General features: G+C 62.9%; 106 protein-coding genes. 49 read left to right on the plus strand and 57 right to left on the minus strand.

Features of this window, described 5'->3' with window-relative positions:
* Nucleotides 1-138: 138 nt before the first annotated feature.
* Genes HU770_RS21050 through HU770_RS21080 form a run of 7 tightly spaced genes read right to left on the minus strand, consistent with a single transcriptional unit; the run spans nt 139 to nt 6412 of the window.
* A complete protein-coding gene (locus tag HU770_RS21050) occupies nt 139-1500 on the minus strand; it encodes an ATP-binding protein (protein WP_186665305.1) in 1362 nt (453 codons plus the stop codon).
* On the minus strand, nt 1497-2159 hold the full coding sequence (locus HU770_RS21055; protein WP_033697875.1) for a response regulator: 663 nt from the start codon (nt 2157-2159) through the stop codon (nt 1497-1499). Before HU770_RS21055 ends, HU770_RS21050 begins: the two co-directional genes overlap by 4 nt.
* Before the next feature lie 2 nt (nt 2160-2161).
* Nucleotides 2162-2803 carry a hypothetical protein gene (locus HU770_RS21060; RefSeq protein ID WP_186653233.1) on the minus strand — a complete coding sequence of 214 codons (642 nt, stop codon included), beginning with the start codon at nt 2801-2803 and terminating at the stop codon, nt 2162-2164.
* Complete coding sequence (locus HU770_RS21065; RefSeq protein WP_186653236.1) at nt 2800-3606, minus strand: SDR family oxidoreductase; 807 nt, start codon at nt 3604-3606, stop codon at nt 2800-2802. The genes HU770_RS21060 and HU770_RS21065 overlap by 4 nt, the downstream gene beginning before the upstream one ends.
* Nucleotides 3593-4273, minus strand: a complete 681-nt coding sequence (locus HU770_RS21070) for an iron-containing redox enzyme family protein (RefSeq protein ID WP_186665307.1) — start codon at nt 4271-4273, stop codon at nt 3593-3595. Before HU770_RS21070 ends, HU770_RS21065 begins: the two co-directional genes overlap by 14 nt.
* An 8-nt stretch (nt 4274-4281) precedes the next feature.
* Complete coding sequence (locus tag HU770_RS21075) at nt 4282-5745, minus strand: AMP-binding protein (protein WP_186665309.1); 1464 nt, start codon at nt 5743-5745, stop codon at nt 4282-4284.
* Nucleotides 5735-6412 carry a thermostable hemolysin gene (locus HU770_RS21080; RefSeq protein ID WP_186653247.1) on the minus strand — a complete coding sequence of 226 codons (678 nt, stop codon included), beginning with the start codon at nt 6410-6412 and terminating at the stop codon, nt 5735-5737. Before HU770_RS21080 ends, HU770_RS21075 begins: the two co-directional genes overlap by 11 nt.
* A gap of 237 nt (nt 6413-6649) precedes the next feature.
* Between HU770_RS21080 and HU770_RS21085 the strand changes: the two genes are divergently transcribed.
* Complete coding sequence (locus HU770_RS21085; protein ID WP_033697881.1) at nt 6650-7075, plus strand: potassium channel family protein; 426 nt, start codon at nt 6650-6652, stop codon at nt 7073-7075.
* A gap of 108 nt (nt 7076-7183) precedes the next feature.
* Entirely contained in the window at nt 7184-7753 is a 570-nt protein-coding gene (locus tag HU770_RS21090; protein WP_033697883.1) for a GNAT family N-acetyltransferase, read from the plus strand.
* Here the strand turns inward: HU770_RS21090 and HU770_RS21095 are convergent.
* The 3 genes from HU770_RS21095 to HU770_RS21105 are packed head-to-tail and all read right to left on the minus strand — an operon-like array spanning nt 7732 to nt 10698.
* The gene (locus HU770_RS21095) at nt 7732-8394 is read right to left on the minus strand and encodes a hypothetical protein (protein ID WP_186653667.1); all 663 of its coding nucleotides are present in this window, start codon (nt 8392-8394) and stop codon (nt 7732-7734) included. The two genes, HU770_RS21090 and HU770_RS21095, sit on opposite strands and share 22 nt — an antisense overlap.
* Before the next feature lie 19 nt (nt 8395-8413).
* The gene (locus HU770_RS21100) at nt 8414-9781 is read right to left on the minus strand and encodes an MBL fold metallo-hydrolase (RefSeq protein WP_186665311.1); all 1368 of its coding nucleotides are present in this window, start codon (nt 9779-9781) and stop codon (nt 8414-8416) included.
* Entirely contained in the window at nt 9772-10698 is a 927-nt protein-coding gene (locus HU770_RS21105; protein WP_186665313.1) for a universal stress protein, read from the minus strand. Before HU770_RS21105 ends, HU770_RS21100 begins: the two co-directional genes overlap by 10 nt.
* A gap of 184 nt (nt 10699-10882) precedes the next feature.
* On the opposite strand from HU770_RS21105, the gene HU770_RS21110 reads away from it, so the two are divergent.
* On the plus strand, nt 10883-11431 hold the full coding sequence (locus HU770_RS21110; protein ID WP_186665315.1) for a GNAT family N-acetyltransferase: 549 nt from the start codon (nt 10883-10885) through the stop codon (nt 11429-11431).
* Nucleotides 11432-11457: 26 nt separating this feature from the next.
* Here the strand turns inward: HU770_RS21110 and HU770_RS21115 are convergent, their stop codons facing one another.
* Nucleotides 11458-12384 (minus strand): universal stress protein, encoded by a 927-nt coding sequence (locus tag HU770_RS21115; RefSeq protein WP_186665317.1) that lies wholly within the window; start codon nt 12382-12384, stop codon nt 11458-11460.
* Nucleotides 12385-12575: 191 nt separating this feature from the next.
* Between HU770_RS21115 and HU770_RS21120 the strand changes: the two genes are divergently transcribed.
* The 4 genes from HU770_RS21120 to HU770_RS21135 all read left to right on the plus strand — a co-directional run bounded on the left by HU770_RS21120 (nt 12576) and on the right by HU770_RS21135 (nt 15965).
* Complete coding sequence (locus HU770_RS21120; protein ID WP_186653267.1) at nt 12576-13649, plus strand: NAD(P)-dependent alcohol dehydrogenase; 1074 nt, start codon at nt 12576-12578, stop codon at nt 13647-13649.
* Nucleotides 13650-13730: 81 nt separating this feature from the next.
* Entirely contained in the window at nt 13731-13919 is a 189-nt protein-coding gene (locus HU770_RS21125) for a hypothetical protein (RefSeq protein WP_186653269.1), read from the plus strand.
* Between the two features lies 1 nt (nt 13920).
* Complete coding sequence (locus HU770_RS21130; RefSeq protein WP_186665319.1) at nt 13921-14727, plus strand: helix-turn-helix domain-containing protein; 807 nt, start codon at nt 13921-13923, stop codon at nt 14725-14727.
* Complete coding sequence (locus tag HU770_RS21135; protein WP_186653272.1) at nt 14727-15965, plus strand: MgtC/SapB family protein; 1239 nt, start codon at nt 14727-14729, stop codon at nt 15963-15965. Before HU770_RS21130 ends, HU770_RS21135 begins: the two co-directional genes overlap by 1 nt.
* A gap of 97 nt (nt 15966-16062) precedes the next feature.
* On the opposite strand, the gene HU770_RS21140 is transcribed toward HU770_RS21135, so the two are convergent.
* The gene (locus tag HU770_RS21140) at nt 16063-17277 is read right to left on the minus strand and encodes a type II toxin-antitoxin system HipA family toxin (protein ID WP_186665321.1); all 1215 of its coding nucleotides are present in this window, start codon (nt 17275-17277) and stop codon (nt 16063-16065) included.
* Complete coding sequence (locus tag HU770_RS21145) at nt 17277-17621, minus strand: helix-turn-helix domain-containing protein (RefSeq protein WP_186665323.1); 345 nt, start codon at nt 17619-17621, stop codon at nt 17277-17279. Before HU770_RS21145 ends, HU770_RS21140 begins: the two co-directional genes overlap by 1 nt.
* A 223-nt stretch (nt 17622-17844) precedes the next feature.
* Between HU770_RS21145 and HU770_RS21150 the strand changes: the two genes are divergently transcribed.
* The 3 genes from HU770_RS21150 to HU770_RS21160 are packed head-to-tail and all read left to right on the plus strand — an operon-like array spanning nt 17845 to nt 21756.
* Entirely contained in the window at nt 17845-19500 is a 1656-nt protein-coding gene (locus tag HU770_RS21150) for a mechanosensitive ion channel family protein (protein WP_186665330.1), read from the plus strand.
* Between the two features lie 13 nt (nt 19501-19513).
* Nucleotides 19514-20854 (plus strand): putrescine-ornithine antiporter, encoded by a 1341-nt coding sequence (potE, locus tag HU770_RS21155; RefSeq protein WP_186665337.1) that lies wholly within the window; start codon nt 19514-19516, stop codon nt 20852-20854.
* Nucleotides 20851-21756, plus strand: a complete 906-nt coding sequence (locus tag HU770_RS21160) for an amino acid ABC transporter substrate-binding protein (protein ID WP_186653281.1) — start codon at nt 20851-20853, stop codon at nt 21754-21756. Before potE ends, HU770_RS21160 begins: the two co-directional genes overlap by 4 nt.
* A 1-nt stretch (nt 21757) precedes the next feature.
* Here HU770_RS21160 and paaX read toward each other — a convergent pair whose 3' ends face one another.
* A complete protein-coding gene (gene paaX / locus HU770_RS21165; protein WP_186653285.1) occupies nt 21758-22681 on the minus strand; it encodes a phenylacetic acid degradation operon negative regulatory protein PaaX in 924 nt (307 codons plus the stop codon).
* 77 nt (nt 22682-22758) lie between these two features.
* Complete coding sequence (gene paaY, locus HU770_RS21170) at nt 22759-23358, minus strand: phenylacetic acid degradation protein PaaY (protein WP_186665345.1); 600 nt, start codon at nt 23356-23358, stop codon at nt 22759-22761.
* Nucleotides 23359-23704: 346 nt separating this feature from the next.
* Between paaY and paaF the strand changes: the two genes are divergently transcribed.
* The 16 genes from paaF (at nt 23705) to HU770_RS21250 (ending at nt 39549) form a co-directional block, all read left to right on the plus strand.
* Complete coding sequence (gene paaF, locus HU770_RS21175) at nt 23705-24478, plus strand: 2,3-dehydroadipyl-CoA hydratase PaaF (protein ID WP_047583186.1); 774 nt, start codon at nt 23705-23707, stop codon at nt 24476-24478.
* 37 nt (nt 24479-24515) lie between these two features.
* Nucleotides 24516-25307 carry a 2-(1,2-epoxy-1,2-dihydrophenyl)acetyl-CoA isomerase PaaG gene (gene paaG, locus HU770_RS21180; protein WP_186665347.1) on the plus strand — a complete coding sequence of 264 codons (792 nt, stop codon included), beginning with the start codon at nt 24516-24518 and terminating at the stop codon, nt 25305-25307.
* 1 nt (nt 25308) lies between these two features.
* A complete protein-coding gene (paaH, locus tag HU770_RS21185) occupies nt 25309-26826 on the plus strand; it encodes a 3-hydroxyacyl-CoA dehydrogenase PaaH (RefSeq protein ID WP_186665355.1) in 1518 nt (505 codons plus the stop codon).
* Entirely contained in the window at nt 26819-27274 is a 456-nt protein-coding gene (paaI, locus tag HU770_RS21190) for a hydroxyphenylacetyl-CoA thioesterase PaaI (RefSeq protein WP_012314480.1), read from the plus strand. The genes paaH and paaI overlap by 8 nt, the downstream gene beginning before the upstream one ends.
* A complete protein-coding gene (gene pcaF / locus HU770_RS21195; protein WP_033697903.1) occupies nt 27267-28487 on the plus strand; it encodes a 3-oxoadipyl-CoA thiolase in 1221 nt (406 codons plus the stop codon). Before paaI ends, pcaF begins: the two co-directional genes overlap by 8 nt.
* Before the next feature lie 106 nt (nt 28488-28593).
* Nucleotides 28594-29913 (plus strand): phenylacetate--CoA ligase PaaK, encoded by a 1320-nt coding sequence (gene paaK, locus HU770_RS21200; protein ID WP_039603753.1) that lies wholly within the window; start codon nt 28594-28596, stop codon nt 29911-29913.
* Between the two features lie 303 nt (nt 29914-30216).
* A complete protein-coding gene (gene paaA / locus HU770_RS21205) occupies nt 30217-31206 on the plus strand; it encodes a 1,2-phenylacetyl-CoA epoxidase subunit PaaA (protein ID WP_033697905.1) in 990 nt (329 codons plus the stop codon).
* Between the two features lie 25 nt (nt 31207-31231).
* The gene (paaB, locus tag HU770_RS21210; protein WP_004374528.1) at nt 31232-31513 is read left to right on the plus strand and encodes a 1,2-phenylacetyl-CoA epoxidase subunit PaaB; all 282 of its coding nucleotides are present in this window, start codon (nt 31232-31234) and stop codon (nt 31511-31513) included.
* A gap of 8 nt (nt 31514-31521) precedes the next feature.
* A complete protein-coding gene (gene paaC / locus HU770_RS21215) occupies nt 31522-32280 on the plus strand; it encodes a 1,2-phenylacetyl-CoA epoxidase subunit PaaC (RefSeq protein ID WP_186665362.1) in 759 nt (252 codons plus the stop codon).
* On the plus strand, nt 32267-32800 hold the full coding sequence (gene paaD, locus HU770_RS21220) for a 1,2-phenylacetyl-CoA epoxidase subunit PaaD (RefSeq protein WP_033697907.1): 534 nt from the start codon (nt 32267-32269) through the stop codon (nt 32798-32800). The genes paaC and paaD overlap by 14 nt, the downstream gene beginning before the upstream one ends.
* 15 nt (nt 32801-32815) lie before the next feature.
* A complete protein-coding gene (paaE, locus tag HU770_RS21225; protein WP_186665367.1) occupies nt 32816-33892 on the plus strand; it encodes a 1,2-phenylacetyl-CoA epoxidase subunit PaaE in 1077 nt (358 codons plus the stop codon).
* A gap of 82 nt (nt 33893-33974) precedes the next feature.
* Complete coding sequence (locus tag HU770_RS21230) at nt 33975-34283, plus strand: DUF485 domain-containing protein (RefSeq protein ID WP_012314487.1); 309 nt, start codon at nt 33975-33977, stop codon at nt 34281-34283.
* On the plus strand, nt 34280-35842 hold the full coding sequence (locus HU770_RS21235; RefSeq protein ID WP_033697909.1) for a cation acetate symporter: 1563 nt from the start codon (nt 34280-34282) through the stop codon (nt 35840-35842). Before HU770_RS21230 ends, HU770_RS21235 begins: the two co-directional genes overlap by 4 nt.
* A 32-nt stretch (nt 35843-35874) precedes the next feature.
* Nucleotides 35875-37107, plus strand: coding sequence for an OprD family porin (locus tag HU770_RS21240; RefSeq protein ID WP_186653316.1), 1233 nt, complete (start codon nt 35875-35877; stop codon nt 37105-37107).
* A gap of 24 nt (nt 37108-37131) precedes the next feature.
* On the plus strand, nt 37132-39186 hold the full coding sequence (paaZ, locus tag HU770_RS21245; RefSeq protein WP_186665371.1) for a phenylacetic acid degradation bifunctional protein PaaZ: 2055 nt from the start codon (nt 37132-37134) through the stop codon (nt 39184-39186).
* A gap of 192 nt (nt 39187-39378) precedes the next feature.
* Nucleotides 39379-39549, plus strand: coding sequence for a hypothetical protein (locus tag HU770_RS21250; RefSeq protein ID WP_186665462.1), 171 nt, complete (start codon nt 39379-39381; stop codon nt 39547-39549).
* 46 nt (nt 39550-39595) lie between these two features.
* On the opposite strand, the gene HU770_RS21255 is transcribed toward HU770_RS21250, so the two are convergent.
* The 3 genes from HU770_RS21255 to HU770_RS21265 form a co-directional block, all read right to left on the minus strand.
* Complete coding sequence (locus HU770_RS21255; RefSeq protein WP_077068408.1) at nt 39596-39865, minus strand: DUF6555 family protein; 270 nt, start codon at nt 39863-39865, stop codon at nt 39596-39598.
* 168 nt (nt 39866-40033) lie between these two features.
* Nucleotides 40034-40243 carry a general stress protein gene (locus tag HU770_RS21260; protein WP_186665373.1) on the minus strand — a complete coding sequence of 70 codons (210 nt, stop codon included), beginning with the start codon at nt 40241-40243 and terminating at the stop codon, nt 40034-40036.
* Between the two features lie 140 nt (nt 40244-40383).
* Nucleotides 40384-40935, minus strand: a complete 552-nt coding sequence (locus tag HU770_RS21265) for an ATP-dependent Clp protease proteolytic subunit (RefSeq protein WP_186653324.1) — start codon at nt 40933-40935, stop codon at nt 40384-40386.
* Nucleotides 40936-41124: 189 nt separating this feature from the next.
* Here HU770_RS21265 and HU770_RS21270 point away from each other — a divergent pair, with 189 nt between their 5' ends.
* From HU770_RS21270 to HU770_RS21290, 5 genes are read left to right on the plus strand one after another with little or no spacing between them, the layout of a single operon-like run.
* A complete protein-coding gene (locus HU770_RS21270; RefSeq protein WP_186653327.1) occupies nt 41125-42042 on the plus strand; it encodes a DUF72 domain-containing protein in 918 nt (305 codons plus the stop codon).
* A complete protein-coding gene (locus HU770_RS21275) occupies nt 42039-42824 on the plus strand; it encodes an endonuclease/exonuclease/phosphatase family protein (protein ID WP_186653338.1) in 786 nt (261 codons plus the stop codon). The genes HU770_RS21270 and HU770_RS21275 overlap by 4 nt, the downstream gene beginning before the upstream one ends.
* Complete coding sequence (gene clsB / locus HU770_RS21280; RefSeq protein ID WP_033697918.1) at nt 42821-44023, plus strand: cardiolipin synthase ClsB; 1203 nt, start codon at nt 42821-42823, stop codon at nt 44021-44023. The genes HU770_RS21275 and clsB overlap by 4 nt, the downstream gene beginning before the upstream one ends.
* On the plus strand, nt 44023-44970 hold the full coding sequence (locus tag HU770_RS21285; protein WP_047583190.1) for a lysylphosphatidylglycerol synthase domain-containing protein: 948 nt from the start codon (nt 44023-44025) through the stop codon (nt 44968-44970). The genes clsB and HU770_RS21285 overlap by 1 nt, the downstream gene beginning before the upstream one ends.
* Nucleotides 44971-45004: 34 nt before the next feature.
* The gene (locus HU770_RS21290) at nt 45005-45430 is read left to right on the plus strand and encodes a hypothetical protein (protein WP_033697920.1); all 426 of its coding nucleotides are present in this window, start codon (nt 45005-45007) and stop codon (nt 45428-45430) included.
* A gap of 51 nt (nt 45431-45481) precedes the next feature.
* Here the strand turns inward: HU770_RS21290 and HU770_RS21295 are convergent, their stop codons facing one another.
* The 3 genes from HU770_RS21295 to HU770_RS21305 form a co-directional block, all read right to left on the minus strand.
* The gene (locus HU770_RS21295; protein WP_077068409.1) at nt 45482-45673 is read right to left on the minus strand and encodes a metallothionein; all 192 of its coding nucleotides are present in this window, start codon (nt 45671-45673) and stop codon (nt 45482-45484) included.
* A complete protein-coding gene (locus HU770_RS21300; protein ID WP_095064468.1) occupies nt 45666-46133 on the minus strand; it encodes a phosphotransferase system, HPr-related protein in 468 nt (155 codons plus the stop codon). Before HU770_RS21300 ends, HU770_RS21295 begins: the two co-directional genes overlap by 8 nt.
* A 92-nt stretch (nt 46134-46225) precedes the next feature.
* Nucleotides 46226-46927: a GntR family transcriptional regulator gene (locus HU770_RS21305; protein ID WP_186653346.1), complete on the minus strand. Its 702-nt coding sequence runs from the start codon at nt 46925-46927 to the stop codon at nt 46226-46228.
* 95 nt (nt 46928-47022) lie between these two features.
* Between HU770_RS21305 and HU770_RS21310 the strand changes: the two genes are divergently transcribed.
* Nucleotides 47023-47766 (plus strand): FadR/GntR family transcriptional regulator, encoded by a 744-nt coding sequence (locus HU770_RS21310; protein ID WP_186665375.1) that lies wholly within the window; start codon nt 47023-47025, stop codon nt 47764-47766.
* Here the strand turns inward: HU770_RS21310 and HU770_RS21315 are convergent.
* The 8 genes from HU770_RS21315 to HU770_RS21350 form a co-directional block, all read right to left on the minus strand.
* Nucleotides 47754-49550, minus strand: coding sequence for a glycoside hydrolase family 28 protein (locus HU770_RS21315; RefSeq protein WP_238347493.1), 1797 nt, complete (start codon nt 49548-49550; stop codon nt 47754-47756). The genes HU770_RS21310 and HU770_RS21315 overlap by 13 nt on opposite strands.
* Before the next feature lie 41 nt (nt 49551-49591).
* On the minus strand, nt 49592-50368 hold the full coding sequence (locus HU770_RS21320; RefSeq protein WP_033697925.1) for an ABC transporter ATP-binding protein: 777 nt from the start codon (nt 50366-50368) through the stop codon (nt 49592-49594).
* A gap of 10 nt (nt 50369-50378) precedes the next feature.
* A complete protein-coding gene (locus HU770_RS21325) occupies nt 50379-51218 on the minus strand; it encodes an ABC transporter ATP-binding protein (RefSeq protein WP_033697926.1) in 840 nt (279 codons plus the stop codon).
* A gap of 11 nt (nt 51219-51229) precedes the next feature.
* Nucleotides 51230-52147 (minus strand): ABC transporter permease, encoded by a 918-nt coding sequence (locus tag HU770_RS21330; RefSeq protein WP_186665379.1) that lies wholly within the window; start codon nt 52145-52147, stop codon nt 51230-51232.
* A 62-nt stretch (nt 52148-52209) separates the two neighbouring features.
* Complete coding sequence (locus tag HU770_RS21335; protein WP_186653351.1) at nt 52210-53820, minus strand: ABC transporter substrate-binding protein; 1611 nt, start codon at nt 53818-53820, stop codon at nt 52210-52212.
* Nucleotides 53821-53874: 54 nt separating this feature from the next.
* On the minus strand, nt 53875-54912 hold the full coding sequence (locus HU770_RS21340) for an ABC transporter permease (protein WP_033697928.1): 1038 nt from the start codon (nt 54910-54912) through the stop codon (nt 53875-53877).
* Between the two features lie 66 nt (nt 54913-54978).
* Nucleotides 54979-56538 carry an ABC transporter substrate-binding protein gene (locus tag HU770_RS21345; RefSeq protein WP_238347496.1) on the minus strand — a complete coding sequence of 520 codons (1560 nt, stop codon included), beginning with the start codon at nt 56536-56538 and terminating at the stop codon, nt 54979-54981.
* Between the two features lie 120 nt (nt 56539-56658).
* Complete coding sequence (locus HU770_RS21350) at nt 56659-57813, minus strand: mandelate racemase family protein (protein WP_033697930.1); 1155 nt, start codon at nt 57811-57813, stop codon at nt 56659-56661.
* Nucleotides 57814-58172: 359 nt separating this feature from the next.
* Between HU770_RS21350 and HU770_RS21355 the strand changes: the two genes are divergently transcribed.
* Nucleotides 58173-58898: an oligogalacturonate-specific porin KdgM family protein gene (locus HU770_RS21355; protein ID WP_186665383.1), complete on the plus strand. Its 726-nt coding sequence runs from the start codon at nt 58173-58175 to the stop codon at nt 58896-58898.
* Between the two features lie 78 nt (nt 58899-58976).
* Nucleotides 58977-59807: an NAD(P)-dependent oxidoreductase gene (locus tag HU770_RS21360; RefSeq protein WP_186665385.1), complete on the plus strand. Its 831-nt coding sequence runs from the start codon at nt 58977-58979 to the stop codon at nt 59805-59807.
* Nucleotides 59808-59827: 20 nt separating this feature from the next.
* Here the strand turns inward: HU770_RS21360 and HU770_RS21365 are convergent, their stop codons facing one another.
* Nucleotides 59828-59986, minus strand: coding sequence for a hypothetical protein (locus HU770_RS21365; protein WP_238347492.1), 159 nt, complete (start codon nt 59984-59986; stop codon nt 59828-59830).
* Between the two features lie 234 nt (nt 59987-60220).
* Here HU770_RS21365 and ligD point away from each other — a divergent pair, with 234 nt between their 5' ends.
* From ligD to HU770_RS21390, 5 genes are read left to right on the plus strand one after another with little or no spacing between them, the layout of a single operon-like run.
* A complete protein-coding gene (gene ligD / locus HU770_RS21370) occupies nt 60221-62716 on the plus strand; it encodes a DNA ligase D (RefSeq protein ID WP_186665393.1) in 2496 nt (831 codons plus the stop codon).
* Nucleotides 62716-63759, plus strand: coding sequence for an acyl-CoA dehydrogenase family protein (locus HU770_RS21375; protein ID WP_186665394.1), 1044 nt, complete (start codon nt 62716-62718; stop codon nt 63757-63759). Before ligD ends, HU770_RS21375 begins: the two co-directional genes overlap by 1 nt.
* Nucleotides 63756-64505, plus strand: coding sequence for a PIG-L family deacetylase (locus HU770_RS21380; protein ID WP_047583198.1), 750 nt, complete (start codon nt 63756-63758; stop codon nt 64503-64505). The genes HU770_RS21375 and HU770_RS21380 overlap by 4 nt, the downstream gene beginning before the upstream one ends.
* 10 nt (nt 64506-64515) lie before the next feature.
* A complete protein-coding gene (locus HU770_RS21385) occupies nt 64516-65115 on the plus strand; it encodes an SAM-dependent methyltransferase (protein WP_186665396.1) in 600 nt (199 codons plus the stop codon).
* A complete protein-coding gene (locus HU770_RS21390) occupies nt 65112-65774 on the plus strand; it encodes a glycosyltransferase (RefSeq protein ID WP_033697942.1) in 663 nt (220 codons plus the stop codon). The genes HU770_RS21385 and HU770_RS21390 overlap by 4 nt, the downstream gene beginning before the upstream one ends.
* Nucleotides 65775-65872: 98 nt before the next feature.
* On the opposite strand, the gene HU770_RS21395 is transcribed toward HU770_RS21390, so the two are convergent.
* The 10 genes from HU770_RS21395 to HU770_RS21440 all read right to left on the minus strand — a co-directional run bounded on the left by HU770_RS21395 (nt 65873) and on the right by HU770_RS21440 (nt 74699).
* Nucleotides 65873-66733, minus strand: a complete 861-nt coding sequence (locus HU770_RS21395) for a Ku protein (RefSeq protein WP_186665404.1) — start codon at nt 66731-66733, stop codon at nt 65873-65875.
* Nucleotides 66734-66845: 112 nt separating this feature from the next.
* Entirely contained in the window at nt 66846-67427 is a 582-nt protein-coding gene (locus HU770_RS21400; RefSeq protein WP_033697944.1) for a nucleosidase, read from the minus strand.
* A 72-nt stretch (nt 67428-67499) separates the two neighbouring features.
* The gene (locus tag HU770_RS21405; protein ID WP_186665406.1) at nt 67500-68621 is read right to left on the minus strand and encodes a carboxylate-amine ligase; all 1122 of its coding nucleotides are present in this window, start codon (nt 68619-68621) and stop codon (nt 67500-67502) included.
* 3 nt (nt 68622-68624) lie between these two features.
* Nucleotides 68625-69578, minus strand: a complete 954-nt coding sequence (locus tag HU770_RS21410; protein ID WP_186665408.1) for a class I SAM-dependent methyltransferase — start codon at nt 69576-69578, stop codon at nt 68625-68627.
* Nucleotides 69578-70912: an iron-containing redox enzyme family protein gene (locus HU770_RS21415; protein WP_186665410.1), complete on the minus strand. Its 1335-nt coding sequence runs from the start codon at nt 70910-70912 to the stop codon at nt 69578-69580. The genes HU770_RS21410 and HU770_RS21415 overlap by 1 nt, the downstream gene beginning before the upstream one ends.
* A 17-nt stretch (nt 70913-70929) precedes the next feature.
* The gene (locus HU770_RS21420) at nt 70930-71127 is read right to left on the minus strand and encodes a hypothetical protein (protein ID WP_033697948.1); all 198 of its coding nucleotides are present in this window, start codon (nt 71125-71127) and stop codon (nt 70930-70932) included.
* A gap of 62 nt (nt 71128-71189) precedes the next feature.
* Complete coding sequence (locus tag HU770_RS21425; RefSeq protein ID WP_033697949.1) at nt 71190-71372, minus strand: KGG domain-containing protein; 183 nt, start codon at nt 71370-71372, stop codon at nt 71190-71192.
* Nucleotides 71373-71531: 159 nt separating this feature from the next.
* Nucleotides 71532-72815, minus strand: a complete 1284-nt coding sequence (locus HU770_RS21430; protein WP_186653680.1) for an MFS transporter — start codon at nt 72813-72815, stop codon at nt 71532-71534.
* A gap of 4 nt (nt 72816-72819) precedes the next feature.
* Entirely contained in the window at nt 72820-73728 is a 909-nt protein-coding gene (locus HU770_RS21435; RefSeq protein WP_186665412.1) for an aldo/keto reductase, read from the minus strand.
* An 89-nt stretch (nt 73729-73817) separates the two neighbouring features.
* Nucleotides 73818-74699, minus strand: a complete 882-nt coding sequence (locus tag HU770_RS21440) for a Dyp-type peroxidase (RefSeq protein ID WP_186653410.1) — start codon at nt 74697-74699, stop codon at nt 73818-73820.
* 196 nt (nt 74700-74895) lie between these two features.
* On the opposite strand from HU770_RS21440, the gene HU770_RS21445 reads away from it, so the two are divergent.
* A complete protein-coding gene (locus HU770_RS21445) occupies nt 74896-75795 on the plus strand; it encodes a bile acid:sodium symporter family protein (protein ID WP_186665414.1) in 900 nt (299 codons plus the stop codon).
* Between the two features lie 2 nt (nt 75796-75797).
* Here HU770_RS21445 and HU770_RS21450 read toward each other — a convergent pair whose 3' ends face one another.
* On the minus strand, nt 75798-76265 hold the full coding sequence (locus HU770_RS21450) for a sterol desaturase family protein (RefSeq protein ID WP_186665424.1): 468 nt from the start codon (nt 76263-76265) through the stop codon (nt 75798-75800).
* A 414-nt stretch (nt 76266-76679) separates the two neighbouring features.
* Between HU770_RS21450 and HU770_RS21455 the strand changes: the two genes are divergently transcribed.
* Nucleotides 76680-77393 carry an MgtC/SapB family protein gene (locus HU770_RS21455; protein ID WP_033697956.1) on the plus strand — a complete coding sequence of 238 codons (714 nt, stop codon included), beginning with the start codon at nt 76680-76682 and terminating at the stop codon, nt 77391-77393.
* A gap of 34 nt (nt 77394-77427) precedes the next feature.
* Nucleotides 77428-77934: a GNAT family N-acetyltransferase gene (locus tag HU770_RS21460; RefSeq protein WP_186653433.1), complete on the plus strand. Its 507-nt coding sequence runs from the start codon at nt 77428-77430 to the stop codon at nt 77932-77934.
* 27 nt (nt 77935-77961) lie between these two features.
* Here the strand turns inward: HU770_RS21460 and HU770_RS21465 are convergent, their stop codons facing one another.
* From HU770_RS21465 to HU770_RS21475, 3 genes are read right to left on the minus strand one after another with little or no spacing between them, the layout of a single operon-like run.
* Entirely contained in the window at nt 77962-79530 is a 1569-nt protein-coding gene (locus HU770_RS21465) for a sensor domain-containing diguanylate cyclase (RefSeq protein WP_186665426.1), read from the minus strand.
* 43 nt (nt 79531-79573) lie between these two features.
* Nucleotides 79574-80368 (minus strand): exodeoxyribonuclease III, encoded by a 795-nt coding sequence (xth, locus tag HU770_RS21470; RefSeq protein ID WP_186653439.1) that lies wholly within the window; start codon nt 80366-80368, stop codon nt 79574-79576.
* Nucleotides 80365-80607 carry a hypothetical protein gene (locus HU770_RS21475; RefSeq protein ID WP_033697960.1) on the minus strand — a complete coding sequence of 81 codons (243 nt, stop codon included), beginning with the start codon at nt 80605-80607 and terminating at the stop codon, nt 80365-80367. The genes xth and HU770_RS21475 overlap by 4 nt, the downstream gene beginning before the upstream one ends.
* 169 nt (nt 80608-80776) lie before the next feature.
* Here HU770_RS21475 and HU770_RS21480 point away from each other — a divergent pair, with 169 nt between their 5' ends.
* Both HU770_RS21480 and HU770_RS21485 read left to right on the plus strand, forming a co-directional pair.
* A complete protein-coding gene (locus tag HU770_RS21480; protein WP_033697962.1) occupies nt 80777-81277 on the plus strand; it encodes a DUF4142 domain-containing protein in 501 nt (166 codons plus the stop codon).
* An 8-nt stretch (nt 81278-81285) separates the two neighbouring features.
* A complete protein-coding gene (locus tag HU770_RS21485) occupies nt 81286-81537 on the plus strand; it encodes a hypothetical protein (RefSeq protein ID WP_186653441.1) in 252 nt (83 codons plus the stop codon).
* 37 nt (nt 81538-81574) lie between these two features.
* Here HU770_RS21485 and HU770_RS21490 read toward each other — a convergent pair whose 3' ends face one another.
* The 5 genes from HU770_RS21490 to codB all read right to left on the minus strand — a co-directional run bounded on the left by HU770_RS21490 (nt 81575) and on the right by codB (nt 86776).
* Nucleotides 81575-81745: a DUF6021 family protein gene (locus HU770_RS21490; RefSeq protein WP_167334456.1), complete on the minus strand. Its 171-nt coding sequence runs from the start codon at nt 81743-81745 to the stop codon at nt 81575-81577.
* A gap of 66 nt (nt 81746-81811) precedes the next feature.
* Nucleotides 81812-82804: a DNA-binding protein gene (locus tag HU770_RS21495; protein ID WP_186665428.1), complete on the minus strand. Its 993-nt coding sequence runs from the start codon at nt 82802-82804 to the stop codon at nt 81812-81814.
* Between the two features lie 246 nt (nt 82805-83050).
* Nucleotides 83051-84292: a cytosine deaminase gene (gene codA / locus HU770_RS21500; RefSeq protein ID WP_186665430.1), complete on the minus strand. Its 1242-nt coding sequence runs from the start codon at nt 84290-84292 to the stop codon at nt 83051-83053.
* Nucleotides 84293-84296: 4 nt separating this feature from the next.
* Nucleotides 84297-85514 carry a PucR family transcriptional regulator gene (locus HU770_RS21505; RefSeq protein ID WP_186653467.1) on the minus strand — a complete coding sequence of 406 codons (1218 nt, stop codon included), beginning with the start codon at nt 85512-85514 and terminating at the stop codon, nt 84297-84299.
* Nucleotides 85511-86776, minus strand: a complete 1266-nt coding sequence (codB, locus tag HU770_RS21510) for a cytosine permease (RefSeq protein WP_186665432.1) — start codon at nt 86774-86776, stop codon at nt 85511-85513. The genes HU770_RS21505 and codB overlap by 4 nt, the downstream gene beginning before the upstream one ends.
* A 320-nt stretch (nt 86777-87096) precedes the next feature.
* Between codB and HU770_RS21515 the strand changes: the two genes are divergently transcribed.
* Nucleotides 87097-88062, plus strand: a complete 966-nt coding sequence (locus HU770_RS21515; RefSeq protein ID WP_186665439.1) for an endonuclease — start codon at nt 87097-87099, stop codon at nt 88060-88062.
* A gap of 18 nt (nt 88063-88080) precedes the next feature.
* Here the strand turns inward: HU770_RS21515 and HU770_RS21520 are convergent, their stop codons facing one another.
* The 8 genes from HU770_RS21520 to HU770_RS21555 form a co-directional block, all read right to left on the minus strand.
* The gene (locus HU770_RS21520; RefSeq protein WP_186665440.1) at nt 88081-89055 is read right to left on the minus strand and encodes a D-glycerate dehydrogenase; all 975 of its coding nucleotides are present in this window, start codon (nt 89053-89055) and stop codon (nt 88081-88083) included.
* A complete protein-coding gene (locus tag HU770_RS21525; protein ID WP_033697970.1) occupies nt 89052-90359 on the minus strand; it encodes an MFS transporter in 1308 nt (435 codons plus the stop codon). The genes HU770_RS21520 and HU770_RS21525 overlap by 4 nt, the downstream gene beginning before the upstream one ends.
* Before the next feature lie 63 nt (nt 90360-90422).
* Complete coding sequence (locus HU770_RS21530) at nt 90423-91373, minus strand: sugar kinase (RefSeq protein ID WP_186665441.1); 951 nt, start codon at nt 91371-91373, stop codon at nt 90423-90425.
* Nucleotides 91366-92139, minus strand: a complete 774-nt coding sequence (locus HU770_RS21535) for an AP endonuclease (protein WP_186653482.1) — start codon at nt 92137-92139, stop codon at nt 91366-91368. The genes HU770_RS21530 and HU770_RS21535 overlap by 8 nt, the downstream gene beginning before the upstream one ends.
* A 64-nt stretch (nt 92140-92203) precedes the next feature.
* Nucleotides 92204-93226 (minus strand): LacI family DNA-binding transcriptional regulator, encoded by a 1023-nt coding sequence (locus HU770_RS21540; protein WP_186665442.1) that lies wholly within the window; start codon nt 93224-93226, stop codon nt 92204-92206.
* Nucleotides 93227-93361: 135 nt separating this feature from the next.
* On the minus strand, nt 93362-94654 hold the full coding sequence (locus HU770_RS21545) for a cytochrome c (protein WP_186665444.1): 1293 nt from the start codon (nt 94652-94654) through the stop codon (nt 93362-93364).
* A gap of 12 nt (nt 94655-94666) precedes the next feature.
* Complete coding sequence (locus tag HU770_RS21550) at nt 94667-96451, minus strand: GMC family oxidoreductase (protein ID WP_186653491.1); 1785 nt, start codon at nt 96449-96451, stop codon at nt 94667-94669.
* A 3-nt stretch (nt 96452-96454) separates the two neighbouring features.
* Entirely contained in the window at nt 96455-97195 is a 741-nt protein-coding gene (locus tag HU770_RS21555; RefSeq protein WP_186665446.1) for a gluconate 2-dehydrogenase subunit 3 family protein, read from the minus strand.
* A 420-nt stretch (nt 97196-97615) separates the two neighbouring features.
* Here HU770_RS21555 and tssI point away from each other — a divergent pair, with 420 nt between their 5' ends.
* The 4 genes from tssI to HU770_RS21575 form a co-directional block, all read left to right on the plus strand.
* Nucleotides 97616-99790, plus strand: a complete 2175-nt coding sequence (gene tssI, locus HU770_RS21560) for a type VI secretion system tip protein TssI/VgrG (protein ID WP_186665454.1) — start codon at nt 97616-97618, stop codon at nt 99788-99790.
* Complete coding sequence (locus HU770_RS21565; protein WP_186665456.1) at nt 99790-100668, plus strand: DUF4123 domain-containing protein; 879 nt, start codon at nt 99790-99792, stop codon at nt 100666-100668. The genes tssI and HU770_RS21565 overlap by 1 nt, the downstream gene beginning before the upstream one ends.
* Before the next feature lie 11 nt (nt 100669-100679).
* On the plus strand, nt 100680-103352 hold the full coding sequence (locus tag HU770_RS21570) for a T6SS effector BTH_I2691 family protein (RefSeq protein WP_186665458.1): 2673 nt from the start codon (nt 100680-100682) through the stop codon (nt 103350-103352).
* Nucleotides 103352-104116, plus strand: a 765-nt coding sequence (locus HU770_RS21575; RefSeq protein WP_186665460.1) for a hypothetical protein, incomplete at its 3' end; no start/stop codon positions are given. The genes HU770_RS21570 and HU770_RS21575, both read left to right, overlap by 1 nt.

Consider the following 104116-nt stretch of genomic DNA (forward strand, 5'->3'; position numbering starts at 1 on the left):
TTCGGAAAGGGTAATGACGGTTGCTGGTCGGCCCATGTCGATGCCCTTGGAGAGTTGGCTTCTACAGAGCCTAGCTCAGATTTTCAGTGGTATTTGTGAAACACCACACTAAGGGCCTTAGAGACAATATCGGGCAGCTTACTGCAAGGGAAGCGACACGATGGCAGCCAGCCCACCAATGGCCCTGTTTTCCAGGCGCACCTGCCCCCCCAGCCGCTCGACGATAGTGGCCACGATGGATAACCCCAGCCCTGCGCCATTGGGGCTATTGCGGCTATAGAAGCGCTCGAATACCCGCACAAGATTCGCCTCGTCTAGACCTGGCCCTTCATCTTCGACAACCAGTTCGAAGCGATTGGCCAGGCGCCTGAGTGATACCGTGATACGCCCGCCAGGCGGTGAATGCTCTACCGCATTGGAAACCAGGTTCTGCAAGGCGATGCCCAGCGCTCCGGAGTCGATCATCAGGGCATGGTCACCTTCGCTGAGATCCAGCGAGGGCTCCAGGCCGCGATCCAGTATCCAGGGTGTGAGATCCGCCAGCACATCGGTGACCACTTCGCCCAAGTCGACACGGGTGACGCGCTGACCGAGGCGCGGCTCGACGCGGGCAAGGGTCAGCAACTGGTTGACCACCCGGGTCAGCCGGTCGACACCGCCAATTAAAAAGCCCAGGGCTTTCTGCCGCTCGGCATCGGTACTGGCGGCCTGTGCGTTTTGCGCATGCAGGCGCAGGATCGCCAGGGGCGTGCGCATCTCATGGGCGGCGTCGGCAATGAACCGATGCTCGCGCCGCAGCAGGTCATCGATCTGCGCAAGCAGGCGATTGATAGCCGCCTGCATGGGCTCAAGCTCGGTCGGCAACGGCACCAGTTGCAGGGGTTCGAGGGAGTCGGCATGGCGCGCACGAATCACATCGGCCATGTTCTGCAACGGGCGCAACCCCCAGCCGATGGCCGCCCAGACCAACAGCGCCAAGCCCAGGCTGCCGAGCAGGAACGGGAACAGGGTATGGCGTACGATGCGGTCGATCAGGTCGTAACGCACGTCGTCGCGCTCACCCACCCAGATCACCCACTGTTTTTCGGGTACCGGTAATACAAAGCCGCGCCATTGTTCGCCACCGCTGGCAAAATCGTAGAAGCCCGCCGCCGTAGGCGGTGCGTCGAGGGTCGGTGCACTGGGGGTGTGCACCAGCAACCGTGCTCCCTCCCCCCACACCTGGAACGCCAGCTTGCTCTCATAGGGGTGGCCCACACGGTGGCGCCCGGCCTTGCCCAACGCCTCGTCGAATGCCTGATACAGCTTTTCGCGGTTGCCATCCTGCACCGGCAGGCTCATCACTCCCTGCAACAGCCGGGCATTCTGAGCCATGTGAGCATCGTAGACTTCGTTGATCTCGCGTCGGCTGTCGTGATAGTTGTACAACGCCAACAAGCCGGTGCCGAGCAGCATCAGCACCATCACCCGCCACAGCGTGCGCTGGCGCAGCGAGCTCATACCTTGCCCTCGACCAGATAACCGATACCGCGCACCGTGCGGATCAGGCCGTTGAACAGTTTCTTGCGCAGGTGATAGATGTTCACTTCCAGCGTGTTGCTCTCAGGCTCCTCGTCCCAGCCATACAGCAGCTGGGTCAGCCGCTCACGCGTGAACACCTTGCCCGGTTGCGCCAGCAACTCGTGCAGCAGGCGATACTCCTTGGGCGTCAGTATCACGGGCACACCGTTGTAGTGCACCTGCTGAGTGGCAGGGTCCAGGCTTACGCCTGCGTGCTCGATGAGCACCTTGGCCCGGCCGGCGCTGCGCCTGAGCAAGGCGCGCAGGCGAGCCTTGAGCTCGTTGAGGTCGAAAGGCTTGACCAGGTAGTCGTCGGCACCGGCATCCAGGCCAGAGATACGGTCCTCGGTCGCATCGCGGGCAGTGAGGATCAGCACCGGCAGGCTGTTGCCCCCTGCCCTCACCCGTCGCAGCAGATCGATGCCGCCCAACCGCGGCAGCCCGAGGTCGAGGATCACCAGGTCGAACACTTCGTGTTGCAGGGCATGCAGCCCGCTCAGGCCATCGCGCAACCAGTCGAGGGTGTAGCCCTCCTGGCGCAACCCGTCGCAGATCCCCTCGCCCAGGGCGGTATCATCCTCAACCAGCAGCAGCCGCATGTTCAGTCCTGTTTGTCCTTGATGGCCTTGAGTAAAGCATCGATATCGCCACGCCGGCCCTGGTCGGCCAGCTCGCGGCCTGGCCGTGGCGGCGCCTGGCGTGCTTTTTCCAGGGCGGCGGTGGCTTCAGCGTAGCGTTTTTGCCGGAACAGATGATCGGCCCAGAAGTAATTGCTGTCGATACCGTTGGGGTTCACTTGCAGCGCCTTGCGCAATAAAGTGTCTGCCTTGTCGCTGTCACCGAACCCGATGGGCCAGCCCGGCACCTGGTCGTACAAAGTGCCCAGGCTGGTATAAGCCGAGCCCTGCAGGGCATTAGGGTCGAGTTTCATCGCCTCTTCGAGGCTGGCCTTGGCCGACTTGACCTTGCCCAGCGCCCCCAGGCCGCCGATGGCACCCGCCCAACTGCTGTTGATGATGCCCTCCCAGATCAAGGGTTCGGCCGAGCCCGGATGCTGATGGACCAGCGTAGAAGCGTCGGCTGCGAGTTTCTCGAACGCATCGGCGCGTTTGTCTTTAGGCGTTTGGTACTGGATCTGCGCCCAGCGCTGCTGCAAGTTAGCCAATTGTTGGCTGCCGGCCTGGTCCAGCGCCCAGGTGAGCGGTGCGAATGCCAGCAAGCCAGCGATGAACAGACGTTTCATTTGATCGACTCCTTGGAATGGCTAGCGAGGTAACGACGGATCACCGGCAGTTGCTTGCGCAATGCACGGTCGACCACGCCGGGCAACATGCCGTTGATGCGTACGAAGAGCTTTTCCGGCCAGCCCAGGTAAAGCTCCCTGCGCTCTGACTGCACGGCCTTGAGCACAGCGCGGGCCACATCTGCCGGGTCGTCCATGCCGACTTTCAGGGCCTTGTTGAGCGCCGTGGCAGCGGTGCTGTTCATCGCGGTGCGTGTTGCCCGGGGGGCGGCGTACATGACATTCACCGAGGTATCGGCCAGCTCGCGGCGCAGCGCCTCCGAGAAGCCGCGCAGGGCAAACTTGCTGGCGCAGTAGGTGGCATAGCCGGGGTAGCCGATCGAGCCGTAGGTGGAACCGACGTTGACCACCAGTGCCCTGGGTTGTGCGCGCAGCAGCGGCAGGCACACACGCGTCAGTTGCAGGGCGGCTTTGAGGTTGATGTCCAGCAACTCGTCCAGCGCCTGCTCGTCGATCTGATCGAACAGGGCAAAACGGTTCACGCCCGCGGCATTGATCAGGACGTTGACCCCGCCCATCTCCTGGGCACGGGCAAGCACCTGCTCGCGCCCCTCATGGCTGCGCAGATCGGCCGACTGCCAGAGCAGCCTGTCGTGATAACGGTTCATCAACCCGGCGAGTTTGCCCATCTGCCGGCTCACCGCCAGTACCCGGGCACCGGCTGCGCACAACTGCTCGGCCAGTTCCAGGCCGATGCCTCCGCTGGCGCCGGTGAGTATCACTACACACTCAGGCAAGCGCATGACGCACCTCTTGCAGGCCCGCACGCGGCAGCCCCTGGAACATATCGGTATACAGCCGGTAAACCACTTTGGCCGCTTGGATCACAGCCCGCTGGTCGTCAGCATCATCAAGGCGGTCCATTAACTGCCGGTAGGTGACCATGTGATCCTGGTCCAGCGCGCCATGGGAGCTGAGGTAGCTGAAGGCCCTGTCGGGCAACGCCAGCGTGCTCTGGATCGTGCCGGCGGCCTGGGTGGCCAGGGCAATGCTGGTGCCTTCGAGCACATTTACCATGCCAAACAGCCCGACCGGGTTGCCGCGGGCGATGATGTCGTAAAGGTAGGCGACCATCAGCTCGATCGGCAGTGCCGGGCGACCGTCACGTACCGCTTCCCAGTCGCCACCGCAGGCATTGATGTCATTGAGGATCCACTGCTCGTGGCCGTACTCTTCCTCGATGTATTCGCAGACGGCGCCGCGCAGCCATTCCAGGCGCGAAGGCAGGCGCGCCCCGCACGCCATCATCAGCGGCACGGTATGGCGTACATGGTGGTATGCCTGGGTCAGGAAGGCCACATAGCTGTCGAGGCTGACGTGCCCCGCCAACGCATCGCGTATGATCGGCACGGCGAACAGGGCCTGACGCTCCTGGCTGGTTTGCATTTGCAGGGTATCGAAAAAGGACATGGCAGACCTCACAACGGGATATCGGATAACAGGGAGTGGTAACGCCGCAGGATGGTCTCGCGGCGCGGGCGGCCATTGGCGGTCAGGGTGTCTTCGGTACTGGACAAGGGGCACGGCAGGCGACGCCAGGCATGGACCCTGGCGTAGTCCGGCAGCACGGCATTGCAATGCTGCACAGCCTGGTCGATGAGGGTGTCGGGGGTAGCGGGGTCCAGCGGCCAGAGCAATGCGAGGTTCTTTGGCAGGGCCTCGCCATGCACGAACGCCTGGGCGATCACGCCGCTCTGGGTCAGTTCGGCCTCCACCCACTCCGGGTTGACGTTGCGCCCGAAGCTGGTGATGAACTGGTGTTTCTTGCGACCATCGAGGTACAGGTAGCCCTCCTCGTCGAAATGGCCGAGGTCGCCGGTGGCCCACCAGCTATCGCAAACAGGTGGTTCCGCCAGATAGCCGAGCAACACCGAGCCCGCCACCAGCACCTCCCCGTCCTCGGCGATACGCACCTGCACATGGGGCAGCGGTTTGCCGACACTGCCTCGGCGGGCTGCGCCCGGCTGGTTCAAGGCCACCACCGAAGCGCACTCGGACAGGCCATAGCCCTCGAACACCGGCAGGCCGATCGCTTCGGCGCGGGCCAGCAAGCTGGGCGCCACCCGGGCACCGCCGACCGCAACGAACCGTAGCGCCCCCACCTGCATCAGCCCGCGCTCGATGGCAGTGATCAGCCCCATCAACAGCTGTGGCACCACAATCAGGCTCTGCGCGCCGCTCAGGGCGATAGCCCCCAGCAAGCGCTTGAAATCGACCTGGCTTGCACCGCCCATGCCCAGTTGCGCCTGGGGGTACAGCAGCAGACTCGCCCCGGCCATCAATGCGGCGTAGACCCCAAGGTTTTCCAGCAGCACACCAAGCGGCAGCACCGCCAGGTAACGCTGAGGTTCACAGGGCCGGCTGGCCACCTCCAGTTCCCGGGCGACACGCAACAGGGCTTCGACAGACAGGCACACGCCTTTGGGCTTGCCCGTACTGCCGGAGGTGTAGGTGATCTTGGCGGTGCCGGCAGGCAGCGCTGCAGCGGGCTCTGCCTCGCGAACCCAGAACACGTCCTGCTGAGCGAACCCCAGCTCGGCGAGCGTACCGTGCCATTGCGGGTCGCACAGCACATGGCTGGCACCACTCTGCTCAATGCAATGGCTGAACTGGGCAACACTGAAGAACGACGGGACGATTACACAGGGACGCTCGGCAAACAGCGCCGCCAAATCCCAGAACAGCAACTGCGGGCTGTTATCCAGCGCCAGTACCAGAGGGCCTGGCGAACACGTACGCAAGCTGTGGGTGCGTAACCCCACCTCTGCCAGCAACTGCCTGTAGGTGAAGCGCTCGGTCGCCCCTTGCACGGCAATGGCGTCAGCGTGATCGCGGGCAAACGTGACCAGCAGTTGATGAAAGCGCTCCAGTTCATGCGGCATGGCCAGCCTCCTGAAAGGCCGTTGGCAATCCCAGGCGCTGGAACACTCCAGCCTTGCTCAAGGCATCGAAGCCATGACCGATGCTGCCGGCAAAGACTTGCGGATGCTGAGCGTAGTAGTTACCCCATTGGTCCACCTGCCCATTCAGCCGAGCCGGGTCGGCCGACGCCAGTACCGATGGCACCAATCCCAGGCGCCGGAAACTGTTGATCAGCGTCGTCGCGCCGGTGAACGCCACCCACTTCAGGCCCCGTGTGGCCAGCAACCAGGTCACCGCTATGATCATGATTCGCGCGCTACCGGCACTGAGCGAGGCCAGGTTGCCGACTTCGACCATGCACTCACGCTCAAGGGGGCAGCCTGCTACGCGTGAAACTGCAGCTTCCAGCGGCTCATCCAGGTAGTGCTCGAGAAACAGCGGCCCGCTGCTGGCCGGGCGCAAGCCTGCGGCAGCAACCAGCCGACCATGGCTGTCGTGCAGCGCCAGCAGTTCTGGGAGGTAATGGTGCACATCAGCGTGGTGCACGCTGGCAAAACACTGATGAATGAAGTGTTCCAGCTCATCGCGGCCAGGGTCCTTGTGCAGATGAAGCGACAAGTGGGCGTGATTGTCGACGTGGCTGCCGATAGGCAATGGGAGCAGGCTGCTCCACTGAGACTGGGTCATGAAACTCCCCCCGTTTGGGCTTGATGGGGTGAGTATCAGTGGTCAATCTGAAGGGAATCTGAAGTCAAGGATTCGACCTTGGTCGCAGGGCGCGTGCTGATCGTTGGAGACAGAAGCCAGCGCGATAAGAGCGGCCACTGACTGACCTTTATCAATCACCCCGTGATGTTCAAGCGTAGAACCGACACGATGGCCTTTATCGGCCAAACTTCTGTCAGGGCCACAGGGGAACCACCGATGTTAACCGTCACACTGATCAACGCGCTGGTCGTGATGCTGGTGGTGGTGATTCATTACGAATGCCTGCTACGCCTGAACGACTGGCTACCGCGGCTCAAGCTCTGGAGCCGGTTTCGCATCGTCATCGGAGTGTTCGGCGCGTTGGCGGCCCACGCACTGGAAGTCTGGTGCTTTGCCCTGGCCTATTACCTGATGGCCAATGCCAAAGGCTGGGGTACGCTGAGCGGCAACTTCGATGGCACATTCATGGACTGCGTGTACTTCTCATTTACCACCTACACCACCATCGGCTTTGGCGATATCGCGCCAAGTGGCGACCTCAAATACCTCACAGGCCTGCAGGCGCTGACGGGCCTGGTGATGATCACCTGGACGGCCTCCTTTCTGTTTCTGGAAATGCAGAAGTACTGGAAGACCAAGTAGCGAGGCGTGGGGAAATCAGCGCGGCAATTGACAACTATCAAGTACGCAAAAGGCGCCGCGTTGAAACTGTACCTCCTTTGTACACCCCCAAATATAAGGAGGCTTGCCATGGCATCCGCCGAAACACCCCGCCCCCACGCCGCAGCGTCATTTCCTGCCACCACCGGCGAACACTGGATCGAAGCGCTCGACAACGGCACCCATGTGCTGATCAGGCCTTTGCAGCCCAAAGACCGCCAGCGCGAGAAGAACTTTATCGAACGCCTGTCGCCACAGTCGCGCCACTTCCGCTTCCTGTGCCAACTCACGGAGCCTGGCGAAGCCATGCTGGATCAACTGATGGTCGTCGACCACGACCAGCATATGGCCTATGTGGCCCTCGCCCATGTCGACGGTGAACTGCAGGAGGTTGGTATTTCCCGTTACGCGACCCGATCGGGTAGTGAAGAATGCGAGTGCGCCGTCACCGTCCTCGATAGCTGGCAGCGTCACGGTTTGGGTACATTGCTGCTCCAGCACCTGATCGACCACGCACGCGCCCAGGGCCTGCGGCACATGTATTCCATGGACGCTGCGGCCAATGTGGCGATGCGCGACCTGGCTCAGGCAGCAGGGTTTACCAGCGCCAGAGACCCGGATGACCCAAGCCAGTTGATTCACCGGCTTTCGCTGGCCTGAGGCGATGCCGCAGCGGTGGCCTCCGGCAGCAGGTCCAGTTGCTCCAGACACTGCCGCTCATCGGCCGCGGTCACCCCCTCGAACGCCCTGACTTCAAGCAACGGCGTATTGAACAGGGCCAGCCGGATGACGCCGTTGCGATCCAGAAACGTTTGCGCCAGGCACTGGCAGACCGATTTGGCCACCAGTGCGGCGAACGCTCGATCCTCTGGCAGATCAATCTGTGCCTGCAAGTGGGTCTCGCACCCGCTCACAATGCCTTGTACGGAACGGCTGGCGAGCACGAGTGTGCTTATGCCCAGCACGGCGAACAGTAGCAGCATGCCCAGCATAATGTTCGACTCTCTGGCCACACCCCGGATCAAGGCAAGCCTCGCTTGCCAACCTGTGCCCTGCTCGGAAAAAATGGTCTCGCCCACAGCGCCCTTGAAACAGCGCTGCACGGCCAACCCGACCGCCGCGCTCAGCGCCAGCACTGCCAGCACAATGACCGGGGCACGCATGGGCAGCCGCCAGGCCGGGCCCAGCACCTGATACACCGAGGCGGCAACCACCAGCGTGGCAATTGCCGCGATCCATCCAAGGCTGCCCCTGGGACGTGTTACCCAGGCCCTGAGCTTTGCCCTTGCTTGCATATTCATGAGAACCTCCAGCACCGTGCTAGCGCACAGGGTCTATGGCAACCGTTTCCAGGTGCTCGGGCACGCACACCTGCCAGCCGAGCTCGAGGCTTATCCGTCGACGCAAGGTGTCCGCAGCATGCGGTTCGCCATGAATGACGTAGGTTTGCCGCGGTGGCCGGGTGAACCCGCGTAACCACTCCATGATTTCGTCCGCATCGGCATGCGCCGACAGGTTGTCCATGGCAAAGACCTGCGCCCGGATCGGCACATCTTCGCCATGCAGGCGCACGCTGCGCGCGCCGGCAACAATATCGGCACCCCGAGTACCGCCTGCCTGAAAGCCGGAGAACAGGATGCTGTTATGAGGATTGGGCGCCAGCGCCTTGAGGTGGTGCAACACCCGCCCCCCCGTGGCCATGCCGCTTGCGGCAATGATCACCGCAGGTTCGCGCAGCTGATCCAGGTGCCTGGATTCATCGACCGTACGGATGATCTGTGTGCCTTTGCACATCTGCGCGCACTCCAGCGCCGTCAGGCGGTGCTCACGCCTGAACTGCTGGTACAGGGCCGTGGCATCCATCGCCATCGGGCTGTTGAGATACACGGGTATGTCGGGTATCAGCCCGTCGCGCTTGAGCGTGTACAGGTAGTACATCAACAGTTGCGCACGGCCAATGGCAAATGACGGTACCAGCGTGATGCCATGGCGCAGCAGGGTCTGGTTGATCACATCGGCCAGGTAACGCTCCGGAGCCTGAGCAGGGTGCGAACGGTCACCATAGGTCGATTCCACCAGCAGCGCATCGGCCGCACCGATCAGCTCGGGCGCGCGCATCACGGGGTCGTGGGGCCGCCCCAGATCGCCTGATGACACCAGCGTCTGGCCATCTACCGTCAGTTGCACGGTCGCCGCGCCCAGAATGTGCCCGGCCGTGCGCAGCAACAGTTCGATACCGGGCGCGATCTGGGTGCGATGGTGCAACGCGACGGGCCTGAACAGCTGCAGTGCGCGCTTGGCATCCTGCTCGGTGTACAAGGGGCGGGCCGGCGAATGCTTGGAATAACCATGACGATTGGCATGTTCGGCCTGCTCCTCCTGCAGCCGGGCGCTGTCGAGCAACAGGATTTCAGCCAGGGCACAGGTCGCAGGGGTGGCATATACAGGCCCGCAGAAGCCTTCGCGCGCCAACACCGGCAGGTATCCGCTGTGGTCCAAGTGGGCATGGGTGAGTACCACCGCATCGACCGCACGCAGTGCCGCTGGCAGTGGCTCCCAGTTACGCAAGCGCAGTTGCTTGTAGCCCTGGAAAAGCCCGCAGTCGATCAGCACCCGTGTCGAATCACGCGTCAGCAGGAACTTGCTGCCCGTCACCGTGCCCGTACCGCCGAAAAAGGTCAGTTGCATGGCGGTGGCTCCCAGGTGTCGATCACGCAGGGATGAACGGTCAGCACGCTGCACGGTGGATCGCTCACCATACGTTCGGTGGTGTCGCCCAGCAGCTTGCTCAAACCCTTGGGCTGCACTACCCCCAGGACCAGTACGTCGATATCTAGGGCCGCTACCTGCTCCCGGATCACGTGCACTGCCCCGCCTTCCTTGAAATGCCGGCAATCGAGGGGCACACCTTCGGCATCGGCCAATGCATCGAAGGACACCTGCAAGGCATCACGCATCTCCTCGACCCAGGTCTGCGCAACCAGCATGTCCGGGGCAAACACACCAACCAGGTCATATGCCGAGAGCAGGTGCAACTGCGCATCGCATTGCAGCGCCAGCGCATCGGCTGCCCGGATGAGGGCGCGATTGAATAGCATCTGGGCATCGGGTTCATCGTGCAAGGCGGTGTCCACGGCTATCAGTATGCGTTTGGGCAAGGACGCGGCTGCCCGGGGCACGAAATGCATCAAGCCTTGGTACGATCGCATCAGCGCGCAGTCCAGCGGCGTGCCGAAAAACCGGGCCAGTGCCGGTGTTGTTTCGGTGTCCTTGATGACCATATCGGGCTTGAGCTCGCGGATGTAGTCGGCTGCCTGGTCGCGCAGGTCTTCTGCCTTGACGATATCCACCGTCAGATAGGTATTACTGGACCGGTGATGTTCGACCAGTTCCACAAGCTGCTTGCGATAGAGCCCGTATTGGCGCTGCAGCTCGGCTTCGTTCAGCCGCTCCTGGTGTAAAGAATGCGCCTCGTACGGCTCGAACAGCCCAACGATATGCACCGCTGCGCCGCTGACCTGCGCCAGGGCAAGTGCCCGGCGCAGAGCCGCCGAGTGCGGGTCTATGTCTGTAAGCAGCACCAGCAGTTGTCGATACTGACCCATGGGAAACCTCCGGCCGCACGCGGCGATGGCAAGTAGCACCGATCTTCGAGCGCCCTACCCTTCAGCGCTTGATGCAGATCAGAAAGTCATCACCCGCGCACCAACTTGATCAATGTCAGAACCGTACCGACGCCTCACGGTACAACCAGTACAGCCCACGTTGATCAGGCCCTCTGGAGGCCCTATGAACAATCAGTTGCTGGAAACCGAAGACACAAGCGAACACTGGGTAGACACCCTTGCTGACGGCACAGCCGTGCTGATTCGCCCGCTGCGCGATGATGATCACGAACGGGACAGACGCTTTGTGAGCACGATCAGCCATGAGGCCCGGCGTTTTCGTTTTCTCGCCGGACTCAGCGGTGGCTTGCCCGGCCTTGACGCGCAGTTGATGCCGGTTGACGGTCACCAGCGCATGGCCTACGTAGCGCTGGCCCATGCGAATGGCCAGCTGCATCAGCTTGGCGTAAGCCGCTATGCCGCGACCCCGGGTAGCCACAATTGCGAATGTGCCGTCGCTGTCAGTGAACAATGGCAACGCAAAGGGCTGGGCAAGCTGTTGCTGCAGCACCTGATCGAAGCAGCTCGGCGCAATGGCTACCAGTGCATGGTGTCCAGGGACCTGTCGAGCAACTACGCCATGCACCGGCTGACCAAGGCGCTGGGCTTCAGTTCGCGCTACCTGGGCGGCGATGTCAGCGAAATCCTCCATGAGCTTGACCTGCGCGCCTGAAACAAGGCCCTTGCGGGCCTTGCACTTCAACCTTGCGAATGCTCGGGCGAGATCACCAGAACACTGCTGCTGAGCCGATGCAGGATGCGCTCGGCCGTACTGCCGATAAACCAGCCGATACCATGATGGTGGTAGCTCCCCATCACCAGCACATCGATATCGTTGTTGTCCATGAACAGCGCCAGCACCTTGGTCGGGTCCCCCACCCGCATGTGGCGGTGCTCGGCGGGGATCCCGTTGCGTTCGGCCAATGCCTGGAAGGCATCGGCCTGAGCCTCGTGAAGTGTCCGTGACAGGTTCGAATCGAACAGGAATGAATGTTCCCGACTGCCTTCGGTGTCCAGGTACATGGAACTCATATCGTAGGCATACAGCAGTTCGATCTGGGCGTTGCATTGCAAGGCCATCTTGAGAGCTTCGCTGATGATATGGTCGTTGAAGCCTTCGAACTGGTCCTCCGGGCGAGAAAGGTCAACCGCTGCAAGTATCCGCCGCGGCAGGGCATTGCTGGCGTTGTGTACAAGGTGTAGGGGAATTCGGGTGTCGCGCAGTAACTGCACGTCGAGCGAGGTGAACATGGCTCGCATCCACCACGGCTCATGCTCCAGCCCCTTGATCAGCAGGGCGAACGGCTGCTCACGCAGATGCACCTGGATCTCGTCCAGCGGATTTTGCACCCACAAAACCTCCGTGGTTACTGTCACGCCGTTGCGGCGCATCGACAGTGCCTGGGTTTCCAGCCAGGCACGGTGTTGCTGAACATAGCCCTCACGCATGACCGCCAACGCCTGGTCGTTGACCAGGCCGGCAGTGGCCAGGCCCTCAAGGTAGTCAAAGGCGACGATGTGCAATGGCATACCCTTGGCTTTGGCCAGGGCCGCCGCACGGTCATACACCGGCGTGCGGCGCATCAAGGGCGATGCGATCAGAAGAAGTCGTTGCGGGTTGGTCATGGCACACCTCTGCGGGCTCGATGAGTACCTTGATGATCTGACAGCGGCGCCTGTGCGGTTTGATGTTTATCAAAAGTCAGAGGGCACTGATCAACGGCTGCCGCCGTTTGACGCAAAATTGACACGGATCAAGACTTACACGCTTTTTAGGCGCACGCTGCTAACAATCAGCGATGCCCCGGAGGCATGCCATGGCACTCATGAAAGCGGCCATTTATGTCGAAAAGAACCGCATCGTGCTGGAAGACAAGCCCATCCCTGAGATCGGCCCGCTAGATGCGCTGATGCGCATCAGCACCACGACGATCTGTGGCACCGATGTGCATATCCTGCGTGGCGAGTATCCAGTGGCCAAAGGGCTGACCGTCGGCCACGAGCCAGTGGGTGTCATCGAAAAACTGGGCTCAGAGGTTCGCGGATTCCACGAAGGGCAACGCGTCATCGCTGGCGCCATCACCCCAAGCGGCTACAGCAATGCCTGCCTGTGTGGCTGTGGCGCACAGGACGGCGCCGGAACGGCGCATGGTTTCAAGGCCATCGGTGGCTGGAAGTTCGGCAATGTCATTGACGGTTGCCAAGCTGAATACGTGCGGGTGCCGGACGCGATGGCCAACCTCTCCCCCATTCCTGACAGCCTCAACGATGAACACGTGCTGATGTGCCCCGATATCATGTCCACTGGCTTTTCCGGTGCAGAACGCGGGGGCGTGACAATCGGCGATACCGTCGCCGTGTTCGCCCTGGGCCCGATCGGCCTGTGCGCGGTCGCCGGCGCCAAAATGCTGGGCGCCACCACCATCATCGGCGTGGACACCGTGGCGGCGCGCATCAGCGTGGCACGCGAAATGGGGGCTTCACACGTAGTCGACTTCAAGCAAGGCAACGTGGTGGCGCAGATCATGGCGCTGACCGATGGCCGTGGCGTAGATGTAGCCATCGAAGCGCTAGGCACCCAGGCCACCTTCGAATGGGCACTGCGGGTGCTGCGCCCCGGCGGCACGTTGTCCAGCCTGGGCGTGTACAACGCCGACCTGCGCATCCCCGTGGATGCATACGCTGCCGGCCTTGGCGATTACCGCATCGTGAGCACACTGTGCCCCGGCGGCAAAGAGCGGATGCGCCGGTTGATGGCGGTGGTTGCCAGTGGCCGCGTCGACGTTTCCCCCTTGGTCACCCACCGTTTCCGGCTCGATGATATCGAAGCTGCCTACGAATTGTTCGCCAACCAGCGCGACGGCGTGATGAAGGTGGCGATCACGCCCTGAACCTCGCCACGCCGTCGGCAAGGACGCCATTGCCCCCTATCGATAGGCAGTCCCTTGCTCATGCATGCACTGGAGGTTCCGATGAACGTCTACGTCGAGAAAAGCGCCAACGACAATCGCTGGTGGGTACACATGGACGAGTGGCGGGTGAGTTTCAGAACACCCATAGAAGCCGAACGGTTCGTGGGCGTGCTGACCGCCCGCCTCAACGCGCCTCATTCACTGTACAAGATCACCACCGTCGCTTTCAGACCTGCGAAGGAGGCATGAAATGTCGGGCCTGACCGACTTTCAGCTGCTCGGGCAGCCTGCACCAACGTGCAAACCACGGCCCGTTCATTTCAAACCACTGACATGCCCGTGCAGTGAGTGCCGGGTCAGCGGCTTGTGTTTGCCCACGGGTTTGCCCATGCAATGCAACAGTTATTTCGGCACACTGATCGGCCCTCGTATCCGGGTCAGGAAGGGGGCTGCGCTGTTCAACGCAAATGTGCCCTTGAGTAGCCTGTATGCAGTGCACTCAGGCAGCTTCAAAACGAACCTGAACAACGCCGAAGGTCAGGGTGTGATCATCAACTTCTGGATGCCAGGGGACGTAATGGGGCTAGATGCCATAGCCACCGAGCTTCATGTCTGTGATGCCATCGCCCTGGAAGACAGCGAAGTGTGCCCGGTGCCCTATCATCGCCTGCAAGCCCTGGCGCGTGATTTCCCCGCGCTGCAACAGAGCTTGAACCGCCTAATGAGCCGGGAGATTATCCGCGAGCATGAGCGCGTGCTGATGCTCTGCAACCTCTCTGCCGAGCAGCGGCTTGCCAGTTTCCTGCTGAGCCTTTCCCGCCGCTTCGTCAGCCGCGGCTATTCATCCCAAGGTTTCGTGTTGCGCATGTCTCGCGAAGACATCGCCTCCTACCTCGGGCTGCGCCTGGAAACCATATGCCGCTCGGTCGCTCACTTACGCGGTTTGGGTATCGTCAACCTGCACGGCCGGCGGGTGGAGATCCTCGACATGCCAGCGCTGATCGCGCTCGAACTGGGTTCCCAAGGCAGCTTTGCCATCGCCCCGGTGCAGACCTGATGCTCGACCTGGTGAACTTGGCTCACGGGGCCGTGGCATTGGGCATCGGCATGCTGGTTGGCCTTGAGCGGGAGCGCAAGAAGGTCAACAGTGAGGCTCCCGCCGCAGCGGGTTTGAGAACCTTCGCAATCACCGCCCTGATGGGCTATGTCTGCCATGTAATGGCTGGCCCGGTTCTGGTCGGCGTTGCATTGGTGGGCATAGCGCTGCTGTTGGCCATTTACCACCGCACAAAACCCGACGAAGATTCGGACATTACAAGCGCAATCGCCTTGCTGCTGGTGTTGGTGTTGGGAGGCCTGACAGTCGAACACCCCGAACTGGCAACCGCCATCGGTATCGTACTCACCATACTGCTGGCCCTCAGGCGTGAGCTTCATCGTTTCGTGCTGCAGCAACTAAGCGAGGCCGAACTGCGCGATGGCTTGTTGCTCCTCACAGTAGCGCTGGTTGTGCTGCCGTTGACGCCGGACCGGTTCATTGGCCCCTACGGGGTACTGAACCCGCGGGTGATCTGCACGCTGGTCGTGTTACTGATGGCAGTCGGTGCGCTAGGGCATATCGCCATGCGCCTGCTGGGGCCACGCTATGGCTTGGCCCTGAGTGCGATCGCATCCGGGTTTGCCTCTGGCTCGGCGACCATTGCCGTGCTTGGCCATCAAGCACGAAAGCAGGACACGTTCATGCGCGCGTTCGCCGCTGCGGCGGTGCTGTCCAACCTCGCCACCCTTGTCCAGTTTGGTTTGGTGCTTGGCGTTGTCGACGTGCGCTTGCTGCGCCCTTTCTGGCCATCTATAGGTCTCGGTATACTGGTCACGCTCATTTACGGCGTGCTGTTGCTGGCGCCTTGGCGCCCTGTGCCAGCCGGCCCCACGACCAAGCCTGGCAGCGGTGCTTTCAGCCTGTTCACAGCACTGCTCATCACGCTAGCGATTACCTGCATTGCATTGTTTTCGGCGTTTCTGCTCGAGCACCTTGGTCACAAGGGGGTCAGCATTGCTGCCTTTATCAGTGGCTTGGGCGATGCGCATGCCGCAACTGCTTCGGTCGCTTCGCTCGTTGCTGCAGGCCAGCTGAAAAGTGCCGACCTGATGTTACCGGCAATGATGGCGCTCACAGGGAATACCGTGACCAAATGCGTACTGGCATGGAGCGGCGGCGGATCTTCGTTCGCTCGCCACCTCATTCCGGCTCAGCTCGTCATTCTTGGCACGCTATGGCTTGCGTTGTTGATCTGATACATCAGTCCGAACAGCTACCGTTTGGCGCGCGCCGAAAATGCTAAGCCAGGTACCTGCTGCTGGGTTTTTTAATGATTAAACAGTCCGTACTCGCTCAACTGAGCATCCGCACCGAACTCACCGCCTCACACGCCATCCTCAGGTCTTCCCCCGCAAGCAAATGCTGGTAATGCGCCTTCAATGCCGGCTCCCAGCCCGCCACTTCTTCCAGTAATTGCTCGGCCTGCTCCCGCGTCAGGGCAAAGTGAGCGTGGTGGCTGAGCAGGTTTGCGCGACTGATCTGGCTGCCCTCACGGCCAACAGCCATGGCCAAGGTTTGTGCCGGCCCTTCTTCGAGCATGGGCAGTACGTCGTACATCGGCGACAGACGCCACCCGCCTGCCACCCAGATCACTGCATGGTTGCGTGGATGGTCGTCAGAGTTCCCCACCAGAGCGTTGTAGCACATGCGTTTGAACAGCTCCTGCAGATCAGCATCGGGCACGCCCCGCCGGCGCATTTCATCGGCTACGGCGGCGTAGCGCCAATCCCGATGGTGTGCGCCGTTCCATTCTGAATCCAGCAGGGTCAATGCGCTGAGCATGGGAATGCGCCGGGCGCCCTGCGCAATTGGCGTGCGGTCGAAGCGTTCGATCAGCAAGGTTGAAGGGTTTTCGGCATGCAGCGCGGTTTTTGCCACGTTCAAACCCTGCCCTGCTGCAAAGGTCATGCAGGCATATTCGATGGAGGGCAGGTCGTAGTGGTCGTAGCGATCACGGGGCTTGGCCAGGATCAGCATGCCGTTGTCCTGCAGCGTGCGTTTGGGGCGCGCGCCGCCCAGGGCGGAACGCTGTTGGCGGACGTTGAGGGTTGCTACCGACTCGGCGTCGAGCTGGCCGTCGTACACCGCCTCGCACGCGGCGACGAATTTCGCCAGGCCTTTCAAGGTGGGTACCGCGCCGTCGCCCAGGCCAGGTGCGGGCGTGGTTGCGCCGCCGGCCATCAGGTTGCCGACGCGGTCGTTGTTCGGTGACTTGAGCAAGAAATCGAGGGTGCCCAGTTCCTGGCCGTACGCCCTATGCAGCAGCCGCTCGCCCCAGCCATCAGGCATGGCGTCATTGATGAAGCCGGGTATGCCGCGGTTCTTGGCGATCCCCGTGTAGGGCTCGGCACGCAGGGGGTAATTGATGGGGTCGGGTACCCAGCCGCCCTGCGCCACATGGTCAGGCGCATAGAGGAACTCACCAAGCTTGCCTTTGAGGGTCAGCCGGCCAAGGGTGATGACCTCACCCGTCTCGGGGTGCTCCATATAGATGTAGGCACGGGACATCAGAATTCCTCGGGCTTGGGTTTTGCCAGCCGCACGCGGCGGGATGCGAGGCGCTGGTGGCCATCGTCGTCATCACTGAAGCGGGTGATCTGGGAGGTTTTTTCAATGCCCTCCAGCGAGGCGAAGACCGTGTCGCTGATGCCCAGGCGCCATAACACCAGCATGAAAGAACGCAGGTCCACGCGTGCGGAGCCGCCTTCGATCTTGCGAAGGGTATGCGCGGAGACGCCGATTGCTGCCGTGAGGTCTGTTTGACGCAAACCGAGCGACAGGCGCCTTGCCTTCACCAGAAGCCCTATTTTATTAAGAGTATCGACGCAGGCGACAGGGAAAAAGTCATCCATAAAGTCTACCAGTACTAACATTAAGTCTCATAAGGCAAACCATAGCACGCATTACGGTTTGTTACGATGAACATAAAGCTCGAAATCGTAAGCTTTAACTCTAATAAGGGGCACCACGATTGACGTTATAGATTGCTGATGGTCACCTGTCGGTGATACCGGGCAGGCCAGAAACCCGACTATGCTGGAAGCAGCCCAACCTCGGGTCGCAGGGGAGCGAAGCATGAGGATCATGCGTAGATTCAGGCAAGTGTGTTGGCTGGCTCTGGCGGTGCAGATGCTGTGCTCAACCCTCCTCCATGCAGAGGGCCTGGAGCCTTCGGCGACGGCAGCCGATGCTGCCACCCCTGAGCCTGCAGCACTGCAGATCATCAACCGCACGGTATTTGTCTTTCGTGCCACCCTGCTGGGTGAAACACCACAGGTTCGAGCACTGCGGGCCAAGTCGGCCATTGAAGAAGCGTTGCAGGATGAAGATGACCAAGGCATCAGAATCGACGCTATCCTGAACAGTTACCTGGTACTGCTGGGCGATCGGCGCGCGTTCATTGTCACGCCGCAGGACGCCGCCGCCAACGATATCACCGCGCGCGAAGCCGCCGAGCTGGCCGCAGAGAACCTGCGCCTGGTAGTCGAGGAAACACGCCAGGCGCGCAGCGTGCGTTTTCTACTTAATGCTGTCGGCTATTCGGCTGCGGCCACCTTGGTGTTCATGCTTCTGGTCAAGGGCGCGCGAGGTGTGCGGCGAAAGCTTTTGGGGCTGCTGCCCAGGCTGATGGGCAAGCATTCCGAGCGTTTCAGGGTGGGTCAAACACCCCTGTTCGACCTGCAGAACCTCTACTACCTGGCCGATCGTTCGCTGTGGTTGGTGTACTGGCTGGTGTTGCTGTTGCTCTGCTACCAGTGGCTGGGCTTCGTGCTGTCGCAGTTCCCTTACACCCGGGCGTGGGGCGAAAGCCTGAATGTCTACCTGATGGAGCTGGTCAGCTACCTGGTCAGCGGCATCCTTCACGCCATCCCCGGGCTTACCGTTGCCTTGTCGATTTTCTTCATTGCCCGCGGTATCAGCGCGTTTTCCAAGCGGGTGCTGCGGCGCATGGCACGGCCGGGCACGTTGAAGTGGCTCAACGAAGAAACCCTGCAGCCCACCATGCGCCTGACATCATTGGCGATCTGGCTGTTTGCGCTGGTGATGGCCTACCCGTACCTACCTGGCTCTGGCACCGATGCCTTCAAGGGCCTGTCGGTACTACTCGGGCTGATGATTTCGCTCGGTGCCACCAGTGTCGTCGGCCAGGCGGCGGCCGGGCTGATTCTCACCTATACAAGGACGCTGCGCGCCGGTGAGTTCGTGCGCGTGGGCGACTATGAGGGCACGGTGACCGAGGTGGGTATGTTCACCACCACCATCCGCACCGGCCTTGGCGAGGTGTTGACGCTGCCCAATTCGATGATCACGGGCACCGTGACGAAAAACTACTCACGCATCGTCGAGGGGCCAGGCTATGTGGTCGATACGGTGGTGACCATCGGCTACGACACACCGTGGCGGCAGGTCGAAGCGATGTTGCTGGAGGCGGCCAGGCGTACCGATGGCGTACTGGCAAAGCCCGAACCCCAGGTGTTCCAGACGGCGCTGTCGGATTTTTATCCGGAGTACCGCCTAGTGGCCCAGGCCGTTCCGTCGCAGCCCAGGCCACGCGCCCTCCTCCTCAGCCTGCTGCACGCCAATATCCAGGACGTTTTCAACGAGTACGGCGTGCAGATCATGTCGCCCCACTACCTCGGCGACCCATTGCAGGCCAAGTGGGTGCCAAGGGAGCAGTGGTACGCCGACCCTGCCAAGCCAGAACATCCGCAGCCAGCCAGCAAGCCTTGAAAGGGAGTTTGCGATGACGGACCCAAGCAAGAAGATGAGCCTGATGGGCCTTACTACGCTGGTGACGGTCAACATGATGGGGTCGGGCATCATCATGCTGCCGACCAACATGGCGCAACTGGGCGCAGTGTCGCTGTTGTCATGGGCCTTCACCGCGATTGGTTCGATGGCCATTGCCTACTGTTTTGCTCAATGCGGGATCTTCTGCCCGCGCTCTGGTGGCTTGTCGGCCTACACCGAAGAAGCCCACGCAAAATCAGGCTTCTTTCTCTGCTCCTACCTGTACTTTCTGTCGCTGGCGATCGCCAACGTCGCGGTGGCAATTTCTGCGGTGGGCTACATGACCGCGTTCGTGCCTTGGTTGGGTACCGGTGCCGTGCCGCTGTTCATCGGCACCGTGGGGCTGATCTGGCTAACCATCGTCGCCAACTTTGGCGGCCCGAACATCACCGGCAAGATCGGTGCGATCACGGTCTGGGGTGTCATCATCCCCGTTGCGGGGCTGAGTATCATCGGCTGGTTCTGGTTCAAGCCCGACCTGCTCCAGGCCGCCTGGAACCCCAATGCGTTGCCGCTTTCCGAGGCCATCGGCAAGGCCATACCGCTGACCCTGTGGGCCTTTCTCGGCATGGAGTCGGCAGCCCAGGCGTCTGATGCGGTCGAGAACCCGAAGCGCGACGTGCCGCTGGCGTGCCTCTTCGGCACCCTTGGGGCGGCAGTGGTCTATGTGCTTTCGACCACGGTCATCCAGGGCATCATCCCCAACGCTGAGCTGGCCAACGCGTCAGCGCCTTTCGCGCTAGTCTACGCGAAGATGTTCAGCCCGCTGGTGGGCAATATTGTCATGGCCTTGGCGGTCATGGCCTGTGTCGGCTCACTGCTGGGCTGGCAGTTCACCCTGGCCCAGACCGCCAAGATGACCGCCGACCAGAACCTCTTTCTCAAGCTGTTTAGCAAGCTCAACAGGTTTGGGGCGCCGGTTATTGGCATGATCGTCTGTGGCCTGTTGCAGACTGCAATGGCCGTTTCGACCATTTCACCCAATGCCAGTGCGCAGTTCAGCAAGCTGGTGAACCTTGCTGCGGTGACCAACCTGATCCCCTACGTGACAGCGCTGACCGGGCTACTGGTAATCATGTACAAGGCCAACGTCTCGCCAACGGTGTACTCGCGCAACCTGGTTGTGCTGCTGATTGCCGTGTCCTACTCGCTTTACGCGCTGTATGCCTGCGGCATGGAGGCTTTGTTTGGCGGGTTGCTGGTGCTCGCCTTTGGCTACCTGCTGTACGGGTTTCTCGCCAAGCGGTTTGTCTACTCGCCAACTGACGGCCTGAGCGGAGGGCGCGAGCAATGAAGTCGTTATCAGCGAAGCTTTTGCGTCTGCTGCTGGCGGGTGCGCTCTCTGGTGTTTCGGTTGTTTCCTGGGCCGATACCCTGGAGCGGGTGCGCAGCAGTCATACCCTGACGCTGGGCTACCTGCCTGGGTCAGCACCGTTCAGTGCCTTGAACGGCGACACCGTCGAGGGTTACGCCATTGATCTTTGTCTGAAGATCAGTGAACGGGTGAAATCCGAACTGCAGCAACCCGCGCTGCAGGTGCGGTTTCAGCCCGTGGAAATTACCCAAGCGGTTGCTGCGGTCAGCTCGGGCAAAGTCGATATCCTCTGCACGCCGACACCGCAGACGCTGGAGCGGCGCAAAGCAGTGAGCTTTTCGCTGCCGGTGTATACCGCGGGGCTCTCGGCCGTGGTCCGTAAGCAGTCACCTGAGCCGTTACTCAAGGCGCTCAACGGTGAGGTGGCGCATGACGGGCCGACCTGGCGCGCCACGGTCAATCGAGGCCTGGCCAAGCAGACCTATGCCGTATTGGCGGGTAGTGCCACGCAGCAGTGGGTTGGCGAGCAGATGCGGCTGCTTGGGGTGATCGCGACCTTGGTTAGCGTCAAGAGCAATGAGGAAGGCGTACGGCGCGTGGCCGAGGGCGGTGCCGATGCGTTCTTTGCCGACCGTATCCTGCTCAAGACCCACATCGCGTCGGGCTATCCGGACGGCAGCCTATTGCTGCTCGACCGAATCTACGAATATGCGCCGGTTTCGCTGATGATCGCGCGCGGCGATGATGACTTCCGGTTGCTGGTCGATACGGTGCTGAGCGAGATGTACCGGTCGGGCGAAATCGAGCAGGCCTACGTCAAATACCTCGACGGTGTGAGCGACACGGCCAGGCGGTTGTTCAAGGTTTATGCGTTGCCCTGACTCAGCCCAGCCCACCAAACCGCTTGTAGAAGCTCTCGTTAACATCCGGCAACGGCCCATCTGCCGTCTCCAGTGCGGTCCCCAGCCACGCTTCCGCCTTGCCCCACACCAGCCGATAGAGGTTACGGCACAACTGGCGAGCAGCCCTGCCTTCCCAATCCCCAGGCAGCAGCTCATCCGGCAACTGCGGGTCACGCAGCAGCAGCCGGCGGTACTCATGAATCAACAAGGTGCGCGCCAGGAAGCAGTCCTGGGCATCGAGTTCCTTCTGCTCCTTGAGCGCCTGCCACAGCGGTCGGAACAAGCGGATGAACTCGCTGTAGTGCTCACCCAGTTCCTCGATCCGCCAGCTTTCCCGCACCTGGGCGCGCATGGCCTTGGAGGCTAGTACTTCCTGGGTGTGGGTTTCGAAGACGATGCTGTCGTCAGTGGCGTCCAGCTCGCGCAAGGTGGTCGCCAGGTCGGCACGATCAGCGCGCGGGCAGCCCAGTACGTTCGGGGCGATGGCGCCGTAGCCCTGCCACTCCAGTTCCTCGCGCACGGCCTTGCGCTTGCTGGCCTCCAGCTGCGACAGCAACACCAGCGTCCAGGCGCCGTCCCAGGCTGGCAGGCTCGCGCTGTACACACGCTTGAAGGCTTTCTCGAAACGGCGCCGGCCCGTGCCGGTGAGGCTGTAATAGCTGCGCCGGCCGACTTTTTCGGCGGTCAGCCAGCCTTCCTTGGTCAGGCGGAAGATCGAGGTGCGGATCAGCCGTTCGTTGATGCCGATCGGCTCCAGCAGGTTGATCAGGCTGCCCAGCCAGACCGTGCCACCATGCGGCTCGATGGCGTCGCCATACAGGGTGATGATCAGCGAGCTCGCGCGGATCGGCGTCTGCTCCTGGAAGCGGGTGATCAAAGTATTGAGGGGGGCAAGGCTGCTCATGAGGGAACTGTAAGCCGATGGAGCCCCGACTATACCTGCCCGCCGTGCCGCCTGGCCATTGCCAGTCACCACCAGGCTCATGCCTGCGCCTCGCCTTTGGGGCGAAAGCCGCAATCACCCATGCGTGGGCGCTGCGCCTCGACTTCGCTCAGGGGCGGGCATTCGACCAGGGCGGCACTGCAGCGCTGGGTCAGACGCTGGTATTCGGCTGTGCCGCGTTGCTTCCAGGCGACCTCTTGATCGCTGAGGGTACGCTTGGCCTGTGCCGGCGCGCCCATTACCAGGCTCTGCTCGGGGCATTCGAAGCCAGCCTTGACGAAGGCCGTGGCGCCGACGATGCAGCGTGGCGCGATGTGTGCGCCGTCCATGATCACCGCATTCATGCCCACCAAGGCATCGGCGCCTATCCGGCAGCCGTGCAAAACCGCGCCGTGGCCCACATGGCCATGGCGCTCTATCACCGTATCGCCGCCCGGGAAGCCGTGCATCACGCAGGTGTCCTGCAGGTTGGCACCCTCCTCCAGCACGATGCGGCCAAAGTCGCCGCGCAATGACGCCAGGGGGCCGACGTAACACTGCGGGCCGATGATCACATCGCCGATCAGCACGGCCGTCGGGTGTACGTACGCCGTTGGGTGGATCACGGGGGTCAGGCCGTCCAGCCGATAGCAAGGCATGTCACACCTCTCAAAATGATTCAGTTAGTGAGGCGATCATGTATCACGATAAATGTAACCGTCAATTGCTGATTCTTTGTATCGCTTTTCGAGGTGCACCTCCCAACTCATAAACCTTGACTTTAATGGCGTATTTGCTGGGCTTTAAAAGCCTAACCCGGGCCTGACTGGAAGTAATTTCTCGCATTAAGGGACACGTAATGCAATATTTGCTATTGCCGTTCTGTATCATATAAGGCATATACTGGACCTCACCCGGGCAGGCCTCAGCGTTTTCCCCTGCCCCTGCAGACAATTCCAATAAATGCCGGCCCACGTGCCGTGCGTGCAGCCTGAGGAAACCGACATGCCTCGCTATCTCGTTGTGCAGGCGCCTGAGGACGGCGTCCGCCTGATCACCCTGCAGCGGCCCGAAGCCCTCAATGCGCTGTGTACCGAACTGCTCGCTGAGCTTGCGGCCGAGCTGGAAAGTGCCGAGCGCGACCCGGCAACCCGCGCCGTAGTGCTCACCGGCAGCCGCAAGGCCTTCGCTGCCGGCGCCGACATCCGTGAAATGGCCGAGCGCGACCTGGTCGGCATCCTCAATGACCCGCGTGTCGCCCATTGGCAGCGCATCGCCAGTTTTGCCAAACCGCTGATTGCAGCGGTCAACGGCTTCGCCCTGGGCGGTGGCTGCGAGCTGGTGATGTGCGCCGATATCGTCATCGCCGGCGAAGACGCACGCTTCGGCCAGCCCGAAATCAACCTCGGCATCATCCCCGGTGCGGGCGGCACACAACGCCTGTTGCGCGCGGTCGGCAAGCCGCTGGCCATGCAGATGGTTCTGACCGGCGAGCCGATCACCGCCCGGCAGGCCCAGCAGGCCGGCCTGGTCAGCGAGCTGACGCAGCCCGAGCTTGCCGTCGAGCGCGCCCTGCAAGTGGCGGCCAGCATCGCCCGCAAGGCACCGCTCGCCGTGCGCCTGGCCAAAGAAGCCCTGCTCAAGGCCGGGGACACCGACCTGGCCACCGGCCTGCGCTTCGAACGCCACGCGTTCACCTTGCTGGCCGGTACCGTCGACCGCGACGAAGGCATCCGCGCCTTCCAAGAAAAACGCCCGGCGCACTTCTTGGGCCAGTAACCCCCTCTTCCCTACCGACTGACGGAGCGAGCCTGTCATGGCTTTCGAGCACATCCTGTTTTCCATCGAGGACGGTGTCGCCCTCCTCTCGCTGAACCGGCCTGACCAGCTGAACAGCTTCAACACGCAGATGCACAAGGAAGTGCGCGAGGCGCTCAAGCAGGTACGCCAAGACCCGCAGGTACGCGTGTTGCTGCTGACTGGCGAAGGGCGTGGCTTTTGCGCCGGGCAAGACTTGTCTGACCGCAACGTCGCGCCTGGCGCGCAAGTGCCCGACCTGGGCGAGTCCATCGAGGCGTTCTACAACCCGCTGGTGCGGGCCCTGCGCGACCTGCCGATGCCGGTCATCTGCGCGGTCAACGGCGTGGCGGCCGGTGCGGGCGCGAACATTCCGCTGGCCTGTGACCTGGTGCTTGCGGCCCGCTCGGCCAGCTTTATCCAGGCGTTTTGCAAGATCGGCCTGGTGCCGGACTCGGGTGGTACCTGGCAACTGCCGCGCTTGGTCGGCATGGCTCGGGCCAAGGCGCTAGCCATGCTCGGTGAACGCCTGAGTGCGGAAAAAGCCGAGCAATGGGGCCTGATCCACCGGGTGGTCGACGACGCCGCACTGCGTGACGAGGCGCTGGCCCTCGCCCGCCAGCTGGCGACTCAGCCAACTTACGGGCTGGCCCTGATCAAGCGTGCGCTTAACGCCAGTTACGACAATCACTTTGACCAGCAGCTCGAACTTGAGCGTGACCTGCAGCGCCTGGCCGGGCGCAGCGAGGACTACCGCGAAGGCGTCGCGGCGTTCATGGCCAAGCGCGCACCGGCCTTCAAGGGGTGCTGACATGAGTGCACTTAACGGTAACGCCCAGGTCGCGGTGATCGGCGCCGGTGCGATGGGGGCCGGCATCGCCCAGGTGGCCGCCCAGGCGGGGCATCCGGTTTGCCTGTATGACAATCGCCCAGGCGCTGCGGCCCTGGCCGTGCAAGGCATCGACCGCCAGCTCGGCCGCCTGGTCGAAAAAGGCAAGCTCGACGCTACCGCACGCCAGGCGATCAGCGCGCGCCTGCAGCCCGTGGAAACGCTCGAAGCACTGGCCGATGCGCAGCTGGTGATCGAAGCGATCGTCGAAAACCTGCAGGTCAAACAGGCACTCTTGCAACAGCTCGAAGCCCTGTGCAGCGACAGCTGCATATTGGCCAGCAACACCTCATCGCTGTCGATCACCAGCCTGGCCGCCGGCCTGCGGCGGCCCGAACGGGTGATCGGCATGCACTTTTTCAACCCTGCGCCGTTGATGGCGTTGGTCGAGGTCGTCTCAGGCCTGGCCACCGCCCCCGCCTTGGCCGCCACGCTGTACGACACGGCCATGGCCTGGGGCAAGCAGCCGGTGCATGCGCGTTCGACGCCGGGCTTCATTGTCAACCGGGTGGCGCGGCCGTTTTATGCTGAGAGCCTGCGCCTGTACCAGGAAGGCGCCGCTGATTGCGCGAGCCTCGATGCGCTGATGCGTGACGCCGGTGGTTTCCGCATGGGCGCTTTCGAGCTGACCGACCTGATCGGCCACGATGTCAATTACGCCGTGACCTGCTCGGTGTTCGACGCCTTTTATGGTGACTTCCGCTTCCAGCCCTCGCTGGTACAGAAAGAGCTGGTGGATGCCGGCCGTCTTGGGCGCAAGAGCGGCCAGGGTTTCTACGATTACAGCGAAGGTGCGCTGCGGCCGCAGCCCGCCGAGGTGCAAAGCGCGGCGCGTGTCGAGTGCTGCGTGGTCGAAGGCAGCCTGGGCGCGATGCAGCCCTTGCTGCAGCGCATCCAGGCCTGCGGCGTCCAGGTCACCGAGCGCCCGGGCAGCGGCCTGCTGCGGGTAGGTGATGCCACCCTGGCGTTGTCTGACGGCCGCCTGGCCAGCCAACGCGCGCGTGAAGATGGGCTGCGAAACCTGGTGCTGGTGGACCTCGCGCTGGACTACAACAAGGCCGAACGGATTGCCATCAGCACTTGCCCCGACACCACCCGCGAGGCGCGCGAACAGGCCGTAGCGTTACTGCGCCAGGCGGGCCTGAAGGTTTGCCTGGTCGCCGATCTGCCGGCCCTGGTGGTGTTGCGCACCGTCACCACGCTCGCCAACGAAGCTGCCGATGCCGTGCTGCAAGGCGTAGGCTCGGCAGCCGACATCGACCTGGCCATGCGCGCAGGGGTCAATTACCCGCGCGGGCCGTTGGCCTGGGCCGAGCAGATCGGCATCGGCTACACCCTGCGCGTGCTGGACAACCTGCAGCGCTGCTACGGCGAGACCCGCTACCGCCCTTCGCTGCTGCTGCGCCGCGTGCATGCCCAAGGAGGCCGACTGCATGACTGAAGCCCAACGTACCCCCGAGCAACTGGCACGCGCCTGCGCCGATGCAATGTTTTCCCGCGACCGCGCCACCCAGGCCCTGGGCGCTCGGCTGCTCGACGTCGGCCCCGGCCAGGCCCGCCTGAGCATGCCGGTGCGCGCCGACATGATTCAGGGCCACGGCAGCTGCCATGGTGGTTTCTTGTTCAGCTTGGCGGACTCGGCGTTTGCCTTCGCCTGCAACAGCTACGACGAAGCGACCGTGGCCTTGAACTGCAGCATCGACTACGTGGCACCGGCTTTCGAGCAGGACGTGCTCACCGCTACCGCCAGCGAAATCACCCGCAAGGGCCGCACGGGCCTGTATGACGTACGCCTGGAAAACCAGCGTGGCGAACTGATTGCCCTGTTCCACGGAAAATCCTACAAAGTGCGCGGCACGGTGTTGCCGCAGGAGACCCAGGATGACTGACCAGACCTTCGACCAGGCGTTGATCATCGACGCCGTGCGCACGCCAATCGGCCGTTACGGCGGCGCACTGAGCAGCGTGCGCGCCGACGACCTCGCGGCCGTGCCGATCAGGGCGCTGATGGCCCGCCACCCCGAGCTCGACTGGGCCGCCATTGATGACGTGATCCTCGGCTGCGCCAACCAGGCGGGCGAAGACAACCGTAACGTGGCACGCATGGCTAGCCTGCTCGCCGGCCTGCCCGATGCCGTGCCGGGCACCACCCTCAATCGCCTGTGCGGTTCCGGGCTGGATGCCGTCGGCAGCGCCGCCCGCGCCCTGCGCTGCGGCGAGGCCGGGCTGATGCTGGCCGGTGGCGTCGAGTCGATGTCGCGGGCACCCTTCGTCATGGGCAAGTCAGAGCAAGCCTTCGGCCGCAGCGCCGAGCTGTTCGACACTACCATCGGCTGGCGTTTCGTCAATAAACTGATGCAGGCGCAGTACGGCATCGACTCGATGCCCGAGACCGCCGAGAATGTCGCCGCGCAGTTCGGTATTTCGCGCGAAGACCAGGACGCTTTCGCCTTGCGCAGCCAGCACAAGGCGGCCGCCGCCCAGGCCCGGGGCCGGCTGGCACGGGAGATCGTGCCGGTCGAGATCGCCCAGCGCAAAGGCCCGGCCAAGCGTGTCGAGCATGATGAGCACCCGCGCGCCGACACCACCCTGGACCAGTTGGCCAGGCTCGGCACGCCGTTCCGTGAAGGCGGCAGCGTGACAGCAGGCAACGCTTCAGGCGTCAACGACGGCGCTTGCGCCCTGCTGCTGGCCAGCACTGATGCGGCCCGCCGCCATGGCCTGAAGCCGCGCGGCCGGGTCCTCGGCATGGCCGCCGCTGGGGTCGAACCGCGCATCATGGGCATCGGCCCGGTCCCGGCGACCCGCAAGGTACTCGCGCAGGCCGGCCTGAGCCTGGCCGACATGGACGTCATCGAGTTGAACGAAGCATTTGCGGCCCAAGGCCTGGCAGTGCTGCGCGAGCTGGGCCTGGCTGACGACGACAAGCGCGTCAACCCCAATGGCGGCGCTATCGCCCTGGGGCATCCGCTGGGCATGAGCGGCGCACGGCTGGTGACCACCGCCCTGCACGAGCTGGAAGAACGCGGCGGCCGCTACGCCTTGTGCACCATGTGCATCGGCGTTGGCCAAGGCATTGCCCTGGTCATCGAGCGCCTCTGAGCACATCAGACCAATGGCCTGAGACTGAACACGACACGGGCAGTATGCTGCCCGCATGACACTCAAGGCCTTAGCGCCAACGTACAAGAACAATTCGAGTGAAGCCATGAACATGTACCACGATGCCGACCGCGCCCTGCTTGACCCGATCGAGACTGCCAGTGTCGACGAGCTGCGCCAGCACCAGCTGGACCGCCTGCGCTGGAGCCTGAAGCACGCCTACGACAATGTACCGCTGTACCGCCAGCGTTTCGACGAGTGCGGCGCCCACCCAGACGACCTTACCGCGCTGGAAGACCTCGCCAGGTTCCCCTTTACCGGCAAGAACGACCTGCGCGACAACTACCCCTATGGCATGTTCGCCGTGCCCCAGGAAGAGGTGGTGCGCCTGCACGCATCCAGCGGCACCACGGGCAAGCCGACCGTGGTCGGTTATACCCAGAACGACATCAATACCTGGGCCAACGTGGTCGCCCGTTCGATCCGCGCGGCCGGCGGGCGCAAGGGGGACAAGGTGCACGTGTCCTATGGCTATGGCCTGTTCACCGGCGGCCTGGGCGCGCACTACGGTGCCGAACGGCTCGGTTGCACGGTGATCCCCATGTCGGGCGGCCAGACCGAGAAGCAGGTGCAACTGATCCGTGACTTCCAGCCTGACATAATCATGGTCACGCCCTCGTACATGCTCAACCTGGCTGACGAGATCGAACGCCAGGGTATCGACCCGCACGACCTCAAGCTGCGCCTGGGGATCTTCGGCGCCGAGCCGTGGACCGACGAGTTGCGCCGCTCGATCGAGCAGCGCCTGGGCATCAATGCCCTGGATATCTATGGCCTGTCGGAGATCATGGGGCCAGGGGTGGCCATGGAATGCCTGGAAACAAAGGACGGGCCGACCATCTGGGAAGACCACTTCTACCCCGAGATCATCGACCCGGTCAGCGGTGAGGTGTTGCCGGACGGGCAACTGGGCGAACTGGTGTTCACCTCGTTGAGCAAGGAAGCGCTGCCAATGATCCGCTACCGCACCCGCGACCTGACACGCCTGTTGCCGGGTACGGCGCGGCCGATGCGGCGGATCGGCAAGATCACTGGGCGCAGTGACGACATGCTGATCATCCGCGGGGTCAACGTGTTCCCCACGCAGATCGAAGAGCAGGTGCTTAAAATAAAACAGCTTTCAGAGCTGTATGAGATACACCTGTATCGCAATGGCAACCTGGACAGTGTCGAGGTGCATGTGGAGTTGCGTGGCGAGTGCCAGGCACTCGACGAGGCGCAGCGCAAACTGGTGGTGGCTGAGCTGAGCAGGCAAATCAAGACCTACATCGGCATCAGCACCCACGTGCGGCTGCAGCCTTGCGGCACGCTCAAGCGCTCCGAAGGCAAAGCATGCCACGTTTACGACAAGCGTTTGGCTGGCTGATCGTTCAGCGCTGAACCCTTTTCCCCCGGGGCCACCAGGTGCTTGGCTTGGCATTTTCAGCGCCCATCAGATCGAGCGCCGCGCGGGCGGCGCTCGATCTCCGCCCCACCTCCAAACCCAAGACAGGCACCTAGCCGCCATCACCCTATCTCCCGACAAGCACATAGCAGCCGCTGTGGGCACTTCTTTGCGGCAATCCGATACAAAAATATTATCTGATACCTAATAATCTGTTTGATGTTGTGTTTTGTATCGCTTATAAATGACTCATGCCCCACCCAGCCCTGAGGCAGGAGTCAGAACATGTACGCACAGCTAGTCGAAACCGGTGTAAAACGCGTCAAGTCGCTAGACGAGATGTCGCCTGAAGAGCGCAACTTCCAGGAAAAGATCGACGCCGAGATCAAGATCGAAGCCAAGAACTGGATGCCCGAGGCCTATCGCCAGACCCTGATCCGGCAGATCTCCCAGCACGCCCATTCGGAAATCGTCGGCATGTTGCCCGAAGGCAACTGGGTCACCCGCGCCCCAAGCCTTAAGCGCAAGCTGCAACTGATGGCCAAGATCCAGGACGAAGCCGGTCACGGCCTGTACCTGTACAGCGCCATGGAAACCCTCGGCGCCGACCGCGACGAAGAAATCGCCAAGCTGCACAGCGGCAAGGCCAAGTACTCGAGCATCTTCAACTACCCGACCCTGAGCTGGGCCGACATGGGCGCGGTAGGCTGGCTGGTCGATGGCGCCGCGATCGTCAACCAGGTGGTGCTGCAGCGCACCTCCTACGGCCCCTACTCCCGCGCCATGATCCGTATCTGCAAGGAAGAGAGCTTCCACCAGCGCCAGGGCTACGAGCTGCTGCTGACCATGATGCGCCACGGCACCCAGGCGCAGAAGGACATGGTCCAGGACGCCATCAACCGCCTGTGGTGGCCGTCGCTGATGATGTTCGGCCCAAGCGACGAGCACTCCCCCAACAGCGCCCAGTCGATGGCCTGGAAGATCAAGCGCCAGACCAACGACGAACTGCGCCAGCGTTTCATCGACCAGACCGTGCCACAGCTCGAACTGCTCGGCTGCACCGCGCCCGACCCGCACCTGAAGTGGAACGAGGCCCGCGGCCACTACGACTTCGGCGAAATCCAGTGGGACGAGTTCTACGAAGTCATCAAGGGTAACGGCCCGTGCAACCTGGAGCGTGTCGCCACCCGGCGCAAAGCCATCGAGGACGGTGCCTGGGTGCGCGAGGCCGCCGTGGCCTATGCGCGCAAGCAACAGAACAAGAACGCCGCCTGAGCGGCGATTGATGCGGAGATCGAAAATGTCTGTCTGGACCCTCTACGAAGTGTTCGTGCGCAGCAAGCACGGCTTGAACCACAAGCATGTCGGCAGCGTGCATGCCGCCGACGCCGCCATGGCCATCGAGAATGCCCGTGAGCTGTACACCCGCCGCAGCGAAGGCGTGAGCCTGTGGGTGGTGCCTTCGGCGCTGATCACCGCCTCCTCGCCTGACGAGAAAGACCCGTTGTTCGCCCCTTCGGACGACAAGGTCTACCGCCACGCCAGCTTTTACGAACTGCCCGACGAAGTCGGACACATGTGAGGTTGGCCATGCATACAGAAACGCTTATCCCGTATTTGCTGCTACTGGGCGACACCGCCCTGGTGCAGGGCCAGCGCCTTTGTGAATGGTGCGGCCATGCGCCGGCCATCGAAGAAGAGCTGGCCTTGATGAACGTAGGCCTCGACCTGGTCGGCCAGGCCCGTAACTGGCTGGAGTACGCCGCCGAGCTGCTCGATGACGGCCGTGATGCCGACGCCCTTGCCATGCGTCGCGACGAACGCGCCTACCGCAACCTGCTGCTGGTCGAGCAACCCAATGGCGACTTTGCCGTGACCATGACCAAGCAGTTCTTCTATGACGCCTGGCATTACGCGGTGCTGCAGGGCCTGGCCGCGTCCAGCGACGAACGTATCGCCGGCATTGCCGCCAAGGCACTCAAGGAGGTCACCTACCACCTGCGGCGCTCCGGCGAATGGGTGCAGCGCCTGGGCGGCGGCACTGACGAAAGCCGTCGGCGCATGCTCGATGCGATCCCCGCGCTGTGGCGCTTCACCGTCGAACTGACGGCAGGCAGCGAAAACGAAGTGCGCCTGGCCGAGGCCGGCATTGCTGCCGACCCGCGCCGCGTCGGTGCGGCCTGGCTCAAGCAGGTGACAGCGATTTTCGATTCGGTGCAACTGCCGCTGCCCAAGGCGGCCAGCCATTTCTACCTGGACAGCCGCAAAGGCCTGCACACCGAGCACCTGGGGCTGTTGCTGGCCGAAATGCAGTTCCTGCCACGGGCCTACCCCGATGCAACCTGGTGAGCTGATTGCCAGCGACCTCGGCGCCCGTGCGGCCCGCGGCGATGACCTGGCCCGGGCCTGGGAAGTACTGGAGCAGGTCATGGACCCGGAAGTGCCGGTAGTCAGCGTGGTCGACCTGGGCATCGTCCGCGACCTCGACTGGCGCGCCGGCCACCTGCACCTGGTAGTCACGCCGACCTATTCCGGTTGCCCGGCGACCGAGGTGATCGAGGCCGACATCCGTGACGCGCTGCAACAGGCCGGTTTCGCTGCCCCTGCGCTGGAGCGGCGGCTGACCCCGGCCTGGAGCACCGACTGGATCAGCGAGCTGGGCCGCCAACGCTTGCGCGCCTACGGCATCGCACCGCCCGAGGGCAGCACCAGCAAGCGCAGTTTGCTCGGTGAAGCGCCCCAGGTGTGCTGCCCGCAGTGCGCCAGCCCCCACACCGAACTGCTCAGCCAGTTCGGCTCCACGGCCTGCAAGGCGCTGTACCGCTGCCGCGAGTGCCTGGAGCCGTTCGACTATTTCAAATGCATTTGAGCCGTGGAGAACACCATGAGCCAGTTTCACAGCCTGACCATCAAGCAAGTGTGTAACGAGACCCGCGACGCGGTATCCATCGCCTTCGACGTGCCTGAGCACTTGCAGGCGCAATTCAGCTTTACCCAGGGCCAGTACCTGGTCATGCGTACCCAGTTGGACAACGAGGAAGTACGCCGCTCGTATTCCATCTGCAGCGCGGTTCAGGATGGCGAGCTGCGGGTAGCCGTCAAGCGCGTGCCGGGCGGGCGTTTCTCCGCCTTTGCCAATGACGTGCTCAAGGCTGGCCAGCAACTGGAAGTGATGCCGCCGTCCGGCAGTTTCCACGTACCGCTGGACCCTGCCCGTCATGGCCACTACCTGGGCGTGGCCGCAGGCAGCGGCATCACGCCGATCCTGTCGATCATCGCCACCACCCTGGCCAGTGAGCCGCACAGCCGCTTCACCCTGCTGTACGGCAACCGCTCCAGCTCCGGTGCGTTGTTCCGCGACAAGCTCGAAGACCTGAAAAACCGTTACCTGGACCGCCTGAACCTGATTTTCGTGTTCAGCCGCGAACAGCAGGATGTCGACCTGTACAACGGCCGGATCGATGCCGACAAGTGCGGCCAACTGTTCGCCCGCTGGCTGGACGTCACCACGCTGGACGCGGCGTTCATCTGCGGCCCCCAGGCGATGACCGAAACCGTGCGTGACAGCCTGCAGGCCAACGGCATGGGCAAGGAGCGCATCCATTTCGAACTGTTTGCCGCCGCCGGCAGCGAAGCACGCCGCGAGGCCCGTGAAGCGGCGCGCCAGGTGGATTCGGCGCTCAGCCATATCACCGTGATCAGCGATGGCCGCGCCCTGTCGTTCGACCTGCCGCGCAACAGCCAGAACGTGCTGGACGCCGGTAATGCCATTGGCGCCGAGCTGCCCTACTCGTGCAAGGCGGGCGTGTGCTCCACCTGCAAGTGCCGGGTGATCGAGGGCGAGGTAGAGATGGATAGCAACCATGCGCTGGAAGACTACGAAGTGGCGGCGGGCTATGTGCTGTCGTGCCAGACCTACCCGGTGAGCGACAAGGTGGTGCTCGACTTCGACCAGTTGTAAACCCGCGCCGCTTTACAACACCGCATGCAACACCCGTGTGACCTCACAAAAAACAACTACAACACCAAGAGATCGCTGACCCATGACCCCCGAACGCATCGCAAGCATCGCCAACCACCCCGACTTCCAGCACCTGGTCCGGCGCAAGCGCCGCCTCAACGGCAGCCTGACCCTGGCCATGCTGGTGATCTACTACGGCTTCGTCCTGCTGGTGGCGTTCTCGCCCAGCACCCTCGGCCAGTCGCTCAGCGGTGGCGTGACCACCGTCGGCATGCTCGTGGGCGTGCTCATGGTGCTGTTGTCGTTCGCCCTCACCGGCATTTACGTGCACCGCGCCAACAACGTGCTCGACCCGCTCAACGACAAGGTCAAGCAGGAGTGCGCGCAATGAACTGGACCGCCATCTCGATGTTCATGGTGTTCGTCTGCTTCACCTTGCTGGTCACCCGCTGGGCCGCATTGCGGACCCGTTCGGCCAGTGACTTCTACACCGCCGGCGGCGGCCTGACCGGCATGCAGAACGGCCTGGCGATCGCCGGCGACATGATCAGCGCCGCGTCGTTCCTGGGCATTTCGGCAATGATGTTCATGAACGGCTACGACGGCTTGCTGTACGCCTTGGGCGTGCTCGCGGGTTGGCCGATCATCCTGTTCCTGATTGCCGAGCGCTTGCGCAACCTGGGCAAGTACACCTTTGCCGATGTGGTGTCCTACCGCCTGGCTCAAACCCCCGTGCGCCTGACGTCGGCGTTCGGCACCCTGGTCGTGGCGCTGATGTACCTGGTGGCGCAGATGGTCGGTGCCGGCAAGCTGATCGAGCTGCTGTTCGGTATCAGCTACCTGTATGCGGTGATGCTGGTCGGGGTGCTTATGGTCGCCTACGTGACCTTCGGCGGCATGCTCGCCACCACCTGGGTGCAGATCATCAAGGCGGTGATGTTGCTCAGCGGTACCACGTTCATGGCCTTCATGGTGCTCAAGCACTTTGGCTTCAGCACCGAGGCGATGTTTGCCAGTGCCGTTGCCGTGCACGCCAAGGGCCAGGCAATCATGGCGCCGGGCGGCTTGCTGTCGAACCCGGTGGACGCGATTTCGCTGGGCCTGGGCATGATGTTCGGCACGGCGGGCCTGCCTCATATCCTGATGCGGTTCTTCACCGTCAGCGATGCCAAGGAAGCGCGTAAGAGCGTGTTCTACGCCACCGGTTTCATTGGCTACTTCTACCTGCTGCTGATCGTCATCGGCTTCGGCGCCATCGTCATGGTCGGCACCGAGCCGTCTTACCGCGATGCAGCGGGCGCGATCATCGGCGGCGGCAACATGGTCGCGGTGCACCTGGCCCAGGCGGTGGGTGGCAACCTGTTCCTCGGTTTCATTTCTGCCGTGGCCTTCGCCACCATTCTGGCGGTCGTGGCTGGCCTGGCGCTATCCGGTGCGTCGGCGGTGTCCCACGACCTGTATGCCTGTGTGATGCGCAAAGGCCAGGCCACCGAGCAGCAAGAGATGAGGGTTTCGCGTATCGCCACCCTGGTGATCGGCCTGCTGGCCGTGGTGCTCGGGCTGGTGTTCGAGTCGCAGAACATCGCCTTCCTCTCCGGCCTGGTGCTGGCCGTGGCCGCGTCGGTCAACTTCCCGGTGTTGCTGCTTTCGATGTTCTGGAAGGGCCTGACTACCCGCGGCGCGGTGTGCGGCAGCATGGCCGGGCTGTTCTCGGCCGTCGTGCTGGTGGTACTGGGCCCGGCGGTGTGGGTCAACGTGCTGCACAACGAACAGGCACTGTTCCCCTACAGCAACCCGGCGCTGTTCTCGATGAGCCTGGCGTTCCTCGGCGCCTGGGTGTTCTCGGTCACCGACAGTTCGGCGCGGGCCACCGAAGAACGTGGCCGCTACCTGGCGCAGTTCATTCGCTCCATGACCGGTATTGGCGCCGCCGGCGCCAGCAAGCACTGATTTCGAGAACAACCATGTCGGGTACAACAACAATGAACCGCACTCGCTTCTCTTGCCTCACCTGGCTTGCCACGCTCGCCCTGCCCTTGCCGGCCATGGCGGACTTCGTCGGCGACAGCCATGCGCGCCTGGAACTGCGCAACCACTACATCAACCGCGACTTCCGCCAGAGCAATGCGCCGCAGGCCAAGGCCGAGGAATGGGGCCAAGGCTTTACTGCCCGCCTGGAATCGGGCTTCACCGAAGGCCCGGTAGGCGTCGGCGTGGATGCCATGGGCCAGTTGGGCGTCAAGCTCGACAGCAGCCGTGACCGCCGCAACACTGGCCTGCTGCCGTTTGGCCCGAACAGCCACGAGCCTGTCGATGACTACAGTGAGTTAGGCCTGACCGGTAAAGTGCGCGTGTCCAAGAGCACCCTGCGCCTGGGCACCTTGCAGCCGATCCTACCGGTGGTGGTGTACAACGACACACGCCTGCTGGCCTCGACCTTCCAGGGCGGCCTGCTGACCAGCCAGGAACTCGACGGCCTGACCGTCAACGCCGGGCGCCTGACCAAGGCCAACCTGCGCGACTCGTCCGGCCGCGACGACATCGGCTACGGCGCCGCCAGCAGCGACCACCTGGACTTCGGCGGTGGCAGCTACGCCATTACCCCGCAGACCAGCGTCAGCTACTACTACGCCAAGCTCGAAGACATCTACCGCCAGCAGTTCGTCGGCCTGGTCGACACCCGCCCGCTGGGCGAAGGCCTGAGCCTGCGCAGCGACCTGCGGTACTTCGACAGCCGCAATGATGGCGCCGAACGCGCCGGCAACATCGACAACCGCAACTTCAACGCCATGTTCACCCTCGGCGTCAGGGCGCACAAGTTCACTGCCACCTGGCAGCAGATGTCCGGCGACAGCGCCTTCCCCTTCGTCAACGGCGGCGACCCGTTCACCGTCAACCTGGTGACCTACAACACCTTCACCCGCGCCGGGCTCGATTCGTGGCAGGTGCGCTATGACTACGATTTCGTCGCCATGGGCATCCCTGGCCTGAGTTTCATGACCCGCTACACCGACGGCCGCCACGCCGAGACAGCAACCGTCAGCAACGGCCGTGAGCGCGAGCGCGACACCGACCTCACCTACGTCATCCAGAGCGGCCCGTTCAAGGACGTCAGCCTGCGCTGGCGCAACGTCACCTTCCGCTCCGGCAATGGCCTGACCAATGCCGTGGACGAGAACCGCCTGATCATCGGCTACACCCTGGCGCTGTGGTAACAGCGCCCTCAAGAGGAGAACAGCATGTCTGACGCCCCAACCCTGCAGAGCTTCATCGCTGGCCGCTGGATCGGACAGCACGGCGCCCAGGCCCTGCGCAGCGCCTTGAACGGCCATGTCCTGGCCTACAGCCATGAAGAACGCCCAGACTTCGCCGAAGCCGTGGACTTTGCCCGCGCCCGTGGCCTGGCCGAACTGATGGCCATGGACTTCCAGCAGCGCGCAGCCCGCCTCAAGGCCCTGGCGCTGTACCTGGCCGAGCACAAAGAGCAGCTCTATGCCCTGTCACACCACAGTGGCGCCACCCGCGCCGACAGCTGGATCGACATCGAAGGCGGTAATGCCACGCTGTTCGCCTACGCCGGCATCGGCAGCCGCGAACTGCCCTCGGGCAACCTGGTGCACGAAGGCCCGGCGATACCATTGGGCAAGCAAGGCCATTTCGCCGGCAGCCATATCCTGGTGCCGCGTGCTGGCGTCGCCGTGCATATCAATGCGTTCAACTTCCCCATCTGGGGCATGCTGGAGAAGTTCGCGCCCACCTTCCTGGCCGGCATGCCGTGCATTGTCAAACCCGCCACATCCACCAGTTACCTGACCGAAGCCGTGGTGCGCCTGATGCACGCGTCGGGCCTGCTGCCGGCCGGCAGCCTGCAACTGGTGATCGGCAGCACCGGCGACCTGCTCGACCGCCTGCAGGGCCAGGACGTGGTGACCTTCACCGGTTCCGCCGATACCGCAGCCAAATTACGTGTCACGCCGAACCTGATCCGCAACTCGGTGCCCTTCACCGCCGAGGCGGACTCGCTGAACTGCGCGATCCTCGGCCCGGACGTAACCCCGGACAGCGAAGAGTTCGACCTGTACATCAAGGAGGTGGTGCGTGAAATGACCACCAAGGCCGGGCAGAAATGCACCGCCATCCGCCGCGCCATCGTACCGGCCAAGCACATCGACGCCGTCGCCACCCGCCTGCGCGAGCGCTTGAGCAAGGTGGTGGTCGGCGACCCTTCGCTGGAGGGCGTGCGCATAGGTGCCTTGGCTTCCCATGATCAGCAACGTGACGTTGGTGAGAGGGTCCGCAGCCTGCTGCAGAGCTGCGACCAGTTGTTCGGCGCCAGTGACGGGTTTGCGCCGCGTGGCGAGGGCGTTGCCGAAGGGGCGTTCTTTGCGCCGACCCTGCTTCAGGCGCGCGACCCGCATGCCGAAGGCGGTGCCCACGATATCGAAGCGTTCGGCCCGGTCAGCACGCTGATGGCCTACGACGACCTTGACGAAGCCTTGGCCTTGGCTGCCCGCGGCAAGGGCAGCCTGGTGGCGACCCTGGTCACCGCCGACCGAGCCGTTGCCGCCAAGGCCATCCCAATCGCCGCCGCCTGGCATGGTCGCCTGCTGGTGCTGGACCGCGAAGCCGCGCTGGAGTCCACCGGCCATGGCTCGCCGCTGCCCCAGCTCAAGCACGGCGGCCCTGGGCGTGCCGGTGGTGGCGAAGAGCTCGGTGGCCTGCGTGCGGTCAAGCACTACCTGCAGCGCGCCGCAGTGCAAGGCTCGCCGAGCATGCTCAGCGCCGTGACGGGCGAGTATGTACGCGGTGCCGAGGTAATCGAAAGCGAAGTGCATCCGTTCCGCCGCTACTTCCAGGACCTGCGTATCGGTGAGTCGCTGCTCACCCACCGGCGTACCGTGACCGAAGCGGACCTGGTCAACTTCGGCTGCTTGTCGGGTGACCACTTCTACATGCACTTCGATGAGATCGCCGCCAAGGAGTCGCAGTTTGGCAAGCGTATCGCCCATGGTTACTTCGTGCTGTCGGCGGCGGCGGGCCTGTTCGTCTCCCCCGGCGCTGGGCCGGTGCTGGCCAACTATGGTCTGGACACCTTGCGTTTCATCAACCCAGTGGGTATCGGCGACACGATTCAGGCGCGCCTGACCTGCAAGCGCAAGATCGACCAAGGCAAGACCAGCCCGCTGGGGCAGCCGCAAGGTGTGGTGGCGTGGGACGTCGAGGTGACCAACCAATTGGGCGAGCTGGTGGCGAGTTACGACATTCTCACCTTGGTGCTGAAGAAGCCTGATTGAGCGCGGGCCAAGGGTAGCCGCGCTTTACCGTTGGTCAGGGCGTGCGGCTATCGGACTGACCTCCCCCGGCGCTGGTCGCTCTGAGTTCATGAGGGGTGGTCAATGGCTTCGCCTCTCACTCCTGTATTGGGCCCGCCTGATCGCGGGCCCTTTTTTATCGAAGTGGACTCGATCCAAGCGGAGGGTTGCGAGATGAAAGACAGACTGCAGATGGGGGGTGGCAGCGTCGAGGATGACTGGCCAGAGCTGGAACCTGACAGGCGCCAGGACCAGGTGGACGACCCGGATGTCGATCCGAACCTGACCGATGATGACGAAAACCGCCCCGGGGTGCCTGCCAGTGACCCTGAATCGGGCGCCTGATTGCCGAATCGATGGGCTGCAGTGCAGCCCATCGCCGCACCACCGATCAGCCCACTACTGCAGGATCACCCACTGGCTGATTGGGTTTACTCCCGGAAATACGCCAGCTCACCGCCGTAATCCCGTAGCGTTCTGCCATTGGCCTGCTCACTTTCTTGATTTTCTCCCGCCCGAACTTGGGAATGATGCCGATGCCCGCATCACAACTTGCCCAATGCCAGGCTTCGGCGTTGTCCAACCGTTCAAGACGAATGATGAAACTGCGCGGCTGACCATGCAGTTGATAATCGATGATGTAAAGCTGTGGACCAGGCATCGCAGGGGCCTCCTCTTCTCCATGGATGACTCACTGATTGATCGGGGCAGTGCGAGAAAATTCAAAATTTTTGCCGACCTTCGGTACCAGTGGCCCCGAATGGCGTTGAAGCGGGTTCAACGCGGCGCCGAACCCGCTCCCAACACATTCAATCGGCTAGGCCCTGGGTCACGAGTGTCGCCCGCCACCATGGCTGTTCTGCCCACCCTTGCGTCCGGCTTGCGACGCCCGTTCACGGTCGTTGGCGAAGTTGCCGCCGGACACTTTCCCGCCCTTGTGCCCCGCGCGGGACGCCTTTTCCCGGTCATTGGCGAAATTGCCCGGGTTGTTCTCCTTGGTGCCGCCGCGCTGGCTGGCCCGCCCTTGTTCAAGCGCCATGTCGTTTCTCCTTGCGATGGAAGGGTTGTCTGCGCAATGCCTTAATTCCGAGCCAGTGATCAGCGCCAATGCTCAATCGTTTTGCACAGGGCTGACGGGTGGCATGAAACAGCCGTAGGCCAAATGTTTGCGCCGCAGCCTCAGGCATGCACACTCCACTGGGTGCTTTGCGATTCGATCGGCATCTCGTCGATGGCGTGGATCAGCCCGTTCTCCAGCGCCTCCTCGGGCCCCAGTATCCGCGGATACGCCATCAGGTAACGGGGCACATCCAGCACTTCGGCACTGCCCTCGGTCCGTTCGGCGACGATCTGCGCGTAAAGGCGCAGGTCGTAGTCCAGGCTCATGGCGTATTCAGCCATCCTGGCATGGTCGACCGAGCCATGCAGCGTCCAGTGAAAGGGGTGAAACAGGAACTTGCTGAACGCACAGGCGGTGCGGTGCTCGCCTGCCAGAAACAGGATATTGCCCATCGACTCCACCGTGCCCAGGTTGTGGGTGTGCAGCGGAATCGGCAACGCGCGCAGGAAGTTGTACAAGGTGAACCCATAACTGCACTCACCGCCCATGGTGGCGATGTTCAGTTGCAGCAATTCGGCGCCTTGTTGCATGGCCCGCGAGCAGGTGCTGATCAGGTTGCCGCAGGTGGATGAGTTGATCGGGCCGGTGAAATGGATGATATGTCTGGCCATGCTTGCCTCCAGGGTGGCGGGTCATCCATTGAATGGGCAGGCCCTCATTGGTATGCGGTGGAGACGCCATCGGCGGCAAAGTTCAACTCTGCTCGCGCTCCCGTTGGTCAACCGTGCTGAACCTCACAGGCCCGTGCCAGTCGCAATTTCAGAGTGACCTCTCAAAGAGCTGGCAATGAGGAAGGCAGCGTGAGCGAGATCCGCATCGGAATATCAGGGTGGCGCTACGGCCCTTGGCGCAGGGATTTCTACCCCAAGGGGCTGCGCCAGGACAGCGAACTGGCGTTCGCCTCGCGGGCAGTCAACAGCATCGAGATCAATGGCTCGTTCTACAGCCTGCAAACTCCCGAACGGTATCTGGGCTGGCGTGAGGAGACGCCAGACGGTTTCGTGTTCTCGGTCAAGGGGCCGCGCTATATCACCCATGTACGCAGGCTCAAGGATATCGAAGAGCCGGTGGCCAATTTCTTTGCCTCCGGGCCGTTGTTGCTGGGTGACAAACTGGGCCCCATCCTGTGGCAGTTTCCGCCCAACATGACGTTCGACGAAGCACGCTTCGCCCGGTTTTTCCAACTGCTCCCGCGCAACCGGGACGCCGCGCGCGAATGTGCCAAAGGGTGTGCCGAGCGCCTCAAGGGCAATGGCAGTACCGACATCGATGGCAACGCACGGCTGCGCCACGCCGTGGAAATCCGCAACGAGAGCTTTCTATGTGAAGCCTTCGTCAAGCTGCTGCGCAAACACCGTATTGCGCTGGTAGTGGCCGACAGCGCAGGCAAATGGCCATATGTCGAAGATATCACCGCCGACTTTGTCTACATGCGCCTGCACGGCGACGTGGAACTGTACAGCAGCGGCTACACCGCGCACGCCTTGCGCCGCTGGAAGCAACGCATCGTGCGTTGGAGCCAGGGCGGCCAGGTGGAAGACGCGCAGTTGATTGTGCCCGGCGCGCCACCCCAGCGTGCCTCCCGCGACATTTATTGCTACTTCGACAACGACCAGAAGGTGCATGCGCCCTACGACGCGCGACGCCTGCTGGAAAAGCTGAAACTCGATTACGACCTGGTCACCGAGCCTGGCGTCGCACCGGAGGTCGAGCTTTGAACCGAACCCTGACAGCCCCCCGCTGCATCATCGACAACGTCACCACGGTGCATCGGCTGAACGTGCTGACTATCAACGTGCACAAGGGCTTCACTGTATTCAACCGGCGTTTCATCCTGCCGGAGCTGCGTGAGGCCGTACGCGCCACCGGTGCCGACCTGGTGTTTCTTCAGGAGGTGCACGGCAGCCATCAGCAACATGCCATACGCCATGCGGCGTGGCCGGAAATCCCGCAGTACGAGTTTTTGGCCGACAGCATGTGGCCGCAGTTCGCCTATGGGCGCAACGCCGTGTACCCCCATGGCGACCACGGCAATGCCCTGCTGTCGAAGTTCCCGATCCGCCAGTTCACCAACCTCGATGTCTCCATTCAGGGCAATGAACAGCGGGGCCTGCTGCACTGTTGCCTGGACGTGCCAGGCCATCAGCAGGTACACGCGGTGTGCGTGCACCTGGGCCTGCGCGAGGCCCACCGCCAGCGCCAGGTGCGCTTGTTGCTGGAACTGCTCGACAGCTTGCCGCCCAAGGCGCCGGTGATCATTGCCGGCGACTTCAATGACTGGCGCCTGAAGGCCGATGCGGTGTTGTCCGAACACCTGGTCGAAGCCTTTGGCGAGCATTTCGGGACCCCGGCGCGCAGCTTTCCGGCGCGGTTGCCGCTGCTGCGGCTCGACCGTATCTACCTGCGCAATGCCATGCCGGGCAAGGCGCAGGTGCTGGCGAAGTACCCTTGGTCGCACCTTTCTGACCATGTCCCCCTTGCTGCGGAGATAAGCCTGTGAACCGACCTTGGCTAGAGGGCAACAGCGTGCAGTTGCTGATCAACGGCGAACAATACTACCCACGCGTATTCGAGGCGATGGCCCAGGCGCGGGAAGAAATTCTGCTGGAGACGTTCATCATTTTCGATGACAAGGTCGGCCAGCAGCTGCAGCAGGTGCTGATAGCGGCCGCTGGCCGTGGTGTGCGCGTCGAGGTGGCGGTCGATGGCTACGGCACTGCCGACCTGCCCGACGCCTTCATCTCGGCGATGACCGACGCCGGCGTCAACTTTCATGCCTTCGACCCCCAGCCCAGGCTGGCGGGCATGCGCACCAACCTGTTTCGCCGCCTGCACCGCAAGATCGTGGTGATCGATGGGCAGCGCGCGTTCATCGGCGGCATCAACTACAGTGCCGATCACCTGGGCGACTACGGGCCCATGGCCAAGCAGGACTACGCCGTCGAGGTCACCGGCCCCGTGGTGGCCCAGGTGCACGCCACCAGTAGGCGCCTGATGTCGCCGGTGCTGCAGCCCCCCAGCGAGGTGCGCCCGGTCACCGAGCCTACCGGGGCGATCACGGCCGTGCTGGTCGAGCGCGACAATGGCCAGCGCAGCACCGCCATCGAAGCGCAGTACCTGCAAGCCTTTCGTGCGGCCCGGCAGCGTATCGTGGTGGCCAATGCCTATTTCTTTCCGGGCTACCGGTTGCTGCGCGAACTGCGTAATGCAGCGCGGCGCGGGGTGGCCGTGACCTTGATTCTGCAGGGCCAGCCCGACATGCGCTGGGTGCGGGCCTTGTCGCGGCTGCTGTACAACTACCTATTGCGCGACGGGGTGCGTATTCACGAGTACTGCAGCCGGCCGTTGCACGGCAAGGTCGCCTTGGTCGACGACCAGTGGGCCACTGTGGGTTCAAGCAACCTGGACCCGTTGAGCCTGTCGTTCAACCTGGAGGCCAACCTGTTCATCCGCGATCGTGGGTTCAACCAGCAGTTGCACCAGCATCTGCAGGCGCTGGCCAGCGAACAATGCAAATCGGTCACCCTGGAACGGATGATCCGCGGCTACTGGTGGCGGGCACCGCTGATCTTCCTGTGCTTCCACGCCATACGCCACTTCCCGCGGATAGCCGGCTGGTTCCCGGCGCACCGTCAGCGCTTGCGCTCGGTGCAACCGGAAGTCGAAGCACACGGCGATTTTCACGAGGGGCAGACCTGATGGCGCGCACACGGTGGCAAACCTGGGCCAAGCGCCTGTTCACCTTGCTGTTCCTGTTGCTGATACCCGCCTTGCTGTACATGCTGGCGCGCAACCTTGACTGGAACGAGGTGCGTCAGTCACTGCTGGCCTACAAACCAGGGACCCTGGCCATCGGCTTGGTCATCGCCTTGTGCAGCTACCTGACGTTTGCCAGTTACGACCTGCTCGCACGTGCCTACACAGGGCATACGCTGCCCGCCAGGCAGGTGTTGCCGGTGGCGTTCGTGTGCTACGCCTTCAACCTCAACTTCACCACATGGGTGGGCGGCGTCGCCTTGCGTTATCGGCTGTATGGCCGGCTTGGCCTGGACACCGCGACGATCACCCGCATCCTGACCTTAGGCCTGTTGACCAACTGGATGGGCTACATGCTGCTGGCCGGTACGGTATTCGCCCTGCGCTTGGTGAAACTGCCCGAAAGCTGGGCGGTGGGCGCTACAGGCTTGCAACTGATCGGGTTCGGCTTGCTGGCCATCGCCCTTGCCTACCTGCTGGCCTGCGGCTTTGCAAAAAAACGTACCTGGCAGTGGCGCGAACATGAAGTCACCCTGCCGGCCTTGCGCCTGGCGCTGTGCCAGGTAGCACTTGGCGCCAGCAACTGGGCGTTGATGGCGCTGCTGATCTTCTGGCTGCTCCCTGAAAAGGCCTTTTACCCGTCGATTCTCGGGATCCTGCTCATCAGTTGCGTGGCAGGTGTGGTCGCGCACATCCCGGCAGGCCTTGGCGTGCTTGAAACGGTGTTCCTGGCCTTGCTGCACGGCCAGATCCCTCAAGGCACGCTGGTAGCCGCGCTATTGGGGTATCGAACGCTGTACTACCTGATCCCCCTGGTGCTGGCAGTCGTTACGTATCTGATTCTGGAAAAGCGCGCCAAGGCCATGCGCCAGCGCGATAACCCAGCCTAGCGCGGTTCAAGGGCCTTGGCCCGGGAGGTAGCGTATGCGAGTCGCTCTGTTGATGATGATGCTCACAAGCTTTGCCAGCACCCATGTGCTGGCAGAGGCCTGCAATGTGCTGACCCGTTCCTCCAGCGAAGCCGTCAAGCCGGTTGAGCAGCACACCTGTTACAGCTACAGCAACCTGCCTGCCGAAGCGATCAACTGGTCGTGCAGCAACGAGAGCAAGGACATGCTCAGTACGCAGAAGCAGAAAGTCGCGCGGTGCGCGGATGGCAGCGTAGGCAGTTGCATCGCGCCCTTGACCCAGGAAGCCTTGGCCAACCCCAAAGCCGGGGGTGGGCAACCTTCGACACGGCCGGCGTTGTCCAAGGATGCGCGGGTGATTACCTACTATTACGACACGCCCAGCCTTGGCCAGGCGCGGGCAGATTGCGAGCGCAGCGACGGGATCTGGCAAACGCATTGACCCGTAGTGGCGCCTTTTGGGGGTGCTCGCAACCCCAAAAGGCGGTCCAATTCACACCGCGCTGTCGTCGTCCTCGACTGGCCGCGACGCCTCAGCGCAATCACAACCGCTCATGCGACACGGCTCGCCATTGCGATGCCCCGACGCACAGGCTTCACAGCAATACGCCTTGCCCTCTTGTTGCAAGGCATTGACATCCACCGTGCAAGAACAGTGGGCACAGGCACAGCGTTGCTCATTCATGGGGTTTGTCCTCCTCGTCTACTACGTCATCGGTCCAGGGTTCACCGTCCAGCGGCGCCGAACGCGCCAGCTCAGCCTCGTCCAGGCCGAACCCGCCGCCAATTTCGCCCGCACCGACCCGCCGCAAGGACTGGTCAGCCGGGCCTTCGCCGTCACCGGCTTCATACGGGTCACGGGCACCGGTCTCGTCCAGCAAGGTGTCCGGGCTCATATCGTCATAGGTGACATTATCTTCATGGAGGCTGTCGCTCAGCGCCTCGCCGCCCGTCATGCCGGCTTCGGCGACACGTTTGGGCGCAAATTCCTGGTCGACTTCACGGGCAGGTCGCTCGTCACCCACCCGCCCTTCGCGTTCGTCGTTATGGTCATCGAAGTCAAGCTCGTGGACACTGCCCATGCGGTCTTCGGTGTCGTCGATTTCCGCTGGCGTGTAAGGCTTGGGTTGATCGGGGCGAGACATGTGCGTTCTCCGTCAGTTGGCTACAACCGGTCGACTGCGCTACCCCCGGGAAGATTCAGAGTTTTTCACGCCGGCGTCTGAACGGCATTTTTTCAAGCCGGCGCCTGAACGGCGCTGCGCGCGCGATGCAGGGCATTGGTCAGATGCAGCCGCATGGCGGCCCGAGCGGCATCGGCGTCGTGATGCTCGAGCGCAACGTACAGCTGCGCGCGCTCACGCACGTGCTGGGCGCGTTGCCCGTCACTGAGCGTGCGTTGTGCGCCGCTCATCAAGGTATCGGCCAGGTGCTGCATGGCATCGATGAAAAAGCTGTTGCCGGTGCACAGGGCAATCTGCAGGTGAAACTCGAAGACGATACGGGTGCTGTCCTTGTGCAGCGGCCCCACGGCATTGGCATCGTCCAGCGCCGCGCGAATGGCCAGCAACTGGCCGGGTGTAGCGCGTTGCGCAGCCAGCGCAGCGCACTCCACTTCAAGGCTCAGGCGTAGTTCGAGCAGTGCCACCGCATCAAGGGCGCTGCCCTTTTCATGTGGATGGGCTTGAAGGTCGCCCGGCCGGATGGTGTCCATCACGAACGTACCGATGCCACGCCGGGTTTCTACCAGGCCCTCGGCCTGCAGCCGCGACATCGCCTCGCGAACCACGGTACGGCTGACCTTACGCGCTTCGGTGAAGGCTTGCTCGGTCGGCAGCTTGGTACCGGCCGGCAGTTCGCCGGCCAATATGCTGCGCGACAACTCCAGCACCAGTTGCTGGGCCAGGCTGACGCGTCGATCAGGGTTAACACGCTCCATGGGAGGATCCATTCAAACCAGAAGATGGAGGATTGTAACCGCAGTTTTGCCGCAAAACGCACTATAATGCCCGCTGATCAGCCAAGAGCACGACGATGTCGGACTTCAACGCCACCGCCCAAATCAAACCGCGCCGCCTCGCCGAATCGCTGGTCGAGCGCTTTGCCCAACGCATGCGCGAGGGCATCCTCAAGCGTGGCGACAAACTCCCCACCGAAACCCAGATCATGGCCGCCGAAAGCGTCAGCCGGTCGGTGGTGCGTGACGCCTTGTCGCGGATGCAGGCGGCCGGCCTGGTCGAAACCCAGCACGGCGTCGGTACCTTCGTCCTCGATATGCCGGCACCGGAAGGCTTCAACGTCGGGCCGGCGACCATCATGCTGTTGTCCGACGTGCTCGACCTGCTGGAGTTTCGCCTGAGCCTGGAGGTGCAAGCCGCCGGCATGGCCGCCGAACGGGCCACGCCCCAGGCCATCGACGAACTGGAACAGGCGCTGAAGGCGCTGCTGCAAGGTCCGGAAAAGTCCGGTAGCACCACCAATGCCGACTTCCAGTTCCACCTGAAAATCGCCAAGGCCGCTGGCAACCCCTACCTGATCGACATCATGAAGCACCTGGGTACCAAGCTGATCCCCCGCACCCGGATGAACTCGGCCTACACCGGGCAAAGCAATCGCAGCACCTACCTGGCAGGCATCAACGCCGAACATCAGCAGATCTTCGACGCCATCGTCAGCAGGCAGGTCGATGCCGCCCGTGCGGCGATGTTCCTGCACTTGAGCAACAGCCGCATGCGCCTGCGTGAGGCGCAGAAGCTTCAGGCGGTCTACAGCGAGTGAGCGGGCTCAGGGGCTGGCCGTACATCCTTGAACACCAGCCCTTCGCTGCTACCGACCTGCCAGGGGTTGCCGGTGCCGGCTTCGCTGAAGTGAACCGCCTCGAACCGTGAGCCTTGCAGGCCGTCGATCTTCACCTTGGCGGGCCCGCTGAAGCGCACGCGCTCGAAGGCCAGGCCTTGGTGATAAGCGCCATGCAGGCTGTCGCCCTTGACCTCGATCGCCGCCAGTTGGGCGTTCTCGACGGTGACATCGCTGACCCGCACATCGCGGAACTGCCCCGCTATCGTCGACTTCTGGTAGTCCAGCTTGGCATTGGGGTCGTTGTAATCGAGGGTAAAGATAAACGCCTGCTTGACCGTGTTGCGCATCGCCGAATCGCGGAATACCACGTTACGCGCCCCACCCCCCATGAAGTTGGTGCTCTTCATGCGCAAGCCGGTATCGGTGCCGTCGGAGACGTTGTCCTCGGCCAGGATGTTCTGGATCCACGCCCCGGTGTGGCTGCCGGCGACGACCATGCCGTGGCCCTTGCGGAAGTAGTTGTTGAAGATCCAGGCGTCTTCCTGGGGCTTTTGCCTGACCGCATCGGCGCCCGTGCCGGCTGCGAAGTTGACGCAATCATCACCGGTATCGAAGAAGTTGTTGAACACCATGGCGCCACGGCTGTTGGCGAACTCGATGCCATCGCCGTTGTTGGCGTCGTAGGTCTTGTGCGTGGTGTTGGCCAGCACCACGTTTTCGGTCTCCAGGTTCATGATGCCGTGGTAGGCCGGGTTAAGCACGGTGAAGCCACCGTAGAAGACGTTGGTGACATTGCGCAAAGTGACCAGCGACGAGCGCATCTGGCCATAGGCGTCCTTGACGTTCATGCCCTCGGCTACTGCACGTTCGACCTGGGCTTTGGCCAGCAGGCCGTCCTGCAGGTAACGGGTATTGTCGCTGGGCAGGTAGAACGGCAGCGCCTGGCCACGCTCGTCGAGCACGTCGGCGTGGCGCTTCCAGCCGTTGCCGTCGATGACGCCCTTGCCGACAATGCGGATGTTCTCGAATGCCTGGTGCTTGCGTGGGTCACGCGGCAAGGCGTTGATCAGCGAGGTCGGGCGCACGGTGGTGGAGTACGGGTACTGGATGTAGCCTTGGCGTGGATAGTCCTCGGCGCGCTCGGAGCCCAGCAGCGTCGCGCCCTCGGCGATTTCCAGGGTCATGTTGCTTTTGAGGTACAGCGAGCCGCTCTTGTAGGTGCCGGCGGGCAGCAGCACTTTGCAGCCTGCTGTGCAGGCATCGATGGCACGCTGGATCGCGACAGTGTCGAGGGCGCGGCCGTCTCCCTTGGCGCCGTACTGTTTGACATCGAACAACGCCGGCACGGCGGTGGTGCGTTGGGTGATGACGGGGCTATCAGCCGACTCTTTGCCGTCGCGGCCCACCGAACGCACGGTGAAGCGGTATTCGGTGTCGGGCGCCAGGCCCTGCGCGGTGTAACTGTGGATGGCGATGCGGTGATGGAAATTGCGCGTGTCCTGCTGGTAGAAGTGGTCGATGTAGGGTTTGGCGGGCGATACCTGGCCGTTGTTGGCGTTGCTGCCCCCGAGCAGCTTGCCGTTGGCGTAGACGTGGTAGTCGGTGATGGCGGCGTGGTCGGCCGGTTTTTCCCAGACCAGGATGATCTGCTGGTCGTCATAGGCCAGCGTCGGCACCTGCAGCTTGGTGGGGGGCTCCATCGCCCACAGCGGCAGGCTGCAGCTGATGGCCAACGTGGTCAGAAGTGGTCTTGCGTACGGCATTTTTATCTTCCTTGTAGTTGCCATTGCGGTGAGGTGGCTGATCAGGCGGATGCCACGCGCGGCGACTCGGCACTGAAATCGCGGCTGGCTTGCACCAGCATGCGGGTGTAGTCGTGGCAGGCCAGGTCCTGGCTCAAGGCCTGGCTGTCCAGGCGCTCGACAATCCGCCCCTGCTGCATCACCGCCACCTTGTCGCACAGGTGGCTGACCACACCCAGGTCGTGGGTGACCATCAGGTAGGTCAGCTTCTCGCGCTGACGCAGGTCCGCCAGCAGGTTGAGAATCTCGGCCTGCACCGACACATCCAGCGCCGACGTCGGTTCATCCAGCAACAGCACGCGCGGTTCGAGGATCAGCGCCCGGGCGATGGCCACGCGCTGGCGTTGCCCGCCCGACAACTGGTGCGGGTAGCGGTAGCGGAAGCTGTCGTTAAGCCCGACCTTGAGCAAAATGTCGTTGATGCGGTCGTCGCGTTCGCCCATGCCATGGATGGTCAGCGGCTCGCGCAACGCGGTGTCGATGGTGTGCCGCGGGTGCAGCGAGCCGTAAGGGTCCTGGAAGACCATCTGCACCTTGCGAAAATGTTCCTTGCTGAGCTTGTGTTGCAGGGGCGCCCCGGCAATGCTCAGCGCCCCGCTCCAATGCCGGTACTGGCCGGCCAGGCAGCGCAAGACCGTGGTCTTGCCCGAGCCCGACTCGCCGACCAGGCCGAACGACTCGCCGTCTTCTACCGTCAGGTCGACGTCGTGCAGCACCTGGTTGCAGGCAGCGCCCACACCGAAGCTCAGGTTCAGCGATTGTGCTTGGATCATGGTCATGTCAGTTACCTCAGCAGGTGAGCCACAGCGGGTCGCGTTGCAAGACCGGCAAGCGCGGCCGGCGGTTGTCCATGCTCGGCAAGGCTGCCAGCAGGCCACGGGTGTACGGGTGTTCGGCGTACTGCAGGTCGCAGGCGGCCAGCGATTCCACCACCCGCCCGGCGTACATCACCAGCACCCGGTCGCAGTAGTTGCGGACCAGGTTGAGGTCGTGGCTGACGAAGATCAGGCCCATCTGCTGCTCGACCACCAGCTCTTCGAGCACGTTGAGCACTTGCTGGCGTACCGACACATCGAGTGCCGAGGTCGGCTCGTCGGCGATGATCACTTCCGGGTTGGTGATCACCATCATGGCAATCATGATGCGCTGGCCCATGCCGCCGCTGACTTCATGCGGGTACAGGTTGTAGACCCGCCCGGGGTCACGGATATGGACCTTTTCCAGCATCAGCAAGACCCGCTCGCGCGCTTCGCTGCGGCTGGCCTTGTGGTGCGCGAGGTACGCCTCGGCGATCTGCTCGCCGACCTTTACCACCGGGTTGAGCGAGTACTTGGGGTCTTGCATGATCATCGAGATGCGCTGGCCGCGAATCTTCTGCATGGCCTTCTCGCTGGCGCTGAGCAGGTCGACATCACCGAACTGCAGGGCCTTGGCGGTGATCTGCGTGCTACCGGGGTGCAGCTTGAGCAGGCTGCGCCCGACCGTGGACTTGCCCGAGCCGGACTCGCCGACGATGGCCAGTTTTTCCCGGCCCAGGGTGAACGACACGTCGCGCACCGCATGGGTTTCTTTCTTGCCATTGACGAAGCGCACGTTGAGCGAATCGACAGTGAGTTTGAGCGTCGACATAAAGCCTCCAGTTACTCGCTACGCGGGTCGAGAATGTCCCGCAGGCCATCGCCCAACAGGTTGAACGCCAGGCTCACCAGCATGATCGCGGCCCCCGGCACGGCTACCAGCCACCAGCATTCGAGCATGTAGCGCCGGCCGGTGGAGATCATTGCGCCCCACTCCGGCAGCGGCGCCTGCGCACCCAGGCCAAGAAAGCCCAGCGCAGCGGCGGTCAGAATGATGCCGGCCATGTTCATGGTCAGGCGGATGATCACCGACGACAGGCACATCGGCACGATGTGGCGCAGGATGATCCGCGTCGGCGAGGCGCCCTGCAGCTCGACCGCGACGACAAAGTCGGCCTTGCGCAACGACAGCGTTTCGGCGCGCGCCAGGCGTGCGATCGGTGGCCACGAGGTCAGCGCGATGGCGACCACGGCATGTTCCAGGCCGGGGCCCAGGGCCGCGATGAACGCCAGCGCCAGGACCAGGCTGGGGAAGGAGATGAAGATATCGGTGATGCGCATGAAAACGGTGTCGACGACGCCGCCGAAGTAACCCGACACGGTGCCGATGAACAACCCGATCGGGCCGACGATGACGGTTACCAGGGTAATGATGTACAGGGTGATGCGTGAGCCATACACCAGCCGGCTGAAGATATCGCGGCCGTATTCGTCGGTGCCGAACCAGTGCGCTGCACCGGGTGCCTGCAAGGCATTGGCGAGGTTTTGCACCACCGGGTCATGGGTGGCGATCCAGGGTGCGAAGGCAGCCACCACGACCAGCAGCAAGGCCACCAGCAGGCCCGCCAGGGTCATCGGGTTGCGCAGCAGGTGGCGCAGCACCCGCAGGCTGCTCTTGTACAGCGCGTCGACGCTCGACGCGGGTGCGCGGTCGGCCTGCGCCTTGTCGTTTGAAACGGTAGAAGACAGGTTGGCAATCATCGGCATGCTCTCGATGTGAACTCATGGCCACCTGGGGCACCCGCAGGCGCCCTCGGCAGTGTTCAGCGTTGCTTGTAGACGCCCAGGTAACGGGTCGCCTCGGCGTCATCGCCGGTGAAGCCCTTGACGTCCACCGCGCTGACTGCGGTGTCGGTCATCTGCGAAATCATCATGATCGGGCCGACCTGTTCGTCGTAACGCTTCTGCGCCTGGTGGTACAGGTTCAGGCGCTTGCCAGGGTCTCGCTCGACCCCGGCCTGCTCGATCAGCGCATTGAGCGGTTGATCGAAGAACGATGCACGCCAGCCCTGGAAGTTGGGCAGGCCGGCCGCGTCACTGTTGTCGGGGTTGTAAGCGAAGGTGCGCAGGCTGAAGTAAGGGTGCGGGTAGCGCTCGGCGCCGCGGGCGACGATCATCTCGAAGTTGCGTGCGCGCATTGCGCCGTACACCTGGTTGCCGGTACCGGTGACGATGCTGGCCTTGATGCCGCCCTCGGCCAGGGTCGCTTGCATGCGTGCGGCAATGTCGATGAAAGGCGGTTCGGACAACGTCCGCAGGGTGGTGCTGAAGCCTTGCGGGTAGCCAGCTTCGCTCAGCAACGCCTTGGCCTTGGCCACGTCGAGCCGGTAGCCAGGGTCTGGCAGGCGTGCGTCCAGGCCCAGTTGCATCGGCTGCTGGTTGAGCAGGCCATAGTGCGGCATGACCTGCTCGTCGATCCCTTTGTAGTCGATCAGGTAGCGCACGGCCTCGCGCACTTTCGGGTTGGCGAACTCGGGCTGTTTCATGCTCATCGCCACGTAGTACAGGGTGCCCCGTTGCAAGGGCTGAACCTGCAGCGTGCCGGTGCGCTCGACGGCCTTGATGTCGGGCGCGGCCATGCCATAGGCCAGGTCCAGGTCGCCGCGTTCAAGCATCAGGCGCAGCGACTGTGATTCGGTCATGTGTCGCACCAGCACCCGCTTCATCTTTGCCGGGCCTGCCCAGTAGCCGTCGAAACGGTTCATCACCAGCGCATCGTTGGCGCTCCACTTGGCCAAGGTGAACGGGCCGCTGCCGGCTTCGTTGGTGACCAGCCAGGCGGCGCCGAGGTCGCCATTCTTTTCATGTTTCAAGGCCTGCAGGCGGTCGACGATGACCGCACTGGGCGAAGTTGCCAGCGAGTCGATCAGCAGCAGCGGGTCGGTCGGCTGTGGCAGGCCGATGACCAAGGTGTGTGCGTCGCTGGCGCGAATCAGTGCCTGAATGTTGTCGACGGTGTAGCCGTAGGCCTTCCAGGTAGTGGCCAGGCCGTAGTTGAGCTTCATCACGCGGTACAGCGACCAGGCCACGTCCTCGGCGGTAAGGGGGTTGCCGGAATGGAACGTAACGTCAGTGCGCAGGTGGAAGGTGATCTGCTTGCCGTCTTCGCTGATGGCCCAGCGTTCGGCCAGCTGTGGCAGGTGTTTTTCCGGGTTGCCCTGGTCGCGCTTGACCAGCGTGTCGTACAGGTTGGCATTGACTCCGGAGGCATCCAGGCCCGGCGCGTTGGCCGGGTCGATGGAAAACAGGTTGACCATGCTCATGCCGACGATCAACTGGTCGGCGGGGGTCTTGGCCTGCACGGCAGCCATTGGCCCAAGCGCCAGGATCGCACCCAGCAGGCTCATGTGCAGCGGGGGGAGTACAGTCTTCATGTGGGCGTCCTTCTTTTTATAGTTATGCAATGTGTTCACGCGGCCCGCTGGGGCTCAGCGGGTCCTTGGGTCGAACACCTTGTACAGGGCATCGCTGATCAGGTTGAGGGCGACGAAGATCAGGCCGATCACCAGCACGCAGCCCATCACCGCGTTCATGTCACCGAGCATCAGGCTGCTGGTGAGGTATTGGCCGAAACCGGGCCAGGCGAACACGGTCTCGATCAGTACCGCGCCTTCGAGCAGCGAGCCGTAGGCCAGCGCGACGACGGTCAGCAACTGCACGAGGATGTTGCGAAACGCATGGCCCCAGACCACCTGGCGCCGCGACAGGCCCTTGACCCGCGCTGTGATGATGTATTCCTGGGAGAGCTGCTCGAGCATGAAGCTGCGCGTCATGCGGCTGATATAGGCCACCGAGTTCAGCCCGAGGATAAGCCCCGGCAAGATGATGTGGCGCAGCGCACTGCTGAAGGCTTCCCAGTCACGCGCCAAGGCAGTGTCGATCAGCAGCAGGCCGGTCACGTCGGGGACCATGCCGTCGTAGGCAAGGTCGATGCGCCCTGCCCCGCCGGCCCAGCCAAGCCAGGCGTAGAACACCAGCAGGCCCATCATGCCGACCCAGAAAATCGGCGTGGAGTAGCCGAACAGGGTGATGACCCGCGCCACATGGTCGCCCAGCCGGCCCTGGTTGCTGGCGGCGACCACGCCCAGTGGCAGGCCGATGAGGATGCCGAACAGGATCGCCAGCGTGGCCAGCTCGATGGTCGCCGGGAACACACGCTTGATGTCGTCCAGCACCGGGTGGCCGGTGAGCAGCGCATTGCCGAAATCGCCGTGCAGCAAATCGTTGAGGTACAGCCCGAACTGGGTCCAGATCGGTTTGTCCAGGCCCATGGCCTGGTAGACCTGCTCATAGGTGGAGCTGTCGGCATCCGGACCGACCACGGCCAGCACCGGGTCCAGCGGCATCACCCGACCAATGAAGAACGTCAGCGCCAACAGGCCAAGCAAGGTCACCAGCACCGTGCTGGCCCGTCGGGCAGTGGCAGACACGCGGGTGCCCAGCACAGAGGCAGTCGAAAGCAACATAACAGGCTCCTGAAAAAGCGTTCAGCAAACACCGAGGCGTCAGGGGCGCGCACGCCCCCGTCCCGCTCATCGCGACTTGTAGACGTCTTTGTAACGGGTGGTGGCCGCGCTGTGGGCCTGATAGTTCTGCACGTCGTGGTACAGCACCACGGTGTCGGTCATCTGTGAAACCGGCAGGATCGCGCCAACCTGGGTGTCGAGCGTGTTCTGGATCTGCTGGTACTGGGCCAGCTGCCGGGCCTTGTCGGGTTCGACTTCGGCCTGCTCGATCAGGCTGTTCAGCTCGGGGCTGTAGAACGAGGTGCGCCAGCCCTGGAAGTTGCTCAGCTTGGCTTCGTCACGGTTGTCCGGGTTGTACACCAGGGTGCGCAAGCTCGAATGCGGGTGGCGCTCGGCACCGCCGCCGCCACGGCCAACCAGGATGTCGAAGCTGCGTTCGCGCATGGCGCCGTAGATCTGGTTGCCGGTACCGGTGACGATGGTGGCCTGTATATCCGCCTGGGCCAGGGTGGCCTGCAGGCTGGAGGCAATGTTGATGAAGGGCGGCTCGGTGAGCACGCGGATGGTGGTCTTGAAGCCGTTGGGGTAACCGGCTTCGGCCAGCAGTTGTTTCGCCTCGGCCACGTTCAGGCGGTAGCCTGGGTCGTCCAGGCGTGCCGGCAGGCCCAGCGGCAGTGGCCGTTGATTGAGCTGGCCGTAATGCGGCATGACGGTCTGGTTGATGCCCTGGTAGTCAATCAGCGAGCGTACCGCCTTGCGCACGCGGGCGTCGTCGTAGGGCTTTTGCTTCACGCTCAGCGCCACGTAGTAGAGGGTGCCGCGCTGCACGGTCTCGGTGCGCACCTTGTCGGACTTCTCCAGCGCTTCGATGTCTGGGGCGGACATGCCTTTGGCCAGGTCCAGGTCACCGCGCTCCACCATCAGCCGCAGCGACTGCGATTCGGTCATGTTGCGCATGACGATGCGCTTGAGCTTGGCCGGGCCGCCCCAGTAACCGTCGAAACGGCTCATCAGGATCACATCATTGGCGCGCCAGTCATTGAGGATGAACGGCCCGCTGCCGGCAGCATGTGTGGTCAGCCAGGCGGCGCCGAGGTCATCGCCCTTCTGGTGCTGCTGGACCACCTTGCGGTCGAGAATGAAGGCACTAGGCGATGTCGCCAGGGTGTTGAGCACCAGCAGCGGGTCGGTCGGCCGCGGCAGCTCGAGGACGAAGGTGTGCGCATCACTGGCACGCATGTACTGGGCGACATTGCCTGCCGTGAAACCGTAAGCCTTCCAGGTCGAGGCCAAGGCCAGGTTGAGCTTGAGGATGCGTTGCAGCGACCAGACGACGTCCTCGGCACTGAAGGCATTGCCGGACTGGAACGTGACGCCCTCGCGCAGCTTGAACGTGAGGGTCTTGCGGTCATCGCTGACCTGCCAGCTTTGCGCCAGCGCCGGCACCAGTTGGTCCGGTTGCTGCGCATCCTGCACCAGCAGCATGTCGTACAGGTTGGCGTTGACCTCGGAGACGTCCAGCCCGGTGGCACCGGCTGGGTCCAGGGACAACAGGTTGATCATGCTCATGCCGACGATCAACTGGTCGGCGGGTGTCTTGGCCAAAGCAGTGGGTGCCGAGGTCATTGCCAGCGATGCGGCAAGGACCCCTGCCCAGAATGTGGGAAGTACGCTCATGTGAGATTGCCTTTTTATAGTTATTGGACTCTCGGGCGGCGCGCACTGTCGCGCGCCGCCATGCACGGGTCAGAAGCGCTGCAATGTATGGGTCTCGACGTAGTCGAAGTCGATCTCTTCACCCAGGCCAGGCAGGTCCGACAGGTGGACGAAACCGTCCTTGTCCATCGGGTCGACCAGGCGTTTGAGGTAGGCCGGCACCTCGTCATAGTCGAGGAACGGGTGCAACAGGCCGCGCTCGTACCAGGTGCAGTTCTTGATGGCCCCGACCACGGCCAGGTTGGCTGCGCCGTTGCCGTGGATTTCGCAATCCATGCCGAACGCTTCGGCCATGTGCGCCACTTTCAGGCACGGTGCAATACCGCCGACCCCGGCAACCCCGGCGCGCAGGATGTCACACACGTCATGCTTGACCCAACTGGCCCGGCTCAGGTGCTTGCCACCCAGGCTTTCCGGGCCCAGCACCGGGATGTCCAGCTGGCCGGCGAGCCAGGCATAGGATTCGGCAGAGTCTTCCATCATCGGTTCTTCGAACCAGGCGAAGTTGAGCTTTTCCAGGGCGCGGCCGATGGTCAGGGCGTCGGTACGGCTGTACCAGTGGTAGCCGTCGATCATCAGTGCGATGTCGGGGCCGACCGCTTCGCGCACGGCGGCGCAGGCCTTGATGTCCATGCTCACGCTGGGCGCGAAGGATACCGGCGGCATCCAGGTGTGCAGCTTGATTGCCTTGTAGCCACGCTTGACCAGGGTTTCGGCAAAACGCCCGTATTCCTCAGGGGTGGACAAGCCGCCTTCGAGCTCGTCGCCACACATGGTCGAGCCATACGCAGGCACCTTGTCGCGGTAACCGCCAATCAGCTTGTGCACCGGCACGTTCAGCTTGCGCCCGGCCCAATCCCACAAGGCCTGCTCGACCAGTGCCAGGGCGCGATCGGTCAACTGGCTGGCGCTGCCGCGTTGCCAGTGTGCAAGGTCGTGCCAGATCTTCTCGCGATCAAAGGCATTGGCGCCTACCAGCACTTTGCGCACGAAACCATCGAGCACGTACGGGCGGATCAGTTCAGGGGCACCCAGTGCATAGCCTTCGTTGCCGCATTCGGTGGTGATGCGCAGCAACGCCATCTTGGCCTGGGTCACGTCACCGGGGTGGGCATGGCCGGCACTGTCGACAGCGCGGCGCGTGGGGTAGGAAAAAACCTGGACGTTTACAGCAGTGATGATCATGGACGTCTGAGCCTTCTTATTGGATTTGTGGCGGGTGAGTCACGCTCTGGAGGCAATCCTACGTCATCATACAACTTTTGAAAAGCACCCCTTTAGAACTTTCAGATCCGGCCTTTGCGAGCCCCTATTTTCGTCTTTTGGGACGTGCATCGCATTTTAATGTTCGTATAGAACCCTCTAGAAAGCGCATTTCAGGCGCTTTAAAAGAAGTCATCCGACAACCACCCAAGAAATCGTAGACAACCCAAATGTTGTACGATAACTTTGCCGCATCTGATCGCGGCACCTACCCCCCACCGCATCCGATGGTGACCACCCGCTTCAAAACGACCTCAACAAAAACAAGAAAAGAAGATCGAATGAACACCACACTCCGCAATCTCATTGCTGTCAGCACACTCGGCCTGTCTTTCTATGCCTGCGCAGACTCGGCCAGCCTCAACTACCGCCACGGCTACACCGAAGACGACAGCATCCATTCCGACCGCATCAAGCTGAATTACCGGATGGAAACCGGCCTGGGGTTCGCCGCCGAGATCAAGTACAAGACCGCCGGCGACCGTGAGGACGTGGCCTACGACAACATGGTCAACAACGGCCATGAGTTCACCGTGGACTACAACTACAAGCTGAGCCCCAAGTCGACGCTCACCCCGGCGTTCCAGATGGACAGCTCCAAGGACGCCACCGCCTACAAGTTCGGCTTGAAGTACAGCTACAAGATCAGCGACAACTGGTACGTCGCCACCCGTGTGCGGCATGACGCGCGCAACCTCGACCGCGACCAGATCGATCATTCCAAGGCGGACCGAGCCAAGGACAACCAGAACACCACGCGCCTCGAAGGTTGGCTGGGCTACACCCCGAAAGGCCCGTGGGCCTTCGAGTACCAGTACATTCACTTCGATACCGACTACATCCGCTACGACAACAAGAAGAGCGACTACGAGCAGAACCTGAGCATCAAGTACAAGCTCAACAAGCAGTGGGCGCCGTTCATGGAGGTGGGTGACATCAAAGTCAACGCCTATACCGATGACCGCCAGGCCCGCTGGCGTCTGGGCGTCCAGTACAACTTCATGTAATGCCGCGCTGCCGGGGGCCTGCCAGGTAGCCCGGCGTTATCGCTGCCCCCAACGACCTTTAAAGCCAAGGTGCTGACCATGACCACACTCGCCACGCCCACTTCGGGCAAACCCTTCAACCGCTTGCTGCTGACCGGCGCTGCCGGCGGGCTCGGGCAGATCCTGCGCGAAGCCTTGCAGGCCCACGCCACTGTCGTGCGCGCTTCCGATATCAGTGCGATGGCGCCAGCGGCTGGCGACCATGAAGAGGTGATCAGTTGCAACCTGGCGGACAAGGACGGGGTACTGGCGCTTGCCCAAGGCGTGGACGCCATCGTTCACCTGGGGGGGATTTCCACGGAGCGTGCGTTCGAAGACATTCTCGACGCCAATATCCGCGGCACCTTTCATGTCTATGAGGCCGCACGCAAGCACGGCATCAAGCGGGTTGTGTTCGCCAGCTCCAACCATGTGACTGGCTTCTACCCGCAGGACGAGACGGTGGATGCGCAGTCTGTGCGCCGCCCGGACTGCTACTACGGCTTGTCCAAGTCGTATGGCGAAGACCTGGCCACCTTCTACTTTCACCGCTACGGCATCGAAACCGTGAGCCTGCGCATCGGCTCGTCATTCCCCGAGCCACGCAACCTGCGCATGCTCTCGACGTGGCTGAGTTATGCGGACCTTGCGCACCTGGTAGAACGTGCGTTGCTCGCCGAAAACGTTGGCCACACCGTGGTGTATGGGGTTTCGGCAAACCGTGAGCTGTGGTGGGACAACCGCTTCGCCGCGCACCTGGGCTTCAACCCGCAGGACAGCTCGGAGCGCTTTCGCGAGAAGCTTGCGCAACAGCCCAAGCCTGCTGCTGACGATGCCAGTGCGCACCTGCAAGGTGGCGCGTTCACCGCCGCCGGCCCTTTCGGTGACTGAAGGCGCCAACGCCAGCGGGCTCAGGCCATCAGGATGCTCACCAGCATCTGCGTTGGTGTGCTCAGCTCCACGTCCTTGCGCTTAACCACTTCGTACGGCTCACTGCGTGACTTCAACTGCAACGGCAGGCGCGCCAGCATGCCGTGATCCACCGCGACCTTGGTGACATCCCACGGCATCCTTCCCGGCGTATCGCAGCCTGCCTGTCGAACGACGCGCAGTGGTTCTGGATGCCATTGCCGACGAACTCGATGCGCGAGGCTAGCCGTTCAGCCTGCTGAGGGCCGCCGTGCAGCCGCCCCGACGAACACTGGGGTGCCCTGAGGGGGCGGCTGCCTATACGGAAATTTTGAACTCCCTTCGCACCGCCCTCTCCCACCTGAAGAGCCCCCGCGATTCTTCAGGACCCCGCCATGGCCAAGCCCCTGCAGGAGTACCAGCGCAAACGCGACTTCAATGCCACGCCCGAGCCCAGCGGTAACCGTGGCCGAGGCAAGCAGCCCCATGCTCTGCAGTTCTGCATCCAGAAGCACGACGCCAGCCACCTGCACTACGATTTTCGTCTGGAGCTCGACGGTACCCTGAAAAGCTGGGCAATCCCCAAGGGCCCTTCGCTGGACCCGAAGGTGCGCCGGCTGGCCGTACACGTCGAAGACCACCCGCTGGACTACGCCGACTTCGAGGGCAATATCCCGGAAGGCCACTACGGCGCAGGCGACGTGATTGTCTGGGACCGGGGCATCTGGGAGCCCGAGGGTGACGCGCAGCAGGCCTATACCAAGGGCAAGCTGCGTTTTCGCTTGCAGGGCGAGAAACTCAATGGCGTATGGAACCTGTTTCGCACCCACCTTGGGGGCAAGAAAGAACAGTGGATGCTGGTCAAGTCGCACGATGGCGAAGCCCGCAGCGAGGCCGAGTACAGCATCGTCGAGGCTCAGCCCGACAGCGTGCTCAGCGAGCGGACCCTGGTCCCCAGGGTGCGAAAAACGGCCGGCAAGGCGGCGCCCCGTAAGTCACGCAAACGCAAGGCCAGCGCCCAGCAGGCCGCGCTACCCGATACGCTGCAACCGCAACTGGCCACGCTGGTCGACTCGCCACCGGCCGGCGATTGGTTGTACGAGGTGAAGTTCGACGGCTACCGGATTCTCGCGCGCATCGACGGTGATGACGTACGCCTGTACACCCGCAACGGCCATGACTGGACTGCCAAGCTGCCGCATCAGCGAGCCGCGCTGCGCAGCCTTGGCCTCGATTCCGCCTGGCTGGACGGCGAAATGGTGGTCAACGACGCCCATGGCGTGGCGGACTTCCAGGCCCTGCAGAACGCCTTCGATAGCGAAGACGATCAGCACATCCTCTATTACCTGTTCGACCTGCCCTTTCTGGGCGGCCAGGACCTGCGCCAATTACCGCTGCAAGAGCGGCGCAACACCCTGCAGCAGTTGCTGGACCAGGACGATTCGCAATGGCTGCGGTTTTCCGAAGGCTTCGATCAGCCAGTCGACTCACTGCTCGACAGCGCCTGCCGCATGAAGCTCGAAGGCCTGATTGGCAAACGCGCCGACAGCCCCTACACCGGCCGGCGCAGCGCCGACTGGATCAAACTCAAGTGCCAGCAACGCCAGGAATTCGTGATAGTCGGCTACACCGACCCCAAGGGCAGCCGCAGCGCCTTTGGCGCGTTGCTACTGGCCGTGCACGACGAAGGCGGCGAGTTGCGCTATGCCGGCAAGGTGGGCACCGGCTTCAGCGCGGCCACCCTGGGCAGCATTCATGCGCGGCTCAAGCCTTTGCAAACGGCCAAACCACCCTTGAGCCAACCACCGACCGGTGCCGAAGCGCGGGGTGTGCATTGGCTCAAGCCGACCCTGCTGGCCGAAGTAGCCTACGCCCAGATGACCCGCGACGGTGTGGTGCGCCACGCGGTGTTCCATGGGCTGCGGGATGACAAACCTGCCACCGCCATCGATCTGGAGCACGCCATGCCTGGCAAGCCCGTCGCCAAGCCCAAGGCTCAGCGCAAACCCGAGGCGCTGGGCGAACTGCGCCTGACCCACCCTGAGCGCATCATCGACGCCACCCGCGCAACCACCAAGCGCCAGGTGGCCGAGTACTACGCGCAGGTCAGCGAGTGGATTCTGCCGCAACTGAAAAACCGCCCCGTGGCGCTGGTACGCGCCCCCGATGGCCTGGCGGGTGAGCTGTTCTTTCAGAAAAACGCCGACCAGTTGCACATCCCCAATGTGGTCAGCTACGACAAGAAAGCGGCCGGCCAGGCCGCCATGGTCATCAACCGCGCCGACACCCTGCTGGGCGCGGTGCAAATGAACATGCTCGAACTGCATACCTGGAACGCCACCGACAAGGATTTCGACAAGCCGGACCGCTTCATCCTCGACCTGGACCCGGACCCTGCGCTGCCGTGGAAGGCGATGCTGGAGGCCACGCAACTGACCCTGACCCTGCTCGACGAGCTTGGCCTGAAGGTGTTCCTCAAGACCAGCGGCGGCAAGGGGATCCACCTCGTCGTGCCACTGACCCGCAAAGCGGGTTGGGACGAGGTGAAGGATTTCAGCCATGCCATCGTCGATTACCTGGCCAATCTGTTCCCCGATCGGCTCAGCGCCGTGTCGGGGCCGAAGAACAGGGTCGGGCGCATCTTCATCGACTATCTGCGCAATGGCCAAGGCGCTACTACCGCCTGCGCCTACTCATTGCGGGCGCGTGAAGGCCTGCCGGTGTCCGTGCCCATCTGGCGCGAAGAGTTGGCGCAACTCAAGGGCGCCAACCAATGGCACATCGGCAACCTGCACGAACGCCTTGCCGAAGTGGACGACCCATGGGCCGACATGGGCAAGACCCGTCAATCGATCACCGCGCGCATGCGCAAACAGCTAGGGCTGGGCTGATGAGCATCATTCAGGACTTTGATCTGAACAACCTTGACCGCCTGTTGCGCGCCTTTACCGAACGGCCGCAGGCGCTCAACCTCGATACCCAGCTGCCAACGCTGATCCAGGCGTTGCAGGCTGACCACCTTGACCTGCTGCCCTTGCCGGGCCAAGGCAACACCTTGCGGCGGTGGCAGAGCCTGGCACGCATCGCTGGCTGTGACATGGCCCTGGCCAAACTCTACGAGGGCCATACCGATGCCTTGGCGATCCTTGCCGAATGCGGCGCCGCGCACCACGCCCAGGAGGGTATCTGGGGCGTGTGGGCTGCCGAACCGCCGAATGCCCGCGCACGTATCGTCGAACGCCACGGCGAGCAGGTGCGCCTGGCTGGCCGCAAGGCTTGGTGTTCAGGTGCCTTGCAGATCGACCGCGCGCTCATCACTGCCTGGGGTCATGACGAACAACCGCAGCTGGTAGCGATAGAGCTGTCGCACCCCAGCCAAGGCTTGAACATCGAGCACTGGCAAGCGGTGGGCATGGCCACCACGGCAAGCGTCGAGGTCGAGTTCAACCATACGCCCGGCATCGCCATCGGCAAGCCGGGGCAGTATCTGACGCGCCCGGGCTTCTGGCACGGCGGGGCTGGCATTGCGGCCTGCTGGTACGGTGCGGCGGAGGCATTGGCCGATTACCTGCGCGAACACTGTCGCAACCCGCGCCCCGACCCGCATGCCGACGCCCACCTGGGCGCGGTCGACGCGGCCTTGCTTGGCGCCAGGGCAGCGCTGCGCGAGTGTGCAGCCTGGATCGACCGCGAGCCAAGCGCGGATGCCAGTTTCGAGGTGCGGCGCACCCGCGCGCAGGTCGAACAGGCCGTCGAGCAGGTGATCCATCACGTGGGGCGGGCACTGGGTGCCTCGCCGTTCTGCCGCAGCAGCCACTTTGCCCGGTTGAGCGCCGATTTGCCGGTCTTTATGCGCCAGAGCCACGCCGAGCGTGACCTGGCGGCCCTCGGACAGCAGCTGGCGAACCTGCCAGCAGGAGCTTGGCAGTTATGAATTTGATCGCGTCCAGTAACGGCACCCCCTGGGCTGACTGGCAGCATGCCGCGCACCTGGCCAGGGCCACCTGGATCGACCCCGGGCAACTGTGCCCGCCGGGGCGTCGCCTGGTACTGATCGCCCCCCACCCAGATGACGAGATTCTCATGGCGGGCGGCTTGCTGGCGGGCTTCCACGGGCGCGAAGAAGACTTGGTGCTGATTTCGGCCACCGATGGCGAGGGCAGCCACCCAGGCTCCAGGCACTGGACCGAGCACCGCTTGCGCAGGCAACGGCCGCTGGAGAGCCGCCACGCCCTGCAACAGCTCGACCTGGACCTCAACCGCCTGGACTGGCGCAGGCTGCACCTGAAGGATGGCGCGCTGCCGCGCGACGAGGCCTTTCTGGTCAACCACCTGAGCCAGCTGCTCAAGCCCGACGACCTGCTCATGGCCACCTGGCGCAACGATGGCCATTGTGATCACGAAGCGGTTGGCAGGGCCGCCGCGCAATCGGCACTGGCGCGCAAGGTGCAACTGGTGGAGGTGCCGGTATGGGCCTGGCACTGGGCGCAACCGGACGACCCTCGCCTGCCCTGGCCGCGGGCTCATCGCGTGCAGCTCGATGAAGCCCGCCTGGCCCGCAAGCGCAAGGCCCTGGCTGCGCACGCCAGCCAGCTGGAGCCGGATGACGGCCAACCGCCCGTGCTGCCCGCCGCTTTGCAGGACTGCCTGCTACAGCCATTCGAACTGGTGTTCTTGTAAGGGAATCGACATGAGCCTCGACGCGCAATACTTCGCCGACCTCTACGCCAGCAGTGAAGACCCCTGGGCCTTCCGCACCCGCTGGTATGAAAAGCGCAAACGTGAGCTGGTCATGGCCAGCCTACCTCGCCAATGCTACCAGCGTGTATTTGAACCGGCCTGTGCCAACGGCGAACTCAGCGCCTTGCTGGCCGAGCGTTGTGCCGACCTGCTGTGCCAGGACCTGGACCCGACCGCGGTGGGCCTGGCCCGTGAACGCCTCGCGAACGTGAGCCACGCCTCGGTTGAACTAGGCAAGCTACCGGGTGACTGGCCCGGGCGGCGCTTCGATCTCATTGTGTTGAGTGAACTGGGTTACTACCTCGACCCGACAGACTGGCTGCAGGTTATCGAGCAGTCGGTCGCCAGCCTGAGCTACGACGGCGGCTTGCTGGCCTGTCACTGGAAACACCCGATCGCGGGCTGCCCGCAGGATGGCCGCGAGGTGCACCGGATGCTGGGCAAGCATCTACCGCTGTATCCGGTGTATCGCCACGAGGAAGCGGACTTTCTACTCGAATACTGGTCATGCCTGCCCAGCGTGGTGGACCTTGACGAGACCTGCCCATGATCGCCGTGGTGATCCCCGCGCACAACGAGGCGCGACGCCTGGGCCGGTGCCTGAAGGCGGTCAAGGTCGCTGCCGCGCAGGCCGAACAAGCGGGCTACCAGGTCAGCATCCTGGTGGTGTTGGACCGCTGCAGTGACGGTAGTGCGGCGGTGGCCAGGCGTCATGGCGTGCAGACGCTGGACGTTCACGCCGGCAACGTTGGCATGGCACGCAGGGCTGGGGCCGCCAAGGTGATCGAACAAGGCGCCAGCTGGCTGGCCTGTACCGATGCCGACAGCCAGGTGCCGCCGCACTGGCTGCTGTCGCAACTGGCGTTTGGGGCAGATGTGGTCTGTGGAACGGTGCATGTGGAATGCTGGCAGCCTTGGCAGAAGGCTGCCTTGCGTCGGCTGTACCTGAGCCGCTACGAGGCGCGTGAAGGGCATCGGCATATTCACGGTGCCAACCTTGGGGTCAGCGCCCAGGCTTATCTGCAGATTGGGGGCTTCCAGCCGTTGCCAGCGCATGAGGATGTACAGTTGGTGCGCGACCTGGAAGCGCAAGGGGCGCAGATTTCGTGGACGGCACGGCATAGCGTGGCCACCAGCAGCCGGCGGGACAGCCGGGCGCGGGAGGGATTTGGGGATTATTTGGCGAGCCTTGAGGTGACGGTGTCGTGATTGGGGTCCTGGGGCTGCTTTGCAGCCCTTTCGCGACGCAAGGCCGCTCCCACACCGATCGCGTTCTTTTGGACTGCCCCCAAAATCTCAGCCATGGCTCAAGAAGCCTTGCGCGTACGCTTGGCAGGTTTCTTCTCGGGCTCGGGCTTTTTCTTCCCCGCCGCCGCACCCTTGCCGCCCAAGCTGCGTTTGAGCAGTTCGGTAAGGTCGATAATATCGGCACCTTTCTCTGCAGTACCGCCCTCGCCCTTCTCCACCACGCTGATCTTGCCCTTGCTGGCTTTCTCTTCCACCAGGTCCATGATGGTCTGGCGAAAGGCATCCTGATACTCATCCGGCTGCCATGCGCCGCTCATGTCCTCGACCAGCCGCTTGGCCATGTCCAGTTCACGTTTGTCCAGTTTGGTATCGGTCACGCTCTTGTCCAGCTCCAGCGTCTCCAACCCGCGCACTTCCTCGGGCCAGCGCAGGGTGATCATCACCAGGGCATCATCCAGCGGGCGCAGTAGCGTCAAGTGCTGACGGGTATGCAACACCACCGTGGCCAACGCCACCTTGCCGGTGCTGGCCAGCGTTTCGCGCAGCAACGCATAGACCTTGCCGCCGCGGCGGTCGGGGCTCAGGTAATACGGGGTATCGAAATGCTGCAGGGGAATTTCGCCGGCATCGACGAACGAGAAAATATCGATGGTCTGAGTCGCTTCAGGCCGGGCCGTGCGGATCTCTTCCTCGCTGATCACCACATAACGGCCTTTCTCGTACTCCACACCTTTGACGATGTTGTCCTTGTCGATCTCTTTGCCGGTGACCTTGTTGATCCGCTTGTAACCGACCGGCTCCATGCTGCGTTTGTCCAGCCAGTCGAAATCGACCCGCTCGGTGCGCACCGCAGTATTCAGCGAGACGGGGATGTGCACCAGCCCGAAACTGATCGCGCCCTTCCAGATTGCCCTTGCCATGGTTAAGTCACCTCCCTCCAGCCCTGCGCCTATCGGAGCCTCTACTTGAAGTGACTGCGGCGCGCTGGGAAGGTTTAGTCAGGCTGCCCTGCGGCGGGCAGCGACTCGGTGCTTAGCTGAACAGCACGCGCTTGAAGGCCTCGGCGGCCAGGTGCACTTGCACCGACCAATCGTCTGCGGCTTCGCTGCCGGCATCGTCGGAAATGTACTTGAGGCAGACGAATGGAATGCCTTCGCTGCGGGCGATCAGCGCCAGTACGTAAGCCTCCATGTCGACCACATCGTAAGGTGCCTTGCCGTGGCTGGTCTCGAAATTGTCACCTGTGCCGCAGGTTTCAAGGGCAAGCCCTGGGATTGGCTCGCCGTGTTCGAGCAGAACGGGGATGTCCGACAGTGGCGTCTCGTAGCGGGCGAAGCCCAGCGGCGTGACATCCATGTCGCGCTGGACGAAACGGGTGCAGCACACCACTTCACCCTTGCCATGGCCCTGGCTGCCGGCCGAACCCAGGTTGACGATCAGCTTGGGCTTGCGCTGGGCGATGGCCTTGGTCAGCGCGATGGCAGCATTGACCTTGCCGATGCCAGTGAACACGGTGTTCACCTCGGCAAACACAGTGCCAGCCTCGGCCTCGAGGGCGAAGACAAACAGCGTGTCATCCAGGGAAATGTCGGGGAATTGCTTGATCAGCATCATGGCGCAGGGGTTCCGGGTGGCTGCAAAGGGCGCGGCCATTTTCGGACAACCCTGGCGAATTGCAAGCCCCGGCTACCGTTGCGTAAGCCCTTGCCTGATCACCTGCTCGACCACGGCCTGTAGCGCTTCGGTAGCGTTCTTCCCGGCGGCGCACGCCTGCCCCAGGCATTCAAGCTGTCGGTCGGCACTGGTGCCCTCACGCAGGATACGCCGGGCATGCTCGAAGGCGCGTTCGGCGTCCACGGTGTCGACGGGGAACTGCCCCTGCAGCTGCGCCAGCCAGCCTTCGGCCGTGACCGGCTGTTGCTCCTGGGTACCAATGAACTGGCCTTGGCGGCCGTAGCGCAGGGCGCGCCAGTAATTCTCCTGCGCGACCCAGCGCAACGCCCGGTTGAGGGGGGCGCGCGCTTGCCTTGGCTGCACGCTGTGCTCCACCAAGTGGCGAAACACCCCGGCGATGCTCAAAGCGTCCTCAAGGCAGGGGCAGCCATCACAGATACGCAGCTCGACGGTGGGGAAACGTCGCGACGGTCGGATGGCCCACCAGAAGTCACCATCAGCAGCCAACGAGCCGGTGCGCTGAAGCAAGGCCCGGTAGCGTTCATAGGCAGACCAGTCGGCCAGCGGCTCGGGCAACCCCATGTGCGGCCACTCGCCACAAATGACCCGCCGATAGCTCATGTAGCCGGTACCCTGGCCCAGCCACAAGGGCGAGGATGTACTGAGAATCAGCAGCAGCGGCAACCAGTGCACCAGCCGATTGATCAATTGCATGCGGTCGCAGTCCGCCGGCACCCCCACGTGCACATGCAAGCCATTGAGCAGGCTGCGCCGCGCCACGTGCTGGTAGTCATCGAACAACTGGTGGTAGTGCGCACACGGCGCAGGCTTGTGCCGCAGCCAGGCTGCATTCGGGTGGCTGCCCGCGCCATACAGGCCCATGCCTTGTGCCGCCAGCACCTCGCTCAATCGCTGCCGGGCCTGCAAGAAGAACTCGCGCGCCTCGAACAGGTTGGCGAACACGGGTGAGGCGACTTCTATCTGGCTGCGGAACATCTCCTGGGCAAAATGCTGCCCCAGTACTTCACGACACTGCCTGACCAGGCTCGAGGCAGGCATCACCGGCACCTTGCCGGTAGCCAGGTCCACCAGCAGGTATTCCTCCTCGATGCCAAACGTACAAGGCCGGGCCATGCTTCAACCGTTACGGGTGACGGTAAGCGCAACGGCGGCAATGCGCTCGACGTGTTCATAGCCGGGTTCGTCAAGCTGTTCGCCAAACACGTCGGGGTCGATTTCCCGGTATACCCAGGACCATTGCGGGCCCGCCAGGCGCAGGCGAACAGCCTCGAGCAGCGCGTCCCGGCCTTCGACAATCGCCACCCCGGTGTAGAGCAACAACGTGCCCCTCATGCTCAGGCGTTCCCGGGCCTGTTCGACGATGCGCAGTGACAGCTCGGCGCCCAGCGCCCCGCCCCCGTGGCGGTAGGTGCGCGCATTGTGGTCGAGCATGTAGGGCGGATTGGCCACGATCAGGTCGAAGATGCCGGTAACGCCGTGAAGCAAATCACTCGGCTCCACGGACACATTACTGATGCCCGCCAAGGCCGCGTTGATGGCGGTATAGCGCAACGCCAGCGGGTTGATGTCCAGCGCGCTGACCTGTGCATGGGGGGCGGCGCGGGCGATGAGCAATGCCCCCACGCCACTGCCGCAGCCAATATCGACCGCGTGTTCCACGCGATCCGGGCAGCGTTGCAGATGGTCATGAATGACCTGGGCAAAGCGGTAGCTGTCGGGGCCGAAGAACACCGCGTCACTGGCGTGTGTGGGGTACGCCGAATGCACCAGCAGCAGGTCGTCCAGGCTCGACCAACGCACCTTGCTGGCCAGCAGTTCACCGCGCTGCTCCAGCACCTGCGCATGCTGCAGCGCTTGCAATTCGTCGGCCGAAAGCAACGAAGGCGCAAACGGCCGGCTCCAGCCGAACACGTCGCGCAAGTTGCTGGCCTGCCGGGCGCTCTCACGGGCGTTGTTGCGTGCATGGGTGGCGGGGGTTACACAGGTGAAGCGGTAACCGTCCGCACGCAAGCGCTTGCCTAGCTGCAGCAGTGCCAGGTCTGCCTGGGCTTGCTCTGGGTCTAACATCATCACTGACATCCTTCTTGAACCAGGCCCGTGGCGTTGATGAAGGCCTGAGTGGCCAACAACCCCTCCGGCGACGCGTGACGGTTGCCGGCCATGCGCTGCACCAGGGCTTCCACAGTCTCTGGGCGCTGGCTGACCATGGGCCTGTCATCGGCCGACACGTTGATGTCCCAGCTACCCGGCATGACGCGCCGGATAGGCGCCTGCCAGTCGCCAGCGATCCAATCGTGCCACAACTGCTTCTCGTAGGCCGTGAATACACCGAACATGGCCGCAGCAGGCCCGTCGATCAGTTGCCACCAGCGGCTGTTTACCGGGTTCTCCCCGCGCCGGATCCATCCCTGGGCCTGCAGCGCGTCGACGAAAGCCGGCATGGCGCCGGGCTCGGCCAGCCACTGATTGATGGTGCGCTTTTGCAAACGGCAGTGATCGGCGTGCATGAACTGGCCGTATTGGCGCTTGCGCTCCAGCGCTGCGAACAGCTGTGCCTGCAGGTCGAACTCGGCGACCAATGCGGTCGCTGAAGTGCCCAGGTCGTTTAACCGGTAGCCGCGCCGCACCCGTTGGTAGAAGTGCTGTGCGTCCTGTGCCGGGCACAGTTGTCGTAACGCCTGGAGGGACAGCTGGGCATGGCCGCTGGCGGCGTTGTCGATGGTGACATGCAGCTGAAAGTAATGGCCGTCGATGCCCAGCTCCGCCAGTTCATAGGTGGTAATCAGCAAATGCAGCGGCGGTTGCTCGTAACCCAGGTTGTACCCCAGCACTTCCGGCAGGAATGCGTCACCGTGCTGCCCAAGAGCCAGTTGCACGGCACCTTGCAAGTAGCGCTGGTCATCCAGTTGCGGCAGTTCCAGGCAGCCCAGGCGGCTCAGCAGCCGCTGGTAGATCAGCACATGGTTGCAACGCGGGTCGCCATTACCCAGCTCTTCCAGGTAGGTGCGGATCAGCCCGTGGTAACGGGGGTCGCGCCAGTGCTGCAACGTGCCGTGCAGCCAGGCACCGTCCACCGCCTTGGTGGGTGCAACCTGCTGCAGAAACCACAGGGCATGGGCGCGGTTGCTGAAGAAGTGGCGTGGCGCACCTTGGCGACGTTGCTGCAGGTAGTCGGCATAGGCCTTGGCGACTTCGCCGGCATGATGATCGCTCCAGGCAGGGAGCTGTGCGGGGGTGTCAGGCAAATCGTCCGGCCAGTGTTCAACGCGCGCGATTTGTTCACCCAGCCAGGCGGCGCTTGTGGCGTCCGGGCCTTCCAGGAGGTTCTGGTAGCGGTGTTGCAGGCTCAGGTGTGCTGCGCGAGCCCCTGCATCAGCAGCGGCCTTGCGGGTAATGACCGTCATGCCGAGCTCCTCTGAACTTATTGGGCCGGTTTTTGCCCCGGCATAGGCTCGGGGTCAGGCGCAGGCTGCGGCGCTGGCAGATCATCCGGTTTTTGCATTTGCAACGATGGCTTGCTGGGGTCGGCGTCTTTGCCGGGGTGATTGTTGTCTCGGTCGAAACAACCACCCATCAGCGTCATGGCGCCCACCAGGGCGACCCAATGAGTCAATCGCATGGGAAGTCCTCCGTTGTATTCAATTGCAGTGCCAGGTCGCCCCGGCACTGCGTATTCCTCAATTACGAACGGCCGCCTTTACGGCTGGTGTCGTGAGGCATGTTGCCCCCCGAAGACTGGCCACCTTTACGCCCCGCTTCAGAGGCCTTCTCGCGGTCGTTGGCGAAGTTGCCCGGGTTCTTGCTGCCGCCTTGGCTGCCTTCCTTGCCCTGGGTGCCGGTGCGGCTGTTCTCTTTGTTAGCCATGGTCGTGAAACCTCATATGACTTCAGGAAGCACGGCACTGTGCCGTACATAGGTTCGGAGTTCGGCGATATGGAGGGATTCGTTTTAATGCGACAGGTTCGGACCGGTGGCATTAAATAAGCGGCAGCTGCATATTTGGTGCACCAAGTGACGTCTGGCTCACTCGGTATCCGTTGTATCGAGCCGCGCCTGCCGCCGCCCCAGCCAGCCGCCGGTCGCCGCCCACCCCAGGGCTATCGCGGCCCCCATCAGCATCGCCAGTTGCGGATGCTCGGCCATCACGTCCAGTGCCCGCTTGACCCAACCGCTCAGGGCGTCACCGCCGCGGTAGACCACCGTGTCGATGAAGTTCTTGGCCTTGTACTTGTCTTCTGCCGGCAGGACCGTAAAGAGCATCTCGCGCCCTGGCCGCACCAGCGCATACTCGCCGGCCCGGCGCACCACCATGACCACGACGAAGGCGGCGAACACCGGCGCCAGTGCCAGCCAGACAAAACCTGCAGCCATTACCAACGGCACCGCCACGAGCAGCACCCCCACGCCCATCCGTCGGGCCAGGCGTCCGGTCAGGAACACCTGGGTGAGGATCGCCAAGGCCTGGACCACAGTGTCGATCAGGCCGAACACCTGGGTTTGCCGTGTGCGGTCGGTGAAGGTCTCGCTGACGATGCGCGCCTGTTCGAAGTACAGGAACGTGCTGACGCTGGCCAGCAGTACCACGAACAGCGCGATACCCAGCAGATAGGGAGAGCGCAGTACCGCCGTGGCGCCGGCGAACGGGTTGCCACCCAAGGGTTTCGACGACGAGCGCTGCTGGTGCGCCGGCAGTGGATGACGGGCCCGCCAGCGCTGCAAGTACAGCGTTGCGCCTGTGCTGCCCAGCAAGAACACCCCCGCCAGTACCAACAGGCCGGCATGCCCCAGCGGGCCCACCAGCACGGTGCCCAGGATCGGCCCACTGAGCCCGCCCAGGCTGGCACCGGCCGCCAGCAGGCCGAACAGGCGTTTGCCTTGCTCGGTGGAAAACAGGTCGGCAAGCACGCTCCAGCCCAGCGAGATGGTCAGCAGGTTGAACACCGACAGCCAGATGTAGAACGCCCGTGCCGTCCACAGACCGTCTGGATCACGGGCAAAGAGCACAGCGAAGAGCAGCAGGTTGCTGGTGAAAAAGCCATAGGTCCACGGCAGGATATGCCGCCGACGCACTTTCGACGCCAGCCAGCCAAACAGCGGCAGGCACGCCAGGGTGGCAACGAAGGTGCCGGTAAACAGCCATTGCAGGTTGTCCACGCCACCGGCCACACCCATGGTCTCGCGCACCGGGCGCAGCATGAAGTAACCGGTGAACAGCAGGTAGAATAACGACAGCCCGGCAAGCACTGCGGGCCCTTCACCCGGTTGAATGTTCAAGCCGTTGCCCAGGCGCCGCCGCCAGCTTTGCATGGCGTCAGGCAAACTGCTCTATCAGCGCCTGTTGCTGCGCCTGGCTGAGCAGCGGTGTGTGGCCGGCCTTGAGCTGATCGAGCTGGCGATCCGGGCGGCTGGTGGCGGGTATGACCGTAGTTACTGCCGGGTGGCTGATGGCGAACTTGAGAAACAGCTGCGCCCAACTGCCGATGCCTGCCTCTGCAGCCCAGCCAGGCAAGGGCTGGCCCTTGACCTTGGCGAACAGCCGGCCATCGTCGAACGCCCGGTTGATCAGCACCGCAACGCCCTTGTCCTGGCACAGCGGCAGCAGTTCGCGCGCGGCATGTGGCGCATTGACCGAATAGTTGATCTGGATGAAATCCAAGGGCTCGCTGCGCACGATCCTGGCGACTTCATCCTGGCCGCTGTTCAGGTAGTGGGTGATGCCGACGTAGCGGGTCTTGCCCTGCTGCTTGAGTTCACGGGCATAGGGCAGCTGGGTCTGCCAATCGCGCAGGTTGTGGATCTGCAGCAGTTCGACCTTGTCGGTGCGCAGGCTGCGAAGGCTGCCGGCCCACTGCGCTTGCGCATCGGCGAGGCTGTCAGCGGCGATCTTGGTGGCAAGGAAGCACTGCCGGCGCCAACCGCCTTCTTCCAGTAATTGGCCAAGGATACTGTCGGCGCCGCCATAGTTGGGCGAGGTGTCGATGACCCTGCCGCCACCCTGGAAGAAGGCCTTGAGCACCGTGGCCAGCTGTTGGTATTCGGCAGTGCCGGCTTCGACCTCGAAACTGCCAGAGGTACCGGCACCGATTACCGGCAGGGCTTCACCGGTGGACGGGATCTTGCGGGTCAGTAGCCCGCTGGGTGCGGCAGCGTGCAACCAGGGGCTTGCGGCCAGCAGCCCCAAAGCTGCGCTGGCGCGCAGGACATCACGACGTGCGTACATGGAAAAGCTCCCGTCATGAATCGGAAACTTTCAAGGCTAGCCGCTCTACCCTGCGCCGGCGAGTGATTCTGTATCTGGATGTTTAGCGATCAGGCCTGCAACAGCAGGCGCAGGTCCAGGCCGGTATCACCCAGGGGTGGGCACCAGTAGTAGCCGCCGGTCAGTGGCCGGCTGAAACGGTAGAGGCCATCGATGATGCCGTCTTCCAGGCCGCTCATGCGCCGCAGTTGCACTTCGAAGGCATCGAAACTGTGGCCCAGGGCAACGAAGGCAAGGCCTGCGCCTCGCGCGTCGGCCCAGGCGACCGAACGACGGACCATGAACGCTTCAGGTTCGAAGCTTTCCTGGGCGGTACGCTTGACGTGTGCGGATGCCGGGGCGTCGTCGAGTTCTTCGTTGTCGGCCAGGCGGCGGCCGATGATGTTGTCCTGGTCTGCCTGGGGCAGCGACTTGAAGTACGTCAGGTCATGCTTCCACAGCTGGAACGCGGCAAAGCTGGAACCCCTGAGGCCTGGCTGGCCAGCGTCGACGATGGCCGCTTGCACAGCCTCTTCGTCCACCGGGTTTTCGGTGCCGTCTTCATAGCCGGTCAGGTCGTGCCCGCCCCGGTGAAGGAAGCCGTCGATGCTGTCAGCCAGGTGCAGTGCCGGTGCCAGCGCTTGCTCCAGGGCCTGGGCGCGCAGCAACAAGTCACCCCGCTCGTTACCCCGCAGCCACAGCCACAGGGCGTGCTGGGTACTTGGGTTCTCGACCGCAGCATCCAGCAGCGGGAAGGCACGCAAGCCCGGGACTTCACGGCCCAAGGCCTTGGCCAAGGGTGCGCCGACGCCAAGGATCAGCTGTTCGCCATCGACCTGCGGCAGCAAGGCGTCGAGTGCAGCGGGCAACGCTTCGGGGGAGTGCAGCGTGAAGAACAGGTGGCGGGCATGGGCCGGCACCGGCGTGGCAAGCAGACCTTGCTGAAACGGCATGACAGGCTAATCCTTGATAAAAGCGCGCATGCTACTGCGCCGGCACGCCCTTCGCAACGCGGCATGCAGACGCTGCAGGCGACCAGTTCGGTAACAAAAGGTTACCAAGAGATGGCGCTTTGCAATTAGCTATCAATACAGCGCGGCCTACACTTCTCGGAATCCTTCGTACGACGCCTTGATCCGAGAGCCCTCCATGACTGCCTCGCCCCTGCTTACCGCCTTCCTGCCCTTGGCATTGGGCATCATCATGCTCGGCCTTGGGCTGTCACTGACCCTGGCCGATTTTGCCAGGGTGGTGAAATACCCCAAGCCGGTCGTAGTTGGCCTGGCCTGCCAGATTCTGTTGTTGCCACTGGTGTGCTTCCTGATCGCCAACGGCTTTGGCCTGGAGTCTGCCCTGGCGGTGGGGCTGATGCTGCTGGCCGCCTCGCCGGGCGGCACCACGGCCAACCTGTTCAGCCATCTGGCCCACGGTGATGTGGCGTTGAACATCACCCTGACGGCGGTCAACTCGTTGATCGCGATCCTTACCATGCCGCTGCTGGTGAACCTGTCACTGGGCTGGTTCATGGCGTCGGACCAGGCCATCCCCTTGCAGTTCGCCAAGGTTATGCAGGTGTTCGCGATTGTGCTGCTGCCGGTGGCGTTGGGCATGTTGATCCGCCGTTTTGCACCGGGCTTCGCTGCACGCATGGAAAAGCCGATGAAGCTGGTGGCGGCGCTGTTTCTGGCCTTCACCATCGTGCTGGCCTTGGCCAAGGATTGGCAGACCGTGCTGGCGTATGCCCCAGTAGTCGGCCTGGCTGCCCTGCTGTTCAACCTGCTGAGCCTGTCGGTGGGCTACTGGGTGCCGCGGCTGCTGAACATTCCCAAGCGCCAGGCCATCGCCATCGGCATGGAAATCGGCATCCACAACGGCACCCTGGCGATCGCCTTGGCGTTGAGCCCTTCGCTGCTGAACAACCCGACGATGGCGGTGCCGGCGGCGCTTTACAGCCTGATCATGTTCTTTACCGCAGCAGGCTTTGGCTGGTGGGTAAGCCGTGGGCACGGCGCAACCACGGCAGAGGCCAAAGGCGAGCCGGTCAACTGAGCTCAGGGCCGGTCGCGACGGCTGTGCAATTGGCGCTTCAGCACCTTGAGCGGGGGGGCGTAGAAGAAGCCGAACGACACAGTGCCCTTGCGGCCCTTGATCGCATGGTGCAGACGATGGGCGCGATGCAGCCGCTTGAGGTAGCGATTGACCGGCCGCGGTTTCTGCGGCCAGTGGCGATGGAACACGCCATCGTGGGCCAGCACATACAGCACGCCGTACCCTGCCACTCCCCCGCCCACCCATTGCAGCGGTGCATACCCGCCTTTGCCCAGCGCCACCAGCCCGGCGGCGATCAGCCCGAGCGCCACCAGGTAGAGGTCGTTGGTCTCGAGCATGCCCAGGTGCGGCTCGTGGTGCGAGCGATGCAGCCACCAGCCACAGCCATGCATGATGTACTTGTGAGCCAGCGTGCCAACGCCCTCCATGGCCACCAGTGTGCCGAACAGCACGGCGAGATTGAACAGCATGTAAGGGCCCGGGCAGTATCAAGGGAAGGCGCAAGGGTAACGACTGCCGGCTTTTTTTTCCATGAAGCCGTGACGGGCTGTAGGCACTTTCTGGATGAAGCCGTTGTCATGTTTTTGCCCTTGACCTCGTCTACCTCGCGGCGTAAGGTCCGCGACGCAATTTCGCATCCCTGAACAGGAGTCCTGCATTGGACAGTAGCCCCAGTCGCTTGCGACAGGCCCACTTGGCGAGCTAGTCCGGCAGTGTCCTGCCACTGTCTCGCCGTCATGGTGTGATGGTGGTTTTCTCCAGCCTTCCTGGCTGAAGCCTTCCTCTTTCCCTACCCTTTGTGGCCCTGCGCATTTTCTGGTTATTCAACCACGCCAACACGTGATGGCGTTCATGCGGGCCTGTGCCCGTGGAAGAGGTTTGCTATGGATTGGAAAGTCTTTCTGCTGCGCGTCAGCGTCGCCCTGCTGCTGGGCGCACTCATCGGCGCCGAGCGTCAACTGCGTCAACGCCTGACCGGCCTGCGCACCAATGCACTGGTCAGTACCGGTGCCTGTCTGTTCGTGCTGATGACCCAGGCAGTGCCGGGCATGGCCGCCAACGATGCCTCGCGCGTTGCTGCCTATGTGGTGTCGGGCATCGGCTTTCTGGGCGGCGGCGTGATCATGCGCGACGGCTTCAACGTGCGCGGCCTGAACACCGCCGCCACCCTCTGGTGCACGGCCGCCGTTGGCGTACTGTGCAGCCTTGGCCTGCTGCTGGAGGCCACCCTGGGCAGCCTGGCGGTGTTGTGCGCCAACATCCTGCTGCGTGATATCGCCCAGCGCCTGGACCGCCAGGACATCGTGCCGGCCACTGAAGTGGAACAACGCTTCGAGGTGCGCGTGGTGTGCCGCGCCGAGGACGAAATCCAGGTGCGCAGCCTGATGCTGCACAGCCTGGGCGACCCTGAGCTGCGCCTGCAGTCGCTGCACAGTGAGGACCTGCCCAACCCGGCGCGTCTTGAAGTACGCGCCGAGCTGCTTGGCAACCCGCAGGCGCCGGCGCAACTGGAGCGGCTGGTCAGCCGGGTAAGCCTGGAAAAGGGTGTAAGCTCGGTGCGCTGGCAGCTGCAGCCGCAGGTGGCGGCGGCAGACTGACGCGCACCCACCCGACGGCTTGCAGGACCGACTTGTGCTTATACGCCCTACCCTTACCCGTGACATCCCCAGGCTCGCCGAGGTCGAGCGATCAGCCGCTCAGGCTTTCGCCAGCCTGCCGGCGCTGGCCTGGCTGGCTGCAGGTGATGTGCTGGATATCACCACCCATCAGGCCTGCGTCGATGCCGGTGCAAGCTGGCTGGCCGAGGCTGACACCGGGCAAATTCTGGGTTTTGCGTGCGCAGGGTATGAGCAACAGGCATTGCACATTCATGAGATCTCCGTGCGCCGTGACGCGCAAGGGCAAGGTATCGGGCGCAAGCTGCTCGATCAGTTGGTCACGGTGGCCCGCGCATCAGGCGCCCGGGAACTGACCTTGACCACCTTTGCCGACGTGCCCTGGAATGCGCCGTTCTACAGACGCTATGGCTTCGAAACCCTTGACGAAGGCCCGCTGTGCGCGCGGCTGCGGCAGATTCTGGCCAGCGAAGCTGCCCACGGGCTCAAGGGCCGCTGCGCGATGCGCCTGCGTATCGACTGAGCTGCGCACCCTTGCTGTCATGACAGTTCAGGGGTCTACACCTGCCGCCACGCTATCCGCCAGGCAGTAACGGTCCCGGCCCTGCCGCTTGGCCTGATACAACGCCCCGTCCGCCGCCGCCATCAGGCGTTCGGCGGTGATCGTGTCGCGGGCCAGGTCGCCGATCGCAATCCCAGCGCTGAACGACACACGCCCCAGTGGGCTGCCGCCATGCTCGATCACATGCCGGCGCAGCAGCTGTTGCAGCGCCTGAACGACCAATTCGGCGCCCGGCCCATCAGTGTCGGGCATCAGCAGCGTGAACTCCTCGCCGCCGTAGCGCACCGCCAAGTCCGCCGGACGCCTCAATGCCTGTTGCAACAGCTCGGCGAAACGCTGCAGACACTCATCCCCGGCAAGGTGCCCATAACGGTCGTTGTAAGCCTTGAAGTAGTCCAGGTCGAGCATCACCAGCGCCACCGAGTGCCCCTGCCGGCGGGCCCGCCGTAGCTCCGGTGCGAGCACCGCATCCAGCCGCCGACGATTGCCAAGCCCGGTCAGGCTGTCGGTCAGCGCCAGTGAGCGCAAAGTCTGGTGCGCCTGGTGCAGCGCGCGCTCGATGACAATGCGCTCGCGCAGCTGGCGCAAGACCACCCCGCCAAACGCCGCCAACCCCACCAACAACAGCAGCAAGGCAGCCACCGACTTGATCGCATCGTGCCGCCACGGTGCCACGATGGACTCCCGGGAAAGCCCGGCTTCAACTACCAGCGGGTAACTCGACAAGGCACGGTAGGCATACAGCCGTGGCGTGCCATCCACTACCGCCACCGCCTCGGCCAGCCCTTCGTTGGCATAGGGCAAGTGGTTGCGAAAGATCTCGCTGTTGGCCAGTGTCCGCCCCACCATTCTGGACACGAACGGCCGCCGAACCAGAATGGTGCCGTCGCGCTTGGCCAGTACCAGCGCGCCACGCTCGTCGATCTTGAAATCGCCGTAGTAGCGCACGAACCAGTCCACTTTGATGGTGCCCAGCAATACCCCGGCAAAACGCCCATCGCCATACTCCAGGCGCCGGGAGATGGGGATGATCAGGTCGCCCGTGGAGCGGCTGCGCACCACCGAGCCGATGCGTACCTGATGGCCGGCATGGGTGCGGTGATAAACGAAATAGTCGCGGTCGGCATTGTTGGCATTGGGCGGTATGGCCGCCTGGTCGGTGACCAGCCAGTTGCCATCGGGGCCATACACGAACAACCCATGCAACTGCGGCATCAGCGCCTTCTGCTGGGCCAGCAAGGCATGCAGCCGCGGGCGGTCCATATGCTCGAAGCCGTCACCTTCCAGGCGTTCGGCCAAGGATGCGGTCACCACATCCACCTGGCGTATGGCGTCTTCGGCATGTTGGGCCGTGGCGCGGGCCAGGTTGGTCACCATGTTCTCGGCGTTGCTGAAGGCATGGCGGTAGTCGCGCCAGATGCGCCAGCCCTCCACCACCACGAAAGCCAACATCACCACCACCATGAACGTCAGGACCAGGCGGAACAGCCCCACGGCGCGGCCCTCGCTGGTTACCGCGAGGTGCCCTTCATCATCCTGTTGCCTGGCTGCGCACATTCTATTCCCTTGCGATCCCGCGTTCGCCGCTTATGACTATAGTTCAGCGCCGCTTGCGTGAAGCCAGTTCGATCCACACCGGGGCATGGTCGCTGGCCTTGGGTTCGTTGCGCACCCAGGCATCTACCCCGGCGGCCTTGAGGTAAGGCGCAAGTTCCGGGTTGAGCAGCAGATGGTCGATACGCAACCCGGCATTACGCTGCCAGTGGTTACGGAAGTAGTCCCAGAAGGTATAGACCCGCTCGTCCGGGTGCAAATGGCGTAGCGCATCGGTCCAGCCCTGGCTTAGCAAGCGCTGGTAGCAGGCTCGGGACTCAGGCTGCAGCAGCGCGTCCTTGAGCCAGGAGCGCGGGTTATAGATGTCGAAATCGGTGGGCACGACGTTGAAATCGCCCGCCAGCAACACCGGGTGCTCACTCGCGCGCAAGCGGGCTGCATGTTCGATCAGGCATTCGAACCAGCGCAGCTTGTAGTCGAACTTTGGCCCGGGTTGCGGGTTGCCGTTGGGCAGGTACAGGCAGCCGATGACCAGCCCTTGCACGGCGGCCTCCAGGTAGCGGCTCTGCTCATCCGCCTCCATGCCTGGGAGGCCGCGCCGCACCTCCAGCGGCTCGCTGCCACGGGCGAGAATGGCAACGCCGTTCCACGAAGGTTGCCCCTGATACAAACAGCCGTACCCCACGGCTTCGAGCGCGTCGCGGGGGAACTGCTGATCGGGCGCTTTCAGCTCCTGCAGGCAGGCGATGTCAGGCTTTTCTCGCTCCAGCCAGGCAATCAAAGCCGGTAGCCGACTGCGAATACCGTTGATATTGAAGGTGGCGATCTTCAGCGCTTTCATGCGTCCGGGTCTTCCACATGCGCCCGCACCGCATCTGCGAGCGCGTTGATGTGCGCCTGGTCGGCCATCGCCTTGAGTTGCAGCCAGTCATCCCAGTCGATGGCGCCATCGTCGCGCAGGGCTTCGGCCGTGCGCACCAGCTCATGATGGTAGGCGTCCGGCGACTCGCGCCGGTAACTGACATCGTCATACTGGGCGTACCAGGCCTCAAGCTCGGGGATGCTGCGGTCAATGCTCATGTGCGTGGCTCCTCGCTGCCTGCTTTGAATGTGTGAGCCCTGCCCTCGCTCAACGTTCAACCTTGCTGGCGAGGTAAGCGCCAGTCGGGAAAAACTTTAAACCTTTAGCGCCTGCGCATGCTCAACCGTACGCGACACTGAAGTCGCGCCAACGGTTAAGGAGTGAAGCATGAGCAGTCTGTTCATCAAGCGCGTGGGGCTATCCATGGCGCTGGGCCTGGCGTCGGTGCATGCAATGGCAGCGAGTTCCGATGATTTCGTCGACGCGGCGACCGAAGCGGGCATCGCCGAAGTGGTAACGGGCAACCTGGCCAAGGAGAAAAGCCAGAATGCCGACATCAAAGCGTTCGCCCAGCAGATGGTCACCGACCATACCCAGGCCAACCAGAAACTCGGCGACATTGCCCGCAAGCTGGACATTTCGGTGCCCGATGAGGCGGCACTGACCGACAAGGTCAAGAAGATGATCCTGGAATGGCGTGAAGAATCCTTCGACAAGTCCTACATCAACAACCAGGTCGACGCCCATGAAAAGGCCGTCGAACTGTTCAAGAAAGAAGCCGCATCGTCCGACAAGGCTGAGCTGAAGGCATTCGCCAGCGACACACTGCCTAAACTCGAACAGCACCTGGAGCATGCCAAGGCGCTTCAGGCCAAACACGGCAAGTGAGGCCAGACATGACTAATGATGCATTGCGCGCTGAAGTGTTGACCCGTCTGCTGCACGCCCACCCTGAGGGGCTGGGCAAGGAAGTGCTGGACAACTACCGGGGTGAAAAAGTGGTAGCCGGCATGCTCAAGACGCTTCAGGACGACGGATTGATTCACGACGGCAGCGTCGCTGTCGATGGCAACCACCAGGTCAGCCTGCACTACCCGATCAAGCTGTCCGCTTCGGGCGTGGAAGCCGCCAAGCAATCGCAAGGCTAACCACGGTGAATGCGGGGCCGCTCGGCGGCCCCGTAGTTCACTGGTCTTTCTCGACGTCCCGGGGCGCGATGGCCGGGCCTTGCGGGTCTACCTGAGGGTCTTCCAGGTCTGGCGAGTCGGGGTCAAAACCCAAGTCTTCCTTTTTATCCGCGTGATCGGACGAGTGAGGCCCCTTCTCTGGGGTTTGCTTTGGTCCTGGCGTATGCATGGCACTGTCTCCTGTGAAGGTCTACGGAAGAAAGCACCCGCCCGAGGAAGTTTGATTTAGCTAAGGCTATTTGGCTTGGGTGTGTTCGCTCAATTGCGTGTGGCAGGCCTTCAGCGCCTCATCGCGCTCCAGTAGCTCAGCCTCCAGATGCTGCACCTGGCGCCCCTGTTCGGCGTGCAGCTCGCGCTTGGCGTCAAGCAACTGCGTTTGCACGTCCAGTTGCCGGCGCATCTCCTCACTGGCGCCTTGGGCCTGGGCCAGGATCGTGCGCAAGCCCTGGATCTGCGCGTCACGCTGCTCCAGCAGTTCGTCACGCGCCTTACGGTCGCTGCTGGCCTGCCGGTGTTCGCCCAACAAGCGCTCGTTATCGCGGTGCAGTCTGGTCAGTTCATCCTGCTTGATGATCATGCCCTGCTGCAGTTGGCGTATTTCTACTTGCAGTTGCTGCAGCTGCGCCTCGTGGCGGCGTTGTTCCTGCTCGCGCTGCTCACGGCTAGCGCTGCGGTAATGCTCCAGCGCATCGCGGGCGTGGCGATGCTTGTCTTCCAGTGAGCGCACCTGCTCTTCCTTGTCGCCCAGGCGCACCTGCAACTCGCCCAATGCCTGGTTGAGGCTGGCGCTGCGCAGTTGTTCGGCCTGCAAAGTGCTCTGGGTCGAAAGCAGTTTTTCCGACTCGGCAGCCAGTGCGGCGGCCTGTATCTGCTGTTGCTGGTGGCCCGCAGCCAGGGCCTGCTGGGCCAGCTGCAACTGCCCTTCAAGCTGCTCGCGCTGCTGGGTGAAAACAGCTTCGGCCTCTTCGATGCGCGCGTCCGCTTCTTCCTGCAGTTGGCTGGCCAATTGCCCGACAAAGCGCCCAAGCGTCTCGCTCAACCCTACGGGCCCTGCCTTAGCCACGGCCTGCTTCTCGTTGAGCTCTTTCAGGTAGCGGTGAATGGTGCTTTTCGAGCCCGTATTCCCCAGCTCGATGCGTACTGCATCGATGCTGGGGTTCTCGCCACGGGCGATCAGAGCCTGACGCGCCTGCTGCACTACCACCTTGTTGATACCGCCCCGGGCCATGCTTGCTCCTACGATTTTGTACCATGGTACGTAACATGTAATTACATGCCAATTTTGGCTGCGCGGCGAGGATATTTCAAGTGCTAAATCACATGGAATAATCACGGCTTATCGCATGTGAGGCGCTAGAAATGACAATTTCGAGTGGGAAACGCGTACGGCAGTCGTCGAGTAGCGTCACGCAGAATGCAAAACGCCCCGCCAGGCCAAAGCCTGCGGGGCGTTCGATTGAAGCCTGTAGCGGGGTCAGGCCAAGCGTTCGACCTGCGAAGGCGTACGCCGCATCAGCACCTTGCCATTGCGCACCGACACCAGCGCGTACCCTTGGCTGCGGACCATCTCGTAATCATCCGGCGCCGACAGCAACAGCAAGTTCGCTGGCCGCCCGACCTCGATGCCATAGCGATCCCCCAGGTTGAGCGTACGTGCACTGTTGTCGGTGATCAGGTCCAGGCAGCGCTGCAGGTCTTCATAGCCGAGCATGTGGCAGATGTGCAGCCCGGCCTCGAGGATGCGCAGGATGTTGCCATTGCCCAGCGGGTACCACGGGTCAACGATGGAGTCCTGGCCAAAACACACGTTCATGCCCGCCCGGTCGATTTCCGCCACGCGCGTTACCCCGCGGCGCTTGGGGTAGCTGTCGAAGCGCCCTTGCAGGTGAATGCTCTCGGTCGGGCACGACACAAAGTTGATGCCCGACATCTTGAGCAAACGGAACAGCTTGTAGCAGTAGGCGTTGTCGTAAGAGCCCATCGCCACAGTGTGGCTGGCCGTGACCCGGGCGCCCATGCCCCGCACGCGGGCCTCCTCGGCCAGCACTTCGAGGAAGCGCGACTGCGGGTCGTCGGTTTCGTCGCAGTGCACATCCACCAGGCAGCCGGTGCGCTCGGCCAGGTCCATCAGGAATTTGACCGACGACACGCCCTGGTCGCGGGTGTTCTCGAAATGCGGAATACCGCCGACCACATCGGCGCCGATGGCGACTGCTTCGGTCATCAGTGCCCGGCCGTTGGCGTACGACTCGATACCCTCCTGGGGGAAGGCGACGATTTGCAGGTCGACCAGGTGGCGCACCTCTTCACGCACTTCGACCATGGCCTTGAGCGCAGTGAGATTGGGGTCGGTGACATCGACATGGGTGCGTACGTGCTGAATGCCGTGGTCGACCAGCATGCCGATGGTCTTGGTGGCGCGGGTCTTGATGTCTTCGTGGGTGGTGATTTCCTTGCGTTCGGCCCAGCGCTCGATGCCTTCGAACAAGGTGCCACTCATGTTCCACTTCGGCTGGCCGGCAGTGAGGGTGGCGTCGAGGTGGATGTGCGGCTCGACGAAGGGGGCTACCACCAGGTTCTGCCCGGCATCCAGGTCATCGCTGGCCCCTGGTGCCACCGTACCGCTCTGGGGCTGGATGCTGGCGATGCGGTCGCCGTTCAGTTCGATGCGAAACAAGCCAGCCTTGCCCCGCAGGCGTGCGTTGATGATGTTCATGGCGTTACTCCTTGCCTTGGGCTTCGGTCATGCGCCAAACCAGCATGGCCACCGAAGCGTTCATACGAAAAAGCGGATCGTCCAGGGACTGGCCACTCAGTTGTTCGATGCGTTGAATGCGTTGGTTGATGGTATTACGGTGCAGCCCCAAGCGCTGGGCGGCCTTCAGCCCATTGCCATTCTCCTTGAGCAGGGCGTCGAGGGTATGCACCAGGGTATTGGGATGCTTGCGGCCCGGCGCGATCAACGGCCCAAGTGTCTGGGCGACGAAATCGTCGATCAACGAGCGATCGACGATACCTTGCAGCAGGCGCAGTACACCCAGTTCGCTGAAGTCGCAAAAGCCGTTGGCCGGGCGCAGGTTTTGCGCCACCTCCAAGGCCTGACGCGCCTCGTTGAGTGCATGGCGGTAGTGGGCACACTCCTCGGCACGGCTCGACAGGCCCATGTACAGGCCCAACTCCCCGGCCACAGCGACCAATTGCCGGTGCAGCGCGGCCAGCGTGGCTGGCAGGCCGGCAGCGTCCGGCAGCAACAGCACGAACAGGTCACCCGGCAAGTGCGCGGTCACGGTGCCCGGCCTGCCACGGCACCACGCTTCCAACTGGTCTTCCAGGGCCTGGCGAACGCCTTGCCACACCCGCTCGCCCTGGGCCAGCCCATGGCGCTCGAACAAGCCATCGACGCCCGACAAGCGCAGCGCCAGCAGGCGCCGCGGCTCGTCAAGCGCCAGTGCCAGGTGGGCTGCACGCTGCCGGGCGATCGCCAGGCTTGGATAGTCACCGGTCAACAGCTGGCCCAGGATATCGTTGCGCGAACGCCGCACCTGGGCCATCTGTACCAGCGCCGTCCCGATCAGGTGGGTGACCACCACCATCTTCAGCGCATAGGGCTGCTCGATCAACGGCAAGCCCAGTTGTTCGGCGCGCGTGAGCACGTTGGCCGGGATACCCTGGATGTACGTACCACCGGTAAGGATAACCAGGCCCGCGATGCCCACGGCCTCGCCGTCCTCCACCAGGCTCAGCAGGTTGGCCTCGCCACGGGGGTGGTTGATGCCCGTAACGAACACCAGCTCGCCGCCCATCACCCACTCGGCGATGCCTTCGTTCTCGGCTACATAAGGCCAGCGCACCCGCCGCTGCAGGTTGCGCGCGCCAGCACGCACGGTCATCTCCTCCAAGCCGGGCAGGTGCAGAATTTCATCCAGTGCCAGACTCACGGCTCGACACCCGCCTCGCCTACCACCCGGCGCCGCCCGCTCAGTTCATGCATGAGGATGTAACACAGCGCCGAAGCAGCGATGCCCACCAGCGGCGCGACCCAGGGCGAGGCATACGCCAATACCGCACCTACGGCATAAGCAAAAAGCCCCACCCGGTTGTAACGCGGCAGGCCCGTGGCGCCCAGTGCCGGGTACCGGCCGCGGTGGCGGTACCAGAAGTCGGCCATGATTACACCGCCCACCGGCGGAATCACCGACCCCAGCAGCACCAGGAACGGGATCAGCATTTCGTACATGCCGCCGATGGCCAGCATGATCCCCACCCCGGCCGCGACCAGTGTCGCGGTGCGCCGGCGCTCGCTGCGCAGCAGGTGGCAGGCCGCTGCCGATACGTTGTAGAGGGTCGGGCCCTGAATCGTCCACAGGTTCAGGCACAACATCACCACGGCCGCGAATGACAGGCCTTGCAGCATCATCACCTCGACGATGTCGGCCTGCTGATACACCATCGCGCACCAGGCCCCGGCCACCACCATCAGGCCATTGCCCAGCAGAAACGCAACGATGCTGGCCACCACCGCCACCCGCCCGCTGCGCGCCAGGCGCGTCCAGTTGGTGGCCTGGGTGGCGCCACTGGCGAAGGTGCCGAATACCATGGTCACGGCCGCCGAGAAAGTCATGGTTTCGTGCGGCACCACCGCGGCCAGGCCGGCAAAACCACCGGCATCGCGGGTGGCGATGTACATCGACACCAGCAGCAGCGCGAACATCAATGGCACCGAAACCCGTGATAGCAAGTCCAGGCCTTTGAAACCGATGATGGCCGTGATACTGAAGCCCAAGCCGAACAGCACCATCAAGGGCACGGCAAAGCCCCCTGCCAGTCCCAACAGCTTGACCAGCACGATTGCCACGGTGGCCGTGCCCCAGGCATACCAGCCGAGCTCAGCGAAACCCAACAGAAAATCCGAAAGCCGGCTGCCCGCCTCACCAAAGCAGAAGCGGCCCATCAGCACGGTGTTGAGCCCGCTGCGTGACGCGATGAACGCCAAGGTGGCGGCATACAAAGCCAATAACGTGTTGCCGACCGTGGCCACCCACAGCATGTCGGCAAAGTTGAAGGCCATGCCCAGCTTGCCACCGGCGAACATCGTACCGGTGAAGAATGTGAAGCTGAACAGCACCATGGCAATGGGCAACAGGCCCTTGCGGGAAGCGCGCGGGGCTTCGCAAAGCGGGAATTCGGTAGGTGAGCTCATTGCACGGGGCTCCGGGTGGTAGTTGGAGCAGGTAGAGCAATATGCGGGCCGCTTTCACAGCAGGTGGCAACCCTCGAAATGGGTGGCGAACGGCACAGCATAAGATGTGCACTGTGCCTATTAAAGCAGGGTGCATCCGAACAGGGTGTGTGCTTGATGCCTTGATTTGATGCAGCTACGCACCAAAGGTGAACAATACTGGGTAGTTTTTACCCAGCCCGGCGGCGTTGCCCAGGCGGCCTCATACAGCCCAGTAAAATCAGTTACTTAGGCTTTTTTTGATTACAATGCGTGCCCGTCTCTTAAATCTGCTTTCCCCCATGAAAAAACTGCTCTACGCCGTATCCCTGCTTCTCGCCGTCAACCTCCCCGCCTTCGCCAACCCGCCTTCGACCTTCACCGAAGCCAAGGTCGTCGCCAAACAGAAGATCTACCTGGACCAGGCAAGCAGAGCCATGGGCGACCTGTATTGCGGTTGCAAATGGACCTGGGTGGGCAAGTCGGGTGGGCGCATCGACGCCGCCTCCTGCGGATACGAGACCCGCAAGCAGCAAAACCGCGCCGAGCGTACCGAGTGGGAACACATCGTGCCCGCCTATACCTTCGGTAATCAGCGCCAGTGCTGGAAGAACGGCGGTCGCGAGCATTGTGTCGATGACGACCCGGTCTTCCGCGCCATGGAAGCCGACCTGTTCAACCTGTACCCGGCCGTGGGCGAGGTCAACGGTGACCGCAGCAACTTCAACTACGGCATGGTTGCCGGCAACGCCGGCCAATATGGCCAGTGCCCGACCAAGGTCGATTTCGTGCAGCGTGCTGCCGAACCCCGTGACGAAGTCAAAGGCCTGGTTGCCCGCACTACGTTCTACATGTTCGACCGCTACAAGCTGAGCATGTCGCGCCAGCAGCAACAACTGCTGATGGCCTGGGACAAGCAGCACCCCGTCTCGGCCTGGGAGCAGGAGCGCAACCGGCGCATCGCCGCCATCATGGGGCATGCCAACCCGTTCGTGACCGGCGAGCGCAAATGGACAGCCGACTACAAGCCCGTTGGCAGCGGCGTTGTGCAAGCCCTGCCGGCCAAGCCCGCCAAGGACGCGGCCAAGCCCAGCCTGGCCAGCAGCGCAGCGACCGGCGCAGTGCTCGGCAACCGCAACAGCCATGTCTATCACCTGGCCAATGGTTGCCCGGGTTACGCCCAGGTGGCCTCGAAGAACCAGGTGATGTTCGGCTCCGAAGGCGAGGCGCAGGCTGCGGGCTACCGCAAGGCTGGTAACTGCCGGTAACGGCCGCGCCCCGTCGGGTCAGCGCCTGGGCGTTTCGTTCACCAGGTTCGCCGGGCGTTCACCGGCCAGCGCGCTGAGCAGGTTGTCTACGGCGCAGCGCGCCATGGCCTCGCGGGTATCGTGCGTCGCCGAGCCGATATGCGGGGTCGCCACCACGTTGTCCAGTTGCAACAGGGGCGAATCGTTCGGCAAGGGTTCCTGAACGAACACGTCCAGGCCCGCGCCACGGATGCGCTTTTCACGCAAGGCCGCGATCAGCGCGGCTTCGTCCACCACCCGCCCCCGTGCAATGTTCACCAGAAACGCATGCGGCTTCATCAGTGCCAACTCGCGGGTGCCGATCAGGCCCTCGGTGCTGGTACTCAGCGGTACAGTCAGGCACACGAAATCCGCGTGTTGCAACAGATCGTCCAGGCTGCAATGGCGCGCGTCGTAAAGCGCCTCCACCTCTGGCTTGGGGCGTGGGCTGTGGTAGAGCACGCGCATCCCGAAGCCGGCCGCACCGCGCCGCGCCAGCGCTTGGCCTATGCGCCCCATGCCGACGATGCCTAAGGTCTTGCCATGCACGTCGCTGCCAAAATGCGCCGGCCCGAGGCTGGCCTGCCACTGGCCGTCACGCACCCAGCCCGCCAGCTCCACCACCCGACGCGCACTGGCCAGGATCAGGGCAAAGCCAGTGTCGGCCGTGGTTTCGGTGAGTACGTCTGGGGTGTTGGTCAGCATGATGCCACGTCGGGTCAGGTCGGCAATGTCGTAGTTGTCGACCCCCACCGACACACTGGCGATCACCTTCAATTGCGGGGCGAGGTCGAGCAGGCTGCTGTCCAGGCGCAGGCTCGCGCCCAGCAGCCCCTGAGCGCCGGGCAAGGCATCACGCAGGCGGGCCAGGCCGTCCGGCCGCGTGGTGTCCACCCAGGTCACTTCAACCTGTTGTTGCAGGCGCGCCATGAGGTCGTCAGACAGGCGTTTGTACAGCACGATTCGCTTTTTCATACCAGGGTTTCCTGTTGGCTCATCGCCAGGTGGGAGCCGCCCCGTTTGGCACGGCCAGGCGTTTGGGTTGTTTTCAGCGCTGCCGTGAGCGCGACGGCGGTCAGCAACGCGCCGCACATAAACAGATAAGAGGCGCCCGGCCCGCCGGTGGCGCCATTGAGGTAACCCACCAGCCAAGAGCCGCCGAAGGAACCCAGCGCGCCCATGCTGTTGATCAGCGCCATGGCGCCACCGGCAACGTTGCTGGGGAGGATTTCCGGGACAATCGCGAAGAACGGGCCATAGGGCGCGTACATGCAGGCCCCGGCGATCACCAGCAGTGCGTAGGACCACCAGAAATGCTCGCTGCCCAAGGCATACGAGCCATAGAAGGCCAGCGCCGCGATCAGCAAGGGTGGCCAGACGAAACGCTTGCGCTTCTGCAAGCGGTCCGAAGCCCAGGACACCCCGACCATGGCCAACACCGCTGCCAGATACGGCACCGACGACAGCCAGCCCGCCTGCACGATGTCGACGTTCGCCGCCTGCTTCAGAATCGAGGGCAGCCAGAGCACGAAGCCATAAACCCCGATGCTCCAGCAGAAGTACTGCATCGACAGGATGATCACCTGCGGCGAACGGAACGCCTCGCGGTAGTTTTTCACAGGCTTTATGCCCTGCTGTTCCGCTGCCAGGGCTTGCTCCAGGCTGGCCTTTTCCTGCGCGCTCAACCAGTTGACCTGGGCTGGGCGGTCATCCACCAGGCGCCACCAGAAGAACGCCCAGATCACGGCCGGCAGGCCTTCGATGATGAACATCCAACGCCAGTCGTAGTGTTTGATGAGGTAGCCCGACACCACCGACATCCACAGGATGGTCACCGGGTTGCCGAGCATCAGGAAGGTGTTGGCCCGCGAGCGTTCGGCGCGGGTGAACCAGTGGCAGAGGTACACCAGCATCGCCGGCATTACTGCGGCTTCCACCACTCCGAGCAGGAAGCGGATGCCGATCAGCATGTACACATTGCTGATCATGCCCGTCAGGGTAGCCAGGCCACCCCAGAGGATCAGGCTGACGAAGATCAGCTTCTTCACGCTGCGTTTTTCGGCGTAGATGGCGCCGGGTACCTGGAAGAAGAAGTAACCGAGGAAGAACAGCGCCCCCAGCAGCGACGACAGCACCGGGGTGATCTTCAGGTCGTCGGCCATGCCGGAAGCGGCGGCGAACCCATAGTTTGCGCGGTCGAGGTACGCCAGGCTGTAGGTGACGAACACGATCGGGATGATGTACCACCAGCGGCGGCGCGCGAGACTTGTCGTTTGCATGATGTGTGCTCCTGAGCTTTTTGTTTTTGTTGCAACAGGTACCAAGGGTTCGGGATCAGGCCGTCAGGCGCGCCTGCGCAGGTCGTGCTCCTCCAGTTCGCGGCGCAGCGGCAAGCCTTCCATATCGCCGCGCGACTGCACGGCGCGGCTGCCACACCAGTTGCCGCGTGCCACCGCCTGCGGCAGTTCGCGGCCTTCGAGCAAGGCACTGAGTACACCGACGGCAAAGGCGTCACCGGCGCCGACGGTGTCCACCACCTTGGCCACCGGCACCGCAGCCACCTGGCCCTCGCATCTGCCGGTGCGAAAATAGGCGCCCTCATCACCCAGTTTGATCACCACCAGCTCCACCCCTTTGTCGAGGTAGAACGCGGCGATGTCCGCCGGGGTGTGCTGGCCAGTCAGCAGGCGCCCCTCCTCCAGGCCGGGCAGCACCCAGTCGGCCTTGACAGCCAGGGCGTTGATCTCGCGGACCATGCACGTGCGGTCTGGCCACAGCGAGGGGCGCAGGTTGGGGTCGAACGAAATGCTGCGCCCGGCCGCGCGCATGGCGTCCACCAGCGTGTGGGACAACGCCCTGCATCCGGTCGAAAGCGCCAAGGGGATGCCGGTGGCGTGCAGATGCCGGGCCTGCAGCCAATGCGGGCGGACCTGGGTCGGCGATAGCAGGCTGGCAGCGGAGTGGCCGCGGAAGTACTCCACGGCGGGGTCGCTGCCATCCTCGCAGCGGGCCTTGAGCTGAAAGCCGGTGGGGTGTTTGCAGTCGACTTCGACATCAGTGCAGTCCAGCCCTTCGCGGCGCAGGCTGTCGAGAACGAAGCGGCCTAGCGAGTCGTCGCCAACGCGGCTCAGCCAGCGGACCTTGAAGCCGAGGCGCGACAGGCCGATCGCCACGTTGCTGTCGGCACCAGCGATACGCTTGCCGAACTGCCCGACCTGCGCCAGGTCGCCGGTCTGCTCGGCCACGAACATGGCCATGGTCTCGCCAAAGCACAGCACGTCATGCTCATGCATGGCTCACCTCCTCGCCCAGTTTGGACAGGGCGGCGACCTGAGCACGGGTCAATGTCAGCAAATCGTCGCTGACCAAGGGGTATTCCACCGCACGCACCACACCGGGCGTGAACTCGCCCAGCAAGGCCTCCCAGGCCAGCAGGTCTTCAACTTGCGGGGGCACTGCGGCCAGCCGGCCGTCAGGCTTGCGTTCGACCGCCTTGCAGTGCACATAACGCACCCAGCGCCCAAGCGTGCGGGCCGCTTGCTGCGCCGATTGCGCTTGCCATTGCCAGTTACCGATGTCGAAGGTCATGCCCAGCGCCAGGCCAAGGTCGTCGGCGCGCTGGAAGAACCGGCGCATCGGCTCGATGCGCCCGCCCTGCTCGGTCTGGTCGTTTTCGACCAACAACACAGGGCCGTCGTGAGGTAACAACGTTGCCAACGCCCCCACATCGCAGCGGTCGTTGTAGTGCCCCAGGGACACCTTCAACGCCACCGCGCCTAGTGCGCGCGCCAACGCCAGTTTCTGTGTCAGCCGGGCATCGGGCAGGCCTTGCTCGGTCCACAGTTCAAGGGGTGTCGAGTATAGGCATTCGAGCTTTGACGCGGCGATGGCGTTGGCCAGCGCGGCGGTGTCCGGCGCACTGTCGAACAGCTCTTCGCGCAATTCGACACGGGCAACGCCTGCGGCGGCCAGCAAGCCCAGAAAGTGCGCCTGGCCGCGCTGGCGTACCAAGGTGGCGCCGTAGCTGGAAAGACTGATGGAAACGGGGTTCGAGCGCATTGTTATTGTCCTTATGAAACCGGTTTCATTTTTCAGCACGGCCTAACCGCCACGTGCCTGTGGTTCATTCGCGTGAATGTGTTGAGCCTCGGATGATCAGGTCGGCTTTGAAGTCGATACGTCGGGGTGCCGCGCTTTCACCGCGCAGGCGGTCGAGCAGGCAGTTGAAGGCGGCCACGCCGATTCGCTCAGTGGGCTGGGCCAATGCGGTGATGCCGCTACCGACCAAGGGGTACCAGTCCAGTTCGTCGAGGGCGATCAGGCCGACGTCCTCGAACAAGCTGCAACCCGAGTCGTGCAGGGCGCGGGTAACGGCCAGCGTGGCCACGCCGTTGCAGGTGAAGATGGCCTGCGGGCCATGGCCGCTGGCCGCAAGAAACGAAGCCAGGCCGGCTCCCAGGCCTGGGGTGACTTCCAGCACCTGGTGGCGCATCCCTGAACGCCGGCTGATGGACGCACCGAACGCCTGCACCCGCTCAACACGCGAGCTGGTGCCGTCGAGGGGTTCGGTGACTGCCAGAATGTCGCGATAGCCCTGCGCCTGCAGGTGGTCCAGGGCTTGTTCGACGGCATCGGCATTGTCCAGCCCGACCAGGTCGACCTTGAGTTCAGGTAATTGACGGTCGACAAGGACCATGGGGATTTCGCGCTGCAGGTTGAGCAGTTCGCCGGGATGATGGCCGAGGGTGTTCACGATCAACCCCTCGACGTTGTAAGACTGCAGGGCCACCAGGTGATGGCGCTCCTGCTCGTCGTCGCGGTTGGTGTTGCACACCACCAGGCTGTAGCCGTGCTGGCGGCAGGCGGTTTCGACGGCATGCATCACCGCCACCGAATAAGGGTTGAGGATGTCCGCCACCAACATGCCGATCAGCCGGGTCTGCCCGCGCTTCAGGCCCCTGGCCATCTGGTTGGGGCGATAGCCAAGGCGCTCGATGACCTCTGCCAGGCGCTTGGCGGTGGCCTCGGCCAGCAACTGGCGATCACCCCCGATGTAGCGCGAGACGGTGGCTTTGGATACGCCGGCGACACGGGCTACTTCGCTGATGGTCACCCGCTCACGGGTATTGGCAAGCATGTCGGTCATCGGTGTCCCTTGTGGTTATTGTCGGTGACGGTATGAAACCGGTTTCAATACATCAAAACCGGCGCATTTAGTCACCTACCGTTCGTCGGGATTTACCTTGACCAAAGCGCAAGGGCGCAGAGCGCCCCCTGAGGGTTAATGGGTTGTCACCTGCCCAAGGTCATCCCCCGACGTATGCTTCATGTCATCGGTCCGCAACTTGGCGACCTCGCCCGCCTTCACCGCCCCACCTTGGTTCCCCCAGCTGGTGCGTATGAAACTGACCACATCCGCCACTTCCTGGTCACTCAACCGCCAACCGAACGCCGGCATGGTCAAGTTCGACGGGGCCGTGTGTGTGGCAGGCACCGTGCCGCCGGCCAGTACCACATGGATCAGCGAGGTCGCATCGGCCGTCTGCAGCACCGGGTTGCCGGCCAACGCCGGGAATACCCGGGTATAGCCGTGCCCATCGGTACGGTGGCAGGCCGCGCAGTTGTCGATGTACACCGACGCGCCGGGCTTGCTGTCATCGCCGTTCCAAAGCGCTTGTGCGACCTGCTTGTCATACACATGCGGCTTGTCGTCAGGATTGCTCGCGGGCAACGTCTTGAGGTAACGGGCAATGGCGGTGAGGTCTGCGTCGCTCATGTACTGCATGCTGTGCTCGACCACATCGCTCATGCCGCCGAACACGGCGCTGCGCTCGCTTCGGCCAGTCTTGAGGAACTGCACCAGTTGCGCTTCGCTCCAGTTGCCCAGGCCATCCTTGTGGTCGCCGCGAAGGCTCTTGGCGATCCAGCCCTCAAGCGGGGCGCTACCTGCCAGAAACTGCTCGCCATCCTGCGGGCTCAGCGCCTTTTCCTGCATGGTCAAGGCGCGCGGGGTATGGCAGGCGCCGCAGTGGCCAAGCCCCTCGACCAGGTAGGCGCCGCGATTGACCACCGGGTCGGCAGCCGCCGAGGCCTGCCAGGCTTTAACTTCTGGGGCGAACAACCCGCGCCAGATCGCCAACGGCCAACGCATGCTCAACGGCCATGGAATATCCGTCGCCTTATTGGGCTGGGCAACCGGCTCGACGCCCTGCATGAAGTAGGCATACAGCGCACGCATGTCGTCATCGCTGACGCGCGCATACGAGGGGTACGGCATGGCGGGGTACAAGGTGCTGCCGTCCTTGCCAACGCCATGGCGCACGGCCTGGTCAAAGTCTTCAAAACTGTAATTGCCGATACCGCTGGCGTCAGCCGTGATATTGGTCGAGTACACTGTGCCGATGGGGGTTTCCATGGGCAGCCCGCCTGCGAACGGCTTGCCGCCTTTGGCCGTGTGGCAGGCCACGCAGTCACCTGCGCGCGCCAGGTATTCGCCCTGCTTGATCAGCGTATTGTCGGCATGAGCCGTCAGGCTTGCAGCGCACAGGGCCGTTGCGATCAACATTGTCTTCATGCTCATCGCTCCTCAAGCCTGAACCAGTGGGCCAGGGTTTTTCAGGTACTGCTCGCGGATCGCGCGGGCAGACCAATACGTCAGGGCCGCCACCAGCCCGGTCGGGTTGTAACCCAACCCCTGCGGGAACGCAGACGCCCCCGGGACGAAGACGTTGGGCACGTCCCAGCTCTGCAGGTAACGGTTCAGTGCGCTGGTCTTGGGGTCGGTGCCCATGATCGCGCCGCCGTTGAGGTGAGTGGTCTGGTAGCTGGCGGTGTTGAAGTGTTCCTTGACCTTTTTGCCCAGCACGGCAATGGACTTGGGGTTCATCGCCTGGGCGACCTTGCTGAGTTTGTCGACCATGAACTGGTTCATCTTGATGTCGTTTTCCTGCCAGTCGAAGGTCATGCGCAGCAACGGTTGGCCGAAGGCATCGCGGTAAGTTGGGTCCAGGTCCAGGTAGTTGCCCCGGTACGACTGGTGCGCGCCATGTGCGTCCATCGACACCTGGTGGGTGTAGTAGTCGGCGGTGGCCTTTTTCCAGGCGCTGCCCCAGGCGGGCGTGCCGGGCGGGTTGGCGATGCCGGCGATCGGGCGGCTGCCGGCCTGGTTCACCCACATGGGCGAGCCGCCGACGAAACCATATGGCCCGTGGTCGAAGTTATCTGCGTTGAAGTCATCGATCGCAATGCCGTTGCCACCGGCGCCGATGAAGTTGTTGGTGTAGGTGTCCTTGTCGAAGAACGCCTTGACCGTGCCCATGTTCTGGTAGGCGAAGTTGCGCCCGACCACGCCTTCGTTCTTGACCGGGTCGTACGGTTTGCCGATGCCCGATAGCAGCATCAGGCGCACGTTGTTGAACTGGAAGGCCGCGAGGATGACCAGGTCCGCCGGCTGCTCCACTTCCCGCCCTTGCGCGTCGATGTAGGTCACGCCGGTGGCGTTGCGTTTGCTGTCGTCCAGGTTCACCCGCAACACATGGGCGTTGGCGCGCAGCTCGAAATTCGGTACCTGGCGCAGCGCCGGCAGAATGTTCACGTTGGGCGAGGCCTTGGAGTACATGTAGCAGACGTAGCCACTGCAGAAACCGCAGAAATTGCACGGCCCCATCTGCGCCCCGTAGGGGTTGGTGTAGGGCCCGGAGGTATTGGCCGAAGGCAGGTTGTACGGTTTGTAGCCCAGGCTGGTCGCGGCCCTTTCAAACAGTTTTGCCGACACCACGTTCTTCTGTGCGGGCAGCGGGAACGGGCTGGAGCGATCAGCGGCATAGGGGTTGCCGCCCTTCCCCGCGCCGACCACCGTACCGTTGACGGTCCAGGCCTGGCCCGAGGTGCCGAAGACCTTCTCGGCAAAGTCGAAGTACGGCTCAAGCTCCTGATACGTGACGCCGAAGTCCTGAATGGTCATGTCTTCGGGGATGAACGCCTTGCCGTAGCGCTCTTCGTAGTGGCTGCGCATGCGCAGTTCGATCGGGTCTACCCGAAAATGCACACCAGACCAGTGCAGGCCCGCGCCACCTACGCCCTTGCCTGGCAAGAACGCGCCCAGCTGGCGGTTGGGCAACGCGACATCGTTGACGCTGTGGCGGATGGTGACGGTCTCTTTCGACACATCGACGAACAGCTTCTTGCGCACGCTGTAGGTGAGTTCATCGATCACCTGCGGGTAGCTGCCCTCGGGGTAGGTATCCTGCATCGGGCCACGTTCCAGAGCAACGACCTGCAGCCCTGCTTCGGTAAGCTCCTTGGCCATGATCGCGCCGGCCCAGCCGAAACCGACGATCACAGCATCAACTTTCTTCAACACATTCGCCATGGTTCAGGCCCTCTCGCCGCGGATGGACACCGCCGGAAACGGGTACGGCTCATTGCGCTCGACCCAGTCCATGAAGTCGGCCCGAGCACCGGGGAAACCGATCTGGGTCCAGCCCACCATGCCTTTGTTGCCACCGTGAACCGGGTCGCAGAAGAACCCTTCGCGGGTGTTCTGCACCAGCAAGCTGAAAAACAGCTTGGCCGGAAGCGCGTCGAAAACCAGCTCACCGGCTTCCACCTTGGCGAGAACACGGTCCTGGGTAGCGCTATCTTGCTCAGCAAAAACGTGTCCGGAGTTGGCTTTGCACCAGTCATCCACGGCGGCGATGCCCAGGCGATAGATCTGTTGCGGGCTGAGTTGCAACTGATAACCCAATTCTGGGGCGGCGTCGGCATTGAACGGCCCCTGCATGTACCACTGCGCGCCGGTTGCATACGGGGTATTCATCTGGCGGTCGATGAATTCGGCGGCGCCGGCCTCAAGCGCGCCAGGGCCAAGCTCATCGGCAGGGATGATACGGGCAACAGCGGCTTGCAGAAACGCCCACTCCTCGACGGTGAAAAAGGTGGGCTGGTAGTGCCCCGCCGGCGGCGTGGCAGGCACTTTGGGTGCGTGCTGCGGGGCCGCAAGCAACTGGCTGGCACCCACGCCCAACCCCGTGCTGGCCACGGTCACGACGGGTATCAGGGTCAAGGTCTTGCGCAGGAAGTTCCTGCGTGGGTTATCGGGGGCATGTTCAGGCATTACGAATCCTCATCGGCTTGGGGGCGGCCTCGAAAAGAACCGTCTGATGTTCAATGTGGGGGGGGGGATCTTGATAGGCCATCAAGAAGACAGCCGAATAATCTAACGCTTTCAGAAATGTTTTGAAACCGGTTTCATGCTTGACTTTTTGGCCACAGCTAAAGCCCAGCTGCGGGAATCCGTGGCTCGCCAAGGTTTTTCACACCCGGCACTTCAAAGCACCCACCGCCTTCTCTAGCCGCAACCAATAGTTTCCTAGCAAAGTAAAAAACGAAACTTCCTACAACTGTTTAGGACGCTCAATACTCTCCAGTGAACTGATTCCTCGTTAGTGTTCAGGCTCCAGCTAAATGCTTATGTCTGATCGCACGGGTGGCCCATACCCTTTGCAGACGCTGCCTGATTTTCGAGGGAATCCGCATGCCCAGCCAGTCCGACTTTTACTTCACCTTCCAGCCGCTGGCTGGTCAGAGTGAATTCGAAGTGGTTTCGTTCGAACTCAACGAAGCGATAAGTACACCCTACCAGCTGAACCTGGAGCTGATCAGCTTCGACGATGAAGTCGACTTCGGCCAACTGCTCGACAAACCTGTGCTGTTTACCATTTGGCGTGGGGAGCGCGCGCTGCGCTACGTGCACGGCCTGGTCAGCACCTTCAGCCAAGGCGACACAGGTTTTTGCCGCACACGTTATCGCGCCTTGGTCGAACCCATGCTGGCGCGCGCCGGCCTGCGCTCCAACTGGCGCATCTTCCAGCAGAAGACTGTGCCGCAAATACTTGAAATCATGCTTAAGCGCCAAGGCATCCTTCATTTTCAGCTGAACAGCAGCGGCGAGCATCAAGTACGCGAGTTCTGCGTGCAAGCCGGTGAAACCGATCTCGCTTTCATCGCCCGCCTGGCTGCCGAAGAAGGGTTCGTCTACCGCTTCGAGCACACGCCGAAGCAACACATGCTGCTCTTCACCGACCGCTTGCTGTGGCTGGGGCAGATCAGCCGTGGTGTCATCCAGCGCGACGACGATGAAGGCTTCGATGACGACGACATCGACCCCAACCAGGTGCTGTACCGTTCCAACCGGGGTGGGGACCAGGCCATGCCTTGCCTGCACCGGTTGCGCTACAGCGAGCAGGTGCGTACTGCGCGCCAGGTGCAACGGGATTACACCTTCACCAACCCGGCCTACCGGCAGGAGCATCGCGCAGAAGCCAGTGACCTGAAACATCAATCTACAGCGTACGAGTATTTCGACTACCCCGGCCGCTACAAGCGTGACGCTGTCGGCGTGCCCTTCACAGCCACCCGGATAACCGCTCTGCGCCATGATGCCCGCATTGCCGAAGTGGAAGGCGATGATGTGCGCCTGCAACCGGGGCTGAGTTTCACCCTGATCGAACACCCTCGGGACGACTTGAACGTGCACTGGCGTGTGATCAACTTGCACCATGAAGGTACCCAGTTCACCAGCCTGCAGGAGGAAGCCGCGGGCGCCCAGCAAGGTACTCGTTACTCGCAGGCCGCAGTGCTGGTGCCGGGCAGAGCCGAGTGGCGCCCGGCGCCGCTGGCCAAGCCGCGCATCGACGGCCCACATATGGCAACCGTCGTCGGCCCGCCTGGCGAGGAGATCTATTGCGATTCGTGGGGCCGGGTCAAGGTCAGCTTCCCCTGGGACCGGGAGAGCGAGAACAATGAATTCAGCTCCTGCTGGGTGCGGGTTTCGCAAGGCTGGGCCGGTGGTAGCTGGGGCTCGATGGCCATCCCGCGTATCGGCCAGGACGTGATCATCCAGTATGTCAACGCCGACCCGGACCAGCCGATGATCACCGGCCGTACCTACTGCGGCAATCAGCTTCCGCCCTACGACCTGCCCGAACACAAGACGCGCATGACCATCAAGAGCCAGACCCACAAGGGCGGTGGTTACAACGAGCTGCGCTTCGAAGACGAACTGGGCCGACAAGAAGTGTTCATCCACGCAGAACGGGACCAGAACAACGTTGTAAAGCACAACGAAACCACGCAGGTCGGCAACGATCGCGCCGAACGCGTGGAGCAAGACGAAACGATTTCGATTGGCCGGGACCGCCGGGAAGATGTCGCCCAAGACGAGTCACTCAGCATTGGCCAAAACCGCGTACACGAAATTGGCAATGACGACAGCCTTTCAATCGGCCGAACCCATACCATCGTCACAGGGCAGGACCGGATCGAAAAAGTTGGCAATCACCGCCAGGACTTCACCAAAGCCAACCACACGGTAGAGATCGGTGGCCACCTCGAACAAGTGGTGGCAGGTCATAACCTATTGCAAACCGGGGAAGCCATCCGGCACACCACCAAGGTGTACGACATACAGGTCAGCGAGAGCCTCACAATCAGAAGCCCGGGCGGGCTGCTGCGGATCGATGGGGCCGGTGTGACGTTGGATGGCGTGGCACTCGCGTTCAGAGGGCCGGTCAGCCAGCAGGCAGTGGGCAGCCAACGTACAACGTCGACCGCCGGTATACCGGAGCCCGGCGAGCCCATTTGCCTCAGCTGCATGCTGAAAGCGATCGCGGATGGCCACAACATGATCCGCATGGGGGGCACCCACTGATGCCGAGCCCTTTCGTCAGAGCACTGGTCGAGGTACTGAGAACCTCCGATCGGTATCGCCTGAGCGCCATTGTCGAAATGGCCGATCTTTCACCTCAAATTCGTGAAGAGCTGACCGAGTATTACTCGGGGCGCTGCTGGCCACTGTTGCAGCAAGCTCAATTCAGCAACTTGCGAGCAGTAGGGCCCTGGCTATTCGGTTCGCGCCCTGGTTCTGATGTCTCAGCCCAATACGACTTTCAATGGCAGCTCGAACAAGGCGCAGTGGGTGCGGTATGCGGCTGGATAGTCAGCGCGTTGCCACCTGGCCTGCTCGCCCGACACTTGAGCCAAGCCAACATCGTCACCGGTGCAGATGGCCAGGCGTACCTTATGCGCTACCACACCGCTGCAGCCCTTGGCGTGCTGGCTGCACACCGCCAGTTGCCTGGGGTCAGCGAGTGGTTGGCGCCTATCTATCACTGGTGGGCCCCCGTGGCGGACCCGCACAAAACACTGTGGTTGAAGATAGCCGGCGGCAACCAAGCGCCACCTGCACACATCACGCCCATCACGCTGGACGATAACTGCTGGGCTGCATTGGCGGGAGACCCACTGAGCTACCAACTTGCCGAGGTACTGAAGGGCGAGCAGTCCTGCCCCACCTTGGCCGCTGCTTGCCACGGCACACGGGTTGGCCTGATCCAGCACTACCTCGATCAGGCACGTGAGCAAGGCCTGGACCGTGAGGAGGACCTCATCACCTATGTACTGATGACGGCGTGCGACGGTGAACAGCTGAGCACATCACCGGCCTGGCAGGAAGCAATCGCTGCGACACGCGAGCAGCGGACCGCGCTTATCGACAACGTGCAGCAATACCTGCGCATCAAGGCCTGAGGCACACCCCCATGGACTCGCTCACCCAAACGCTCGAACTGTGCCGACGTGTTACAGCCGGCTACCGCCCAGCACTACGTAACAGCCCTGTCGCCGATTGCACACGCCGCTTCGAACTGCTGCCCCTGCGCTATGCCGCTGTCGGCGGCAACTCGGCACAGCGCGCCCGCTTGCCCAAGTTGCCAGGCTACCTCAGCCCCTTTCAGGATGTGGGTGAACTGACCCACTCCAGCTATGCCATCCGCCCGCTGCGCGAAGGCTTTCTCTACCTGCTGATCAAACGCTACAGCGCGCCGGCCTACGAATGGCACAGCCAGTACCGTGTAGCGCCCAATGGCTCACTGCTGTATATCAACGCCGACGCCCCTTGGGAGCCTGCCCCCAGCACAGGCAACCTGGACGACATCCTGAGCGCCTTCGGCTGGACCATCACCCTCTACGACCTGGACGACATCCAGGAACTGCGCCCGTTGTTCAGCCCCTCCCCGCTCACACCGCGCATGCTCGACAATTACCGCCTGCTGGAAGACGAGTATCGCAACAGCCTGCCCTCCATCGATATCGCCCGCTTCATCCAGCCTTCGGATGCACCGCCTCAGCCAAACGTACTCAAGCACGATCAACTGGGCTGGGTGGCTGACTTCAAGGCGCAAGACGATGCACAGCTGCAGGCGCTGCTGGACCTGCAGCCATTCAACAACGACCAGATCGTATCGCCGCATGCCTCACGGCAAGCCCTGGCGCCGCTTATGCATCAAACCAAACCCCGTGGCGCCGCCATCGTGATCGAAGACGCCATCGGCATCACTCAGGAGCTCAATGCCTGGCGCAACGCAGCCGTCGACGAGGTGAAGACGACATGGCTGCAGCGCACCGTGGAACCTGGCGTGGACAACGAGCGCAAATTGCTGGTCGCGCAATCGTTCCTGGAAATAGAAAAGCTCTACCCGCAGATGGTGGCTGAGCAGATCGTCAAGCGTCAGGTCATGGCTGAGACCATCCGCAACCAGCCAGCCACGCCCGTGGAGTTCTATGCGTTTTCCGAACGCGCAAGGCAACAGGCCGACGCGCATGACGAACAGATGAAACCTCATCTCGCGCAGTTCGAGCGCGAAGTCCGCGCCAAGGTCCAGACCCGTCAGGATGCTGGCGAATTCAGCAAGAAGTTCGACGAGAAATACGGCCATCTGGTCGACCGCCAGGCCATGCACGATCAGCTCGAAGGCTTCGAGCAGGCGATGCAGCAGGCCCAGCAGGCTGCACAGGACCGCGCCAAGGACCATGCCCACTGGGTGACAAGCGAGCGTTTGCTACAAACGCTGGACCGCTACGACAACGCCGACCTGATCAATGGCTTGGCCTTTGCCGAACAGACCGGCCAGTGCGTGATCGGCATGGAGCTCAGCGAACTGGGCACGGCCATCCTTGACCACTGGTGGCGCAGCGATGTGGCGGACCGCTGCAACCTGGCGATGCGCGGCATCACCTATAACCAGGACGACATCCGGGAAGCGCTAGCAGCGTTGCAGGAAGCGGCCAAGGCCGAACCGCCGGCAGAGACATCGTTCGTGTTGCGTGAAGCGCTCGCCCGCCAAGCGCACATTGCGGCGAATGCCTTCGGGCGTATCAATACCCTGTATGAAGAGCTACAGAGCAGGAACAGCACTGCCAGCATCGGTTTGCATGCCTGGTACGTCGCGCTGGGACGGCAGGTGCTGCGTACCGGGTCACCAAACAGCATGGACCGCGCCCTGCACCATGGGCTGCGCCTGACATTGTTTGCATCGGTGCATGAAACGGCTGTCGACATTCGCCTGGGCGACGCTGCTCGCAGTGGGCAACCACTGAATGCACAGCGCAGCGGTGCTCAGGTTGCACGCTATCTGGATCAGGCCTGGGCTGAAGGGCTGATGCAGGCCAACAGCAGTGATTTCTACAAAGTGCGTGTCTCCGGGTTGGTTTGCCTACTGGAAGGGATGCTGATGGCATTCAAGGCGCGAGAGCTGCCCGACAGTGATGCGCGGGTGAAGACCGAGATTCTGGCAGCGGCCATGACCACGGCTGCGGCCGGGTTTGAAGTTGGCGCTAGTTATGTGGATCAGGTGGTGGTGAGGTATGGCGCGAATAGCGTGACCGGGAGAGGCGCTGCGGCGACGTTGGGGAGATTGAAGCTTTGGGGGGCTGGGTTGGCTGGGATAGGAGGGCTGGTATTGGCGTGGTGGGATTTTGCGGATGCATCTGAGCATTTCAAGAATAGTCTGGATGGACCTATCGGACAGAGCAAAAAAAACTCCAAGCTCTTGGCTATTACCTATTTTGTACGAGCGGCGGCGACTATCACACTCACACTGGCTGAATTGGGAACAGCCGTCGCAATTGCCAAACCACTTTTTGACCATTTATCCCGTAACGCTAGGACTAAGTTTGTAAGGATGCTGGCCTCTGCCGCCGGATCACTCGCCAAATCACTAGGAACGCAAACCGCCCGCCTAGTACTTGCCCGCTTAGTTTTAGGTGCCTTCTGGGCAGGCCTAGCCCTAACGATATTGATTTATTTGTTTGAAGACGACAGCTTGGAAAAGTGGTGCAAGCGCAGTAGCTTTCGCATTGGAAGAAGCTCAAATGCCTATGAAGAACAGGAAGAATTAATAGCATTGCATTCAGCGTTCAGGGAGGTTTCATAATGTATTTGATCGAATGGGGATTTTGGCGAATGGCAACCCAGTCTGAATCTGCACGCGACGCGCTCGAAGCAGAGATGACTCCTGCGGAAAAACGTGCTGATCAAGATTTTTACCAGCGTGACTTAGAAGAAGAGATGCATTTCCAATCCGTAAGCGAAACGCCTCATACTAGAGGTCCCGTTTTCGCTTTTAACGAGACATTTCTGGAAATTCGCTGCGGAGGGTCTGAAGAAAAACGTGGTCTTATCACGCTCGCGACTCTTGGAGGGATTGCGCCGATCATCGTTATGTCTGCAATCATGACCATTGGCTTTATATGGATGGACATAACCGATCACGAAAGCCGCTCATTAATCACGATACTCACCACACTTATAATGTTATTTATCTCGGCCACTATATTTTACTTGTATTCGAAATATGGCATACATCTAACCCGACTGGAAATGCTGACCAGCCGCCATCTGCTCATTCGCTTCAACCGAATAACACAACAGGTCCACCTGCATAGACCAAGCTATTGCGGCGGCATCGTAACATTTCCCTGGAAAACCACCGGAAGTACAGGACTCTACCCAGAGGATGACTCGCTCAGCGTGGGAATGAGACTTGGCCTGATCTGGCATCCCAGCCGCACCAGCCTTCCCCACATTGAAATCGCCCTACTCGGCAAACAAGGCCAGGGCGGCAGTGAACTCCGTGATGAATGGGAATTCATCCGCCGCTACATGGAAGAAGGCCCGCACGCCGTCCCCCGCCCCCGC

The organism is Pseudomonas sp. SWRI68 (assembly GCF_014269165.1).
Classification (GTDB): Bacteria; Pseudomonadota; Gammaproteobacteria; order Pseudomonadales; family Pseudomonadaceae; genus Aquipseudomonas; species Aquipseudomonas capeferrum.

Bases quoted from the DNA above. Each gene is read 5' to 3' on its own strand.
- paaZ (WP_186665371.1), top strand. From the start codon at position 37,132: ATGTCTGACGCCCCAACCCTGCAGAGCTTCATCGCTGGCCGCTGGATC.
- HU770_RS21525 (WP_033697970.1), bottom strand. From the start codon at position 90,359: ATGCAAACGACAAGTCTCGCGCGCCGCCGCTGGTGGTACATCATCCCG.
- codA (WP_186665430.1), bottom strand. From the start codon at position 84,292: ATGAACATCATCAACGCACGCCTGCGGGGCAAGGCTGGCTTGTTTCGC.
- HU770_RS21540 (WP_186665442.1), bottom strand. From the start codon at position 93,226: ATGACCGACATGCTTGCCAATACCCGTGAGCGGGTGACCATCAGCGAA.
- HU770_RS21475 (WP_033697960.1), bottom strand. From the start codon at position 80,607: ATGAGCATTGACCGCAGCATCCCCGAGCTTGAGGCCTGGTACGCCCAG.
- HU770_RS21055 (WP_033697875.1), bottom strand. From the start codon at position 2,159: ATGCGGCTGCTGCTGGTTGAGGATGATACCGCCCTGGGCGAGGGGATC.
- HU770_RS21070 (WP_186665307.1), bottom strand. From the start codon at position 4,273: ATGTCCTTTTTCGATACCCTGCAAATGCAAACCAGCCAGGAGCGTCAG.
- HU770_RS21120 (WP_186653267.1), top strand. From the start codon at position 12,576: ATGGCACTCATGAAAGCGGCCATTTATGTCGAAAAGAACCGCATCGTG.
- HU770_RS21265 (WP_186653324.1), bottom strand. From the start codon at position 40,935: ATGGCCAGACATATCATCCATTTCACCGGCCCGATCAACTCATCCACC.
- HU770_RS21350 (WP_033697930.1), bottom strand. From the start codon at position 57,813: ATGATCATCACTGCTGTAAACGTCCAGGTTTTTTCCTACCCCACGCGC.
- HU770_RS21345 (WP_238347496.1), bottom strand. From the start codon at position 56,538: ATGACCTCGGCACCCACTGCTTTGGCCAAGACACCCGCCGACCAGTTG.
- HU770_RS21090 (WP_033697883.1), top strand. From the start codon at position 7,184: ATGGCATCCGCCGAAACACCCCGCCCCCACGCCGCAGCGTCATTTCCT.
- HU770_RS21235 (WP_033697909.1), top strand. From the start codon at position 34,280: ATGAACTGGACCGCCATCTCGATGTTCATGGTGTTCGTCTGCTTCACC.
- HU770_RS21485 (WP_186653441.1), top strand. From the start codon at position 81,286: ATGACTAATGATGCATTGCGCGCTGAAGTGTTGACCCGTCTGCTGCAC.
- paaX (WP_186653285.1), bottom strand. From the start codon at position 22,681: ATGAGCAGCCTTGCCCCCCTCAATACTTTGATCACCCGCTTCCAGGAG.
- HU770_RS21455 (WP_033697956.1), top strand. From the start codon at position 76,680: ATGGATTGGAAAGTCTTTCTGCTGCGCGTCAGCGTCGCCCTGCTGCTG.
- HU770_RS21495 (WP_186665428.1), bottom strand. From the start codon at position 82,804: ATGGCCCGGGGCGGTATCAACAAGGTGGTAGTGCAGCAGGCGCGTCAG.
- HU770_RS21230 (WP_012314487.1), top strand. From the start codon at position 33,975: ATGACCCCCGAACGCATCGCAAGCATCGCCAACCACCCCGACTTCCAG.
- HU770_RS21565 (WP_186665456.1), top strand. From the start codon at position 99,790: ATGCCGAGCCCTTTCGTCAGAGCACTGGTCGAGGTACTGAGAACCTCC.
- HU770_RS21390 (WP_033697942.1), top strand. From the start codon at position 65,112: ATGATCGCCGTGGTGATCCCCGCGCACAACGAGGCGCGACGCCTGGGC.
- HU770_RS21150 (WP_186665330.1), top strand. From the start codon at position 17,845: ATGAGGATCATGCGTAGATTCAGGCAAGTGTGTTGGCTGGCTCTGGCG.
- codB (WP_186665432.1), bottom strand. From the start codon at position 86,776: ATGAGCTCACCTACCGAATTCCCGCTTTGCGAAGCCCCGCGCGCTTCC.
- HU770_RS21315 (WP_238347493.1), bottom strand. From the start codon at position 49,550: ATGCCGTACGCAAGACCACTTCTGACCACGTTGGCCATCAGCTGCAGC.
- paaH (WP_186665355.1), top strand. From the start codon at position 25,309: ATGAGTGCACTTAACGGTAACGCCCAGGTCGCGGTGATCGGCGCCGGT.
- HU770_RS21430 (WP_186653680.1), bottom strand. From the start codon at position 72,815: ATGCAAAGCTGGCGGCGGCGCCTGGGCAACGGCTTGAACATTCAACCG.
- HU770_RS21375 (WP_186665394.1), top strand. From the start codon at position 62,716: ATGAGCATCATTCAGGACTTTGATCTGAACAACCTTGACCGCCTGTTG.
- paaY (WP_186665345.1), bottom strand. From the start codon at position 23,358: ATGCCTTGCTATCGGCTGGACGGCCTGACCCCCGTGATCCACCCAACG.
- HU770_RS21320 (WP_033697925.1), bottom strand. From the start codon at position 50,368: ATGACCATGATCCAAGCACAATCGCTGAACCTGAGCTTCGGTGTGGGC.
- HU770_RS21050 (WP_186665305.1), bottom strand. From the start codon at position 1,500: ATGAGCTCGCTGCGCCAGCGCACGCTGTGGCGGGTGATGGTGCTGATG.
- HU770_RS21465 (WP_186665426.1), bottom strand. From the start codon at position 79,530: ATGTGCGCAGCCAGGCAACAGGATGATGAAGGGCACCTCGCGGTAACC.
- HU770_RS21290 (WP_033697920.1), top strand. From the start codon at position 45,005: ATGCGAGTCGCTCTGTTGATGATGATGCTCACAAGCTTTGCCAGCACC.
- HU770_RS21325 (WP_033697926.1), bottom strand. From the start codon at position 51,218: ATGTCGACGCTCAAACTCACTGTCGATTCGCTCAACGTGCGCTTCGTC.
- HU770_RS21065 (WP_186653236.1), bottom strand. From the start codon at position 3,606: ATGCGCTTGCCTGAGTGTGTAGTGATACTCACCGGCGCCAGCGGAGGC.
- pcaF (WP_033697903.1), top strand. From the start codon at position 27,267: ATGACTGACCAGACCTTCGACCAGGCGTTGATCATCGACGCCGTGCGC.
- HU770_RS21490 (WP_167334456.1), bottom strand. From the start codon at position 81,745: ATGCATACGCCAGGACCAAAGCAAACCCCAGAGAAGGGGCCTCACTCG.
- HU770_RS21085 (WP_033697881.1), top strand. From the start codon at position 6,650: ATGTTAACCGTCACACTGATCAACGCGCTGGTCGTGATGCTGGTGGTG.
- HU770_RS21440 (WP_186653410.1), bottom strand. From the start codon at position 74,699: ATGCCGTTTCAGCAAGGTCTGCTTGCCACGCCGGTGCCGGCCCATGCC.
- HU770_RS21520 (WP_186665440.1), bottom strand. From the start codon at position 89,055: ATGAAAAAGCGAATCGTGCTGTACAAACGCCTGTCTGACGACCTCATG.
- HU770_RS21435 (WP_186665412.1), bottom strand. From the start codon at position 73,728: ATGTACGCACGTCGTGATGTCCTGCGCGCCAGCGCAGCTTTGGGGCTG.
- xth (WP_186653439.1), bottom strand. From the start codon at position 80,368: ATGAAAGCGCTGAAGATCGCCACCTTCAATATCAACGGTATTCGCAGT.
- HU770_RS21480 (WP_033697962.1), top strand. From the start codon at position 80,777: ATGAGCAGTCTGTTCATCAAGCGCGTGGGGCTATCCATGGCGCTGGGC.
- potE (WP_186665337.1), top strand. From the start codon at position 19,514: ATGACGGACCCAAGCAAGAAGATGAGCCTGATGGGCCTTACTACGCTG.
- HU770_RS21425 (WP_033697949.1), bottom strand. From the start codon at position 71,372: ATGGCTAACAAAGAGAACAGCCGCACCGGCACCCAGGGCAAGGAAGGC.
- HU770_RS21105 (WP_186665313.1), bottom strand. From the start codon at position 10,698: ATGGGTCAGTATCGACAACTGCTGGTGCTGCTTACAGACATAGACCCG.
- HU770_RS21530 (WP_186665441.1), bottom strand. From the start codon at position 91,373: ATGCATGAGCATGACGTGCTGTGCTTTGGCGAGACCATGGCCATGTTC.
- HU770_RS21395 (WP_186665404.1), bottom strand. From the start codon at position 66,733: ATGGCAAGGGCAATCTGGAAGGGCGCGATCAGTTTCGGGCTGGTGCAC.
- HU770_RS21160 (WP_186653281.1), top strand. From the start codon at position 20,851: ATGAAGTCGTTATCAGCGAAGCTTTTGCGTCTGCTGCTGGCGGGTGCG.
- HU770_RS21340 (WP_033697928.1), bottom strand. From the start codon at position 54,912: ATGTTGCTTTCGACTGCCTCTGTGCTGGGCACCCGCGTGTCTGCCACT.
- HU770_RS21080 (WP_186653247.1), bottom strand. From the start codon at position 6,412: ATGACCCAGTCTCAGTGGAGCAGCCTGCTCCCATTGCCTATCGGCAGC.
- HU770_RS21240 (WP_186653316.1), top strand. From the start codon at position 35,875: ATGAACCGCACTCGCTTCTCTTGCCTCACCTGGCTTGCCACGCTCGCC.
- HU770_RS21125 (WP_186653269.1), top strand. From the start codon at position 13,731: ATGAACGTCTACGTCGAGAAAAGCGCCAACGACAATCGCTGGTGGGTA.
- HU770_RS21405 (WP_186665406.1), bottom strand. From the start codon at position 68,621: ATGGCCCGGCCTTGTACGTTTGGCATCGAGGAGGAATACCTGCTGGTG.
- HU770_RS21400 (WP_033697944.1), bottom strand. From the start codon at position 67,427: ATGATGCTGATCAAGCAATTCCCCGACATTTCCCTGGATGACACGCTG.
- HU770_RS21285 (WP_047583190.1), top strand. From the start codon at position 44,023: ATGGCGCGCACACGGTGGCAAACCTGGGCCAAGCGCCTGTTCACCTTG.
- HU770_RS21570 (WP_186665458.1), top strand. From the start codon at position 100,680: ATGGACTCGCTCACCCAAACGCTCGAACTGTGCCGACGTGTTACAGCC.
- paaK (WP_039603753.1), top strand. From the start codon at position 28,594: ATGAACATGTACCACGATGCCGACCGCGCCCTGCTTGACCCGATCGAG.
- HU770_RS21140 (WP_186665321.1), bottom strand. From the start codon at position 17,277: ATGTCCCGTGCCTACATCTATATGGAGCACCCCGAGACGGGTGAGGTC.
- paaF (WP_047583186.1), top strand. From the start codon at position 23,705: ATGCCTCGCTATCTCGTTGTGCAGGCGCCTGAGGACGGCGTCCGCCTG.
- HU770_RS21445 (WP_186665414.1), top strand. From the start codon at position 74,896: ATGACTGCCTCGCCCCTGCTTACCGCCTTCCTGCCCTTGGCATTGGGC.
- HU770_RS21550 (WP_186653491.1), bottom strand. From the start codon at position 96,451: ATGGCGAATGTGTTGAAGAAAGTTGATGCTGTGATCGTCGGTTTCGGC.
- HU770_RS21360 (WP_186665385.1), top strand. From the start codon at position 58,977: ATGACCACACTCGCCACGCCCACTTCGGGCAAACCCTTCAACCGCTTG.
- paaE (WP_186665367.1), top strand. From the start codon at position 32,816: ATGAGCCAGTTTCACAGCCTGACCATCAAGCAAGTGTGTAACGAGACC.
- HU770_RS21515 (WP_186665439.1), top strand. From the start codon at position 87,097: ATGAAAAAACTGCTCTACGCCGTATCCCTGCTTCTCGCCGTCAACCTC.
- paaI (WP_012314480.1), top strand. From the start codon at position 26,819: ATGACTGAAGCCCAACGTACCCCCGAGCAACTGGCACGCGCCTGCGCC.
- HU770_RS21100 (WP_186665311.1), bottom strand. From the start codon at position 9,781: ATGCAACTGACCTTTTTCGGCGGTACGGGCACGGTGACGGGCAGCAAG.
- HU770_RS21115 (WP_186665317.1), bottom strand. From the start codon at position 12,384: ATGACCAACCCGCAACGACTTCTTCTGATCGCATCGCCCTTGATGCGC.
- HU770_RS21260 (WP_186665373.1), bottom strand. From the start codon at position 40,243: ATGGCGCTTGAACAAGGGCGGGCCAGCCAGCGCGGCGGCACCAAGGAG.
- HU770_RS21535 (WP_186653482.1), bottom strand. From the start codon at position 92,139: ATGCGCTCGAACCCCGTTTCCATCAGTCTTTCCAGCTACGGCGCCACC.
- HU770_RS21300 (WP_095064468.1), bottom strand. From the start codon at position 46,133: ATGTCTCGCCCCGATCAACCCAAGCCTTACACGCCAGCGGAAATCGAC.
- HU770_RS21385 (WP_186665396.1), top strand. From the start codon at position 64,516: ATGAGCCTCGACGCGCAATACTTCGCCGACCTCTACGCCAGCAGTGAA.
- paaD (WP_033697907.1), top strand. From the start codon at position 32,267: ATGCAACCTGGTGAGCTGATTGCCAGCGACCTCGGCGCCCGTGCGGCC.
- tssI (WP_186665454.1), top strand. From the start codon at position 97,616: ATGCCCAGCCAGTCCGACTTTTACTTCACCTTCCAGCCGCTGGCTGGT.
- HU770_RS21355 (WP_186665383.1), top strand. From the start codon at position 58,173: ATGAACACCACACTCCGCAATCTCATTGCTGTCAGCACACTCGGCCTG.
- HU770_RS21410 (WP_186665408.1), bottom strand. From the start codon at position 69,578: ATGATGTTAGACCCAGAGCAAGCCCAGGCAGACCTGGCACTGCTGCAG.
- HU770_RS21145 (WP_186665323.1), bottom strand. From the start codon at position 17,621: ATGGATGACTTTTTCCCTGTCGCCTGCGTCGATACTCTTAATAAAATA.
- HU770_RS21415 (WP_186665410.1), bottom strand. From the start codon at position 70,912: ATGACGGTCATTACCCGCAAGGCCGCTGCTGATGCAGGGGCTCGCGCA.
- paaC (WP_186665362.1), top strand. From the start codon at position 31,522: ATGCATACAGAAACGCTTATCCCGTATTTGCTGCTACTGGGCGACACC.
- HU770_RS21060 (WP_186653233.1), bottom strand. From the start codon at position 2,803: ATGAAACGTCTGTTCATCGCTGGCTTGCTGGCATTCGCACCGCTCACC.
- HU770_RS21255 (WP_077068408.1), bottom strand. From the start codon at position 39,865: ATGCCTGGTCCACAGCTTTACATCATCGATTATCAACTGCATGGTCAG.
- HU770_RS21310 (WP_186665375.1), top strand. From the start codon at position 47,023: ATGTCGGACTTCAACGCCACCGCCCAAATCAAACCGCGCCGCCTCGCC.
- HU770_RS21330 (WP_186665379.1), bottom strand. From the start codon at position 52,147: ATGATTGCCAACCTGTCTTCTACCGTTTCAAACGACAAGGCGCAGGCC.
- HU770_RS21135 (WP_186653272.1), top strand. From the start codon at position 14,727: ATGCTCGACCTGGTGAACTTGGCTCACGGGGCCGTGGCATTGGGCATC.
- HU770_RS21450 (WP_186665424.1), bottom strand. From the start codon at position 76,265: ATGCTGTTCAATCTCGCCGTGCTGTTCGGCACACTGGTGGCCATGGAG.
- HU770_RS21545 (WP_186665444.1), bottom strand. From the start codon at position 94,654: ATGAAGACAATGTTGATCGCAACGGCCCTGTGCGCTGCAAGCCTGACG.
- HU770_RS21305 (WP_186653346.1), bottom strand. From the start codon at position 46,927: ATGGAGCGTGTTAACCCTGATCGACGCGTCAGCCTGGCCCAGCAACTG.
- paaG (WP_186665347.1), top strand. From the start codon at position 24,516: ATGGCTTTCGAGCACATCCTGTTTTCCATCGAGGACGGTGTCGCCCTC.
- HU770_RS21095 (WP_186653667.1), bottom strand. From the start codon at position 8,394: ATGAATATGCAAGCAAGGGCAAAGCTCAGGGCCTGGGTAACACGTCCC.
- HU770_RS21365 (WP_238347492.1), bottom strand. From the start codon at position 59,986: ATGCCGTGGGATGTCACCAAGGTCGCGGTGGATCACGGCATGCTGGCG.
- HU770_RS21075 (WP_186665309.1), bottom strand. From the start codon at position 5,745: ATGCCGCATGAACTGGAGCGCTTTCATCAACTGCTGGTCACGTTTGCC.
- paaB (WP_004374528.1), top strand. From the start codon at position 31,232: ATGTCTGTCTGGACCCTCTACGAAGTGTTCGTGCGCAGCAAGCACGGC.
- HU770_RS21110 (WP_186665315.1), top strand. From the start codon at position 10,883: ATGAACAATCAGTTGCTGGAAACCGAAGACACAAGCGAACACTGGGTA.
- HU770_RS21250 (WP_186665462.1), top strand. From the start codon at position 39,379: ATGAAAGACAGACTGCAGATGGGGGGTGGCAGCGTCGAGGATGACTGG.
- ligD (WP_186665393.1), top strand. From the start codon at position 60,221: ATGGCCAAGCCCCTGCAGGAGTACCAGCGCAAACGCGACTTCAATGCC.
- HU770_RS21420 (WP_033697948.1), bottom strand. From the start codon at position 71,127: ATGCGATTGACTCATTGGGTCGCCCTGGTGGGCGCCATGACGCTGATG.
- HU770_RS21335 (WP_186653351.1), bottom strand. From the start codon at position 53,820: ATGAAGACTGTACTCCCCCCGCTGCACATGAGCCTGCTGGGTGCGATC.
- HU770_RS21295 (WP_077068409.1), bottom strand. From the start codon at position 45,673: ATGAATGAGCAACGCTGTGCCTGTGCCCACTGTTCTTGCACGGTGGAT.
- HU770_RS21380 (WP_047583198.1), top strand. From the start codon at position 63,756: ATGAATTTGATCGCGTCCAGTAACGGCACCCCCTGGGCTGACTGGCAG.
- HU770_RS21130 (WP_186665319.1), top strand. From the start codon at position 13,921: ATGTCGGGCCTGACCGACTTTCAGCTGCTCGGGCAGCCTGCACCAACG.
- paaA (WP_033697905.1), top strand. From the start codon at position 30,217: ATGTACGCACAGCTAGTCGAAACCGGTGTAAAACGCGTCAAGTCGCTA.
- HU770_RS21555 (WP_186665446.1), bottom strand. From the start codon at position 97,195: ATGCCTGAACATGCCCCCGATAACCCACGCAGGAACTTCCTGCGCAAG.